107 protein-coding genes, 1 tRNA gene and 1 pseudogene (1 of these 109 only partly in view) are annotated in these 112,704 nt (G+C 62.5%); 68 read left to right on the forward strand and 41 right to left on the reverse strand.

The window, feature by feature from the left end; genetic code table 11:
* Positions 1-348 precede the first annotated feature (348 nt).
* Genes ACJRW5_RS21690 through ACJRW5_RS21700 form a run of 3 tightly spaced genes read left to right on the forward strand, consistent with a single transcriptional unit; the run spans position 349 to position 3,893 of the window.
* Entirely contained in the window at positions 349-993 is a 645-nt protein-coding gene (locus ACJRW5_RS21690; RefSeq protein WP_484572561.1) for a paraquat-inducible protein A, read from the forward strand.
* Positions 980-1,597: a paraquat-inducible protein A gene (locus ACJRW5_RS21695; protein ID WP_484572562.1), complete on the forward strand. Its 618-nt coding sequence runs from the start codon at positions 980-982 to the stop codon at positions 1,595-1,597. Before ACJRW5_RS21690 ends, ACJRW5_RS21695 begins: the two co-directional genes overlap by 14 nt.
* Positions 1,590-3,893, forward strand: coding sequence for a PqiB family protein (locus ACJRW5_RS21700; protein ID WP_484572563.1), 2,304 nt, complete (start codon positions 1,590-1,592; stop codon positions 3,891-3,893). Before ACJRW5_RS21695 ends, ACJRW5_RS21700 begins: the two co-directional genes overlap by 8 nt.
* 125 nt (positions 3,894-4,018) lie before the next feature.
* Here ACJRW5_RS21700 and mksF read toward each other — a convergent pair whose 3' ends face one another.
* The 3 genes from mksF to mksB form a co-directional block, all read right to left on the reverse strand.
* Positions 4,019-6,859 (reverse strand): Mks condensin complex protein MksF, encoded by a 2,841-nt coding sequence (gene mksF, locus ACJRW5_RS21705; RefSeq protein ID WP_484572564.1) that lies wholly within the window; start codon positions 6,857-6,859, stop codon positions 4,019-4,021.
* Positions 6,856-7,548 (reverse strand): Mks condensin complex protein MksE, encoded by a 693-nt coding sequence (gene mksE, locus ACJRW5_RS21710; RefSeq protein WP_484572565.1) that lies wholly within the window; start codon positions 7,546-7,548, stop codon positions 6,856-6,858. Before mksE ends, mksF begins: the two co-directional genes overlap by 4 nt.
* Before the next feature lie 78 nt (positions 7,549-7,626).
* Positions 7,627-8,862 carry an Mks condensin complex protein MksB gene (gene mksB, locus ACJRW5_RS21715; protein WP_484572566.1) on the reverse strand — a complete coding sequence of 412 codons (1,236 nt, stop codon included), beginning with the start codon at positions 8,860-8,862 and terminating at the stop codon, positions 7,627-7,629.
* A 223-nt stretch (positions 8,863-9,085) separates the two neighbouring features.
* Here mksB and ACJRW5_RS21720 point away from each other — a divergent pair, with 223 nt between their 5' ends.
* The 7 genes from ACJRW5_RS21720 to ACJRW5_RS21750 all read left to right on the forward strand — a co-directional run bounded on the left by ACJRW5_RS21720 (position 9,086) and on the right by ACJRW5_RS21750 (position 17,593).
* A complete protein-coding gene (locus ACJRW5_RS21720) occupies positions 9,086-9,691 on the forward strand; it encodes a hypothetical protein (RefSeq protein ID WP_484572567.1) in 606 nt (201 codons plus the stop codon).
* Positions 9,692-9,877: 186 nt separating this feature from the next.
* The gene (locus ACJRW5_RS21725) at positions 9,878-10,906 is read left to right on the forward strand and encodes a DUF6160 family protein (protein ID WP_484572568.1); all 1,029 of its coding nucleotides are present in this window, start codon (positions 9,878-9,880) and stop codon (positions 10,904-10,906) included.
* 1 nt (position 10,907) lies between these two features.
* Positions 10,908-11,963 (forward strand): hypothetical protein, encoded by a 1,056-nt coding sequence (locus ACJRW5_RS21730; RefSeq protein ID WP_484572569.1) that lies wholly within the window; start codon positions 10,908-10,910, stop codon positions 11,961-11,963.
* Positions 11,950-12,540 carry a DUF6160 family protein gene (locus ACJRW5_RS21735; protein WP_484572570.1) on the forward strand — a complete coding sequence of 197 codons (591 nt, stop codon included), beginning with the start codon at positions 11,950-11,952 and terminating at the stop codon, positions 12,538-12,540. Before ACJRW5_RS21730 ends, ACJRW5_RS21735 begins: the two co-directional genes overlap by 14 nt.
* Before the next feature lie 10 nt (positions 12,541-12,550).
* Positions 12,551-14,878, forward strand: a complete 2,328-nt coding sequence (locus tag ACJRW5_RS21740) for a DUF6160 family protein (RefSeq protein WP_484572571.1) — start codon at positions 12,551-12,553, stop codon at positions 14,876-14,878.
* 244 nt (positions 14,879-15,122) lie between these two features.
* Positions 15,123-16,220 carry a carboxynorspermidine decarboxylase gene (locus ACJRW5_RS21745; RefSeq protein WP_484572572.1) on the forward strand — a complete coding sequence of 366 codons (1,098 nt, stop codon included), beginning with the start codon at positions 15,123-15,125 and terminating at the stop codon, positions 16,218-16,220.
* Between the two features lie 128 nt (positions 16,221-16,348).
* A complete protein-coding gene (locus tag ACJRW5_RS21750; RefSeq protein ID WP_484572573.1) occupies positions 16,349-17,593 on the forward strand; it encodes a saccharopine dehydrogenase family protein in 1,245 nt (414 codons plus the stop codon).
* Positions 17,594-17,652: 59 nt separating this feature from the next.
* On the opposite strand, the gene ACJRW5_RS21755 is transcribed toward ACJRW5_RS21750, so the two are convergent.
* The gene (locus ACJRW5_RS21755; RefSeq protein ID WP_484572574.1) at positions 17,653-18,924 is read right to left on the reverse strand and encodes a cation:proton antiporter; all 1,272 of its coding nucleotides are present in this window, start codon (positions 18,922-18,924) and stop codon (positions 17,653-17,655) included.
* A 213-nt stretch (positions 18,925-19,137) separates the two neighbouring features.
* On the opposite strand from ACJRW5_RS21755, the gene ACJRW5_RS21760 reads away from it, so the two are divergent.
* The gene (locus ACJRW5_RS21760) at positions 19,138-19,980 is read left to right on the forward strand and encodes an energy transducer TonB (RefSeq protein WP_484572575.1); all 843 of its coding nucleotides are present in this window, start codon (positions 19,138-19,140) and stop codon (positions 19,978-19,980) included.
* A 96-nt stretch (positions 19,981-20,076) separates the two neighbouring features.
* Entirely contained in the window at positions 20,077-20,529 is a 453-nt protein-coding gene (gene rimI / locus ACJRW5_RS21765; RefSeq protein WP_484572576.1) for a ribosomal protein S18-alanine N-acetyltransferase, read from the forward strand.
* Positions 20,530-20,592: 63 nt separating this feature from the next.
* Here rimI and ACJRW5_RS21770 read toward each other — a convergent pair whose 3' ends face one another.
* Genes ACJRW5_RS21770 through hmpA form a run of 3 tightly spaced genes read right to left on the reverse strand, consistent with a single transcriptional unit; the run spans position 20,593 to position 23,209 of the window.
* Complete coding sequence (locus ACJRW5_RS21770; RefSeq protein WP_484572577.1) at positions 20,593-21,771, reverse strand: NnrS family protein; 1,179 nt, start codon at positions 21,769-21,771, stop codon at positions 20,593-20,595.
* Positions 21,758-22,009, reverse strand: coding sequence for a transmembrane sensor/regulator PpyR (locus tag ACJRW5_RS21775; RefSeq protein WP_484572578.1), 252 nt, complete (start codon positions 22,007-22,009; stop codon positions 21,758-21,760). The genes ACJRW5_RS21770 and ACJRW5_RS21775 overlap by 14 nt, the downstream gene beginning before the upstream one ends.
* Before the next feature lie 18 nt (positions 22,010-22,027).
* Positions 22,028-23,209: an NO-inducible flavohemoprotein gene (gene hmpA, locus ACJRW5_RS21780; RefSeq protein ID WP_484572579.1), complete on the reverse strand. Its 1,182-nt coding sequence runs from the start codon at positions 23,207-23,209 to the stop codon at positions 22,028-22,030.
* A gap of 192 nt (positions 23,210-23,401) precedes the next feature.
* Between hmpA and norR the strand changes: the two genes are divergently transcribed.
* Positions 23,402-24,952: a nitric oxide reductase transcriptional regulator NorR gene (gene norR / locus ACJRW5_RS21785; RefSeq protein WP_484572580.1), complete on the forward strand. Its 1,551-nt coding sequence runs from the start codon at positions 23,402-23,404 to the stop codon at positions 24,950-24,952.
* Between the two features lie 64 nt (positions 24,953-25,016).
* Here the strand turns inward: norR and ACJRW5_RS21790 are convergent, their stop codons facing one another.
* Genes ACJRW5_RS21790 through ACJRW5_RS21800 form a run of 3 tightly spaced genes read right to left on the reverse strand, consistent with a single transcriptional unit; the run spans position 25,017 to position 26,708 of the window.
* Positions 25,017-25,946 carry a class I SAM-dependent methyltransferase gene (locus tag ACJRW5_RS21790; RefSeq protein WP_484572581.1) on the reverse strand — a complete coding sequence of 310 codons (930 nt, stop codon included), beginning with the start codon at positions 25,944-25,946 and terminating at the stop codon, positions 25,017-25,019.
* Positions 25,939-26,277 carry an FKBP-type peptidyl-prolyl cis-trans isomerase gene (locus ACJRW5_RS21795; protein ID WP_484572582.1) on the reverse strand — a complete coding sequence of 113 codons (339 nt, stop codon included), beginning with the start codon at positions 26,275-26,277 and terminating at the stop codon, positions 25,939-25,941. Before ACJRW5_RS21795 ends, ACJRW5_RS21790 begins: the two co-directional genes overlap by 8 nt.
* Positions 26,274-26,708, reverse strand: coding sequence for a group II truncated hemoglobin (locus ACJRW5_RS21800; RefSeq protein WP_484572583.1), 435 nt, complete (start codon positions 26,706-26,708; stop codon positions 26,274-26,276). Before ACJRW5_RS21800 ends, ACJRW5_RS21795 begins: the two co-directional genes overlap by 4 nt.
* A 148-nt stretch (positions 26,709-26,856) precedes the next feature.
* Between ACJRW5_RS21800 and ACJRW5_RS21805 the strand changes: the two genes are divergently transcribed.
* Positions 26,857-29,220, forward strand: coding sequence for a DNA polymerase II (locus tag ACJRW5_RS21805; protein ID WP_484572584.1), 2,364 nt, complete (start codon positions 26,857-26,859; stop codon positions 29,218-29,220).
* Between the two features lie 36 nt (positions 29,221-29,256).
* Here the strand turns inward: ACJRW5_RS21805 and ACJRW5_RS21810 are convergent, their stop codons facing one another.
* From ACJRW5_RS21810 to ACJRW5_RS21840, 7 genes are all read right to left on the reverse strand, one after another.
* On the reverse strand, positions 29,257-29,673 hold the full coding sequence (locus ACJRW5_RS21810) for a hypothetical protein (RefSeq protein ID WP_484572585.1): 417 nt from the start codon (positions 29,671-29,673) through the stop codon (positions 29,257-29,259).
* A 9-nt stretch (positions 29,674-29,682) separates the two neighbouring features.
* Positions 29,683-30,819, reverse strand: a complete 1,137-nt coding sequence (locus ACJRW5_RS21815) for an NAD(P)/FAD-dependent oxidoreductase (RefSeq protein ID WP_484572586.1) — start codon at positions 30,817-30,819, stop codon at positions 29,683-29,685.
* 75 nt (positions 30,820-30,894) lie between these two features.
* Entirely contained in the window at positions 30,895-32,340 is a 1,446-nt protein-coding gene (gene rhlB / locus ACJRW5_RS21820; RefSeq protein WP_484572587.1) for an ATP-dependent RNA helicase RhlB, read from the reverse strand.
* An 85-nt stretch (positions 32,341-32,425) separates the two neighbouring features.
* Positions 32,426-33,613: a dipeptidase gene (locus ACJRW5_RS21825; protein ID WP_484572588.1), complete on the reverse strand. Its 1,188-nt coding sequence runs from the start codon at positions 33,611-33,613 to the stop codon at positions 32,426-32,428.
* 75 nt (positions 33,614-33,688) lie between these two features.
* Positions 33,689-34,627 (reverse strand): GGDEF domain-containing protein, encoded by a 939-nt coding sequence (locus ACJRW5_RS21830; RefSeq protein WP_484572589.1) that lies wholly within the window; start codon positions 34,625-34,627, stop codon positions 33,689-33,691.
* Between the two features lie 192 nt (positions 34,628-34,819).
* Positions 34,820-36,721, reverse strand: coding sequence for an acyl-CoA synthetase (locus ACJRW5_RS21835; RefSeq protein ID WP_484572590.1), 1,902 nt, complete (start codon positions 36,719-36,721; stop codon positions 34,820-34,822).
* A gap of 24 nt (positions 36,722-36,745) precedes the next feature.
* Positions 36,746-37,405 (reverse strand): alpha/beta hydrolase, encoded by a 660-nt coding sequence (locus ACJRW5_RS21840; RefSeq protein WP_484572591.1) that lies wholly within the window; start codon positions 37,403-37,405, stop codon positions 36,746-36,748.
* Positions 37,406-37,881: 476 nt separating this feature from the next.
* On the opposite strand from ACJRW5_RS21840, the gene ACJRW5_RS21845 reads away from it, so the two are divergent.
* The 4 genes from ACJRW5_RS21845 (at position 37,882) to ACJRW5_RS21860 (ending at position 42,370) form a co-directional block, all read left to right on the forward strand.
* Positions 37,882-38,910, forward strand: a complete 1,029-nt coding sequence (locus tag ACJRW5_RS21845) for an amino acid ABC transporter substrate-binding protein (protein ID WP_484572592.1) — start codon at positions 37,882-37,884, stop codon at positions 38,908-38,910.
* Between the two features lie 252 nt (positions 38,911-39,162).
* On the forward strand, positions 39,163-40,347 hold the full coding sequence (locus tag ACJRW5_RS21850) for an amino acid ABC transporter permease (RefSeq protein WP_484572593.1): 1,185 nt from the start codon (positions 39,163-39,165) through the stop codon (positions 40,345-40,347).
* Between the two features lie 9 nt (positions 40,348-40,356).
* Positions 40,357-41,454 (forward strand): amino acid ABC transporter permease, encoded by a 1,098-nt coding sequence (locus ACJRW5_RS21855; protein ID WP_484572594.1) that lies wholly within the window; start codon positions 40,357-40,359, stop codon positions 41,452-41,454.
* Between the two features lie 154 nt (positions 41,455-41,608).
* On the forward strand, positions 41,609-42,370 hold the full coding sequence (locus tag ACJRW5_RS21860) for an amino acid ABC transporter ATP-binding protein (protein WP_484572595.1): 762 nt from the start codon (positions 41,609-41,611) through the stop codon (positions 42,368-42,370).
* Positions 42,371-42,479: 109 nt separating this feature from the next.
* Here the strand turns inward: ACJRW5_RS21860 and ACJRW5_RS21865 are convergent, their stop codons facing one another.
* The gene (locus tag ACJRW5_RS21865) at positions 42,480-43,427 is read right to left on the reverse strand and encodes a GlxA family transcriptional regulator (RefSeq protein WP_484572596.1); all 948 of its coding nucleotides are present in this window, start codon (positions 43,425-43,427) and stop codon (positions 42,480-42,482) included.
* Positions 43,428-43,547: 120 nt separating this feature from the next.
* On the opposite strand from ACJRW5_RS21865, the gene ACJRW5_RS21870 reads away from it, so the two are divergent.
* From ACJRW5_RS21870 to ACJRW5_RS21885, 4 genes are all read left to right on the forward strand, one after another.
* A complete protein-coding gene (locus tag ACJRW5_RS21870) occupies positions 43,548-44,018 on the forward strand; it encodes a nuclear transport factor 2 family protein (protein WP_484572597.1) in 471 nt (156 codons plus the stop codon).
* 100 nt (positions 44,019-44,118) lie between these two features.
* Positions 44,119-44,838: a phosphatidylcholine synthase gene (gene pcsA, locus ACJRW5_RS21875; protein WP_484572598.1), complete on the forward strand. Its 720-nt coding sequence runs from the start codon at positions 44,119-44,121 to the stop codon at positions 44,836-44,838.
* Positions 44,835-45,116, forward strand: a complete 282-nt coding sequence (locus ACJRW5_RS21880) for a GIY-YIG nuclease family protein (protein WP_484572599.1) — start codon at positions 44,835-44,837, stop codon at positions 45,114-45,116. The genes pcsA and ACJRW5_RS21880 overlap by 4 nt, the downstream gene beginning before the upstream one ends.
* A 64-nt stretch (positions 45,117-45,180) precedes the next feature.
* On the forward strand, positions 45,181-46,116 hold the full coding sequence (locus ACJRW5_RS21885) for a glutathione S-transferase family protein (RefSeq protein ID WP_484572600.1): 936 nt from the start codon (positions 45,181-45,183) through the stop codon (positions 46,114-46,116).
* Positions 46,117-46,146: 30 nt separating this feature from the next.
* Here the strand turns inward: ACJRW5_RS21885 and ACJRW5_RS21890 are convergent, their stop codons facing one another.
* From ACJRW5_RS21890 to yjeH, 5 genes are all read right to left on the reverse strand, one after another.
* Positions 46,147-46,467 (reverse strand): glutaredoxin family protein, encoded by a 321-nt coding sequence (locus ACJRW5_RS21890; RefSeq protein ID WP_484572601.1) that lies wholly within the window; start codon positions 46,465-46,467, stop codon positions 46,147-46,149.
* A complete protein-coding gene (locus tag ACJRW5_RS21895; RefSeq protein ID WP_484572602.1) occupies positions 46,467-47,309 on the reverse strand; it encodes a polyphosphate kinase 2 family protein in 843 nt (280 codons plus the stop codon). The genes ACJRW5_RS21890 and ACJRW5_RS21895 overlap by 1 nt, the downstream gene beginning before the upstream one ends.
* A 1-nt stretch (position 47,310) precedes the next feature.
* Entirely contained in the window at positions 47,311-48,318 is a 1,008-nt protein-coding gene (gene yejK, locus ACJRW5_RS21900; RefSeq protein WP_484572603.1) for a nucleoid-associated protein YejK, read from the reverse strand.
* Between the two features lie 161 nt (positions 48,319-48,479).
* Entirely contained in the window at positions 48,480-49,802 is a 1,323-nt protein-coding gene (locus ACJRW5_RS21905; protein WP_484572604.1) for a TAXI family TRAP transporter solute-binding subunit, read from the reverse strand.
* Between the two features lie 144 nt (positions 49,803-49,946).
* Entirely contained in the window at positions 49,947-51,200 is a 1,254-nt protein-coding gene (gene yjeH, locus ACJRW5_RS21910; RefSeq protein WP_484572605.1) for an L-methionine/branched-chain amino acid transporter, read from the reverse strand.
* Positions 51,201-51,323: 123 nt separating this feature from the next.
* Between yjeH and ACJRW5_RS21915 the strand changes: the two genes are divergently transcribed.
* A complete protein-coding gene (locus ACJRW5_RS21915) occupies positions 51,324-51,743 on the forward strand; it encodes an Lrp/AsnC family transcriptional regulator (protein ID WP_484572606.1) in 420 nt (139 codons plus the stop codon).
* Positions 51,740-52,960, forward strand: coding sequence for an exonuclease subunit SbcD (gene sbcD / locus ACJRW5_RS21920; RefSeq protein WP_484572607.1), 1,221 nt, complete (start codon positions 51,740-51,742; stop codon positions 52,958-52,960). The genes ACJRW5_RS21915 and sbcD overlap by 4 nt, the downstream gene beginning before the upstream one ends.
* Before the next feature lie 101 nt (positions 52,961-53,061).
* Here sbcD and ACJRW5_RS21925 read toward each other — a convergent pair whose 3' ends face one another.
* A complete protein-coding gene (locus tag ACJRW5_RS21925) occupies positions 53,062-53,343 on the reverse strand; it encodes a phage integrase N-terminal SAM-like domain-containing protein (RefSeq protein WP_484572608.1) in 282 nt (93 codons plus the stop codon).
* A gap of 272 nt (positions 53,344-53,615) precedes the next feature.
* On the opposite strand from ACJRW5_RS21925, the gene ACJRW5_RS21930 reads away from it, so the two are divergent.
* From ACJRW5_RS21930 to ACJRW5_RS21980, 11 genes are all read left to right on the forward strand, one after another.
* Complete coding sequence (locus ACJRW5_RS21930) at positions 53,616-53,999, forward strand: hypothetical protein (protein WP_484572609.1); 384 nt, start codon at positions 53,616-53,618, stop codon at positions 53,997-53,999.
* A gap of 151 nt (positions 54,000-54,150) precedes the next feature.
* Positions 54,151-54,528: a DUF7674 family protein gene (locus tag ACJRW5_RS21935; protein WP_484572610.1), complete on the forward strand. Its 378-nt coding sequence runs from the start codon at positions 54,151-54,153 to the stop codon at positions 54,526-54,528.
* An 84-nt stretch (positions 54,529-54,612) separates the two neighbouring features.
* Positions 54,613-54,948 (forward strand): DUF2314 domain-containing protein, encoded by a 336-nt coding sequence (locus ACJRW5_RS21940; protein ID WP_484572611.1) that lies wholly within the window; start codon positions 54,613-54,615, stop codon positions 54,946-54,948.
* 80 nt (positions 54,949-55,028) lie between these two features.
* On the forward strand, positions 55,029-55,466 hold the full coding sequence (locus tag ACJRW5_RS21945; protein WP_484572612.1) for a bleomycin resistance protein: 438 nt from the start codon (positions 55,029-55,031) through the stop codon (positions 55,464-55,466).
* Positions 55,467-55,856: 390 nt separating this feature from the next.
* Entirely contained in the window at positions 55,857-56,159 is a 303-nt protein-coding gene (locus tag ACJRW5_RS21950) for a hypothetical protein (RefSeq protein WP_484572613.1), read from the forward strand.
* Between the two features lie 57 nt (positions 56,160-56,216).
* On the forward strand, positions 56,217-56,783 hold the full coding sequence (locus ACJRW5_RS21955; RefSeq protein WP_484572614.1) for a hypothetical protein: 567 nt from the start codon (positions 56,217-56,219) through the stop codon (positions 56,781-56,783).
* A 344-nt stretch (positions 56,784-57,127) separates the two neighbouring features.
* The gene (locus tag ACJRW5_RS21960) at positions 57,128-57,520 is read left to right on the forward strand and encodes a hypothetical protein (protein WP_484572615.1); all 393 of its coding nucleotides are present in this window, start codon (positions 57,128-57,130) and stop codon (positions 57,518-57,520) included.
* A gap of 189 nt (positions 57,521-57,709) precedes the next feature.
* On the forward strand, positions 57,710-58,807 hold the full coding sequence (locus ACJRW5_RS21965; protein ID WP_484572616.1) for a GGDEF domain-containing protein: 1,098 nt from the start codon (positions 57,710-57,712) through the stop codon (positions 58,805-58,807).
* A 65-nt stretch (positions 58,808-58,872) separates the two neighbouring features.
* Positions 58,873-59,235: a hypothetical protein gene (locus tag ACJRW5_RS21970; protein ID WP_484572617.1), complete on the forward strand. Its 363-nt coding sequence runs from the start codon at positions 58,873-58,875 to the stop codon at positions 59,233-59,235.
* A 61-nt stretch (positions 59,236-59,296) separates the two neighbouring features.
* On the forward strand, positions 59,297-62,731 hold the full coding sequence (locus ACJRW5_RS21975) for an AAA family ATPase (RefSeq protein WP_484572618.1): 3,435 nt from the start codon (positions 59,297-59,299) through the stop codon (positions 62,729-62,731).
* Positions 62,732-62,733: 2 nt separating this feature from the next.
* Entirely contained in the window at positions 62,734-63,276 is a 543-nt protein-coding gene (locus tag ACJRW5_RS21980) for a hydrolase (protein ID WP_484572619.1), read from the forward strand.
* Positions 63,277-63,565: 289 nt separating this feature from the next.
* On the opposite strand, the gene rlmF is transcribed toward ACJRW5_RS21980, so the two are convergent.
* Positions 63,566-64,564 (reverse strand): 23S rRNA (adenine(1618)-N(6))-methyltransferase RlmF, encoded by a 999-nt coding sequence (rlmF, locus tag ACJRW5_RS21985; protein ID WP_484572669.1) that lies wholly within the window; start codon positions 64,562-64,564, stop codon positions 63,566-63,568.
* Between the two features lie 206 nt (positions 64,565-64,770).
* On the opposite strand from rlmF, the gene ACJRW5_RS21990 reads away from it, so the two are divergent.
* On the forward strand, positions 64,771-65,241 hold the full coding sequence (locus tag ACJRW5_RS21990) for a bacteriohemerythrin (protein WP_484572620.1): 471 nt from the start codon (positions 64,771-64,773) through the stop codon (positions 65,239-65,241).
* 9 nt (positions 65,242-65,250) lie between these two features.
* Here ACJRW5_RS21990 and ACJRW5_RS21995 read toward each other — a convergent pair.
* From ACJRW5_RS21995 to ACJRW5_RS22005, 3 genes and pseudogenes are all read right to left on the reverse strand, one after another.
* Positions 65,251-67,083 (reverse strand): annotated as a pseudogene (locus ACJRW5_RS21995) (SLC13 family permease); the annotation flags it as partial.
* 27 nt (positions 67,084-67,110) lie between these two features.
* Entirely contained in the window at positions 67,111-67,407 is a 297-nt protein-coding gene (locus ACJRW5_RS22000) for a winged helix-turn-helix domain-containing protein (protein WP_484572621.1), read from the reverse strand.
* Positions 67,408-67,546: 139 nt separating this feature from the next.
* Positions 67,547-68,416, reverse strand: a complete 870-nt coding sequence (locus tag ACJRW5_RS22005; RefSeq protein ID WP_484572622.1) for a LysR substrate-binding domain-containing protein — start codon at positions 68,414-68,416, stop codon at positions 67,547-67,549.
* A gap of 157 nt (positions 68,417-68,573) precedes the next feature.
* On the opposite strand from ACJRW5_RS22005, the gene ACJRW5_RS22010 reads away from it, so the two are divergent.
* Positions 68,574-69,230, forward strand: a complete 657-nt coding sequence (locus ACJRW5_RS22010; protein ID WP_484572670.1) for a DUF998 domain-containing protein — start codon at positions 68,574-68,576, stop codon at positions 69,228-69,230.
* On the opposite strand, the gene nhaD is transcribed toward ACJRW5_RS22010, so the two are convergent.
* The 6 genes from nhaD to ACJRW5_RS22040 all read right to left on the reverse strand — a co-directional run bounded on the left by nhaD (position 69,200) and on the right by ACJRW5_RS22040 (position 77,957).
* Positions 69,200-70,582 (reverse strand): sodium:proton antiporter NhaD, encoded by a 1,383-nt coding sequence (nhaD, locus tag ACJRW5_RS22015; RefSeq protein ID WP_484572623.1) that lies wholly within the window; start codon positions 70,580-70,582, stop codon positions 69,200-69,202. The genes ACJRW5_RS22010 and nhaD overlap by 31 nt on opposite strands.
* Positions 70,583-70,728: 146 nt before the next feature.
* A complete protein-coding gene (nhaC, locus tag ACJRW5_RS22020) occupies positions 70,729-72,162 on the reverse strand; it encodes a Na+/H+ antiporter NhaC (RefSeq protein ID WP_484572624.1) in 1,434 nt (477 codons plus the stop codon).
* Between the two features lie 139 nt (positions 72,163-72,301).
* Positions 72,302-75,133: a valine--tRNA ligase gene (locus ACJRW5_RS22025; RefSeq protein ID WP_484572625.1), complete on the reverse strand. Its 2,832-nt coding sequence runs from the start codon at positions 75,131-75,133 to the stop codon at positions 72,302-72,304.
* A gap of 315 nt (positions 75,134-75,448) precedes the next feature.
* Entirely contained in the window at positions 75,449-75,898 is a 450-nt protein-coding gene (locus tag ACJRW5_RS22030) for a DNA polymerase III subunit chi (RefSeq protein ID WP_484572626.1), read from the reverse strand.
* A gap of 60 nt (positions 75,899-75,958) precedes the next feature.
* Positions 75,959-76,378, reverse strand: coding sequence for a DNA polymerase III subunit chi (locus ACJRW5_RS22035; protein WP_484572627.1), 420 nt, complete (start codon positions 76,376-76,378; stop codon positions 75,959-75,961).
* Between the two features lie 91 nt (positions 76,379-76,469).
* Complete coding sequence (locus tag ACJRW5_RS22040; RefSeq protein ID WP_484572628.1) at positions 76,470-77,957, reverse strand: leucyl aminopeptidase; 1,488 nt, start codon at positions 77,955-77,957, stop codon at positions 76,470-76,472.
* Positions 77,958-78,100: 143 nt separating this feature from the next.
* Here ACJRW5_RS22040 and lptF point away from each other — a divergent pair, with 143 nt between their 5' ends.
* Both lptF and lptG read left to right on the forward strand, forming a co-directional pair.
* The gene (gene lptF, locus ACJRW5_RS22045; RefSeq protein WP_484572629.1) at positions 78,101-79,216 is read left to right on the forward strand and encodes an LPS export ABC transporter permease LptF; all 1,116 of its coding nucleotides are present in this window, start codon (positions 78,101-78,103) and stop codon (positions 79,214-79,216) included.
* Positions 79,209-80,273 (forward strand): LPS export ABC transporter permease LptG, encoded by a 1,065-nt coding sequence (lptG, locus tag ACJRW5_RS22050; RefSeq protein ID WP_484572630.1) that lies wholly within the window; start codon positions 79,209-79,211, stop codon positions 80,271-80,273. Before lptF ends, lptG begins: the two co-directional genes overlap by 8 nt.
* Before the next feature lie 129 nt (positions 80,274-80,402).
* On the opposite strand, the gene ACJRW5_RS22055 is transcribed toward lptG, so the two are convergent.
* The 3 genes from ACJRW5_RS22055 to ACJRW5_RS22065 form a co-directional block, all read right to left on the reverse strand.
* The gene (locus ACJRW5_RS22055; protein ID WP_484572631.1) at positions 80,403-80,900 is read right to left on the reverse strand and encodes an RDD family protein; all 498 of its coding nucleotides are present in this window, start codon (positions 80,898-80,900) and stop codon (positions 80,403-80,405) included.
* Positions 80,901-81,150: 250 nt separating this feature from the next.
* On the reverse strand, positions 81,151-81,363 hold the full coding sequence (locus ACJRW5_RS22060) for a cold-shock protein (RefSeq protein WP_003298189.1): 213 nt from the start codon (positions 81,361-81,363) through the stop codon (positions 81,151-81,153).
* 338 nt (positions 81,364-81,701) lie between these two features.
* Positions 81,702-81,786: transfer RNA gene (locus tag ACJRW5_RS22065), tRNA-Leu, on the reverse strand.
* 209 nt (positions 81,787-81,995) lie between these two features.
* On the opposite strand from ACJRW5_RS22065, the gene ACJRW5_RS22070 reads away from it, so the two are divergent.
* From ACJRW5_RS22070 to ACJRW5_RS22100, 7 genes are all read left to right on the forward strand, one after another.
* A complete protein-coding gene (locus tag ACJRW5_RS22070; protein ID WP_484572632.1) occupies positions 81,996-82,769 on the forward strand; it encodes a substrate-binding periplasmic protein in 774 nt (257 codons plus the stop codon).
* Positions 82,770-82,805: 36 nt separating this feature from the next.
* Complete coding sequence (queA, locus tag ACJRW5_RS22075; RefSeq protein ID WP_484572633.1) at positions 82,806-83,849, forward strand: tRNA preQ1(34) S-adenosylmethionine ribosyltransferase-isomerase QueA; 1,044 nt, start codon at positions 82,806-82,808, stop codon at positions 83,847-83,849.
* A gap of 20 nt (positions 83,850-83,869) precedes the next feature.
* The gene (gene tgt, locus ACJRW5_RS22080) at positions 83,870-84,985 is read left to right on the forward strand and encodes a tRNA guanosine(34) transglycosylase Tgt (protein WP_484572671.1); all 1,116 of its coding nucleotides are present in this window, start codon (positions 83,870-83,872) and stop codon (positions 84,983-84,985) included.
* Between the two features lie 39 nt (positions 84,986-85,024).
* A complete protein-coding gene (yajC, locus tag ACJRW5_RS22085) occupies positions 85,025-85,354 on the forward strand; it encodes a preprotein translocase subunit YajC (RefSeq protein ID WP_484572634.1) in 330 nt (109 codons plus the stop codon).
* Positions 85,355-85,421: 67 nt separating this feature from the next.
* Positions 85,422-87,290 carry a protein translocase subunit SecD gene (secD, locus tag ACJRW5_RS22090; RefSeq protein WP_484572635.1) on the forward strand — a complete coding sequence of 623 codons (1,869 nt, stop codon included), beginning with the start codon at positions 85,422-85,424 and terminating at the stop codon, positions 87,288-87,290.
* 12 nt (positions 87,291-87,302) lie between these two features.
* Positions 87,303-88,217 (forward strand): protein translocase subunit SecF, encoded by a 915-nt coding sequence (secF, locus tag ACJRW5_RS22095; protein ID WP_484572672.1) that lies wholly within the window; start codon positions 87,303-87,305, stop codon positions 88,215-88,217.
* A 118-nt stretch (positions 88,218-88,335) separates the two neighbouring features.
* Positions 88,336-88,878, forward strand: coding sequence for a glycine zipper 2TM domain-containing protein (locus ACJRW5_RS22100; protein ID WP_484572636.1), 543 nt, complete (start codon positions 88,336-88,338; stop codon positions 88,876-88,878).
* A 58-nt stretch (positions 88,879-88,936) separates the two neighbouring features.
* Here the strand turns inward: ACJRW5_RS22100 and suhB are convergent, their stop codons facing one another.
* Complete coding sequence (gene suhB, locus ACJRW5_RS22105) at positions 88,937-89,752, reverse strand: type III secretion system regulator SuhB (protein ID WP_047587606.1); 816 nt, start codon at positions 89,750-89,752, stop codon at positions 88,937-88,939.
* Between the two features lie 145 nt (positions 89,753-89,897).
* Here suhB and trmJ point away from each other — a divergent pair, with 145 nt between their 5' ends.
* The 22 genes from trmJ to ACJRW5_RS22215 all read left to right on the forward strand — a co-directional run bounded on the left by trmJ (position 89,898) and on the right by ACJRW5_RS22215 (position 109,126).
* A complete protein-coding gene (gene trmJ / locus ACJRW5_RS22110) occupies positions 89,898-90,677 on the forward strand; it encodes a tRNA (cytosine(32)/uridine(32)-2'-O)-methyltransferase TrmJ (RefSeq protein WP_484572673.1) in 780 nt (259 codons plus the stop codon).
* Complete coding sequence (gene cysE, locus ACJRW5_RS22115) at positions 90,670-91,455, forward strand: serine O-acetyltransferase (protein ID WP_484572637.1); 786 nt, start codon at positions 90,670-90,672, stop codon at positions 91,453-91,455. The genes trmJ and cysE overlap by 8 nt, the downstream gene beginning before the upstream one ends.
* Positions 91,456-91,592: 137 nt before the next feature.
* On the forward strand, positions 91,593-92,090 hold the full coding sequence (gene iscR, locus ACJRW5_RS22120) for a Fe-S cluster assembly transcriptional regulator IscR (protein ID WP_037049610.1): 498 nt from the start codon (positions 91,593-91,595) through the stop codon (positions 92,088-92,090).
* Positions 92,091-92,120: 30 nt separating this feature from the next.
* Positions 92,121-93,335, forward strand: a complete 1,215-nt coding sequence (locus ACJRW5_RS22125; RefSeq protein ID WP_484572638.1) for an IscS subfamily cysteine desulfurase — start codon at positions 92,121-92,123, stop codon at positions 93,333-93,335.
* Between the two features lie 73 nt (positions 93,336-93,408).
* Positions 93,409-93,795, forward strand: a complete 387-nt coding sequence (gene iscU / locus ACJRW5_RS22130; RefSeq protein ID WP_484572639.1) for a Fe-S cluster assembly scaffold IscU — start codon at positions 93,409-93,411, stop codon at positions 93,793-93,795.
* A gap of 13 nt (positions 93,796-93,808) precedes the next feature.
* Entirely contained in the window at positions 93,809-94,132 is a 324-nt protein-coding gene (gene iscA / locus ACJRW5_RS22135) for an iron-sulfur cluster assembly protein IscA (RefSeq protein ID WP_484572640.1), read from the forward strand.
* A gap of 9 nt (positions 94,133-94,141) precedes the next feature.
* A complete protein-coding gene (gene hscB, locus ACJRW5_RS22140) occupies positions 94,142-94,663 on the forward strand; it encodes a co-chaperone HscB (RefSeq protein ID WP_484572641.1) in 522 nt (173 codons plus the stop codon).
* Positions 94,664-94,708: 45 nt separating this feature from the next.
* Positions 94,709-96,574, forward strand: coding sequence for a Fe-S protein assembly chaperone HscA (hscA, locus tag ACJRW5_RS22145; RefSeq protein WP_484572642.1), 1,866 nt, complete (start codon positions 94,709-94,711; stop codon positions 96,572-96,574).
* A gap of 3 nt (positions 96,575-96,577) precedes the next feature.
* Positions 96,578-96,919, forward strand: a complete 342-nt coding sequence (fdx, locus tag ACJRW5_RS22150; RefSeq protein ID WP_003459694.1) for an ISC system 2Fe-2S type ferredoxin — start codon at positions 96,578-96,580, stop codon at positions 96,917-96,919.
* Between the two features lie 16 nt (positions 96,920-96,935).
* Positions 96,936-97,136 carry a Fe-S cluster assembly protein IscX gene (gene iscX, locus ACJRW5_RS22155; protein WP_484572643.1) on the forward strand — a complete coding sequence of 67 codons (201 nt, stop codon included), beginning with the start codon at positions 96,936-96,938 and terminating at the stop codon, positions 97,134-97,136.
* 167 nt (positions 97,137-97,303) lie between these two features.
* Positions 97,304-97,735, forward strand: coding sequence for a nucleoside-diphosphate kinase (gene ndk / locus ACJRW5_RS22160; RefSeq protein WP_484572644.1), 432 nt, complete (start codon positions 97,304-97,306; stop codon positions 97,733-97,735).
* A 30-nt stretch (positions 97,736-97,765) separates the two neighbouring features.
* Complete coding sequence (gene rlmN, locus ACJRW5_RS22165) at positions 97,766-98,914, forward strand: dual-specificity RNA methyltransferase RlmN (RefSeq protein ID WP_484572645.1); 1,149 nt, start codon at positions 97,766-97,768, stop codon at positions 98,912-98,914.
* Between the two features lie 13 nt (positions 98,915-98,927).
* On the forward strand, positions 98,928-99,689 hold the full coding sequence (pilW, locus tag ACJRW5_RS22170) for a type IV pilus biogenesis/stability protein PilW (protein ID WP_484572646.1): 762 nt from the start codon (positions 98,928-98,930) through the stop codon (positions 99,687-99,689).
* On the forward strand, positions 99,686-100,684 hold the full coding sequence (locus ACJRW5_RS22175; RefSeq protein WP_484572647.1) for a RodZ domain-containing protein: 999 nt from the start codon (positions 99,686-99,688) through the stop codon (positions 100,682-100,684). The genes pilW and ACJRW5_RS22175 overlap by 4 nt, the downstream gene beginning before the upstream one ends.
* 3 nt (positions 100,685-100,687) lie before the next feature.
* Positions 100,688-101,800: a flavodoxin-dependent (E)-4-hydroxy-3-methylbut-2-enyl-diphosphate synthase gene (gene ispG / locus ACJRW5_RS22180; RefSeq protein ID WP_484572648.1), complete on the forward strand. Its 1,113-nt coding sequence runs from the start codon at positions 100,688-100,690 to the stop codon at positions 101,798-101,800.
* Between the two features lie 20 nt (positions 101,801-101,820).
* On the forward strand, positions 101,821-103,110 hold the full coding sequence (gene hisS / locus ACJRW5_RS22185) for a histidine--tRNA ligase (protein ID WP_484572649.1): 1,290 nt from the start codon (positions 101,821-101,823) through the stop codon (positions 103,108-103,110).
* Between the two features lie 32 nt (positions 103,111-103,142).
* A complete protein-coding gene (locus tag ACJRW5_RS22190; RefSeq protein WP_484572650.1) occupies positions 103,143-103,781 on the forward strand; it encodes a tetratricopeptide repeat protein in 639 nt (212 codons plus the stop codon).
* Positions 103,774-104,925 carry an outer membrane protein assembly factor BamB gene (gene bamB, locus ACJRW5_RS22195; RefSeq protein WP_484572651.1) on the forward strand — a complete coding sequence of 384 codons (1,152 nt, stop codon included), beginning with the start codon at positions 103,774-103,776 and terminating at the stop codon, positions 104,923-104,925. The genes ACJRW5_RS22190 and bamB overlap by 8 nt, the downstream gene beginning before the upstream one ends.
* A gap of 110 nt (positions 104,926-105,035) precedes the next feature.
* A complete protein-coding gene (gene der / locus ACJRW5_RS22200) occupies positions 105,036-106,514 on the forward strand; it encodes a ribosome biogenesis GTPase Der (RefSeq protein ID WP_484572652.1) in 1,479 nt (492 codons plus the stop codon).
* Between the two features lie 139 nt (positions 106,515-106,653).
* On the forward strand, positions 106,654-107,802 hold the full coding sequence (locus ACJRW5_RS22205; RefSeq protein WP_484572653.1) for a pyridoxal phosphate-dependent aminotransferase: 1,149 nt from the start codon (positions 106,654-106,656) through the stop codon (positions 107,800-107,802).
* Positions 107,803-107,876: 74 nt separating this feature from the next.
* A complete protein-coding gene (locus tag ACJRW5_RS22210) occupies positions 107,877-108,659 on the forward strand; it encodes an amidohydrolase (RefSeq protein WP_484572654.1) in 783 nt (260 codons plus the stop codon).
* A 14-nt stretch (positions 108,660-108,673) separates the two neighbouring features.
* The gene (locus ACJRW5_RS22215) at positions 108,674-109,126 is read left to right on the forward strand and encodes a hypothetical protein (protein ID WP_484572655.1); all 453 of its coding nucleotides are present in this window, start codon (positions 108,674-108,676) and stop codon (positions 109,124-109,126) included.
* Positions 109,127-109,163: 37 nt separating this feature from the next.
* Here the strand turns inward: ACJRW5_RS22215 and ACJRW5_RS22220 are convergent, their stop codons facing one another.
* The 3 genes from ACJRW5_RS22220 to ACJRW5_RS22230 form a co-directional block, all read right to left on the reverse strand.
* Positions 109,164-110,213: an NAD(P)-dependent alcohol dehydrogenase gene (locus ACJRW5_RS22220; RefSeq protein ID WP_484572656.1), complete on the reverse strand. Its 1,050-nt coding sequence runs from the start codon at positions 110,211-110,213 to the stop codon at positions 109,164-109,166.
* A 178-nt stretch (positions 110,214-110,391) separates the two neighbouring features.
* Positions 110,392-112,068, reverse strand: a complete 1,677-nt coding sequence (gene leuA / locus ACJRW5_RS22225; protein ID WP_484572657.1) for a 2-isopropylmalate synthase — start codon at positions 112,066-112,068, stop codon at positions 110,392-110,394.
* Between the two features lie 360 nt (positions 112,069-112,428).
* Positions 112,429-112,704, reverse strand: partial view of a mechanosensitive ion channel family protein gene (locus tag ACJRW5_RS22230; RefSeq protein ID WP_484572658.1) — the final stretch only. The gene runs 975 nt beyond the window's last position; 276 of the gene's 1,251 nt are visible here — the last part of the coding sequence; its start codon lies off the right edge, out of view — the gene reads right to left on this strand; its stop codon occupies positions 112,429-112,431.

The following is a 112,704-nucleotide window of genomic DNA, read 5'->3' on the forward strand; positions in this document are numbered from 1 at the left end:
CGAAGAAAAGTGCGCGGGCAAAAACTCGCCTGCAAACGTAGGGTGCGCCATGCGCACCGCTGATGACGCCGACATGCCGGTGCGCGCGGCGCACCCTACGGTGATCCGCTGACAGATTCGTGGGTAGGGCCCGCTCCTGCAACTTCTCAGCCTCAGCACTCGCAGTCCTCTTCTACAGGAATCGCCGCGCCCATCTGAACCATCCCCAAGCTCTTATACGAAACCCCGGATCTCTAACGAAGTCTGGGGTTTATTCGTTGCGTTGCAGAAGGCGACAAGCTTGCCAGGCGTAATCACTTTCATCGCAACTGCCTCGGTTAGAATGGCGCATGCTTTCAGGAGACCTGCATGTCTGCTCCTTTATCTTCTTTGCCCATACATGAGCTGGTTGCCTGTCATGAGTGCGATCTGCTGATGCGCAAGCCTCAACTTTCCGATGGTGAGAGCGCCGAGTGTCCACGTTGTGGCTACGAACTGTTCAGTCATCGTCATCAGGTTGTCCGACGCAGTTTGGCGTTGGTGCTGGCTGCGCTGCTGCTCTACATTCCCGCCAACTTTCTTCCCATCATGCAACTCAACCTACTGGGCCGGACTTCTCACGATACGGTCTGGAGCGGCGTGCTCGGGCTGTATGACAGTGGCATGCAGGCGATCGCCGTGGTGGTGTTTCTTTGCAGCATGGCGGTTCCGCTACTCAAGCTGCTGTGCCAACTGCTGGTGTTACTAAGCATTCGTCTGGATACAGGGCGGAGTTTCGGTCTGCTGCTGTACCGGGTTTACCACCACTTGCGCGAGTGGGGCATGCTTGAGGTCTATCTGATGGGCATTCTGGTGGCGATGGTCAAACTGATGGATCTGGCTGACCTGAGTCTGGGCATGGGGTTGTTCTGTTTTACCGCGCTTTTACTGGTGCAGGTCTGGTTGGAGGTAACGATGTCACCGCAACAGATCTGGCAGGCGCTGTCCGGGGAAGACATTCATGCGTGCGATTGATGCCGGCTTGCTGGTCTGCCATGAATGTCATCAGCTCAACCCGATCCGGCCCGAGGCCGAGCATCAGCACTGCAGTCGCTGTGGCGGGCTGGTGCATGCACGCCGGCCCAACAGCCTGGTGCGTACTTGGGCGTTACTGCTGACTTCGGCGGTGTTGTATATCCCAGCCAATCTGCTGCCAATCATGACCGTGAACAGTTTGGGGCGGGGCGATCCGTCGACGATCATGGCGGGAGTTATCGAGCTCATCCAGCATGGCATGTTGCCGATTGCTGCGGTGGTGTTCATCGCCAGTATCCTGGTGCCGAGTTTCAAGCTGGTGGGCATTGGCCTGTTGCTCTACTCGGTGCAAAGGCATCAACCGATGTCCGCCCGACAGCGTATTCTGATGTACCGCTTCATCGAGTGGATCGGGCGTTGGTCGATGCTCGATATCTTCGTCATCGCCATTCTCGTGGCGTTGGTCAATTTCGGCAGTCTGGCCAGTATCGAGGCCGGTGCCGGTGCAGCTGCTTTTGCCAGTGTGGTGATTCTGACCATGCTCGCAGCACTTACTTTCGATCCTCGTCTCATCTGGGACAACACGGAAACCAACCATGACTGATCTTCCTCTGGCCAAGACGCGCCCCGCTTCCAACTGGTCGGCCATCTGGGTCTTGCCTCTTATCGCGTTGTTGATCGGCGGCTGGCTGGCCTGGCGCGCCTACAGCGACGCAGGCATCCAGGTCGAACTGGTCTTCGCCAGCGGTGAGGGCATCCAGGCCGGCAAGACCGAGTTGATGTACAAGGGCATGGCGGTGGGCAAGGTCGTCTCGATCAGCCTCGATCAGACTGGCGAGAACCGTGGCGTGGTCGCGCAGCTGGAGGTCAACAAGGACCTCGAACAGTACCTGCGTGACGGCACGCGCTTCTGGCTGGTCAAGCCCAATGTCAGCCTGGCCGGGATCAGCGGTCTGGAAACCTTGGTGTCGGGCAACTACATCACCTTCAGCCCGGGGGAGGGCGAGTCGTCGCGCAGTTTTACCGCGCTGACCCAGGAACCGCCGATGGGCGACGATGTGCCCGGCCTGCATCTGACCCTGAAGGCCGATCGCCTTGGCTCGCTCAACCGCGACAGTCCGGTGTTCTACAAGCAGATCCAGGTCGGACGGGTAAAGAGCTATACACTGGGCGACGATGAAAGCACCGTAGAGGTCAAGGTGTTCATCAAGCCGGAGTACGCCAGTCTGGTGCGCAAGCACACGCGGTTCTGGAATGCCAGCGGCATCAGTATCGATGCCGATCTTTCCGGCTTCAAACTACGTAGCGAGTCGCTGGCCAGCATCGTGGCCGGTGGCATTGCCTTTGCGACGCCGGAACATCGCAAGGACAGCCCGCCGACCGACCCCGCGTTACCCTTTCGTTTGTACGAAAGCTATGACGCCGCCCAAGCCGGTATCAAGGTCGTGGTCAAACTGACCGACTTCGATGGCCTGCAGGAAGGACGAACACCGGTGATGTACAAGGGGATCGAGGTCGGCTCCTTGAAGACCCTGAAAATCGACCGGGATCTTGCCAGTGCCACTGCGGAGTTGACCATCGACCCGCTGGCTGAGGATTACCTGGTCGAAGGTTCAGAGTTCTGGGTGGTCAAACCATCCATTTCCCTGGCTGGGATCACCGGGCTCGAGGCGCTGGTCAAGGGTAACTACATCGCCGTACGCCCGGGTGAAAAAGGCAACGCGCCGGCGCGCAACTTCGTGGCACGGAGCAAAGCTCCACCGCTGGACCTCGGTGCGCCTGGCCTGCATCTGGTGCTGTTCAGCGATCAACTGGGCTCTATCGATATTGGCAGTCCGGTGCTCTATCGTCAGATCAAGGTAGGTTCGGTGCAGAGCTATCAGCTGTCCAGGGACAATAGCCAGGTCGTGCTTGGCGTCCACATCGAGCCCGACTATGTGCATCTGATCAACACCTCGACACGCTTCTGGAATGCCAGCGGTATTACCCTCAAGGGAGGGTTCTCCGGTGTTGAGGTGAAGAGCGAGTCCCTGCAGACACTGTTGGCGGGCGGCATCGCATTCGATACTCCTAACCCCGAGGCGCCGGCCTCTGGCCGCCAAGTACAGCGGTTTGCCCTACATTCAGATCGAGACAGTGCACTGCAGCCGGGCAAGGCGATTCGTATCCGGGTCAACGACGGTGATGGCCTGCAGCCGGGCACCCTGGTGCGTTACAAAGGGCTTGAGGTCGGTAAGGTGGAAAGCCTGACCCTGACCGATGACATGCAAGCGGTGATGCTCGACGTGCGCCTGACTCAGGCGGCGACGCAGATTGCCCGCGAGGGTTCGCGCTTCTGGGTGGTCAAACCCGAGCTGAGTATTACCCGCGCTGCCAACCTCGGCACGCTGGTCAGCGGTCAGTACCTGGAGGTGCTGCCAGCATTGCAGGGCGGTGCTCAGCGCCTGGAGTTCACCGCGCTGGATGGCCCGCCCAATCAGGCCGCACGCGAGCAGGGGCTGCGCCTGGTGCTGAGTGCACCGCGGCGTGGTTCGATCAAGCCTGGGGTGGTGGTCAGCTATCGGGAAGTGCCGGTGGGTAAGGTGGTCGACTTCGAATTAGGGCCGACCTCTGACCGGGTATTGATTCACGTGCTGATCGAGCCGCGTTACGCGCCGCTGGTGCGCTCGGGCAGTCGCTTCTGGAACGCCAGCGGCATCGGCGTGGATGCCGGGCTGTTCAAGGGCGTGAAGGTGCGTACCGAGTCGCTGGAAGCGCTGATAGAAGGCGGCATAGCCTTTGCCACACCGGACAATCCGGAAATGGGCGGGCCGGCGCAACCGGGGCAGACCTTCGCCCTGTTCGATGAGCCGCAGGAAGCCTGGATGCAGTGGGCGCCGAAGATCGTGCTGGAGCAGTGAAGCAATCCTGGAAATGAAAGGGGCCGCAGTGAGCGGCCCCTTTCGTTTTTGCGGATATAAAGGCTCGCGGCTAAAGCCGCTCCTACGCAAGATTGACCGTAGGAGCGGCTTTAGCCGCGATGCTGTCAGGCCGGCTCGGTTACTTCCTCCTGCTGAGGCTCCTGGGCCTTGGCATTCTCGCGCGGCTTGATGAACTTCCAATCCGCCTCGTCGATGTAGATGCCGTTGGGGCCGCTGCCGCCTTCCAGGTCGATGGCCACGTGGGCCGAGACCTGCGGTTTGACCGACGCCAGGATCGGCACGAAGCCGAGCTGCAGACTGGTCTCGATCAACGCCTGCTGGTTGCGTTCGTCGATGTCCGCCGCCTCGTCGAGGTAGTAGGGCAGACGTACGCGCCCGGCCTGCTCGCGATCCATCAGGTGCAGCAGCAGGTACATGTTGGTCAGCGCCTTGATGGTCATGGTGGTGCCGTTGGAGGCCGCGCCATCGATGTCGGTGTGAATCACCGGCTGGCCATGCACCTTGGTGATCTCGAAGGCCAGCTCGAACAGATCCTTCAGGCCGAGCTGGTTGCCGTTGGCGGCGACCAGGCGCGACAGGTAGTCCTTGGCCTCTTCGTTCTTGGCGTCCTGCTCGGCGGACTGCGACAGGTCGAACACCGACAGGGTTTCGCCTTCCTCGTACTGGCCGGCGCTGTGGATGATCTGGTCGATATGGCGCAGGGCTTCCTTGTTCGGCGCCAGGACGATGCGGAAACTCTGCAGGTTGGAGACCTGACGCTTGTTGATTTCGCGGTTGAACAGCGCCAGCTGGTGCTCGAGGTTGTCGTAGTCGCTGCGGATATTGCGCAGGGTACGGGCGATGTCAGTGACGGCGGCGCGGCGTGCCTTGGCCAGGGTCAGGGCTTCGTCCTGGCGGTGGGCGTAGGCGTTGACCAGTAGTTGCAGGCGGCGCTCGACATCATCTTCGCTGTCGAACTTGGCCACGCCCTTCAGGCGCACCTGGGCGTACAGCGCCTCGATCTGGCCGTCGATGCGCTGCAGCGCCTGCCAGGTGTCCTGGTAGTCATTGAGCAGCGGCAGCAGGTTGTCCAGCGAGTCGTCCACGGGTTCCATGAACGGCGTGCCGAAGGGCAGGTCGGCCGGCAGCAACTGGCGGCGACGCAGGGCGTCCTCCAGGGTGCGCTCCTTGGCTTCCAGATCGGCCAGTTGGCGACCGACCAGTTGCAGCTTGGCGGAGAGCTGTTGCACGCGCTCGGCGAAGGCATCGCTGGCACGCTTGAGCTCGTCTTGGGCGCCTTCAAGCTCGGCCAAGCGTTCCAGCTTCTGCGGCTCCTCGGCGGCCAGGGTCTGGCTCTTGCGGAAGTCTTCCAGGGCTTTCTGCGCATCCAGCACGGCCTGGTACAGGGTTTCGGCCTGGGCCTTGCTGGCGGCGCGGTCGGCGGCGACCGATTGCTGGGTCTTGAGCTGCTTGAGCTCGCGCTCCAGGCGATCCTTCTGATCGCGCAGGGCGGCGCGATCGGCCAGCGCCTGCAAGGCCGGCGGCTCGATATGGCTGAGGTCGATGGACAGGCCCGGCACGGCGAAGGTGTCGCCCTTGAAGCGATCGAGTACCGCTTCCACGGCCTTGACCCAGTCGTCGCCCGCGTGGATGCCTTTCCCGCTGCTGTTTTCGACTAGGGGCAGGCTGAACAGCGCGCCGTTGAACAGGCGCATCAGGCGGTCGACATCGGCCTGGCTGAATTCCTCGCGCAGGCGCGAGTAGCTGTTGTTGTCGGCGTGGTCGAGCTGCTGCTTGACCGACTTGAGGCGTTTTTCCAGATCGCGCAGACGCTCGTCCAGGTCTTCGCTGGAGAACTGCCGCGACTGCGCCAGGGCGCCGGCCAGTTCGTCGTGGGCGTCCTTGGCGGCGAGCAGTTGCTCTTCCAGCACCTTGGCGTCTTCTACCAGGGCGAAGCGGTTTTTCAGCACCGCCAGCTCGCCCAGCCAGCGCTGGATTTCGCTGATCTCGCGCTCCAGGCGCATCAGCTCGGCAGTACCGCCGCGCTGCTCGTTCTGCAGGCCGTCCTGCTCGTTGCGATAGTGCTCGGCCTGGATCACCAGCTCTTCCTTACGCGCGTCGGCGTAGTCGTGCCAGGTACCCAGCAGGTTGTCGAGCAGCGGTGACAGGCGATGCAGCTTGCCGCGCAGGATCTCGCGCTGGCCGACGCCGGTGGCCAGTGCCTCGATCAGCGGGCCGGCGGTTACCAGTGCCTGGTAGTCCTGCTCCATGCGGCGCACGTCACGGAAGGCTTCCTCGGTGGCGGCGATGTAGTCGACGCTGCCCGAGCGCAGGCTGTGCTCGAAGGCATCGAGGAACAGCTGCTTGAGTTTCGCAGCCGTAATTTCCCTCATGTGCAGCAGGTTGATGAACAGTGCGCGGAAGGTCTTCAGGCTCTGCTCGCTGGTCGAGCGCAGCGGGATCAGGGTCAGGTCCAGTGGGATGCTGGTGTGGCCACCGACCAGCAGACGGCGCAGTTCGTCGGGCTTGAGTTCGTAGGCGGTGATGCCCGCCTGACCGAGGTTCTTGAACAGCTCGCGCTGACGCAGGCAGGTGCCGTTGCTCTGGTAGTGCTCCAGGTCCAGCTCGCCGGCGTAGGCGAAGAACTGGTGGCCAAAGCCGCCACCGGGGCCGCGACCGGCCACGCCGATCACGTGTGGGCCGTGGGGTAGCGAGACTTCGACGAGGATGTAGCTGGTATCCGAGGCGAAGTAGAACTTACGCGAGGCTTCCAGGCTGTACTTGCCGAAGCTCATATCCGACATGCGCGCCAGGATCGGGAACTGCAGAGCGTTGATCGAGGCGGACTTGCCCAGGTTGTTGGCGCCGTACACCGACAGCGGGTTTTCCAGCGGGAACAGGCCGAGGCTGTAGCCGGCGGTGTTCAGCAGGGCGAAGCGGCGGATGCCGTAGCGTTCCTGGCTCATGCGTCTTGCTCCTGTGCAGCACGTTCTTCGGCCATGGCGCGGGCCAGGGCGTCTTCCTCGGATTCTTCAATGTCCACGGCTGCGACCGGATCGGCATCGCCGTCATCATCGAGCAGCACCGGCGCCGGCAGCGGCAGGTCGCTGCTGTGCAGGCTGGCGGCCAGGTCGCGGTCGTGCTGCACCGACAGACAGACGTCGAGGAAACGGTGCATCGGCGGCAGGAAGCGGTACACGCCGTTGCTGTCTTCGGCGAAACCGAGTTGGGTCAGGCGGCGGATGATCTTGTCTTCCAGCTCCTCGAAGGTGGTGACTTCGGCCTGCAGGAACAGGTCGCGGTATTTCTCCAGCAGTGCCGGCAACTCGTCACGGCCGATGCTGCCGCCGTCGAGCACGGAAAGCGGGTCGCGGCCCTGGTCGGCCAGGTGTTCGACCAGGATGAAGGTGAACAGCGCCAGGCGCTGGGCGGTCTTGTTCACCTGCGGCGCGACCTGCTCGGGGACGAAGTAGTAGAAGCCGCGCGGGTCGCAGACCAGCTCGAAACCGAGGGCGCGGAACAGGGCGCGGTACTGGTCCTGCATGCTCGACAGCTGGGCGTAGCACTCCGGCTCGCTGCGCGAGATGTGGTAGCCCTTGAACAGGTCGCGGAAGGCAGCCGCGAGCTGGGTCATTTCTTTTAGATCGATGTTCATGGCAATCCGTTGGCTAGTGGAGCCGCGTAGGGTGCGCCGTGCGCACCGGGTCGTCGGTTATGGTGCGCACGGCGCACCCTACGGAGTCTTGAGCAGGGCAAAGGAACTCAGGCTGACCTCGTGCTCGCGGGTCAGGTACTGGCGGCGCTCCAGACGTTCACGTTGGAAACGTGACTCGCGTGACAGGCGCGAGAACCAGTAGAGCAATTCGTCGGTGGCGCCTTCCGGCTCCTGCTCCAGCAGCCAGGTCATCAAGTCCGGCAGCGGCAGGGCCTGTTCGCAGCGTTCGATCATCTCCCGCGCGGTCTTCGGCGCCTTGGGCGCGCCGCCTTTGCGGCTGTCGCTGGCTTTTGGGAAGTGCGCCGGCTTGGCTTCGAAGCGGGCCAGGGCATAAACGTAAGCCTCGACCTGGCTGGCCGAACCCAAAAAGTTGCTCTGCGGTCGGGTGAACAGCGGCATGCCCGCCTGCGGCACGGCGTCGATGCCTTTCTTGCGGATCACCGACAGGGCCAGCGCCGCACCGCGGGTTACGGCGTTGTGCCGGCGAGCTTCCTCGCGCAGCGGGAGCAGCAGCTCGCGGGCCTTGCGCAGGGTCAGCTGGGCGGTGGTCTGCATTTCCAGAATGCGCGCGTGGGTACGCAGCAGCAGGTCGTCGTCGACCAGTTGGCCGAGGCGCTGCTGGTCACCGAGCAGGCGCAGCAGCACCTGTTCGACCCGGCGTACACCTTGCTCGAACGCGCCGTCGGCGGCGACCAGCTGAATCATCGGCTCGACGTATTCGTCCCAGGTAGCCAGCACTTCGGCGTAGCGCTGGCGCAGGGGAATCTGCCTGTCGCTGGTCTTGGCCCGGTCGGCTACACCGACCAGCGCCTGTTCGTCGTTGCCAAGCTTCTTCAGTACGTCACGCACGCGCATGTCGAGCAGGCGCAGTTGGCGCGCCAGGTCGTTGGCATCGCGCACTTCGAAGGCGTCCTGAATGTAGCCCGCCAGGCGCTCCAGGTGGCGCAGATAGGCTTCGATTTCCAGGCACAGGCCGAGGCGGTGCTCGCGGCGCAGGTAAGCGAGAAAATCGTGGATCTGCGCGTTGAGCTCGAAACGGTTGGGGCTCTTGGCCACCGGCACCAGGATATCCAGGCGAATCCAGGTGTCGAGCAGGGCAGTGGTGTCACTGGGCGTGGCGTCGGGCAGTTGCACGGCGAGCTGGCTGCGCAGCTCGACCAGGCTCAGGGTGCCCGCGTCGAAACGCTCGCACAGCGGTTCGAGCAACGTCCAGTGTTCGGCGAGGGCGCGCAATACGCGCTTGGGATCGATCATCGAGGCGCCGGGTTCCAGGCAAGTGAAAAGGAGCGATTGTACTGCAAGGCGGATGCCTGTTTTGAGCCCGAATCGATCAGATGCAGGTGACGTTATTCGGCACATTGGGACGAGCAGCGGTTCGATGATAGCTGCAACCCCTTGAAATACCGTGGAAAGCGGCGTTCTGGCGATGGCACGCTTTCTGCCATGACCCTGACGAGAACCTGTCAGTGGAGCCTGCATGTCCGCCCTTGCCCTTAACGTCGATGCCCATTGGCACGAGCTGCAGCACCAGCGCGACCTGGATTGGGACCTTCACGCCATTACTGACCGTGCTCAGGCGATCGCTTTTCTACGGCGTTTCGAGAATCGTCTGTGTATCTACTCCAGCTACGTCGAGAAGCTCTACAGCAACTACAGCTTCGTGGTGCCGCAGGACGAGCAGAGCGGCATCACCATCCTGCCTGATGAGCTGTCCTGGCATGACACCTTTCATGACATTCCTGCCGACGCGGTCGAGCCCACCGGCGTGCATATCCTGCCGGGCGAGGCGGTGGGCTGTGATGGTCTGTACCTCAAGGTGCCGGGCGAGTCGCGCCTGGTGGCGTCGCGCGAGTTGCCGTTTCAGGATGGTTTACGCCTGCTGATCGAGCGCTACCGTCAACGCGGTGAGCACTTTCTGCCAGTGCTGGTGAAGGGCGATTTGCGCGAGTATGAGACGCGCATGCCGTCGCTGCACCTGCACCGCATCAATCCGGGCAAGCTGGGGCACTACTCGCGGCTGAGCATCGACGCCATTCGTGGCGCGATTGCCGAGCACCTGCTGACGTTGTTCCGCCAGCGCTGACTGGCAACGGTGTTACGCCGATGTGACCGGTGGTAACACCCGCCGCGCAGCCGCCCTCCTGCTGCAGGCCGTTTGCCAGCCTTTTCTCGACTATGGGTCGGGCCGCTTTTGCCGGTGCCCTTCTATAGTGGCGTGAAGAAATCGAGTCGGAGCGCTCGATGCCACGATAAGAAAAGGGGTTTTGCCATGCGCCGGTCCTTTCGCTTCTCCAGACATGCCCTGGCGGTGGTTTGCGCCGGAGTGCTGAGTGCTCAGGTCCAGGCCAAAATGGTCGAACTCGAGGACAGCGAGCTGTCGGACATCACCGGGCAGGCCTTCATCAACCTGACTACCGACAGCAATGCCGGCATCAACTACACCCGCGTCAATCTCGGTCTGAACATCGACACCCAGCTGAACGTCAAGAAACTGCAGCTCGGCCAGTACACCCGTCCAGGGGAGGCCGCGGGTTCGTCCGACATCCTGATCAACAACTTCGCGCTGGGAACGGTGGGGCCGAACGATACGATCAACCCGTTCAAGATCTCCAATCCCTTTCTCGAACTGGCTTACGAAGGCAACCGGGTCGTTGGGGTGCGCATCGGCTTCGGCGAGGCCAAGGGCACGCTATCCGGGGATATCCAAAGCCTGACGGGCAACATCCCGGTGCATATCAAGGGCACGGGCGATGCCATCTACGACAAGTCCAACTTTCTGCAGCAGAGTGCACTGTTTCTCGCCGGTGTGTATCGCAGCAGTATCGTCGAGGCCGACGCCATGCTGGTCAGCTCCGGGGGCACGGCGGACCCGGTCAGGGGCACCATGGCCGGTATCAAGAATGGCGATGGTCTGAACTGCACCTCCGGCTGTGCCGGAGGCTGGACCGATGCTCTGCTAGGGGCCTTCGCCTCCAACAACTGCAGCATCCTCGGCATCCAGACCTGCTTCAATCTCTCGCAGTTTCAGTCGCTACCGGTGGGGAATACCAGCGACATGAGCAACATGCAGAATGCCGCCAAGGGCTTTTTCATCTCCCTGCAAACCCAGGATGTTGCCTGGCGGGACATGGACAGCAATGCCTTCATCACCGCGCTGCAGGGCGCGTTCATGAACCTGCCCAAGTACCGTGACGCCAACGGCAATCTGGTGTCGCCGATCAATATCGACTTCGACCAGGCCTTCAACGGTATTCCGCGGCAGGATACCTGCGTGGGTAGTGCCACAGCGGGGTGCTGACATGCGTAACGGGTTGCTGTTGTTGGCGCTGCTCCAGACCGGCACCTCGCTGGCGATGGAGCCGCTGAGCGACGCGGAAATGTCCGACGTGCAGGGCGCCGGCCTGGGTTTCGTGCTGGATCAGGTGCTGCTGGATGGTTCCGGCGCGCAGATCGTGATCAACGACATCACCGACGGTCAGGGGCGCAACGTGCCCATCTCCCTGAAGAACCTCTATCTTGGCGCCGCCGGCAGCGACAAGGGCCGCCATCTCAATCCGGTGACCATCGGCAGTCTGGACCATCCCTTCGAACTGGAGCTGGCCAAGGGCGAGGAGCTGCGTAGCCTGCGCGACGATGGACAGTGGGTGCAAACCACGCCGAACGACATCACCGTGCTGTCGCTGAAGTTTCCCGAGCGTCTCGTCTCGGGGGGCAATCCCTGTATCGCCAGCTATGCCGCTGCCGGCTCCAACTGCTCGACCGGCCCCAGCGGACGTGCGGATCTGGGCATGCGTTTCGATTTTCAGGTGTCGGCCGGGCGTACCGAGATGCTGGCGCTGGACTTCCACCAACTGGTGATGGATGGCTCCTACCTGCGGCTGTGGGGTGACCCTGGGCAGAATGGCAATGGCGAGCTGGTCGGCGAGGCGCGGATCAACCTCTTCGCCAAGACCCTGGAAGTGATGTCCTGCGCCCAGGCCGATTGCAACACCACTGGTGAAACCGCTGCGCAGCGCGGCGCACGTACCCTCTACATCACCAACGGTTACGCCAACATCGCCCTGGGCTACGGCAAGTCGCAGCCGCTGCGCCTGCGCTCCAGCGCCGATGGTCAGTTCGTGCTGGAGCTGCAGAACCCCACGGCGACAGGCACCACCGCTGCGCAGCGTCAGGCCCTGGCCAGTGACTTCTATGCCAACGCGCCGCGGACCAACCTGGTGCTCGAGAATCTTACCGTGGGCGGCACGCGCAGCAGTCCTACGGCCATTCCCACCGGCGGCTACAACTTTGGCCGCAACGAGATTTCCGGGTTGAGTTTCAACTACCTGAAGGTCAGCAGCTATGACCTGCGCTAGTCGAACAATCGCCGTGCTGGCCCTGTTGCCGAGCCTGGCGCTGGCGGAAATGCAGGCCCTGGACGACGCCGCCCTGAGTGAGTTGAGCGGCCAGGGCGGTGTCTACCTCTCCGGTGAGTTCAGCATCAACAAGGACGGCGGCGTGCTCTGGGAGACGCCCGCCAGCAACGTTCCCGCGCAGTGGACGGCCAGCCAGCGCAGTTGTGCCCTGGCCGGTGCCAGCAGCCCCGAGAGTTGCGGTATGCGCGTGGCCGTGCGCTCAGGTGCCAATGCCGGCTGGTATGTGCTGGACAACATCAAGGGCATCTTCAGTTTCGAGGGCCTGACCCTGGATACCCGCACCCTCACCAGTGTTGGCGGTGAGCGAGAAGTGCTGGCGTTGGGGCTGCCCAACGAGATTCGCTTCAAGGACGGCAACTTCGCCTTTGCCGTGGCCAGCCAGGGCGGCTGGAAGAACAAGGCGCTGAGCGCCGCCAATGGCGGTGACCCGAGCTACCAGCAGACCACGATCTTCTCCGCCAAGATCGATGGCAGCATCCGCATGCAGGGTAGCGTGCTGGTGTTCCCGACCAACTGAGGAGGCCGTTATGCAGCGTTACGGATGGCTTTCTACGCTGCTGCTCGGCAGCGCGCCGGTCTGGGCGATGCAGGCGCTGGACGATGCCGGTCTGGCCAGCGTCAGTGGCCGTGGCGGCATCAGCATCGAAACGAGCGGTGGTGGCTGGTCCGCCGATAGCCTGGAATACCGCGAGGATGGCCAGAGCCTGCGTGTCGAGGGCATCTCCAGCCGTGCACAGCAGGCGGGCAGCCGCTCCACGACGCAGATCGACGTGATCGACGACCGCTTGCAGGTCGAACACCAGGGCCGACCGAACACGCTGGCGGTGAACAGCATCGGTTTTGCCGGCAGCGACAGGAGCTTTGGCGCCTTCCGTGCCTTCTACACCCTGGGGGCCAGCCTCCAGCTGCGCGGTGGCGGTGCCAGTGGCGTTGCCGGGTTCAGCGTCGATGGCAGCCGCCTGAGTCTGGATGCGGTGACTTTCTATTACCGCGACAACGGCTTCGACCTGATCGTGCGCAACGCGTCGTTCGATGCCTATCTGAACAACGCCTATCTGGACATCGTCAGTGGCGGCAACGGCTCGGCGGTGCGGCTCGATCTGGGGGACACGCGCTTCGTCGCGCAGATTGGCGGCATCGGCCTGGATCTCGCCCATGGCGACCCTGAGCCGGGTATCGCGGTGATGCCGAGCGTGCCGGATACGCGTCATGTCGACCATGGGCTCAGCTTCGGTCAGCTGGACATGGATCTGCGCCTGGGCGGCAGTGTGCGTATCGCCGGCGGTGGTGCGAGTGGCCAGGGGCTGCGACTGATTCCCCAGATCACCATCGCCAGCAGCCTGTTCCAGTACAAGGACGACGGCGTGCTGCGCGCCGAGAATTTTGCCGGTGTGCTCAGCAGCCAGAATGGCATCACCCTCGATCTGGGCGAGGACGGCAGCGGGCGCTATGCCCAGCTGGCTTTCCAGGACCTCAAACTCAACGCCAGCCTCGGCGGGCTGATCATTGGTAACCCAAACAACCAGAAGATCGGCAGCCTGGCCCTGGACCTCAACTTCCAGGATCAGGGCGCGCGGCAGAACTGGTTCAAGCTGCGCCCCGGCGGTGACCCCAATTCCGGCTTGCAGGGCATTACCGCCGACGTCTCCTGGAACATGGCCAGCAGTTCGGTATCGCTCACCGATAATGGCAACAGCATGTGGTTCAGCGGTTTGCGCACCCATGGTAGCGGCCAACTCACCCTTGATCTGACCCGCAGCTGCGCTGCTGGCGTCAGTGCCGGCTGCTACGCCGGCAGTGTCGACACACAACCCGGCAGTGGCGGTTATGACGGACATTTCGACGGCCTGCGTCTGGGGCTGAAGAACGTCAGCGGTGGCTACAGCTTCGACGGCTTGCGGGTCAGCAGGGCTGACGCGCCATTGCAGGGCGGCACCGAACTGCTGGTCCTGCTGGAGATTTTCCCGGCCTACGATTTCACCCTCAACGGCCAGCTTACCCTGCGGCCTGGCGGTGCCAGTGGCGACGGCGTGCGCTACAACGCCGATTTCTTCGTCACCGAAGCCAACGCGGCGATCACCGTCGATGAGGCCGGCCGGGGCCTGTGGCTGGCGGGTACGCGTTACGCCATGCATTTTCGCGATGGCTCGCTGGACGTGACCCAGGCCGGGGTGCAACTGAGCAAGGGCACCTACTGGTCGACCCTGGATGTGCACGATCTACGCTGGGGCGACCGCGCCGCTGGGCAGAGTCTCGGCCGTATCGTACTGCGCCGCTACGAGCAGGGTTCTACCCTCAGCCTCAGCTCTGGTGGTGCCGGCGCGTTGTGCGTCGGTGGCAGTGGCAGCAACGCCTCGGCCTGTTCCGCCAGCGGCGGCCGTTGGGAGGATCGTGGCAATGAGGGGCTGACGGCGGGGCTGAAGAATGTCTTCGTCCGCGATACCTCGGGCAACCCGGCCGGGAGCGTGTCGACCAGCGAGAAGCGCAACCAGTTGATCATCGAGACGGACCGGGTGAACGGCGTCGACGGCACTGGCGCGCAACTGGTGGTGGACAACTTCTACACCTCCGATGCCAACCCCGGCGATGCCAATGCCAACAGCTATGGGGTGCGCGTCGACCTCAATCTGGACGTGGCGCCGACCCGCGTCTGCGACAAGAGCACCAGCGGTTGCCCCCCGGTGTCGCCCGATCCGTTGGGCTTTGCCGTCAACGGCCGGGTGCATTTCAAGGAAATCAACATCGACCGTATCCAGAACGTCCACCCGAGCGGTGGGGCGGTCACCTCCATGTACGGCATCAAGCTGCAGAATGCCGATATCCGCGCCAACCTCACCGCCACGCCGATCAACTGAATTAGCTGTGGGAGGCGTCAGCCGCGGTTGCAGTCCCTTCCATTCCAGCTAGCTGCCCAGTCATACCGCTGTAACCCTGCTGTCTTAGCGTCCTCGTCCAGGCGGGCCGGCCTCCGGTCATCACCGGTTGTACAAAAAATCCCCAATGCCCTTTCGATATGCGCCGGTTATCGGCACAATTCGCGTCCACTTTTTTTCGGGGGGCAAAATGCCCCTCACTCGCCGACCTTGCTGGGGCTACGAGATGATCCAAACGCCGTACTACCTCATCGATAAACAGAAGCTGCTGGGCAACCTGGAGAAGATCGCCTACGTGCGCGAAAACTCCGGTGCCAAGGCACTGCTGGCGCTGAAATGCTTCGCCACCTGGTCGGTGTTCGACCTGATGCAACAGTACATGGACGGTACCACCTCGTCCTCGCTGTACGAGCTCAAGCTCGGCCGGCAGAAGTTCGCCGGTGAAACCCACGCCTACAGCGTGGCCTGGGCCGATGACGAAATCGAAGAGATGGTCGCCAACTGCGACAAGATCATCTTCAACTCCATCGGTCAGCTCGAGCGCTTCGCCGAGCGTACCGAGGGCACCATCCGCGGCCTGCGCGTCAACCCGCAGGTGAGCAGCTCCGACTATCTGCTGGCCGACCCGGCCCGCCCGTTCAGCCGTCTGGGCGAGTGGGACGCGGAGAAGATCGCCGGCGTGATGGACAAGATCAGCGGCTTCATGTTCCACAACAACTGTGAGAACGGCAGCTTCGAACTGTTCGACAAGATGCTGACCACCATCGAAGAGCGCTTCGGCCACCTGATCGCCCAGGTCGAGTGGGTCAGCCTCGGTGGCGGCATTCACTTCACCGGCGAGGGCTACCCGATCGATGCGTTCTGCGCGCGTCTGAAAGCCTTCTCCGAGAAGTACGGCGTGCAGGTCTACCTGGAGCCGGGCGAAGCGGCGATCACCCTCAGCGCCTCGCTCGAAGTGACCGTGCTCGACACCCTCTACAACGGCAAGAACCTCGCGGTGGTCGACAGCTCCATCGAAGCGCACATGCTCGATCTGCTGATCTACCGCCTCAACGCCAAGATGGCGCCGAACGACGGCGAACACACCGTCATGGTCTGTGGCAAAAGCTGCCTGGCCGGTGACATCTTCGGTGAGTACCAGTTCGACAAGCCGCTGCAGATCGGCGATCGCCTGTCGTTCATCGACGCAGCCGGTTACACCATGGTCAAGAAGAACTGGTTCAACGGCCTGAAAATGCCATCCATCGTGGTGAAACAACTCGATGGCAGCATCGAGGTCGCTCGTCAGTTCGAGTTCGACGATTACCTGTCCAGTCTGTCGTGATATTGCGCAGTGGTGGGTGACGCTTCTTTCATTCACCACTGCGAAACGGTGGACGGGTGAAGCGCCGTCCACCCTACGCTTTGCAACGCAACCATTGTTTAAACGCAGTCCCCCAGGAGGTGGAACAATTGAAGAAGAATGTCCTGATCATTGGTGCAGGAGGTGTTGCCAAGGTGGTGGCCCATAAGTGCGCGCAACACAACGACGAGCTCGGTCGTATTGCGATTGCGTCGCGCAGCATCTCCAAATGCCAGGCCATCATCGACAGCGTAAAGGCCAAGGGCAGCTTGAAGCAGCCTGCTGATATCGCCGCCTATGCGCTCAATGCTCTGGATGTCGAAGCGACCAAGGCACTGATCCGCGAGACCGAATCGCAGATCGTGATCAACGTCGGCTCCGCCTTCCTCAACATGTCGGTGCTGCGTGCCTGCATCGATACCGGCGTGGCCTATTTGGACACCGCCATTCACGAAGAACCGGGCAAGATCTGCGAAACCCCGCCCTGGTATGGCAACTACGAGTGGAAACACCTCGAGGAGTGCCAGCAGAAGAACATTACCGCCATTCTCGGTGTCGGCTTCGACCCGGGTGTGGTCAACGCCTATGCGGCCCTGGCGCAGCAACAGCATTTCGACAAGATCGAGTCGATCGACATCCTCGACGTCAATGCCGGCAGCCACGGCAAGTATTTCGCCACCAACTTCGACCCGGAAATCAACTTCCGCGAGTTCACCGGCACCGTCTACAGCTGGCAGAACAGCGAGTGGACCAGCAACCGCATGTTCGAAGTCAAACGCACCGACGATCTGCCGGTGGTGGGCGAGCAGAACCTGTACCTCACCGGTCACGATGAAGTGCACTCGATCTCGAAGAACCTCGGCGTACCGAATGTGCGCTTCTGGATGAGCTTCGGCGAGCACTACATCAACGTGTTCACCGTGCTCAACAAGCTGGGCCTGCTCTCCGAGCAGCCGGTGAAGACCGCCGAAGGCCTCGAAGTGGTACCGCTGAAAGTGGTCAAGGCCGTGCTGCCGGATCCGTCCTCGCTGGCGCCGGGCTACACCGGCAAGACCTGCATCGGCGATCTGGTCAAGGGCACCAAGGATGGCCAGCCGCGCGAGCTGTTCATCTACAACGTGGCCGACCACGAAGAAGCCTTTGCCGAGACCGACAGCCAGGGTATCTCCTACACCGCCGGCGTACCGCCGGTTGCCGCCGCCCTGCTGGTGGCGCGTGGCGAGTGGGATGTATCGCGCATGGTCAACGTCGAAGAGCTGCCGGCCGAGCCGTTCCTCAAGCTGCTTGACGGGATGGGCCTGCCCACCCGCATCAAGGACGAGAACGGCGACCGTCCGTGGGACCAGGCCATCTGAGCCAGCCCCGCCGCATGAAAAAAGGATCGCCTCGGCGATCCTTTTTTATTGGCCGCGATTTAGTGGCCGGAGGTTTCTTCCTGTGGGGCCTGCCCATACAGACGGCGCACCAGCGGGCCGATCGACAGGCCCTGAACCAGGATCGACACCAGCACCACGATATAGGTCAGGCTCAGCAGCAGATCACGCTCCGCCCCCAGCGGCAGTGACAGCGCCAGCGCCACCGACACGCCGCCGCGCAGGCCGCCCCAGGTGAGGATGCGGATGGCACCGTGCGACACCTGGCGACGACCGCCGGCGGTGCGGCGCATCAGGAAGATGGTCGGTGCCACGGTCAGCAGGCGCGCCAGCAGCACCGCGCCGCCGAGGCCGAAGGCGGCCACCACGTGCAGCCAGGAGAACGGCAGCAGCAACAGCTCCAGGCCGATCAGGGCGAACAGCAGGGCATTGAGAATCTCGTCCACCAGCTCCCAGAAGCCGTCGACATAGCGCCGCGACTCTTCCGACATGGCGTGCGCGCGGCCCAGATTGCCGATCAGCAGACCGGCCACCACCATCGCCAGCGGCCCGGACACGTGCAGCCGCGAGGCCAGCGCTGCGCCGCCGAACACCAGCGCCAGGGTCAGCATCACCTCGACTTGGTACTGATCGATGCTGCGCAGCATCAGCAGCACGCCGTAACCGATGGCCGCGCCCAGCAGCAGGCCGCCGATGGCCTCGTGGACAAACAGCCAGCTCACTTCACCCAGTGTCGGCGTGCTGCCCAGTTGCAGCACGCCGAGGAGGATGGCGAACACCACCACGGCGGTGCCGTCGTTGAACAGCGACTCGCCGACGATGGTGGTGGCCAGCGGCTTGGGGGCGCCGGAGGACTTGAGAATGCCCATCACCGCGATCGGGTCGGTCGGCGAGATCAACGCGCCGAACAGCAGGCAGTAGATGAAGTCCACGTGCCAGCCGAACAGATCGAACAGGGTGTAGGCCAGGCCGCCGATTACCGTGGTGGCCAGCAGTACGCCGATGGTGGCGAGCAGGCCGATCGGTCCCTTGTGGCTGCGCAGGTCACGCAGGTCGACATGCAGCGCGCCGGCAAACAGCAGCGCCGGCAGGAACCAGGTCATGAGAATGTCGGAGAAGTCGATGCGGCTGATGACCTGCTGAGCTTCGTGCTCGATCAGCGGATAGCCGATCAGGCTCAGGCCCTGGGCCAGCAGCGAGAACACCAGCGCGGTGGCCATCACGCCGATACTCGGCGGCAGTCTGACGAAGCGGTAATTGACGTAGGTGAGCAGGGTGGTGAGAACGATAAAGGCAGCGACGAGGTCGAGCACGGGGTCTCCTTGTATGCAGCGCGGTACCAGCAGCGCGGCCGTCCGGGCGGCGCCATGAAGCGGGGCATGATAACGGGCTTGTAACAAAATGTGCGGTCACTCCAGTGCGTATCGGGTCAGACATTTGCCTATCAGAAAGGGGAAAGGGCTACCCGCTGCTGCGGATTCACGCGACAATCCGTCCTTTGTCACAGACCCCAGGTATCGTCAGGTTTGAACAGCGAGCCGCGCCGCCGCGCCTATCTCGACGCCATGCAGGTTGCCACTTGGCTACCGCGCACCGAATTGCCGTTTGCCGCACCTTCGCGGCCAGAGCTGCTGGAGCTGCCGCAGCCGGAAGTCGTTGCCGTGCCGGAGCTACCAACGCCAGTGCAGCCGCCCGTCAGTGCTGGTGAGCAAACATCTACGCCTGCTTCGGCGGAGCGGGCCATCGATGCCCGACCTGGCGAGGCCCGACCGATCGCGGCCCGACCAAAGATCGAGGTTCCACGCCCAGGCGCGCAGCCGCGCCAGGCCGTAGCCGAAGCGCCGGCAGCCGAGGCCGAAGTGGTCGAGGAAAAAGCGCAGCGCGTCAGCCTGCCGCCGCCGCGTTTTGCCCTGCAGCTTCTGCGTGCTGGCGATTGCGCCCTGTTGGTCGAGCTACCCACTGGCGAACCCTTTCAGAGCCGCGACCCGGCTTACATCCTGCTCAAGGACCTGCTGCGCGCCGCCGGCCTGCCGGACAGCCCGCAACTGCTTGGCGAACCGGTGCGCTGGCCGTTGCTGGTACGCGGCAACATGGATCAGGGCCCGCAGGCGGCGCTGGAATTCGTGCAGAGTTTCGTCGCCGCGCGTCTTGAAGAACAGCCCAGCACCTGCCTCTGGTTGGTCGGCCTGCCGGCCATTCGCTTCGCCGGTGAGGGTGACGAGCACAGTTACAACCGTGAACTGCAGATCGAAGGCCTCGGTGCCTGCTGGGCGCTGCCTGGGTTGGAGCTGTTGATGGAAGAGCCAGCGCGCAAGCGCGATCTCTGGCTGGCGATGAAGCGTGTGCGTCAACGCTGGCTGGCTGCCTGACGCGATCCGCGGGGTGTCTTCTGATTTAGTTTGCGGGGCCGTTACCGCTGGCATGGCCCCAGCGCGCAAGACCGTCAATATTCCCGAGTGCTTCCCATGAGCGATGCAATTTCCTTCCGCCCGATGACCGAGGCGGATCTCGATGCCGTGCTGAAAGTGGAATACGCCGCCTTCAGTCATCCGTGGACGCGCGGCATCTTCACCGATGCATTGAAGTCCTATAACTGCTGGCTGATGTTCGAAGGCAAGCAGCAGGTCGGCCACGGCGTGATCAATCTGATTCTCGACGAGGCACACCTGCTCAACATCACGGTAAAGCCCGAGAGTCAGGGCCGCGGTCTGGGCTTGCGTCTGCTCGAGCATCTGATGAAGGAAGCCTTTGATCTGGGCGGGCGCGAGTGCTTCCTCGAAGTTCGCGCCAGCAACCAGAGCGCCTACCGCCTGTACGAGCGTTTCGGCTTCAACGAAGTGGGGCGGCGTCGCGATTACTACCCGGCAGTCGGGGGCCGTGAAGATGCGCTGGTGATGGCCTGTACCCTGGTCGACTGAACCTTGGCCCGGATGCGCTCCGCGACCTGCATCAACAGGCCGCAGATTGCCCCGTGCTATTCATCAACCCGGATGCCCGTCTACCCGCGCCCGGCAGAGCATCGGCGCGTAGTTCAGGGCGAACAGGGCGAAAGCCAGGCCCCAGCAAGTGGCCGCCAGCCAAAGCCATTCACCTCCTGCCGCAACCCGAACCAAGGCGCCCAGATTGAGCAGGGCAAAGGCCCAGGCCATGGCCTTGGGTGGCTGCAAGGGGCGCCCGGTATGGCCGAGGCTGACCCGTGCCATCATCGCCAGGATCAACCCGCCCATTGCACCGACCGCTAATGCATGAGCGGCCAGGCTGGCTTGGGGCAGCCAACCCAGATGCCAGGCGGCCATGCTCAGGGCGGCAAGCATCAGCCAGGCATAGGCCAGGTGCAGTGACCAGAGCAGCGGCACGCGCCAGATCCCACGTAACTGCCAGCGCCACAGGCGCAAACCGTGCAGCGTCGCCAAACCGATGAACAGCAGCGCCAGCCAGGGCCGGGCTTGCAGGTTGTAGCCACTGGCGTTGAGCACGGCCACCAGCAGGCCGCCGAGCAGCAGCATACGGTCCTGCCAGGGATGCGCAGGGAAAGGTTCGATCCGGCCCAGGCCACGCTGGGTGAAGAACGGGATCACGCGGCCGCCGATCAGGCTCAGCAGCACGGCGATCAACCACAGTGCGGCGAGGGCACCTCGGCGTTGCAGGGCATCGTCGCCCAGAGCCAGGCCGCAGAGTGTCAACGACTGGCACAGAGCAAAAAGGCTCAGCACCAGCAGGATCGGATAGTTGTTGCGCTGTCTGGCGCTGATCAACTGACGCGCCATCTGCGCGATGAACAGGCCGACGAAAGCCAGTTGCAGGCCTATCAGCACGCTCAACTGCACCGGCACGAACCAGACCAGGCGTGCCGCCAGCCACAGCCCGAACAGCAGGATCAGCGGTCGTCCGCTCAGGCCGGGCTGCCCTGTCCAGGTCTGTACCGCCGTGAGCAGGAAGCCGGCGATGATCGCCAGACCGAAACCGAAAGGCATTTCATGGCGATGCCAGGCGAGCATGCCGCCTGGTATCGAAGAAGGGCTCGCCAGCCCCTGCAGCGCCAGGGCCCAAAGGGCAATGGCGAGCAGGGCGAAGAGGGCGCCGGCGAGGAAGAAGGCGCGAAAGCCCAGGCGCCAGAGCGGCGGTACCGCCAGCGCCTGTTTGCGATCAAGCAATTGCATGCGCACCCGCTCCCTCTACCAGCCTTTCCTGGGCGATAAGGCGCAGTACGTAGCCGATCTTCAGCACGCTCGGGCCGATCAGCGTCAGGCTATGCGCGAGTATCAGCGTGGCCAGGTTCAGATGCTTTTCCAGGCCATATGCCGCGACCATGCCCAGTATCAAAAGCAGCAGGCCAGCCCAGAGCAGGCGAGTGGACAACTGCAGAATCTGTACGGGTGGGAGATTGAGCGGGTACATGAGTCACCTCCTGATCGGTTAACTATCCAGAGCCGAAGCCGGGCCGAAGAACTCGTAACGGCTTTGCTCATCGGGTACGCCCAGCGCCTGCAGATGGCGTTTGACCTGTGCCATGAAAGGTTTCGGGCCCAGGAAGTAGGCGTCCAGGTCGCGCTCTGCCGGCAGCCACTGCTCGAGCAGCTCCTGGCTGAGGTAGCCCGTGGCATCTGCCAGATCACCATCACGTGGTTCGCTGTAGCAGACGTAGTGACGAATTTGCGGATGTTCGGCTGCGTGGGCGTCGACCCAGTCGCGGAAGGCGTGAACATCGGCGTTGCGGGCGCAGTGGATGAAGTGGATCGGGCGGCCGGAATGACGCGCTGCGTCGAGCATGGTCAGTGCTGGGGTGATGCCTACACCTGCAGTGATCAGCGCCAGCGGCTTGTCCGATTCGCTCAGGGTGAAGTCGCCTGCTGGTGGGAACAGGTCCAGCACATCGCCTTCGTGAACGTTGTCGTGCAGGTGGTTGGAGACACGGCCGCCCGCTTCGCGCTTGACGCTGATGCGGTACTCACGGCCATTGGCCAGGGCCGAGAGCGAGTAGTTGCGGCGCACTTCTTCGCCGTCCAGCAGCAGGCGCATACCGATGTACTGGCCGGGCAGGTAGTCGAGCAGAGCGCCGCCATCGACCGGTACCAGATGGAAGGAGGTGATCTCGTCGCTTTCGGCGACCTTGCGCGCTACCCGGAAGCTGCGCGCGCCGCGCCAGCCGCCGTGGGCTTCGGCATTCTGCTGGTACAACTGTTCCTCGGCGCCGATGAAAATGTCGGCCAGTTGCTGGTAGGCCACGGCCCAGGCATCGATCACTGCATCGGTGGCGATCTCTTCGCCGAGTACCTCGCGGATGGCGCGCAGCAGGCAACCACCGACGATAGGGTAATGCTCCGGCAGGATCTGCAGGGCCACGTGCTTGTTCACCACCTGCTTCACCAGTGGGCCCAATGCTTCGAGGCGGTCGATGTGGCGGGCGTACATCAGCACGCCGTTGGCCAGTGCCCGAGGTTGGTCGCCGCTGGCCTGGTGAGCTTGGTTGAACAGCGGACGTACCTGAGGGAACTCGCTGAGCATCATCCGGTAGAAGTGGGTGGTCAGCGCTTCGCCGCCGCTTTCCAGCAGAGGAACGGTGGCTTTGATGATGTCGCGTTGGGCGTTGGTGAGCATAGGATAATCTCCGCAAGGCAAATTAAGGTGCCGGTGTGGCTCGTCTGGCCACTGCTGGCGTGCTAGCGTTAGCGCTCTATCCATTCCATTAAGCGTGCCATTTATTTTTTTGTTTAAAATCAATGGCTTATTTATTTTTGTGTATTTATGACTGCAATGAAGTTCGGGTCATAAAGACACTTGGTAGTCGATATGACAGCTAACCTGTTACTGGAAACCCTGATTCCTCTGGTCGCTGACCTGTCCCGTGAACTGGACGACGGCGAGCGCTACCGGCGTCTGCTGGCAGCCCTGCGGCGCTTGTTTCCCTGCGATGCGGTGGCACTGCTCAAGCTCGACGGCGAGGTATTGCTGCCGGTGGCCGTGGAAGGGTTGAGCGCCGATACCCTTGGGCGGCGCTTCAGAATCAGCGAGCATCCTCGTCTGGCTGCCCTGGTGGAGCACCGCGGGCCGACCCGCTTTGCCGCCGATTGCGGGCTACCGGATCCCTACGATGGTCTGGTCGACGGCCTGCATGGCCATCTTGAGGTGCACGACTGCCTGGGTTGCCCGCTGTATCTGGATGAACAGCTCTGGGGCCTGCTGACCCTGGACGCGCTCGATCCTTCCAGTTTTGGCCGTGTCGATCTGGATGGCCTGGAGGCCTTTGCCGGCCTGGCTGCGGCGACGGTCAAGGCCAGTGAACGCATCAGTGGTCTGGCCCGCCGCGTCGAGACCGAGCGCCAACTGACCGAGTTGTACAAGCAGGCGCGCCAGCAGCCGCGTGAGCTGGTCGGGCAAAGCGCGGCATTGCGCAAACTGCAGGATGAGATTCGTCTGGTTGGTGACAGTCAGCTGACCGTACTGATCACCGGTGAGACCGGCGTTGGCAAGGAGCTGGTCGCCGAGGCCATTCATGCCGCATCGCCACGCGCCAGGCAGCCCTTGGTCAGTCTCAACTGTGCCGCGTTGCCCGACTCGCTGGTGGAAAGTGAGTTGTTCGGCCATGTGCGGGGCGCCTTTTCCGGTGCGGTGAACGAGCGCAGTGGCAAGTTCGAGCTGGCCGATGGTGGCAGTCTGTTCCTCGACGAGGTGGGTGAACTGCCGCTGGCGGTGCAGGCCAAGCTGTTGCGTGTGTTGCAGAGCGGTCAGCTGCAGCGGGTCGGCTCGGATCGCGAGCATCGCGTTGACGTCAGAGTGATTGCAGCCACTAACCGCGATCTGGCCGCCGAAGTGCGTGCCGGGCGTTTTCGTGCCGACCTCTATCATCGTCTGAGCGTTTATCCCTTGCCTGTACCTCCCCTGCGCGAACGAGGGCGTGACGTATTGCTGCTGGCCGGCTATTTCCTCGAAGAGAATCGGGCGCGTCTCGGGTTGCGCAGTCTGCGCCTTACTCCCGAAGCGCAGAGGGCGCTGCTGGCGCATGACTGGCCAGGCAACGTGCGCGAGCTGGAGCATCTGGTTGGCCGTGCCTCCATCAAGGCGCTTGCCCGGCATGGCGAGCGGCCGCGGATTCTCAGTCTGGACGTCGAGGACCTCGACTTGCCGAACACCGAAGCTGGCGCGTCGTTCGATGAGGCATTGGTGCCTGAGAGTCAGGTCACGCCGGGAGTGGAACTACGCAGCGCGGTGGACGCGTTCCAGCGGCGGCTGATCGAGCAGTGTCTGGCCCGTCACCAAGGTAAATGGGCCGATGCAGCGCGCGAGCTGGGCGTGGACCGGGCCAACCTCAGTCGCCTGGCCAAGCGCTTGGGCATTCGCTAGCTGGACTGTAGGAGGGGCTTTAGCCGCGATCAGTTCACGTCGCGGCTGAAGTCCTCCCACAGGTTTATCCCTGCTGGAACACCAGCGCCTTTAGCCCGCTTTCGGGCGAGGTATCGGGAAACTCCGGCGGATTGTCCAGGCGTTCGACGAAGCGCAGTTGCGGCGCCTCGGCGGCCATGCCGGCGATGAGGAAGTCCGGGCCGGTGTCCGGGTCGTTGACGCAGGCCAGCACCGTGCCGTGTTCGCTGAGCAGTTCCGGCAGGCGGCGGAGAATCTTGGCGTAGTCCTGGGTCAGGGCGAAGCTGCCTTTCTGAAAGCTCGGCGGGTCGATGATGATCAGGTCATATGGCCCGCTCTTGCGCACCTTGCCCCAGGACTTGAACAGCTCGTGGCCGAGAAACTCCACCTGGCTCAGGTCGTGCTGATTGAGGCGATGATTGTCGCGGCCACGGGTCAGCGCGGCGCGCGCCATATCCAGGTTGACCACCCGTGTCGCGCCACCGGCAATCGCCGCCACGGAGAAGCCGCAGGTGTAGGCGAACAGATTCAGCACGCGCTTGCCGGCCGCCTGCTGGCGCACCCACTGGCGGCCCAGGCGCATGTCGAGGAACAGCCCGCTGTTCTGCTTGCTGCCCAGATCGAGCAGGTAGTTGAGGCCGTCTTCGCAGATCGGCCACTGCGCCAGCTCTTCACCAGACAGCCATTCGCTCTCGCTGCCGTGCACGTAGCGGTGCTGCACCAGCAGGCCGCGGGCACCGCTGGCCTGCCATTGCGGCGTTTGCAGCAGCTCCAGCAGCAGCGGGCGCAGCTGCGCATCTGGCTCGCGGAACAGCATCACCAGGACGATACCCGACAGCCAGTCGACGGTGATCTGTTCCAGCCCCGGCCAGCAGCGGCCACGGCCATGGAACAGGCGGCGGGTCTCGGCGCCGGGCGGGTTTTCCAGCGCCTGCAGCAGGTGCTGGCGCAGCACGGTGAGCGGTGCATCAGTCATCGCGGGTCAGCACTTCCAGCAGTTCGATCTCGAAGGTCAGGTCGGAGTTGGGCGGGATCGAGCCGACGCTGCGCTCGCCATAACCCAGATGCGCCGGCACCTGCAGCTTGCGCTTGCCGCCCACCTGCATGCCCATCAGGCCCTGATCCCAGCCCTTGATCACCCGGCCGGTGCCGATCACGCACTGGAACGGCTTGCCGCGCGACCAGGACGAGTCGAACTCGCTGCCGTCGGCCAGCCAGCCACGGTACTGGGTGGTAATCAGCGCGCCCTTGACCACGGCCTTGCCGTCGCCTTGCTGCAGGTCTTCGATGATCAGTTCGTTGCTCATGTCGGGGGTTCCTTGCGATGACGATTTTGACTGGCCTGCACCGAGCGCTCGGCGGGGACGCGCAGCTGCTTGAGCAGGTAGTCGGCGAAGGTGGGGGCGTAGCCCTGCAGGGCGATGGCGCCGGCCATACAGCTCAGCCAGCTTTCGGCCAGTGCCTGGTCGATTGGCCACTGCGCATGGAAGGCCGGCACGCTGATGCTGCCGTAACGCTCGGCATACAGTCGTGGCCCGCCCAGCCATCCGCTGAGAAAGCAGCTCAGCTTCTCACGCGAGGCGCTCTGGTCGGTCGGGTGCAAGGCGCGCAGGGCGGCGGCTTCGGGGCGTTCGTCCATCAGCCGGTAGAAGTCGTCGACCAGGCGGCGCAGGCCGTCGATACCGCCGGCGGCCTGGTAGGAGGCATCGAGAGTGCCGTAGGGCAGGCTATCGCTCATGGCGCGCCTCCTGAAAAAGGCGCCATTGTAACCGCTGGCGTAGAATGCTCGGCCAGTTTGAAGCATATGCCCTGTGGGAGGCGCTTTAGCGGCAATTATCGCGGCTAAAGCCGCTCCTACAGATTGTCCATGACGCGCCCCCAATCCGATGACCCAACCCCAACAAGGCTTCGTGCTCAGCCGCCATTGGCGTGATACGCCGCAAGGCACCGAGGTAGCTTTTTGGCTGGCGACCGATGCCGGCCCGCTACAGGTGCGCCTGCCGCCTCAGGAGTCGGTGGCGTTTATTCCTGCCGAGCAGCGCGCTTGGGCCGAGCCATTGCTGCGTGGCGAGCAGGGCGCCGAGCAGCGCGAGCTGGCGCTGCGCGATTTTCGTCATCGACCGGTGCTGGGCCTGTACTGCCGCCAGTACCGTCAGTTGCTACAGCTGGAGAAGAAGCTGCGCCAGGTTGGCGTGGACGTTTACGAGGCCGATATCCGCCCGCCGGATCGTTATCTGATGGAGCGCTTTATCACCGCTTCGGTCAGCTTCAGTGGCGTTCAGCAGGCCGACGGCAGCCTGCTCTGTACCTCACTCAAGGCCGCTGCCGATTACAGGCCGACGCTGCGCCTGGTGTCGCTGGATATCGAGACCAGCGTGCGCGGTGAGCTGTACTCCATCGCCCTGGAAGGTTGCGGCCAGCGCCAGGTGTACATGCTCGGGCCGGCCAACGGTGATGCCAGTGGCGTCGATTTCGACCTCGAGTACTGCGACAGCCGCAAGACGCTGCTGGAATGCCTGAATGCCTGGCTCGAGCGGCATGATCCGGACGCCATTATCGGCTGGAACCTGGTGCAGTTCGACCTGCGCGTGCTGCGCGAACACGCCGAGCAGCTCAAGGTTCCGCTGCTGTTGGGGCGCGGGGGCGACGTGATGGGCTGGCGCCAGCACAACAGCAGCCAGCACTACTTCGCCGAAGCGGCGGGGCGCTTGATCATCGATGGCATCGAGGCGCTGCGCTCGGCCACCTGGAGCTTCCCTTCGTTCAGCCTGGAGTCGGTGGCGCAGACTCTGCTCGGCGAAGGCAAGGCGATCGACACGCCTTACGCGCGCATGGACGAAATTCAGCGCATGTTCGACGAGGACCGCCCGGCATTGGCGCACTACAACCTCAAGGACTGCGAGCTGGTCACGCGCATCTTTGCCCACACTGAGCTGCTCGCCTTCCTGCTCGAGCGCTCCAGCGTCACCGGCCTGGCCGCTGATCGCAGTGGTGGTTCGGTGGCGGCGTTCACCCACCTGTACCTGCCGCCGATGCATCGCCTCGGTTTCGTCGCGCCGAACCTGGGCGACATCCGTGGTGAGAACAGCCCCGGCGGTTTCGTCATGGATTCACGGCCCGGCCTCTACGACTCGGTGCTGGTGCTGGACTACAAGAGCCTGTACCCATCGATCATTCGCAGCTTTCTGATCGACCCGGTTGGCCTGGTGGAGGGCCTGGACAAACCAGGTGACGAGCACTCGGTAGAGGGCTTTCGCGGCGCGCGCTTTTCGCGCACCCGACATTGCCTGCCGGCCATCGTCGAGCGGGTGTGGCAGGGCCGCGAGGCGGCCAAGCGTGACAGCAACGCGCCGCTGTCGCAGGCGCTGAAGATCATCATGAACGCCTTCTACGGCGTGCTAGGCTCCAGCGGCTGCCGCTTCTTCGATCCGCGTCTGGCCTCGTCGATCACCCTGCGCGGGCATCAGATCATGAAGCGCACCCGCGAGCTGATCGAGGCCGAGGGCTACTCGGTGATCTACGGCGACACCGACTCCACCTTCGTCTGGCTCGGCCATGCCCACGCCGAGGCGGACGCCGCGCGCATCGGCCGGGCGCTGGTGGCCAGGGTCAACGCCTGGTGGCGCGAGCACCTGGCCGATGAATACGGCCTGAGCAGTGCCCTGGAATTGCAGTTCGAAACCCACTACCGGCGTTTTCTCATGCCCACCATTCGTGGCACGGAAGAGGGCAGCAAGAAGCGCTACGCCGGTCTGGTGCAGAGCGTCGACGGCAGCCAGCGCATGGTTTACAAGGGCCTGGAAACGGTACGCACCGACTGGTCGCCACTGGCGCAGCGTTTCCAGCAGGAACTGTACCGGCTGATCTTCGATGGCGCGGCTTATGAGGACTACGTGCGCGACTACGTCAGACGCACCCTGGCCGGCGAGCTGGACGACTTGCTGGTGTATCGCAAGCGCCTGCGCCGACGCCTCGACGACTACCAGCGCAACGTGCCGCCGCACGTGCGCGCCGCGCGTCTGGCTGACGAGCACAATCAGCGTCTGGGGCGCCCCTTGCAATACCAGCGCGGCGGCTGGATCAGCTACCTGATCACCACCGCCGGGCCGCAGCCGCTGGAGTGTCTGCAGTCGCCGGTCGACTATGACCATTATCTTGAGCGCCAGCTGAAGCCGGTGGCCGATGCCATCCTGCCGTTCGTGGGTGGCGACTTCGAGCGGCTGGTCGATGGCCAGCTCGGGTTGTTCTGAGTCGTCGTGTCGCAACGCAGGCACGTTGGCAGCCGGTTACCTACGATGCGCTTCGCGGTGCAAGCGCTCGAGCAGTGCCGTCAGCATCAGGCCAGGCAACGATGCCAGGCCCAGTAACGTCAGTTGGGCGAGAAACAGCCCATGGAATATTTCGCCGGTCATCCAGGTGTTGCCATAGGCGACAGCAAGCAGATTGACCGCACAGTAAACCGCTAACGCCGCGCACAGGCCGAACAGTATCAAGACCACCAGGCTACGCCGTAATAGGCCGCTAACGGTGGCCAGCAGAAACAGCATCCATCCCGGCAGGCAGGCCAACATCAGCTCGAAGGCGACACGACTGTCCGGCTCTATTGGCAGCGGCCAGGCCAGTCCCAAGCCGCCGTGCTGCAAGCGATAGCTCAGCAGGCCAATGAACAGTGCAGTGGTGGGCAGCAGCGATGCCCCCTGCAACAGCGCTGATCAGCGCGCTTGGCATGTCGGCAGCCGCGCCGGGCTGAGCATTGCTTCACTCAGTCCCGCGTCGAGCAAGGCTTGCGGCAGCGGTTGCCGGCGGATCAGCGCTGCACAGGCCTGGCCCATGGCAGCACTGGTCTGGATGCCATAACCGCCTTGCGCCGCGACCCAGAAGAAGCCATCCGCCTCGCTATCGAAACCGCCGACCAGATCACCATCGGCGACGAAGCTGCGCAGGCCGGCCCAGGTATGCGCCGGGCGGTGAATCTGCAGTGTGGTGTGATTTTCGATCTGATGGATGCCCAGGGCGATATCCAGCTCCTCCGGCTGCACGTCGTGCGGCGCCACTGGATCGGCGTTGGCTGGTGAGCCGAGCAGCAGGCCGGCATCAGGTTTGAAGTAGAAGGATTCGTCCAGGCTCACCAGTGCCGGCCAGGCCTGACAATCAAGAGCTTCTGCACTGAAGGTGAAAGCGCTTCGGCGCTTGGGTTGCAGGCCGATACCCAGCACCCCGGCCAGGCGCGCGATCTCGTCGCACCAGGCGCCAGCGGCATTGATCAGCATGCGTGTGAAGTAGCGTTGCCCGCTACATTCCACCTGCCAGCCGTCGACATGACGGCTGATCGACAGGACCTCACGGTTGCAGTGAACCTCGCCGCCTTGCTGGCGGATACCGCGCAGATAGCCCTGATGCAGCGCCGCTGTGTCGATATCGGCGGCGCTGGGGTCGAACAGCGCACCGTGCACGCGGTCACGGCGCAATGCCGGAACCATCGCGCAGGCCTCGTCCGCGCTGAGCAGGCGTGCCTGGGCGACATGCTCGCGGGCTTGTTCATACTGACGCTGCAGCTCGGCGGTGTCGCCGTTGAAATCCACCACCAGTTCGCCCCGCGGGGTGAGCAGCGGGTGTTCGCTGAAACCCGCAGGCGGCGCATCGTAGAAGGCGCGGCTGGCGGCGGTCAGCGCGCGTACCTGCGGCGTACCATAGGCCACAGTGTAGAGCGCGGCCGAGCGACCAGTAGAGTGGTAGCCCGGTTGCGACTCGCGCTCCAGGACGATGGTTTGGCCATGGCTGGCCAGAAAGTAGCCGGTCGATGCGCCGGCGATACCGGCGCCGATGATCAGGTAATCGCAGTGCTGCATGTCGTGTCGTTCGATGGGGTCAAATGAAAAAGGCGAAGCCACTGGCTTCGCCTTTGTTCTGTCGCGGCGGCTGGCTCAGTGCTTGCGTGGCACGGCCTTGAGCAACTCGTCCGGTGGCATTTCGCACTGGATCTTGCGGCCGATCAGCTCCTCGATCGGCGGCAGGGCGAAGGCGTCGTCCTCGCCGGCGAAGCTGATCGAGGTGCCGCTGGTGCCGGCGCGGCCGGTACGACCGATACGGTGCACGTAGTCATCCGGGTCTTCCGGCAGGGTGAAGTTGATCACGTGGCTGATGCCGTCGACGTGGATGCCGCGGCCGGCGACGTCGGTGGCGACCAGCACACGGATGTGCCCGGCGCGGAAGCCTTCGAGCACCTTGATGCGCTTGTGCTGCGGCACGTCACCGGACATCTGCGCGGCGCTGACGCCGTCACGGGTCAGGCGTTCCTCGATGCGGCGCACTTCATCCTTGCGGTTGGCGAATACCATCACCCGGTCCCAGGCGTTCTGTGTCACCAGGTTGTACAGCAGCTTGTACTTGTCGCTGGAGGCGACGGCGTAGACATGCTGCTCGACGGTGTCGCTGGCGACGTTTTCCGGCTCGATCTCGACGATGGCCGGGTTCACCGTCCACTGCTTGGCTAGGTTCATCACATCTTCGGTGAAGGTGGCGGAGAACAGCAGGGTCTGGCGTTCGCCCTTCATCGGTGTCTGGCGAATGATCTGGCGCACCTGCGGGATGAACCCCATGTCGAGCATGCGGTCGGCTTCGTCGAGCACCATCACCTCGACCATGTCCAGATGCACCTCGCCGCGCTGGTTGAAGTCCAGCAGGCGGCCCGGGGTGGCAACGAGGATGTCGCAGAAGCGCGACTCCAGTTGCTTGAGCTGTTTGTCGAAGTCCATGCCGCCGACGAAGCTCATGACGTTGAGCTTGCTGTACTTGGTCAGCTCGGCAGCATCCTTGGCGATCTGCACCACCAGCTCGCGGGTCGGCGCGATGATCAGCGCACGCGGCTCGCCCATGTAGCGCTCTTTCGGCGGCGGCGTCTGCTGCAACTGGGTGATGATCGAGATAAGGAAGGCGGCGGTCTTGCCTGTGCCGGTCTGGGCGCGGCCGATGGCGTCCTGGCCCTTGAGGGTGTGGCCCAGTACGCCAGCCTGGATCGGCGTGCAGTAGGGGAAACCGAGGTCATGGATGGCGTGCATCAGCTCGGGGGCGAGCTTGAAATCATGGAAGCGGGTCTTGCCTTCGGCGGGCTCGACCACGAAGTCTTCCAGCTTCCAGGTGTCGACTGGCTTGGGCGGGCGTTCGCGGCGCGGCTTGTCGGCCTTGGCAGGGCGAGCCGGCTGTTGCTCAGGGCGGGCGGCGTTTGCGCTGTCGCTGGCGTCGCGGGAGGGTTTGTTCTTGCGGGAGCGCTTTTCGTCTGCAGCAGGGGCCGGGGCTGGCACTGCTGCGGGGGACGGCTGTGGCTGCTCTTCTTCGGCTTTGCCGAACATTTTCTTGAGTGCTTTGAGCACGGGCTTCTCATCGACTGGTTAAGGAGTGAACGCTCGCCAGTGTAATGCAAGTCGCGAGCCTGGCGAAGTGCTTCGCTCGCGTCTGTCAAGGGGAGGCGTAGCTTGAATCTAATTCTTCCGGCAGGCTGGCCAGTAGCAGGCGCTGCACGTTGCCGCCCATGATCGCGGCGATGGCCGCGTCGTCGAAGCCGGCCTGTTGCAGCCCCTCGGTGAGCTGCGCCAGCCCGGTGACATCGAATGGCGTGTGCACTGTGCCGTTGAAGTCCGAGCCAAGCGCGACATGCTCGACGCCGACCTTGTCCACGCTGTAGCGGATAGCCTTGACGATGGCGGCGACCGAGGTGTCGCACACCGCGGTGCTCCAGTAGCCGATGCCGATCACCCCGCCGGTGGCGGCGATGGCCTGCAGGTGTTTGTCGCTGAGGTTGCGGGTGCCGGGGCAGGTGCCTTCGACGCCGGTATGCGAGACCAGTACCGGGCGCTTGGCGATGGCGAGCACGTCGTCGATCAGCGGGCGCGAGGCATGCGCCAGGTCCACCAGCATGGATTTCTCTTCCAGGCGGGCGATCACTTCGCGTCCCAGCGGCGTCAGGCCGCCTTTGTTCAGGCCGTGGGCCGAGCCGCCGACCTCGTTGTCGAAGAAGTGGGTGAGGCCTGCGATGCGAAAGCCGGCGTCATACAGAACGTCGACGTTTTCCAGTTTGCCTTCGATGGGTTGCAGGCCTTCCGTCGCGAGTAGAGCGGCGACGCGCTGCGGGTCCTGGTTCCAGGCTTCGACGAATCGCGCCAGGTCTGCGCGGGTACGAATCAGCGACAGGCGCCCGTCGCTGCCAGCGGCTGCGTCCTGAAGTTTCTGTGCCTGGTACAGCGCGCGCTGCAGCAGACTGTTCCAGGTTGCCCGAGGCCAGCGCTGGGCCATGGCCAGCAGGGTGATGTTGTCGCTGTCGGCGCCGTTGCTCTCCATGTTCAGGCCGCGTGGGGTCTTGGTCACCGTGGAGAAGACCTGCAGGCCGAGGCGGCCTTCGAGCATGCGCGGCAGGTCGGAGTGGCCGTAATCGTAGCGTTTGAGCAAATCGCGCTCCCAGAGCAGGGCGTCGTCGTGCAGATCCGCGACGAACAGGCCCTGATGCAGCTTCTGCGCAGTGGTGCTGGCTGGGTAAGGGGGCGGGGTGGCGACGCTGTTCATCTTGGCGTCGAGCAGTGTCGGCAAGGCAAGGACTGCGACGGCGGATAGGGGAAGGAGGAGCAACAGGGCGATCATCAGTTTGCGCATCGGAAGCCATCCAGGCGTGTTGTTATGCCGCGCACTCTAGCAGGGAATGGGACGTGCGTACCGATGAGGCGGTTTTCAACCGCTGAGGCAATTGCGTCCCTGTTGCTTGGCCTGATAGAGCGCGGCATCAGCCCGGGCGATCAGGCTCTGCAGCTCGTCTTTGGGCTGCATCTGAGCCAGGCCGATGGAGATGGTGATGCCGGGCAACACGCCAACCGGGGAATAGAAGGAGCCGATCTGCTCCAGGCTGATGCGCAGGCGTTCGCCGATACTGCGTGCTGCCTGAGTGGCGATCTCCGGCAGCAGGATGACGAACTCTTCGCCGCCGAAGCGTATCAGGCTGTCCTTGGGCCGCAATTGGCTGCGCAGGGTGTGGGCCACCAGACACAGGGCATAATCGCCAGCGAGGTGACCATGTTGGTCGTTGTAGGCCTTGAAGTGGTCGACATCCAGCATCAGTAGCGACAGGGGTTCGTCATTGAAGGCGCAGCGGGTGCTTTCACGCTCGAATACGTGTTCCAGCCAGCGTCTGTTGAAGCAACCGGTGAGGGTGTCGACGTTGGCATTCTGCTCGCTGTCGAGAATCTGCCGATTGCCCTGGCGTACGCGTTCGCAAAGCAGTTCCAGCAGGTTCTGCATCATCTGCGGGGATTGCTGGAACAATGCGATCAGCGATTCGCGATGCAGGCGCAGCACGATGGAGGGACGCTCGGCGACTACGTAGGCCGAGGGATGCTCGTTGTCGATGAAGCTGATTTCGCCAGCGCAGTCGCCCACTTCGAGAGTACTGACCGCCTGGTTATCCAGCGAGCCGAGATAGACGCGCAGTTGGCCTTCGATCAGCAGATAGAGGTGCTGGTTGCGATTGAATGGGGAGAGCAGCACTTCGCCTGCTTCCAGCTCGCAGGCACGAAATTCCCGCAGCAACTGATCCAGGCTGCTGGAGGCGACGTTCTGAAACAGCCGCAGTTGTTGGACTTGCTGCAGGTCTGCCTGCCAATGTGCCGGTTTCATCGCGATCTCGTCGTGCCGTGTCGGCACGAATAGGCCGGAAGGCATAACTAACGTTCCCTGTTATGTCCACGAACAATCGCCGACATTATTCCCTGCGCCAGGGCATGACAATGCTCGGCAAAACGCCGACCGACCAATGGCCTGACTTTGTTACGAAGCTGTTAACTGGCGCGCATCCTTGTGCGCTTCAGTTCACGCTGCGAAGTGGAGGCGATGGCCTACTGCATAGCCGGCAAGGCGTTGGCTGATGGCCGTCGCCAGCGCCTGATCCTGATTGGGCAGATAGACATGAGCCAGTTGACCGGCCTGGTCATCGCTCAGCACCTCCACACGGATGGCCGGGTGCAGCGCAGCAAGATCGGCCTGATAGACGCGGGCGATAGCATCGAAGCGTAACGCTGGCTTGAAAGTCTTGCCTACAGCTGTCAGCGGAATGGTGTCGATGATCCAGGCGTTCTTCGGTACGGCCGCTCGCTCAGGAATATGGCTGGCCGCATGTTTCAGCAACTCGGCTTCGCTGGCCTCGCTGCCTGGTTTCAACTGCACGTAGACCACCGGCAGTTCACCGGCTTTCTCGTCCGGTTTGCCTACGGCTGCTGCCATGGCCACGGCCGGGTGTTTGTGCAGGGCTTCTTCGATCATCTGAGGGTCGATGTTGTGACCGCCGCGGATGATCAGGTCCTTGCTGCGCCCGGTCAGCCAGATATAGCCATCGGCATCGACGCGGCCAAGGTCGCCGGTATTGAACCAGTCGCCGTCGACCCAGATGCCGGCATTCTTGTTGGCCTGCAGATAGCCCTTGAATACCGTTGCGCCACGGATGCACAGGTTGCCTATTTCGTTCTGCGCGGCGTCGCGCAGATAGCGGCCCTGGTCGTCGAGCACCTTGATACGTACTTCGCAGTAGGGCATTGGCAGGCCAATCGAGCCCGGGCGGCGTTCGCCAGCCGGCGGGTTGGCGCAACTGCCGCAGGTGCCCTCGGTCAGGCCGTAGCCTTCTATCAGCGTCAGGCCGGTCTTGGCCTCGAACTGACGGATCAGCTCGACCGGCATTGGCGCCGCACCGCACAGCGCGTACTTGAGTGACGACAGGTCGTGGCCGTCGCTGGGTACCTGCAACAGGCCGGCATAGATGGTCGGCACACCACTGAAGAAGCTGACGTGGTGGCGCTCGATCACTTTCCAGAAATTGCCGATCAGGGTCGTGTTGCGATAGCCCTGCGGTGTCGCCAGCAGCACTTCTGCGCCGCCGATGAAGGCAGCCAGGCCGGTGACCACCACGCCGTTGACGTGAAACAGCGGCAGGCCGCAGAGCGTCACGTCACCAGGGCCGAAGCGGGTGATCAGGTTCATGCTGTAGGCCATCGCCACTTCGTTGCCGTGGCTGTGCGGGGCTAGCTTGGGCGTGCCGGTGGTGCCGCCGGTATGAAAGTAGCTGGCGACATCATCGGGGGTGATGACCCGGCCACTTTCCAGGCGGTCGGCCGGGCAGGCCGCGATGGTTTCGTCGAAATCCAGCACACCCTCCGGCAACGCGCCGCGCTGAGCCTTGAGCGCACTGCGTTGCGGCTCGGGCAGCAGGTTGGCCATATCCACGCAGAGAATCGCCTTGAGCTCGGGCAGCTGTCCGCGCAGGGCATGAACCTTGTCCCACAGGTCGGTACCGGGGAAGGGGGCAAGGGTCACCAGCAGTTCGGAGTCCGAGGCGTGGATCAGCTCGGCGATATGTTCGGGGTCGAGCAGCGGATTGATCGCATTGACGATCCCGGCTGCTTCGCCGCCCCAGATGGTGTAGTGGGTCTGCGGCAGGTTCGGCAGCAGGAACGACACCGCCTTGCCCGGGCGTAGGCCCAGGCGATGAAAGGCGTTGGCGGTCTGCGTGACCTTGCCCAGCAGCTCGGCGTAGCTCAGGCGCAGCGGTGTTTCCTCGCCGTTGCCTTGAAGGATGAACGACAGCGCCGGTGCATCAGCATGCGCACTGGCAGTGCGGCGGATCAGCTCGAAAGTGCTTGGCGGCAGATCGCGCTCGCTCAGCGGCGTGTTTTCGATCCGTTCGATATCCTGCAGGGTGCGAATCAGGGGCGCTGTGCTCATTTATTGTGCATCTCTTCGGTTCGGTCAGCCGGCTTGCAGTTGGCTCAACCAGTCGGCGATATCGCGAATTTCTTCCGGCAGCACCTCATGTGCCATCGGGTAGTCGCGCCATTGCACCGGCACCCCACAGGCGTGCAGGCGATCATGCGCGGCGCGGCCCATGTCGGGCGTCACCACGTCATCGAATTTGCCATGCAAACACAGCACCGGCAGTTGTCTTTTTGTATCCGTGAGCAGCATTTCGTCGCTGAAGGTCGGCGCATAGGTCGACAGCGCCAGTACACCTCCGAGCGTTTCGGCATAGCGCAGGAAGGCGGTATGCAGCACCACCGCGCCGCCCTGGGAGAAGCCTGCCAGGACGATGCGTTCAGCGGCGATGCCGCTCTCTCGTTCGGCTTCTATCAGGGCAATGACCTGGTCGGCGGACGCCTCCAGTTGCGCCTGGTCGATGGCACGAGCCGGGCTCATGGCGAGGATGTCGTACCAGCTGGGCATGCTCCAGCCGCCATTGATGGTCACCGGCCGGGTAGGCGCTTGCGGCAGGATGAAGCGAGTGGTGGGCAGGCGCTCCTGCAGCATCTCGGCAACCGGCAGAAAGTCGTAGCGGTCGGCCCCCAGACCGTGCAGCCAGATGACGCTGGCGTCGGCGGTTTGTGGGGGCTGCAGAATCATGGGTGCGGTCATTGGTAGCTCCAGTGTGGTGCGCGCGCTCGATGTTGGGGCGGCACGATGTTCCAGTCTTGGCTAATCTGTGAATAAGTTGTCGCAAGGGTGAATATTTTGCTCTTGACCCTTTTTCATCCTGTCTTTTGCGCGCTGCTGGTACGGCGCTTGCTAAGGCTTATACGGACTGACGATGTAGTGCGGCAAAGGTAACACTGTGCCAGTGCCGCCTGCTCAACAGGCAGGAATCTGCTGTGTGGGGTTCCTAGTAGACCGTCCGGGCGACCGATCGCTCTGGCGGATGACGATCCGTCTCTGGCCCGTTCAACCAATGGGCAGGGTAGGGGTAGTTGGCCAGCAGAGGGCACCGCCAACAAGCCTCCGCCTGACGTCCGAACTTCTTGTCGAAACCGTTGCTGCCAGCGGATCGCGTACCTCAAAAGGGTGGGGAAGCAGGACTGAGACTCCAACACAACAAGAGCAACTGGAGGTTTTTGATGAAGATGGTGAAATCCACCCTGGCTATGCTGACTACCGCTGCAGTGCTTGGTGTCAGTGGCTTCGCTCACGCAGGCGCCACTCTGGACGCTGTGCAGAAGAAAGGCTTCGTGCAGTGCGGCATCAGTGACGGTCTTCCGGGCTTCTCCTACGCTGACGAAAAAGGTAACTACCTGGGTCTGGACGTCGACGTCTGCCGCGCCATCGCTGCTGCGGTCTTCGGTGACGCCACCAAGGTCAAGTACAGCCCGCTGACCGCCAAGGAGCGCTTCACTGCGCTGCAGTCCGGCGAAGTCGACGTCCTGTCGCGTAACACCACCTGGACCAGCTCGCGCGATGCGGCTCTGGGCCTGAACTTCACCGGCACCAACTACTACGATGGCCAGGGCTTTCTGGTTAACAAGAAGTTGGGCGTCTCCAGTGCCAAGGAGCTGGACGGTGCGACCGTCTGCATCCAGGCCGGTACCACCACCGAGCTGAACCTCTCCGACTACTTCCGCGCCAATGGCATGAAGTACACCCCCATTACCTACGATACCTCCGACGAGAGCGCCAAATCGGTTGAAGCCGGCCGTTGCGACGTGCTGACCTCTGACCAGTCGCAGCTGTACGCACAACGCATCAAGCTGGCCAACCCGGACGATTATGTGGTGCTGCCGGAAGTCATCTCCAAGGAACCGCTGGGCCCGGTCGTACGCCAGGGTGACGACGAGTGGTTCAACATCGTGCGCTGGAGCCTGTTCGCCATGCTCAACGCCGAAGAACTGGGCGTGACCTCGGCCAACGTCGAAGAAACCGCCAAAACCACCAAGAACCCGGACGTCGCCCGTCTGCTGGGTACCGAAGGTGAGTTCGGCAAAGACCTCAAGCTGCCGAAAGACTGGGCAGTGCAGATCGTCAAGCAGGTTGGTAACTACGGCGAGTCCTTCGACCGCAACGTAGGTGCCGGCAGCGAGCTGAAGATCGAGCGTGGTCTCAACGCCCTGTGGAACAAGGGTGGTCTGCAGTACGCACCGCCGGTGCGTTGACCGTCCACAGCGGCAGGCGAGAGTCTGTTCATAGGCTCGCGAGCTAGAGGCATGCAAGGAAAAAACAGGCGAAGAACGCTCGGAGTCGCGTACGACTTTACGAGTTGTAAATGAGCATTCTGAGCCTGTTTTTGACGCGGCAGGCCCGACGCGCAGCAGACTATGGGCAGGCTCTCCGGGCCTGCCGCTGTCGTTTCCGACTAGGTGAACTCCGGCCGGCTTGTGTGGGCCGGAGCTTCCATGAGGGTTGTTATGCACACGACTGCTAATGCCCCGCGCCCGCGTGGATCGCTTCTGACCGATCCGCAGGTGCGTGCGTGGCTGTTCCAGATCATTGCCGTGGTCGCCGTTCTGGCGCTCGGCTGGTTTCTCTTTCAGAACACCCAGGCCAACCTGGACAAACGGGGGATTACCTCCGGCTTCGGCTTCCTGAACAACAGCGCCGGTTTCGGTATTGCCCAGCATCTGGTCGATTACAGCGAAAGCGACAGCTATGGGCGCGTCTTCGTGATTGGCCTGCTCAATACGCTGCTGGTCTCGATCATCGGTATCGTGTTGGCTTCCATCCTCGGCTTCCTGCTGGGCGTGGCGCGTCTTTCACCGAACTGGCTAATCAGCAAGCTGGCGACCGTTTATATCGAGATCTTCCGTAATATCCCGCCATTGCTGCAGATTCTCTTCTGGTATTTCGCTGTATTCCTCGCGCTGCCAGGACCTCGACAGAGCCTCGATGTAGGCGAGGTCTTCTTTCTCAACAGTCGCGGCCTTTACATGCCGGCACCGAGCCCATCGGAGAACTTCGGGCTGTTCGCCGTGGTGCTGCTGGCGACCATCGTCGGCATCGTCGCTCTGGGACGCTGGGCGAAGAAACGACGTGAGGCCACAGGCAAGATCTTCCCGCTGCTGTGGACCTCGCTGGCGATGATCGTGGTGATTCCCGGCCTGGCCGTGCTTGTAGGCGGTAATCCGTTGCAATGGAGTGTTCCGGCGCTGACCGGTTTCAACTTCCGCGGCGGCTGGGTGATGATCCCGGAGCTGATGGCGCTGACCCTGGCGTTGACCATCTACACCGCCGCCTTCATCGCCGAGAACGTACGCTCCGGGATCATGGCCGTCAGCCATGGCCAGACCGAAGCTGCGCGCTCTCTGGGGCTGCGCTCGGGCATCACCCTGCGCCTGGTGATCATTCCGCAAGCCCTGCGAGTGATCGTGCCGCCGCTGACCAGCCAGTACCTGAACCTGGCGAAGAACTCCTCGCTGGCCGCCGGTATCGGCTACCCGGACATGGTCTCGTTGTTCGCCGGAACGGTACTCAACCAGACGGGCCAGGCCATCGAGGTGATCGCCATCACCATGAGCGTCTACCTCGCCATCAGCATCAGCATTTCCCTGCTGATGAACTGGTACAACAAGCGCATCGCGCTGACTGAGCGGTAAGGAGCAGCCATGCAGACCCATACGTTCAAACCGGATTTACCGCCGCCGCGCATGAGCGTCGGCGTGCTGGGTTGGCTCAAGGCCAATCTGTTCTCCAACTGGTTCAACAGCCTGTTGACCGTCTTCGCGATCTACCTGATCTGGCTGGTGGTACCGCCGCTGTTGCAGTGGGCGATCATCGACGCCAACTGGGTGGGCAGCACCCGCGCCGATTGCACCCAGGAGGGGGCCTGCTGGGTGTTCATTCAGCAGCGCTTCGGCCAGTTCATGTATGGCTTCTACCCGACTGAACTGCGCTGGCGCGTCGACACCACCCTGTGGCTGGCCATCGTCGGTGCCGCGCCCTTGTTCGTCCCGCAGATGCCACGCAAGGCTGTCTATGGCCTGGCGTTCCTGGTGATCTACCCGGTCATCGCCTGGTGCCTGCTGCATGGTGGCGTGTTCGGCCTGGAAACCGTGGGTACCAGCCAATGGGGCGGCCTGATGCTGACCCTGGTGATCGCCGCTGTGGGCATCACCGGCGCGTTGCCGCTGGGCATCCTGCTGGCGCTGGGGCGCCGCTCCAACATGCCGGCGATCAAGGTCATCTGCGTCACCTTCATCGAGTTCTGGCGCGGCGTACCGCTGATCACCGTGCTGTTCATGTCCTCGGTGATGCTGCCGTTGTTCCTGCCCGAGGGCATGCACTTCGACAAGCTGATGCGCGCGTTGATCGGGGTGATCCTGTTCCAGTCCGCCTACATCGCCGAAACCGTGCGTGGCGGCCTGCAGGCCATTCCCAAGGGGCAGTACGAAGCAGCGGCGGCCATGGGCCTGGGCTACTGGCGGATGATGGGCCTGGTGATCCTGCCGCAGGCGCTCAAACTGGTTATTCCGGGCATCGTCAACGTGTTCATTGCCCTGTTCAAGGACACCAGTCTGGTGATCATCATCGGTCTGTTCGACCTGCTCAACAGCATCAAGCAGGCGACCACCGACCCGGCGTGGCTGGGCATGGCCACCGAAGGCTACGTGTTCGCTGCGCTGATTTTCTGGATTTTCTGTTTTGGTATGTCCCGCTACTCCATGCATCTGGAGAGAAAGCTGGATACCGGCCACAAGCGTTAGGAGCTGTTCAGTATTTGCTGCGCGTCGGCCAGGCTGCGTTGAAAACATTCTCGGAATGCTCACGTACACCAGTACGCTCCGCTTCCTCGCTTGTTTTCCTCTTGCCTGGCTCTAGCTCGCTAAATCCTGAATCAGCCCCTTGGAGGAGTGAATTATGAGTGAAGCAGTCAAACAACCCAGCGCCGAGCCGATGATCCTGCTGCAAGGCGTGAACAAGTGGTACGGCCAGTTCCACGTGCTCAAGGACATCAACCTGAGCGTGCAGGCGGGTGAGCGCATCGTATTGTGCGGGCCGTCCGGCTCGGGCAAGTCGACCACCATTCGTTGCATCAATCGTCTCGAAGAACACCAGCAGGGGCGCATCGTGGTCGATGGCACCGAGCTGACCAGCGACCTCAAACACATCGAAGCGATTCGTCGCGAAGTGGGCATGGTGTTCCAGCACTTCAACCTGTTCCCGCACCTGACCGTACTGCAGAACTGCACCCTGGCGCCGATGTGGGTACGCAAGATGCCCAAGCGTCAGGCCGAGGAAATTGCCATGCACTTCCTCGAGCGCGTGCGCATCCCCGAGCAGGCTGGCAAATATCCGGGGCAGCTCTCCGGCGGCCAGCAACAACGCGTGGCGATTGCCCGTGCGCTGTGCATGAAGCCGAAGATCATGCTGTTCGATGAGCCGACCTCGGCGCTCGACCCGGAAATGGTCAAGGAAGTGCTCGATACCATGATCGGCCTGGCCGAAGATGGTATGACCATGCTCTGCGTGACCCACGAGATGGGCTTCGCCCGTACCGTGGCCAACCGGGTTATCTTCATGGACAAGGGCGAGATCGTCGAGCAGGCCGAGCCCGATACCTTCTTCACCAATCCGCAGAACGAGCGTACCCAGCTGTTCCTCAGTCAGATCCTGCACTGAGGCGGTTGCATGATGAAAAAGGAGCCTGCGGGCTCCTTTTTCATTTTCAGTGGCAGAGCTGGGCTCGCGTCTGCCTGGCCCTGAATGGCTTCAGCCGTGACGCGCAGCGTCAGCTGACTCGCGCCATGCGCTTGCGAAAGGCGCCGGGGGTTTCCCCGCAGAGCTGCTTGAACAGCTTGGCGAAGGTGGCGCGGTCGGCGTAACCGACCTGGCTGGCGATCTGCTCCAGCGAGTGGTTGGGCTGGGCCAATGCCTGCTGCGCGGTGCTGATACGCAAGCGCTGCAGGTAATCGTTCGGGGTCAGCCCGGTGGCGGCCTTGAAGCGTCGCAACAGGGTGCGCGGCGAGCAATGCGCCTTGCCGGCCAGCCGGGCGAGGTCAATTGGCTCCGCCAAATGTTCGCGCAGCCAACCCAGCAGAGGCGCCAACGCCACATCGTTGCAGCCTTCCGGCAGCAGCGGAGCGAAGCGTGTCTGCGTGCCGCGCTGGCGCTCCACCACCATGGCGCTGGCCACCTGCTGTGCCAGCCATTCGCCGGCGTGCAGGGCAATCAGATGCAGACACAGATCCAGCCCGGCCTGGGCGCCGCCGGAGCAGAACAGTTGGCCATCTTCGGTCAACAGCAGATCGCTGCGCAGCTGCACCTGGGGGTAGCGTCTGGCAAAGGTATCAGCGAGTGCCCAGTGGGTGGTCGCCTGACGGCCGTCCAGCAGCCCGGCAGCGGCCAGCAGGAAGGCGCTGCTGCACAGGCTGGCGACTTGCTGCCGGTTACGTTGTGCCAGCCAGGGCAGCAGCCTGGCGTTGCTTTCCAGGGTAAGGCCGACTGCACTGCCGGTGGCTGGCACGATCAGCAGGTCGGCCTGCTCAGCCAGAACCAGGCCGCCATCGACCTGGATCTGGGCGAAGTCCAGTTGCACGGGGCGGGCGTCGAGGCTGAAGCGCTGGAGCAGGAAGCGTGGCACTCCTGCCAGACGATTGGCCAGGCTGAAGGCATCCTGCGCCATGCTCAAACTGGAACACACGGTTTGTGGGCAGACGTACAGCGCGATTCGCAGCATGGCAGTGACCATTCAAGAGATTGGCGATTATTGACACAAAGTTGTCTTTATCGCCAATCGCTCTCAGGCCGGTCGACGGACAGACTAGGCTGCATTCATCAGCGCTTAGCAGGAACGCCCATGAGCCACCCCAATGCCGAATTGATCCAGCGCTTCTACACCGCCTTTCAGCACCTCGATGCCGAGACCATGGCCGGCTGCTATGCCGAAGACGTGCGTTTCGCCGACCCCGTCTTCACCGATCTCAGCGGTGCGCAGGCAGGGGATATGTGGCGCATGCTCTGCAGCCGTGCCGAGGCCTTCTCACTGACGTTCGATTCGGTAGACGCCTACGAGCATGCCGGCAGTGCAAGGTGGGTTGCCACCTATCGTTTCAGTGCAACCGGGCGCCAGGTGGTCAACCATATTCAGGCGCGTTTCGTATTTCGCGACGGGCTGATCGTCGAGCACCATGACCACTTCGACCTCTGGCGTTGGTCGCGCCAGGCGCTTGGCCTCAAGGGCGTGCTGCTGGGCTGGGCACCGCCGGTCCAGGCTGCCATCAGACGACAAGCGGCACGTGGTCTGACGCAGTTTCGCGCGTCGCACTAAGGCAGGCGAAGGAACGCAGTGGTAGGCTAATCGGTCTTAACCTTCAATAAAGAGTGCGCACGCGGTGTGCCGCACCTCCACTGCCCATCGAGATGCTGCCGTGACCGAACTGATCGTTGCCGTAAAACAGGCCAAAGCCTGGGGGGTGCATGCCGTCACTGCCAGTGGCGTGATACTTGCCTTGTTGGCCTTGCTTGCCGTCCTCGATGGCCAGCCCAAGCAATGCCTGTTATGGCTGGGCCTGGCACTGCTGGTCGATGGTCTGGACGGCTCGCTGGCACGACGATACGACGTCAAGGGCGTGCTGCCTCACTTCGACGGATCGACTCTGGATCTGGTGATCGATTACCTGACCTACGTGTTCATTCCGGCCATCTTCCTCTACCGCTTCATCCCGTTGCCCGAGTACACCCCGCTGTTCGCTGTCGGGCTGATTCTGCTGTCGTCGCTGTTCTGCTTCTGCAACCTGAACATGAAAAGCCAGGACAACTACTTCGTTGGTTTCCCGGCAGCCTGGAACGTGGCGGTCCTGTATTTCTACATTCTCGACATTCACCCTTGGGTCACGCTCGGCATGATCGTTCTGCTGGCCGGCTTGACCCTGACCAAGATGAAGTTCCTGCATCCGTTCCGGGTGCGTCAGTTCATGCCGCTGAACATCTTCGTGACTTTTGTCTGGATGCTCTCCAGCGCGCTGTTGATCCTGCAGTATCCGCGTAATTCGGAGTGGGTGCTGGGCTTGTGGTTCGTGGCTTCAGCCTATTTCGTCGGCATGTGCCTGTGGCGTTCGGCGCGTGAATGGTTCCCGCGTCGCGCATGAGTGCGGCGATGGACAAGGCCTGGTTCGTCTATCTGGTGCGCGCCGCCAACGGCGCACTGTATTGCGGCATCAGCGATGATCCGCAGCGGCGTTTTGCCCAGCACCAGGCCGGCAGAGGGGCACGTTTTTTTCATACCAGTCCGGCGCTGGCACTGACCTACGTCGAAGCCTGTGCCGGCAAGGGCGATGCCCTGCGTCGTGAGCGGGCGATCAAGCGTCTGAGCAAAAGCGCCAAAGAAGCGCTCATTCTGGCCGTTGATGGCATTGCATCACCCTGAGACGGTGGGCGTAACCAAGCGCCGCGGTTAAGCTGAGGCTTTCGACCTTGCCGCGGAGCGCGCCATGCACGAGCTGATCCTGCACCATTACCCGACCTCGCCGTTCGCCGAGAAGGCCCGCCTGATGCTGGGCTTCAAGCAACTGTCCTGGCGTTCGGTGACGATTCCGCCACTGATGCCCAAGCCCGATCTGACGGCGTTGACCGGCGGTTATCGCAAGACCCCGGTGCTGCAGGCCGGTGCCGATATCTATTGCGATACGGCACTGATCGCTCGTCGTCTGGAGGCCGAGAAGGCGACACCGACGCTGTTCCCCGAGGGGCAGGAATTCAATGTCAGCCTGCTTTCCCAGTGGGCCGACTCGGTGCTGTTCCAGCATGCAGTGGCTCTGGTGTTCCAGCCCGAATCCATGGCGCTGCGTTTTGCCAAGGTGCCGCCGGAGTTCGCCAAGGCTTTCGCCGCCGACCGCGGTGCGTTGTTCTCCGGTGGCACTGCCAGCCGGGTACCGCTGGAGCAGGCCAGGCACCAGTGGCCGGCCCTGATGGGGCTGTTGCAGCAGCAGTTGCAGCGCGAGCAGGGCGACTTTCTCTTCGGTGAGCCGTCGCATGCCGACTTTTCCGTGGCGCACTGCCTGTGGTTCCTGCGTGGCACGCCGGTCACTTCACCGCTGGTCGACGACTACCCGGAAGTGGCGGCGTGGCTCAGCCGTGTGCTCGGCTTCGGCCACGGTTCGCTGAGCGAGATGAGCAGTGAACAGGCCATTGCCATTGCCCGTGAGGCGAGCCCGGCGGCGCTGCCGAACGAGGCGTTCAGCGACCCGAACGGTTTCCAACCGGGTCAGGCGGTAAGCATTGCCGCCGTGGACTATGGCGTCGACCCGGTGGTGGGTGAGCTGATGTTCGCTGGCCGTGACGAGCTGATTCTGCGCCGGGAGGACGAGCGTGCAGGCATCGTCCATGTGCATTTCCCACGCCTGGGCTTCCGTATCGAAGCGCGCTGAGCCGAACGCTCGAATGCTTGCGCGGCCTGTTCAGTAGGCCGCGCGAATGGCACGCGCATCGAAACCGTGGATGATCTGCCCACGCATGTCGATTACCGGCACGCCGCGGCCACCGAGTGCCTGGTGGGCCGCGCGGCCGGCTGCGTCCTTCTCGATATCCACCTCGCGATAGGCGATGCCGTCCGCGGCGAACAGTTCGCGAGTCTTGGCGCAGTAGCCGCACCAACTGGTGGCGTAGAGCACGATCTCGCCACTGACGTTGCTGGCCTGGGGCGGGTCGATCCAGCGCTCGAGCTTGTCCCAGTGCTGGAACAGGGCCAGGGCGGCGAGAATCAGCAGGATCTTCTTCATCACGATACGTCCTTGTGCGTGTTGGCAGCTTGCAGTTGTGCCAGCGTAAAGGGTGCCGGGCGATCCGGCCACTGCAATTGCAGGCGCTCCAGCTCGCGTGCGAGCAGGCTGGCCACCAGCAGATCGCGCAGCCAGCGTTTGTGCGCGGGGATCACGTACCAGGGGGCATCGTCGTTGTCGCTGGCGCTGAGCAGCTCGCTCCAGCGGCGCTGACGCTCTTCGAACTGGCGATGCGCGCGCAGATCACTGGACTTGAGCTTCCAGCGTTTCTGCGGTTTCTCCAGGCGCTCGCGCAGTCTGCCGTACTGCTCGTTCTTGTCGATCTGAAGGTAGCACTTGAGCAGGTGGATGCCCTTGGCGGGCAACTGGCTTTCGAAGGTCAGCAGCTCCGCCAGGCGCGCAGGCAGTTCATCCTCGCCGCACAAGCCGTCCAGCGGGTCGCAGATCAGCGCTTCGTAGTGGCTGCGATTGAACACGCCGAGCATGCCCGGGGCGGGCAGCCGTTGCTGGTAGCGTTCGAGAAAGTGCGCCTGCCGCTCAGCTATGGTTGGCGCCTGGAAACTGTGAATGGCCAGCCCTTGCGGGTTGCAAGCGCTCAGTACTCGGCGAATCACCCCATCCTTGCCACTGCAGTCCGGGCCTTGCAGCACCAGTAGCAGGGCCTGGTGGCGGTTGGCCCAGAGACGTGTCTGCTGCTCCTGCAGCCAGGGTCTGAGCTGCGCCAGACGGGCCCTGGCTTCGCTCTTGTCGAGGCCCAGCGTGCGCCCCGGGTCGCCTGCCAGCGCCGCTTTGACCTGACAACGGCAGGTGTCCAGCAGCGCATCGTCCAGGCGCCCGTTCATTTCAATCCTGGCGGCGCTTGAGCTGATCCTTGAGCTGGGTCGGTAGCTGGCGAATGATCAGCATGTCGCGGCCCTCGTCGTATTCGACCTTGGAACCCAGCAGGTGCGCCTCGAAACTGATCGACAAGCCTTCGGCGCGGCCGGTGAAGCGCTGGAACTGGCTGAGGGTGCGTTTGTCCGCCGGAAATTCCGGAGCCATGCCGTAGTCCTTGTTGCGGATATGCTCGTAGAAGGCCTTGGGGCGGTCTTCATCGATCAGCCCGGAGAGCTCTTCCAGGGTGATCGGCTCGCCCATCTTGGCCTGGCCACTGGCGTAGCCCACCAGTGCCTTGGTTTTCTCGCGGGCCTGCTCTTCGGGCAGGTCCTCGCTTTCCACATAATCGCTGAAGGCCTTGAGCAGGGTGCGGGTTTCACCTGGGCCGTCGACACCTTCCTGGCAGCCGATGAAATCGCGGAAATAGTCCGAGACCTTCTTGCCGTTCTTGCCCTTGATGAAGGAGATGTACTGCTTGGACTGCTTGTTGTTCTGCCACTCGCTGATGTTGATGCGCGCGGCCAGGTGCAGCTGGCCGAGATCCAGGTGCTTGGCCGGGGTCACGTCCAGCGCGTCGGTCACCGCCACGCCTTCGCTGTGGTGCAGCAGGGCGATGGCCAGGTAGTCGGTCATGCCTTGCTGGTAGTGGGCGAACAGCACATGGCCGCCGGTGGACAGGTTGGATTCCTCCATCAGCTTCTGCAACTGCTCCACGGCCTGGCGACTGAAGGCGGTGAAGTCCTGTTCGCCCTCGAGGTAGGCCTTGAGCCAGCCGCTGAACGGGTAAGCGCCGGACTCCTCGTGGAACAGCCCCCAGGCCTTGCCCTGCTTGGCGTTGTAGCTTTCGTTGAGGTCGGCCAGGAGGTTCTCCATGGCTTGCGACGTGGCCAGCTCGCTGTCGCGGGCATGCAGTACGGCGGGACTGCCGTCAGGCTTCTTGTCGATCAGGTGGACGATGCAGTGACGGATCGGCATGGCGGTCTCGATGGGCAAATGAAACAGGGGCGCAGTTTACCCGAAGCAGGTGATGGATTCTGGTGTGGATGCATCGGTCACATGCAGTCAGGTCGCGGCTAAAGCCCCTCCCACAGGTATCAGAAACGTCCGTGGGAGGGGCTTTAGCCGCGATCGCTTTTCTAGTGTCGGCGCCGCTGCAGGGTCTTCAGACGCTCGATCACGTAGCGTACGTGCAGGTGTAGTTCGTACAGCTGGTTGGAGTAGGAAAGCGGCACTTCTACCGCCGCCAGTTCGTCCTCCAGATGCTCCAGGCGGGCGATTTCGCTATCGAGTTCGTCGGGCAGGGAGCCGGAATGAAGCTTGCGGTCGATCTCGCGCAGGTACTTGTACCAGCGGTAGATGCGCGCGCGGATGCGCCATTGGTAGATCGGTCCGACGGCCTTGAACAGCGGGATCATCACCACGATCAACGGAATCAGCAGGATGATGTAGCGGTCGGCCAGCGAGGCGATACGAAACGGCAGGTAGCGCTGTAGGATCGGCAGCCCCTTGGCGTAGTAATGCTCGGCATCCTTGTGCAGCTCGAAAGTACGCGGCTCGGCGCTGGGGAAGGTGCCGGCGGCATCGAGCAGGGTGCCGTTCTTCATCACCTCGCGGCTGGCTTCGAGGAACAGCGGCACCAGGCCGGGATTGAAGTCGTCGTTGACCACCAGCGTGGCCACAGGCGACAGGGTAACGATGTCGCGATCCGGCGCATTGCTGGCCAGGTCGAGCAGGCCTTCGCCGACCTTCACCTGGTTGAAGAACGGCAGGCGCGCCTCGTAGGCCGGAGCCCGGCGAAAGTGCGCCAGGGCAATATCGGGGTTGGCTGCCAATTGTTGTACCAGAGCATTTTCTGCCGGGCCGACGAAAAAGGCCGCGTCCAGCTCGGCGGCCATCAGCGCGCGTGCCGCCTTGCCGCCGCCGATGCTTTGCCAGGTGTCGGGATATTGCTCAGGCCCGATGGCGTTAGCGCCGAGAATGGCGTCGCTGGCCGCGCGGGTACCACTGCCGTCACCGCCCAGGCCGAGGCGCAGCGGCAGCAGGTCGGCAATGCGGTCCAGATTGACTTCGCGGCGGTAGAACAGCCACAGAGGCTCCTGGTAGATCGCGCCCAGGCTTTGCAATTGCGACTGCTCGTCGGCTGACAGCTGACGCTCCAGACCGCTTTGCACCAGGCCGATCTGCACCTCCGGGTCTTCGGCCTGCAGGCGCTGCAGGTTGTCTCGCGAGCCTGACGTCGCTACCAGATTGAGCTCGAAACCTTCCTTGGCCAGTTCTTCCTTGAGGCGTTCGGCGAACTGTTGGTAAGCGCCACCTTGGGTGCCGGTTGCCATGCTGGCGCTCATCGGCGGTGGCGGGGCGACGAACTGGAACAGCGCCCAGACCAGCCCGGCCACCACAGGGACTATCCACAGGTTGGCCAGGATCATGATTTTCAGGTCGTTGAGTACGCGGCGCATGTGGCTTCCTTTCGGCAAATTCAGCTTAAGGATAGAACCCCATGCGCCCCGAGGTCACCTGCAGGATGGCGCAGGGTGGACGACGCTTCACCCGTCCACCGACAGGGCCATGCGCAATGCTGGATGAAAAGAGCGTCATCCCCCCTACGCCAGGGCCTTTTGCCGTTCGCGCAGGTGGCTAAGCAGCAGTAACGCGGCGAACAACACCACGGCATACAGCGCATCGCTGCCGAGCATCGCCAGCACGCCAGCGCAAAGCAGCGTGCTGAGCCCGGCCAGCAGCCGCCAGATACCGCGCAGCAATATCCAGCCTGCCGCCATGCTGAGCAGGTAGATCAACACGAAGTTGCCGTTGGCGTAGCGAATCAGGTCATCCACCGACAGTTGCAGAACGGCCGAGAGCAAGGCGCACAGCGCGCAACTGATCACCACCAGCAGCAAGGCTCTGCCCGGTACGCCATGGCCGTTACGTACGGCCAGCCTTGCGGGCAGACGGCCCTCATCCGCCAGGCTCCAGATCAGGCGGGCGAACCCTTGTATGTACACGTTCATCGAGGCGAAGCAGGCCAGATAGCCAAGCACTGCCGCCAGTATGCGGGCGCGTTCCCCCAGCAGTTGTTCGAACAGGCGGGGCAGGGCAGTGGTGTCGCTGTGCACGTCACCGTAGGTGGCGAAACTCAGTATCGCCACCGAACAGGCCCAGTACACCAGACCGGCCAGCAGTACGCCGAGCAGCAGTGCCAGGGGAAAGTCCCGCTCCGGGCGTTTGAACTCCTCGCCCAGATGAGTGAAGGCCTCGATGCCGACGAAGCACCAGAACATCACCGCCAGCGCCGTTGGCAACAGATGCCACTGGCCATCCATTCCCGGCAGTAGCGGCTGGCTGGTGTGTGGCAACTCACCTACCCACCAGATCAGCGCCACGCTGGCGATGATCGCGATGGCGATCATGCCTTGCAGCAGGCCCGATGCTTTCGGCGGGCGTTGGCCCAGCAGCAGAATGGCGCCCAGGGTCGCCAGTTCGATGATCAGCAGGCCGGCGCGATCCAGGTCGAACACGGCCAGCCAGAAACCACTGGCGATATGCAGCGCGGCAGGCAATCCAACGGGCAGCACGGCGAGAAACAGCAAGGCGCTGACGCTTTCCATGCGCAGGCCAAAGGCGCGGCCGATCAGATGCGGTGCCCCGCCCGCGTGGGGAAAGCGTTTGCCCAGTTGGGCGAAGGTGAAGGCCACTGGCAGCACCAGAGCGATCAGAATCAGCCAGGCCCACAGCGATGCCTCGCCGGCCGCCGTAGCCGCCAGTGCCGGTACCACGAAAATGCCGGTGCCGAGCAGCGATGTGCTGAGCAGGGCGATGCCCTGTAGCAGGCCCAATTCCTTGTTCAGTCGACTCATGGGGTATGCTCACGCCTTTGCAGATCCCGCTATGGTAGGGCGTCGCCTGATTAAAGGCTGCCGCCTTTCACCGACGAAATGGCGGTTCTTCCCGTCAACCTGATTGCCGCTCGAGAAACACCCGTGGACAAGTTCGATCGCCAGATCCTCGCTCTGCTGCGCAGCGACGCGCGCACCTCCGTCAGCCAGATCGCCCGTGAGGTGAATCTTTCTCGCTCGGCTGTCAGCGAGCGCATTCGCCACCTGGAACAGAGCGGTGTCATCCGCGGCTATCACGCCCAAGTTGCGGTACCGGGTGAGGGCGGGGTGAAAGCCTTCCTCGAACTCTTCTACCAGAACGCCCGTTGCCAGGATTACGTCGAGCGTATGCGCGAGTACCCGGAAATCCGCCATTGCAGTGGCATCAGTGGCGAGACCGATATGCTGGTACTGGTCGAGGCGCCGAGCATGGCGCGTTTGAGTGAAGTGCGCGCAGCCATTGAGGCTTTCCCGCAGATGCAGCGGGTCAAAACCCATATCGTCGTTCAGGACTGGCCGCTATGAGCCTGCGCATCCTGCATACCTCCGACTGGCACCTGGGCCAGCACTTCATGGGCAAGACCCGCCAGGCCGAGCACCAGGCGTTCTGCGCCTGGCTGCTGGAGCAGGTACGTGAACAGAGCGTGGATGTGCTGCTGATCGCCGGCGATGTATTCGACACCGGTGCGCCGCCCAGTTACGCCCGTGAGCAGTATTACCGCCTGGTAGTGGAGCTGCGCGATGCTGGCTGCGACCTGGTGGTTCTGGGGGGCAATCACGATTCACCGGCCATGCTCGGCGAAAGTCGCAGCCTGCTGGCGCAGTTGGGCACTCAAGTGGTGCCGGGCGTGGGCCTCGACCTGGCCGAACAGGTGCTGGTGCTTAAAGATCGCAGCGGCCAGCCGGGCGCCATCCTCTGCGCCATCCCCTTCATTCGCCCGCGCGATGTGCTCGCCAGCCAGGCCGGACAGAGCGCGCAGGCCAAACAGCAATCACTGCAACAAGCCATTGCCGAGCATTACCAGGCTCTGTACGAGCTGGCGCTGAGCATGTGCGAGGAACTGGGGCTGGCGCTGCCAATCATTGCCACTGGCCACCTCACCACGGTGGGCGCGAGCGCCAGTGAGTCCGTGCGGGAAATCTACGTCGGCAGTCTTGAAGCGTTTCCGACCAGTGCATTTCCGCCGGTGGATTATATCGCCCTTGGCCATATTCACCGGCCTCAGAAAGTCGCTGGCCTGGAGCATATCCGCTACAGCGGCTCGCCTATCGCGTTGTCGTTCGACGAAGCGCGACAGCAGAAGGAAGTGCTGCTGCTGCAATTCGACGATGTTGCCTTGCAGTCGATCACGCCGTTGCCCGTACCAGTGTTCCAGCCCATGGCCAGCCTGCGTGGCTCGCTCAAGGAGCTGTCCGCGGCCATTGCCGAACAGGCCGCGCAAGGCAGCGCCGAACGGCCGGTATGGTTGGAAGTGCAAGTGAGCACTGACGATTACCTCAGCGACCTGCAAAGCCGCATCAATGCGCTGTGCGAAGGCCTGCCGGTGGAGGTGTTGCGCATTCGCCGCGAGCGCGGCAACGCCAGCGCCAGCCTGCTTGGCGAAGCACGGGAAACATTGGATGAACTGAGCGTGGATGACGTGTTCACACGGCGCCTGCAGCAGGAAACGCTGGGCGACGAGGATGCTCAGCGCTTGCGGGGCCTATATCGACAAGTTGTTGAAGCCTTGTCCGACGTCTAGCGGCAGCGCTGGCAATGCATCACCACCCCGCGAAGCCCTGGCCGAGCAGATGGCTGTAGAGCCGCGTGGTGGGCAGCAGCGTCGTGCGGTCCTTCGCGCCTTTACCGTAATGACGGCTGGCCCAGGCGTGCAGTCAGGCTGGCGGCTTCATCATGCGTCAGCACGCAAGGCAGGCGCGCCGAACGCTTGGTCCGTGGCCGCATGGCATAAAGAAATACCAGCGCGTTGAGCGCCAGGCTTTGAGTGGCAGCCGCCACCTTGCGTCCGACGGCAAGCCCGTTCAGAAAGGTCTTCACTTCCGCCGTGCCCAGTTCCAGCAGGTGACGCAACTGATGAAACGGATGAAGCCGCGAATCCAGTTGCTCTGTGCTAATGCTGTGCATGACGGCCCGGACCGGTTCACCTAGGCGGGGCATTGGTGGGGGAGGTATCCATGCTGCCTCCTTGCCTAGTTATCCATGCAGTGGTGATGGATGGGCAGAAAGAGGACGTCAAGCGAATACGCATGCTGGCGGCGCCTAACCAGCAAGTGCTTGATTTTGCTAGGGCAGAGGCAGAATGTGATGGTGTAGGGAGCGGCGTTAGACCGCCATCTCTACTATTGGGTTAGTGAAGAACTCCATCGGGCCACTGTTATAGGTATTGGTCTACATCTATGTGCAACGCAATTAAAAAATATGCGCCAATCATTTTCATTGGTGCAGCTATTGCATTGGCTTTAAATTATTATTCGTACCAGGCGATCATCCTGATCAACCAAGCGCAAATCGGCCGAATTCCATCGGAACTGTTTTTGGAAATGATCGCCGCAGTTTCAGTGCACGCAATTGCGCTTTCAGCAGTGCCCTTGATTTTATCTGCAAAGAACAGAGTGCTCACAAGCTACGCAGCGCTGATCATTCTGAGCGCATTTTATATAACGTATATGAGCGGGGTGAATGTGGTGGGGCCAGTAATCGCTATTGCAGTCTTCTCTTGCCTGGCTTTTTATGGGGGCGCAAAAGCCAAAGGAATCTACAATCTTTACCGTGGCAAATAGAACGCACGGCGAAACACCATGACCATTCAAGTCGTTCGCGCAGCTCGCTGGGACATCCAGTACTACGCGCCTTATTGCGCATGGCCTCACCATTGTCGGGCAAACAGCGCTACGCACCGGCCGCCCTTGATACGGCGTTAGAGCTAGAGATATGGAAACTGTTATCGACCTTTACAACGCAGTCCGAGAACGATTTCCAGATATCTGTGAGGCCGCTGACAGCGTTCACGCAAAAACGTGGGGGGAAACCTCTTCAGCGTCTGCTTATTCTTGGTTCGAAAGCCTCGCGAATGCGTTAAACAACCGCATGAACAAAGGCCTCAACGCTAGCGGCTATATGAAGGTGTTCTCGTTTCTCAGTCAGGCCGTGCAAACCTGCGGTCCAGAAATCAGAAACTGCATTGATGTCGCGTTTGTCGAAAACCTATTTTGGAAAGTGCCTGGTGACAAAGCAGAACCATATTGGGAAAAACTGCCTGCATCGCTCAAAGAGCTATACGTGGGCTTTCACAATCGCGAGCCGCTTTGATGACTGGTCAAAGTGGCTTGTTTCGTACGCGCGTGCCTGGCCAGGCCGGCCCCATGACCAAACGTTATATTTCAAAGGTGAGATGTGAAATTACCTAACTACGAAGAGGATCATTACATCTTGGCTGACGGCGAAGGTATGCATGAGGAGTATCCCGAAACATTTTGGATTCCTGAGAAATCAGCCCGCGAGTCGTTGCAGGCAGGCGATTTGGTTAAGCTGGTTTTTAGCATGGAAGAAACGCCAGGGTCAGAGGCAACTTCCGTCGAGAGAATGTGGGTTGAGGTTACTCGGGTTTTTGAAGACTACTATGCGGGAAGGCTAGATAATGAGCCCTATAGCAGCGAGTGCGTAAAATGTGGGCAAACCGTATTGTTTCAGCCTCGCCATGTGATTGATATCTACCAGGATGGCACTTGACCCGTAGCCTCGCGCTGAGCCTTTTCCGCCGCTTCGCGGCCCCAGACCGGTGCGTGTCCGGGTGATATACGGAAAGACAAATGGCCGGCATCGACATATTCCCTCCGCTTACCCCAGAGCTAAATGTACGCTGCTTAAAGACATCACTGCAGTTCTACACAGAGTTACTCGGCTTCGCGGTTTGCTTTGAGCGCCCTGAGGATGGCTTTGCGACTATCTCTCTCGATGGCGCCGTCTTCATGCTTGAGCAAATAGAGGAATTGGCTCCGCAGGGTGATCCGTGGGTCACGGCAGCGCTGGACTATCCCTTCGGGCGCGGTATGAATTTTCAAATAACCGTCACAAATCTGGATGAGATATACCGTCGCTTGGAGGAAGTGAAGTACCCAATTCGATTACCTTTAGAGCAGACGTCATATCGAGTTGGTGAGGCGTTCCTGAGCGTCAGGCAGTTCATGATCATGGATCCAGATGGTTATTTACTCAGGTTCAGTACGCGTTGCCAGCACAGTAGCTAGGTAGAAATTGGGCAATAACTGAGAGTAGGAGCAAGGACGTTTCTGTTGGTGAAGGGGGCCGTACCGGCTAATGCCTGTCAGTTAAGCCTCATTGCGCCGAACTTGTAGGAGCGGCGCCCCGCCGCGAACCACGTACCACGCGTGCTCGAAGCGCTTCGCCCCGGGGCGGGCTCCTACGAAATCCCATCTGATCAGCATTAGGCCGTACCGGCCGCTGAAGAGCTCGCTCGACAGGGCAAGCATTCAATCCGCTGCGAAGGTGATTTTTTGATGTTGGTGCGCTGGTACTGACTGAATCAGCGTCTGTTTTTGGCGCGGCTGTGGCCGTGGTTCAGGTGTCTGGCGCGTTATGTGGGCGCTTCGGGGAATGCTGGGTGGAGAGGGGGAGTCATGGCGTTTGATCTGTATCAGGGGAGTGAAAGGGCCTTTATCGCCCCGCATGAGGAAGGCTTTTTCACCTTGGTCAACGAGTGCGACCGTTATCCCGTCCTGGCATGGTTGCTGTCGCAGTGGTACGACTCGCCCCGTATTTCCCCCGAGCAGGCCAACAGTATCGTTCATGAGTTCATCGCCTTGCGCGAGGCATTGATGGCGAGCGCATTGAGTGGTGAGGTGCGGGTAATCGACAGGGTTTTGCCATTTTTCAGCCGGGCCTATGTGTCGGGTAAAGAGGTCCGCTGTGTCAGTGACTAGCCGTAGGTTGCCAGCAAATTGGGTGAGTGAATGACAGGCTTGTACGAATGGAATCCGATGCCACATCAGGTGGACGTTAAGTGCCCTGGCTGTGGCGGGCATGCTGCGTTCGAGTTTGCCGAGGTAGTGCGTATCGGGAAGAAGGACGATGTACCGTTCTTTCAGGATTCCGACCAGTTCGAGTACCGGCAGTTTCAGGATTCCTGTGGTCACTACTGGCACGCGGCGCTCTATTTTGCTGGGCTGCATGGCTCGCCTGAGCGGGCGCTGAGTGAGTTGCCGGAGGGCTATCAGGCCAGCGACTGGCAGCACTCGCGGTTCTACAGTCGCAGCCACGGGCTTGACCTCGGCTCGGTGTCCTGTGGTCACTGCGCGCGGCGCGCTGTTCATCAGTTGCGTTGGCCGCAGGATGCGCACTATGTCGTTGCCTATAAGGGCAAGGAACTCTGGGCTTTCAATCGCGATTCGGCACTGGAGCTGCGCGATTACCTGGCCAGTGGCAGTCGTGATCTTGCCCGCTATCGCTGGCGCGCTTTCCTGCTGCACGTACCTTCGCTATTCAAGTCGCGCAAGGCGCGTGGCGAGTTGTGCAAAAGGTTCGACCGGCTGTTGCGGGTGCGCTGATGCCGATGAAGGGCGTATGAATTGGCCAAACGATGCTGATGGTGGCGTACTGAGGTGGCTACGGGCCGACGGCTTCGACTTTTCCAGGTCCTGTGTGATCGACTGCAACGTCGACTTCGAGCAGTGGACGCGCTTGAGCGGCTTGAGCGGAGTTATGGGCACTTCCAGATCTATCCAGCGGAAGTCGGCGATGCCGGTTATGTGTCGTTTCAGGTGGTGGCGCCTCTGAGTTATGACGGTGTAATTGCCGTGCAGCGCCAGGCTGCTGCGCTTGTTCAGGCCTTTATCGTGGGGCATGTGGTGCGATTAGTGCTGGAGCGAATGTCGAGGATCGGGAGCAGGCCATGACACAAGTGTTGAATCGTTTTGTCGCGCAGTTCGTCGAGCGCGAGCGGCAGGCGCGTTATCTGGCTCTGCTTGGCAGCGCCAAGCGTCGTGATGACGGCCTGTGGGATTTGCTGCACGACGGTCGACACCTCGACAGGCGCAAGTTCTCCCGTGTGCCTGCGGACGAGTTGTCATCGGTGGCTGCGCGTCTGCGGGCTTTGGGCGTTCGCGGCATGGGCTATGTGTTGGCCTGGAACGATGAGCATGATGGTGGTTCGGTCGAACTGGATCAGGCGCTGAGCCTGTTCCTTGGTCAGGCACGGGACGTGGTGATCTACTTTCCCGAGGCCAATGCCGGCTATTACGAGAACCATGAGGGAGAGGTCCATATCTTCTGCGCCCGGTCTTGAGCGCAGGGCAATGTCGCGTGTAGCACCGCCTACGTCTCATATACCGTATAGCCACTCACCGACAGCGTGCTGACGACGGGCAATCCGCCGAATGGTAGCAATAGTCGCGGAGGTCGGATTAAGCCGTCCTATGTAATGCCTTGCTGGCGTTATATGCTGTGGATGATGGCTATTTGATAGGAGTCCGGTGTGGCGCTTTTCACGACATTGGCTCAATTGCTGGATCCACTGCACGGCATGCCGAAGGCGACCCGACTCGCGTTCGATGACTGGTACCGACAGGCCAAGCTGCCGCAGATCCGTTATATGGCCTTTCTGACCACGGTGCTGTATCTGATCTACGCGGCCATCGAAGTGGTCGTCGAAGCGGATCAGAGCCTGGCCCGTTTGTTCGTGCATGGCATCGTGGTTCCTCTGGCACTGTTGATGATCGGCCTGTCGAGCTATCGGGCAGAGCGTCACCGGCTGATGCTGGGGCTGCTGTCCACCGCACCGGTTGGCGCGGTCGTGGCCAATCTCTATTTCAACTTCGGTACGCCGCAATTTGCCTACTACGCGCCGGAGATCTACCTGAACCTCACGTGGACCTTCGCCATATCCGGGTTGACGCTGCGTCAGGCGCTGTGCACGGCTGGCGCGTCGGTGAGCATTCTCCTCGCTGTCACGCTCGCGGATAGCCTCGAACCGGGTGTGCAGCGACTGCACCTGCTGTGGATTCTGGCATCGCTGTCGTTCGGTCTGCTCAGTGCCTTTCTTCTGGAGAAAGCCCACAAACGCATGTATCTGCATCAGAGCAGCCTGGCGTTGAGCGCCAAGCTCGATGGGCTCACCGGTTTGTGGAATCGCACCTGCACCGAGCGCTTTCTCGAGGAAGAGGTGGCACGTGCCAATCGCTATGGTTCGCCGTTTTCCGTGGTGTTGATCGATATCGACCATTTCAAGGACGTCAACGATACCCATGGGCATGCCGTGGGCGACACGGTGCTGCGCCAGTTCGCCACGCTGCTGCGTGAGGGTGTGCGGATCGTGGACAGAGTCGGACGGCTGGGCGGCGAGGAGTTTTTGATCGCGCTGCCGGAAACCGACGCCGCGCACGCTGAGCGAGCCATGCAGGTCCTGCGTGAGCGCATCAATGCGTTCGCCTTCGAGCGGGTGCTACACAAGAGTGCCAGCTTCGGCGTCACTGAATATCGGCCCGGTGAAAGCCTGGACAGTCTGTTGGAGCGTGCGGATCAGGCGATGTACCGGGCCAAGGCCAACGGTCGTGACCGTATCGAGATACTCTGAGCGTGTGCGAACCGGCCTCATGCCGGTTGGTCCAATCGCCGACGATCTTTATTCAGGAGCTCCCCATGCGACGGCACCACTTGTTCTTTGCGGCTGCACTGGCCGCGCTGGCTTTGACGGGTTGCGCGACATCCTCCAGTGAGCAGGACGCCAGGGTCACCGAGCAATGGCTGGGGCGCTGGAATGGGCCGGAGGGTACCTACCTGGACATCAGTGGAACGCCTGCCGATTACCGCCTGACCATCGCCAACCTCGATGGCCCACGGCGTTTCGTTGGGCGTGCGCAGGGGGCGAAGATCGTCTTCGTCCGCGATGGCGTGGTGGAGAGCATCAGCGCCACCGACGGCGAGACCACTGGCATGAAGTGGCTGCTGGACAAGCACGATTGCCTGACCGTGCGCACTGGCGAGGGCTACTGCCGCGATTGAGCCTGCAAGGTGAGGCTCGACAATGCCAGAATGGCCGCCTTCAACGGCTTACGACCCTTGCATGAAAATCCTCAGCCTGCGCCTCAAGAACCTCAACTCGCTCAAGGGCGAGTGGAAAATCGACTTCGCCGCTGCGCCCTTCGCCGACAGCGGCCTGTTCGCCATCACCGGCCCGACCGGCGCCGGCAAGACCACGCTGCTCGACGCCATCTGCCTGGCCCTGTATCACCGCACGCCGCGAATGAGCTCACTGTCGGCCAGCGGCAACGAGCTGATGACCCGGCACACCGCCGATTGCCTGGCCGAGGTCGAGTTCGAGGTGAAGGGGCAGGGCTATCGCGCCTTCTGGAGCCAGCGCCGCGCCCGCGACAAGGTCGACGGCGCGTTGCAGGCGCCCAAGGTGGAGCTGGCGCGGATTGCCGACGGTGAAATTCTCACTGACAAAATTCGCGAGAAGGAACACCTTACCGACGAGCTGACCGGGCTGGATTTCGAGCGATTCACCAAGTCCATGCTGCTGGCGCAGGGCGGCTTTGCCGCGTTTCTCGAAGCCAACGCCAACCAGCGTGCCGAACTGCTCGAAGAGCTGACCGGCACCGAGGTTTACGGGCAGATCTCGCGGCAGGTGTACGAAAGCAGCAAGGCCAGCGAGCAGGCACTCAACCTGCTGAAAAACCGCGCCGACGGCATGGAACTGCTCAGCGACGAGCAGCGCAGCACCCTGCAGGCCGAGGCCGAACACCTGCGTAGCGAAGAAGCGCCGCTGCTTGCCAATCAAGCCGGTTTGCAGGCGCATCGCCGCTGGCGCGAGGACCTGCAGCAGGCCGAGCAGCACCAGCAGCAGGCGCGCCAGGCGCTGGAGCAGGCGCAGCACTCAGCGGCGGAGGCCGCGCAGGATTTGCAGCGGCTCGCCGCCAGTGAGCCGGCCGCGCGGCTGCAGCCGTTGTACCAAAGCCTGCAACAGGCGCAGCGCGACCAGCAGCAGGCGCAGGCCAGCCTGCACAGCCTGCAGCAGCAACGCCAGGACAACAGCGCCGCCGAGCATCAGCAGCTGTGGCTGGCCAGCCGTTATGCCGAGCAGGCGTTGCAGCAACAGCAGGCTCAGGTGCAGCAACTCGGCGAGCAACAGCAGCAATTGCAGGCGCAGCTGGATCAGGCGCCACAGCGGGCGCAGCTAGGGGAGCGGCTGGCGGGCTGGCGTGCACAGTTCACCCAGCAGCGCCGCCTGCACAGTGAACAGCAGCGCCTGCACGGGCGCGTGCAGGAGGCAGGGCAGCAACTGCTGCGCCTGCAGGGCGAGGCCGGCGAGCTCGATCAGCAGGTGCAGGCGGCGGCCGCGCAACTGGCGCTGGCCCAGAGCGCCGAAGCGCAGCAGCAACAGGCGCTGCAGGCCTTGCTCGGCGAAGGCGGTGAGGCCGGTTTGCGCCAGCGCTGGCAGCAGCTGCAAGCGCGCTTGCGTGTGCTTGAACGGCTGCAGCAACTGGCCGAGGCGCGCGAGCAACTGAGCGCGCAGATCGCCACGCTGCAGTCGCAACTGGCAGGCCAGCAACAGTTGCACTGCGAGCGCGACGAACAGATCACTGCCCTGCGCGAGCGCTACAAGCACCTGCGCGAGCAGGTGGCCGACAAGGAAAAGCTGCTCGAACAGGAACAACGTATCCAGAAGCTGGAGGCCTACCGGCAGCAGCTGCAGGCCGGCGAAGCCTGCCCGCTGTGCGGCTCGCACGAGCATCCGGCAATCAGCGAATACCAGGCACTGAATGTCTCGGCGACCCAGCAGGCTCTGCAGCAGGCACGGGATGATCTGGAACAGCTGAAAAACCAGGGTTCCAGCCTGGGCGAGGCGCAGGCCAAGCTCGGCGCGCAGATCGAAGCGCTGCAGGCGCAGCTCGATAGCGCCCGCGAGCAACTGGCGCAGCGCGATGCGCAGTGGCAGCAGCTACAGAGCGAGCAGGGGCTGCAACTGGCCGATGCGGCGGCGGTGCGCGAGCAGCAGCAGGCGCACGAGGCACAACTGGCTGACTTGCAGGCACAGCAGACTCAGCTGGACAGCCAGAAGGCCGCCGCCGAGCAGGTGCGCATGGCCCGTGAGGCTGCCGAGCGGGCGCAGGCCGAACTGACGCAGCGACAGGCGCTGCTGCAGCGTGACCAGCACAACCTGCAAACGCAGCAGGCTGAGCTGCTGCAGCAACTGCAGCAGCAGAGCCAGGAACAGCTGGCGCAGGAGCAGGCGCTATTGCTCTCGCTGCAGGGCTTTGCCGAGGCGCTGCCAGCCGATGGCGAGGCCTGGCTGGCCACGCAACAGAGTGCCTGGCAACACTGGCAGCAGGCGCAGGATGAGCTGCGGCAACTGCAGGAACAGCAGCACGAAGCTCAGCGTTGCTTCACCGAGATGCAAGCGCAGGCTGAGCACTGGCAGCAACGCTGGCAGGCCGCGGGCTGCGCCGCACAGGCCGAGCCGGCTGAGCACGCAGAGCCGGAGCAGGCGCTGCAGGCGGCGGCTGATCGTCTGGCTGCACTGCAGCACGAAGGCGCGGCATTGCAGGGCCGTGAGCAGAGCCAGCAAGCGCAGCTGGCGCAGGCGCAAACGCGTCTGGATGAGGCCCGGCAGGGCTGGCAGCAGGCATTGGCCGGCAGCCCGTTCGGCGATGAGGCGGCATTTCTCGCCGCGCGGCTGGATGACGCCGAGCGCGAACGCCTCGCCGCGCTGCAGGCGCGCGTGCAGCAGGCGCAGAGCGAGGCGGCCACGCTGCTCGCCGCCGCCGAAGCGCACTGGCAGCAGTTGCAGGCGCAGGCGTTGACGTCGCTTAACCTGGCCGAACTGGATGAACAGCTGCAGGCGCTGCAGGCACAACTGCGCACCCTGAGCGAGCGCCTCGGTGAGCTGCGTGGCCAGCTGCAGGCCGATGAGCAGCGGCGCAGCAGCCAGCAGGCGCTGTTTGCCGAGATCGCCGATAAGCAGAGCCAGCACACGCTGTGGCAGCAGCTCAACAGCCTGATCGGCTCGGCCGATGGCGCCAAGTTCCGCAAGTTCGCCCAGGGCCTGACCCTCGATCACCTGATCCATCTGGCCAACCGCCAGCTCAGCCGGCTGCATGGCCGCTACCAGCTGGCGCGCAAGAGCAGCGGTGAGCTGGAGCTGGAGGTCTGCGACACCTGGCAGGCCGATGTCGCGCGCGACTGCCGCACGCTGTCCGGTGGTGAGAGTTTCCTGGTCAGTCTGGCGCTGGCGCTGGCGCTGTCCGATCTGGTCAGCCACAAGACCAGCATCGATTCGCTGTTCCTCGACGAAGGCTTCGGCACGCTCGACGGGGAAACCCTCGAAGTCGCCCTCGATGCCCTCGACAGCCTCAACGCCAGTGGCAAGACCATCGGCGTGATCAGCCATGTCGAGGCCATGAAAGAACGCATTCCCGTACAACTGCGCGTCCACAAGGGCGTCGGCCTCGGCTACAGCCGCCTCGACGCCCGTTTTGCGGTGAAGGAAGGAGCATAACGATGCTGATGCGAACGAAGGACTCCACCCTGTTGCTGATCGATCTGCAGGAGCGCTTGCTGCCGGCCATCGACGATGGGGCAGAGGTGGTCGAGCAGGCCACCTGGCTGGTGCAGGTGGCGCAGCGCCTCGATGTGCCGGTGATCGCCACCGAACAGTACCCCAAAGGGCTGGGCGTGACCGAGGCAGGGCTGCGCGAACGGCTGCCAAGTGAAGGGCTGCGCGAGAAGATTCATTTCTCTGCCACCCTGGGTGCCGGGCTGTTCGACTTGCCCGGCGGTGAACGCCAGCAGTTCGTGGTGTGCGGTACGGAGACCCATGTCTGCGTGCTGCAGACGGTACTCGGCCTGCTGGCCGCTGGGCGTGAGGTGTTCGTGGTGGATGAGGCGGTGGGCTCACGCCGGCCACGTGACAAGGCGTTGGGTCTGGCACGTATGGAGCGTGCCGGCGCGGTGATCGTATCGCGCGAGATGGTCGCCTTCGAATGGCTGGAAAAGGCTGGCACCGAGCAGTTTCGCGAGGTCAGCAAGGGCTTTATTCGCTGAGCGATAGCCGGCAAGTGCAATGTTGGCGGGCCGCGTGCCAAATCTTGTGGGAGGCGCTTTAGCGGCGCTGGGTTGTTGCGGCTGAAGCCCTTTCACGGATTGTGGTGGTGTTCTAGGCCGGGTATTTCGCGGCTGAAGCCGCTCCTACAGAAGCGTAGCCGGATGCAATTCGGGGCGGCGGTGGCAATGGCCCCGGATTGCATCCGGGCTGGCGCCAAGCCTTGGGGGAGGGGCTTTAGCAGCGCGGGTTTGTCGCGGCTAAAGCCCCTCCCACGGTTGGTGCTGTGTTTCAGTCGGCCGCTTGCCGCCAGGCCTGGCGCTGTTCGGCGTTCTTGAAGGTCCAGGCCACCAGGCGGCTCTGTTTCTGCCCCTGGGACATGCCGAGGATGCGCACTTCGCTGGCGCCGGCCTTGGCCAGCCAGCCTTGCAGCAGCTCCACGTTGCCGCCCTTGGACACCAGGCTGCTGAACCACAACACCTGCTCGGCCACCTGCGCGCTCTCGTTGGCCATGCGCTTGAGGAAGGCCGCTTCGCCGCCCGGGCACCAGAGCTCGGCGGCCTGGCCGCCGAAATTCAGCACCGGCAGTTTGCGTTTCGGGTCGAGCTTGCCGAGGTTGCGCCATTTGCGCGTGCTGCCGCGGGTGGCGTCGTCGGCGCTGGCGTGGAAGGGCGGGTTGCACAAAGTCAGGTCGATGCGCTCGCCGGGCTGTAGCAGGCCGAGGAAGATCTGCTCGGCGTTGCCCTGCTGGCGCAGCTCGATGGCGCCCTGCAGTTGCGGGTTGCGCTGCACGATGCTGCGTGCCGAGGCCAGCGCGGCGGCGGCGATGTCGGCGCCGATGAAGTGCCAGCCGTATTCGCAGTGGCCGATCAGCGGGTAGATGCAGTTGGCGCCGACGCCGATATCCAGCGCGCGCACCACTGCCCCACGGGGAATCTGCCCGCCACAGTCACTGGCCAGCAGGTCGGCAAGGTTGTGCAGGTAGTCGGCGCGGCCGGGGATCGGCGGGCACAGGTAGCCGTCGGGGATGTCCCAGTGGCGCAGGCCGTAGTACTGCGCCAGCAGGGCGCGGTTGAACACCTTGACCGCGGCCGGGTTGGCGAAGTCGATGCTCGGCTTGCCGTAGGGATTGCTGATGACGAAAGCGCCCAGCTCCGGGCTGGCCTTGATCAGCGCGGGGAAGTCATAACGCCCCTGATGGCGGTTGCGCGGGTGCAGCTGGCCCTTGTCAGGAGCGGTCTTGACCGCGGCGGGCGCGGGTTTGCGGGGGCGTTTGGGCGGTTGGGACATGGTCGGCATCTGCGGATCGGACACGGCATTTTCCCATCTTTGCCCGGTGGCGGTAAGTCGCTGCGGGAAGGGATGCATCTGTGCCGCGGTTAACGAAAACCTCGCATGGCACAGAGACGAGTGCGCGAGTGTTGATTCCGGTCAACTGAATGGCATCAGCTCCTCCCTAGAATGCGCGCGCAATCGACTACCCGCACGGAGGCTGCATGGCATATCTGCAATGGGACGATGACCTTGATACCGGTATCAGCGTCATCGATGACCAGCACAAGCGTATCGTCGCGATGATCAATCAGCTGGATGATGCGCAGCGCAGCAGCGATCTGTCGCAGACGAAGGCCGTGATCGATGACCTGATCGATTACACCGTGTCGCATTTCGCCTTCGAGGAGGCGATGCTCGAGGAAGCCGGATACGTGTTCACCAAGGCGCACAAGCGTGTGCACGCGCTGTTCATCAAGCGCGTGGAGGACTACCGCGAGCGTTTCGCCAGCGGTGAGAACATCGCCGACGAGCTCAAGGGGTTGCTGGGCCGCTGGTTGTTCAGTCACATCCGCAGTGATGACCGTAACTACGTCGAGGCCGTCAACGAGAACTTGCGCCGGATAAGTTCCGACGCATCCGAGGGTGGCTGGTTACGCCGTGCCGGGCGACGGTTTTTCCGCAAGGCGGCATGAGCGCGTCGTTCAGAGCGGGAAGATCAGCGGCACCAGCAGCACACTGACAATCATCACCAGCACAGTGAAAGGCACGCCAACGCGCACGAAGTCGCCAAAGCGATATTGCCCCGGGCCCAGTACCAGGGTGTTCACTGGTGAGGAAATCGGTGTCATGAATGCGGCCGAGGCGGCCAGTGCCACGGTCATGGCGAATGGCAAGGGCGAGGCATCCAGCGCCTGTGCCGTGGCGATCGCCACCGGCGCCATCAACACTGCGGTGGCGGTGTTGGAAATGAACAGGCCGATCACCGCTGTCAGGACGAACAGGCTGGCCAGAATCAGCCGTGGCCCAGCATCGCCCAGACTGCTCACCAATCCCTGCACCGCCAATTCGACGCCGCCAGTCTGCTGCAATGCCTGGGCGAAGGGCAGCATACCGACAATGAGAATCAGCGTCGGCCAGTGGATCGCGCGGTAGGCGCTGTCCAGATCGATGCAGCGAAATGCCCCCATCAGCAGGCAGGCGATCAGCGCCGCCTGCACGTTGGGCACCAGGCCGCTGACCATCAGTACCACCATCACCGCCAGGCTGAGCAGGGCATAGGGCGCCTTGCGCGCGGCAGGCGCCACTTCGGCGACTTCCGCGGGCAGGCTGAGTACCAGAAAGTCGCGACTCAGCCCCTGTAGCCGGTGAATATCGCGCCAGGCGCCGGCCACCAGCAGGGTGTCGGAGGGCCGCAGTTTTTCATCGACCAGCACACCCTCCAGCGCTTGCCCCTGGCGGCGCACACCGACCACGTTGAGCTTGTGCTGCGAGCGAAAGCCCAGTTCCTGGATGGTCTTGCCCGGCAACTGCGATTCCGGGGGCAGCGCCACCTCGGCCAGACCCAGCTCATGGGCGTGCAGGCTGAAATACGAATGGGGTAGCGGCATGGGCTCCAGGCCGAGGGTCTGATAACTGCCGAGTAGGCCGATAGCGGGACTGGCAATATCCACCAGCAACACGTCGCCGGGTTCCAGCAGGGTGTTGCCATTGGCCATCAGCAGCAAGGTGCGCAGGCGCTGGCGTCGTTCGATGGCGATGACGTTGATGCCATGTTCGCGGCGCAGCTGCAGTTCGTTGAGTACCTGATTGGCCAGTGACGAATCGGTGCGAACACGTAAGCGTCGCTCGCGTTCCTCCAGGCTATAGCGCTCGGCCAGGTCGGCCAGGGTCAGACGGGGCGGTTCGGCATTGCCGCCCGCTTCGGTTCGAACCAACCAGCGCCGTGCCAGCAGCATGTAGCCGATACCGAGCAGGAGGATGGCCAGGCCGATCGGGGTAAAGGTGAAGAAGCTGAACCCCTCGAGACCGGCACGGCGCAGTTCGGCGTGCACCACCAGGTTCGGCGGTGTCGCCACCAGGGTCAGCATGCCGCTGATCAGCCCGGCGAAGGCCAGCGGCATCATCAGGCGGCCCGGGGCCAGGCGCAGGCGTGCGGCCACACCGAGTACCACGGGGATGAAGATGGCGACCACGCCGGTGGAACTCATCACCGAACCCAGGCTAGCCACTGCCAGCATCAGCAGAATCAGCAGGCGTGTCTCGCTGCTGCCGGCCTTGGCCACCAGCCAGTCCCCCAGACGATAAGCGATGCCGGTGCGCACCAGGCCGTCGCCGATGATGAACAACGCGGCGATCAGCACCACGTTGGCGTCGCTGAAACCGGCCAGGGTTTGTTGCAGGTCGAGCACGCCGGTCAGTGGCAGGGCGACCAGCACCAGCAGGGCGACCACGTCCATGCGTGGCTTGCCGATGACGAACAGGGTGATGGCGCCGGCCAGCAAGCCGAGCACCCAGAGAAGATCAGGATTCATTACAGCTCCATCAGGTACGGAGCGATTATTTCAGGGATAACCGAGGATGGTCTTGATCTGCTGCAGGTTGGCGGCGACCCAGCGCTTGTCGATTGGTCCCCAGTCGCGGATCAGATAATGCCCGGCGTTGTTGCGCTCGCCTTCGCCCTGTTCGAACTGGCAGTCGATATCCAGCTCGGCCAGCGCCGTGAGCGTGTCCTGCGCGGTACGCCGTGGCATGCCGGTGGCTTCCATCAGCGCCGGCACGCTGGTCGCTGCACCGCTGTCGATCAGCCAGGCGACGTAGAGACGGCGGTAGAAGCTGGTTTTGGTCTTGCTCACGTCCATGCGTTGGGTGTCCGTGTTGGGCGGGGAGTTGTCGGGGGACTATATCAGCGCGTCGCGAGTTGCGGCACGTGGGCTGGGATGAGAGAGCCTATGGGAATGGAGTGGTTTGGTGCGCCTGGGTTACCTCGCGTGGTGCCGACTAGCGCGCGGCGCTTTGCTCTAGTAGCCAGCGTTCGAATAGCGCCAGTGCCGGTGGCGATTCGGCGTTTGGACGGGTGACCAGCACGTAGTGTTCAGCCAGTTCCGCCTGCACCGGCCAGGGCGCACTGAGTCGGCCATCGGCCAAATCCTGTTCGACATAGCGGCGGGGAACCAGGGCCATGCCAAAACCCGCCTTGGCGGCTTCGATGAGCAGCGCATAGCGGTCGTACACCGGGCCATGGCCTGCGTGCTCCAGCGCCATGGCGCTCAGTTCGGCATAGCGCGCCCAGCCGAAGGGGCTCTCGTGCTTGTGCAGCAGTGGCATCTGCACTGCAGGCAGGGCGGCCAGTTGTGGGTGGCAGATGGCGACCAGCGACTCCTCGAACAGGGGCTGGACCGTCATTCCAGGCCACTCGGGATGAGCATAGTGAATCGCTGCGTGCAGCTCGCTGTCCGCCAGGGAAAACGGTTGCGTGCGTTCGCGCAGGTTGATTTCGATGCCCGGGTGTTGCTGGCGAAAATCCACCAGACGGGGGATCAGCCAACGGCTGGCCAGCGTTGGCAGTACGCCGATCTCCAGGGCACTGTTGGCGCTGGCGCGCCTGCTCAGCTGACGGGTATGACGCTCGATGTCGGCCAGCGGCCCGCGCATCTGCGTGGCGTAGTCGGCGCCGACAGCGGACAGCTCGACGCGGTTGCCGACGCGATGGAACAGGCGCACGCCGAGAAAATCTTCCAGCTTGGCGATCTGCCGGCTGATCGCGCCTTCGCTCAGCGACAGCTCCTGAGCGGCGCGGGCGAAGCTCTGGTGGCGAGCCGCGGCCTCGAGGGCGAGCAGCGCGGCGGTGCTGGGTAGGCGTCTGCTCATTCTGGCCGTCCGTGTGCGAGGGGCGACAGGATGACGCATGTGCAAGCTGCCGTGCAAAAAAATCGGTAACGCCTGCGACCCGGCCTGCCTAGCATGTCGCCGGGTTGCTGCCGTTGTTGCAGGTGGCGTCATCGATGGCGTGAAGGAGTGTGATGTGCTGAAGACGAGCGATCGGGTATTACTGGGTAGCGGTGTTCTGATTCCTTTCTGGCTGTTGCTGGGCGTGGCGCTGACCGCGCTGGCCTATCCCGGCTACAGCCACTTGCAGCAGGCCATGAGCGAGCTGGGCGCGCAGGGGGCACCGACTCACGGCTTTTCCGCCTGGGTCAACAACCTGCCGCTGGGGCTGTTGTTCATGCTCTTCGGTGTAGGCGTGGCACGCCGCTTTCACGGCTCGAAGCTGGCGCTGTTCAGTGCACTGCTGATCGGCCTGCATGGCCTGGGCAGCCTGGGCACCGGCTATTTTTCTTGTGATCAGAGTTGCGCGCCGGCGCAGCCGTCGCTGTCGCAACAGCTGCACAATCTGGCTGGGCTACTGATGTTCCTGTCGCTGACGCTGGCCAGCGCGCTGTGGATCGTGCTGGCGCGGCGGTTGCTGCAATCGCCGGGGCTGGCGCTGTTCTCGGCGCTGTGTCTGCTGCTGGCGATCGTCACGGTGGGGCTGATGGCCACGGCCGCTGCCAGTGGCCAGCTGTTCGGCCTTTACCAGCGCCTGAATTACGCGGTCTCGGTGCTCTGGGTGGCGGCGCTGGCGCTGCAGACACTGCGCGCCAGCGGGGCGCGTCAGCTCAGCACGGCGGCCAGTGCCATGTAGGTGGCGGCGCCGGACAGGTAGCCGATAAAGGCCAGGCCGGTGATGCGCTTGAGGTACCAGATGAAGTTGATCTTCTCCATGCCCATGGCTGCCACGCCAGCCGCCGAACCGATGATCAGGCAACTGCCGCCGGTGCCGGCGCAGTAGGCGAGCATTTCCCAGAAGTTGCCGTTGACCACGAAGTTGCGCAGCCATGGCAGCTCCTCGGCGGCCGCGTTGGCGAGCATCTCGGGGCTGACCAGGGGATACATCTTCATTGCGCCGGCGACCATCGGCACGTTGTCCACCACCGCTGACAGAATGCCGATGGAAATGGCGATGCTGTAGACGTTGCCGAGGCCATCCTTGAGCTGGGTGGCGACCTGGATCAGGTGGCCGGCGCTGGACAGTGCGGAAACCGCCAGCAGGATACCGAGGAAGAACAGCACGCTGGTGATGTCGATGCGGCGCAGCACGCCGACTACTGACAAGGGGTCCTTCTCTTCGCTGTTCTTGCTGCGGTGGATCACTTCGGTCACCACCCAGAGCAGGCTGAGTCCGAAGAGAATGCCCATGTACGGCGGCAGGTGGGTGATGGTCTTGAAGATCGGCACGAAGATCAGCGCGCCGAGGCCGAGGGTGAATACCAGGTTGCGCTCGAACGGTGTGGTCGGGTCGCGGCGGCTCTCGGCGCTTTCCTTGATACGTGGCTCGGCAACCTCGCCCTTGAGCACGAAGCTCATGATCAGCAGCGGCACCAGCAGGCAGACCAGGCTGGGCAGGAACAGCTTGGCGATGATGCCTGTGGCGGTGACCTGCTCACCGATCCACAGCATGGTGGTGGTGACGTCACCAATTGGCGACCAGGCGCCGCCAGCGTTGGCGGCGATGACCACGATGCCGGCATAGAACCAGCGCTCGTGCTTGTCGGCGATCAGCTTGCGCAGCAGCGAAATCATCACGATGGTGGTGGCCAGGTTGTCCAGGGCTGCGGAGAGGAAAAAGGTGATCAGGCCCACCAGCCACAGCAGGTGCACGCGCTTGTGGGTGCGAATGCGGTCGGTGATGACCTTGAAACCTTCGTGGGCGTCGATCAGCTCGACGATGGTCATGGCACCCATCAGGAAGAACAGGATCTCGGAGATCTCGCCCAGATGGTGACGCAGCTCCTCGACCACGTGATGGGTATTGGTGCTCGAGCCGGCGGTGCCGGTGCCGATCAGCGGCAGGATGCTGTCAGCCCCCAGCACCAGCAGGGTCCAGACAATTACTGCGGTGAGCAGGGCGGAGGCTGCCTTGTCGATCTTTAACGGGTGCTCGAGGGCGATGCACAGGTAACCGAGGACGAATACGAGGGCCATCAACGCATACATGGAGTGATTCCGCCTGTTTTCTTCTGTGGGTATTGAAGGTCGGTAGGCGGGGGAAGATGCCTGAAACACCTTGTAAAAGGAAAGGACTTAATGCCGCAGCGCCGCTGCGAGGGCGATCCATGCCGCTCGCGTGTATGCGGCGCGAATCACTGCACCGCAGCGGTGCGCCGGGGCGGCAGGAGGTAGGCCAGAGCGAGGGCCAGCAGCGGCATGATCAGGTTGAAGAAGCAGTACGGCAAGTAGCTCAGGGTGGCCACGCCGAGGGTGGCGGCCATGTAGGCGCCGCAGGTATTCCAGGGCACCAGTACCGAGGTCAGGGTGCCACCGTCTTCCAGTGCGCGGGACAGACTGGTTGGCGCCAGAGCGCGCTTTTCGTACTCGGCGCGGTACATGCGGCCCGGCAGCACCAGCGCGATGTATTGGTCGGCAGTGATGATATTGGTGCCGATGGTGGTGGTGATGGTGCTGGCGACCAGGCCGCTGTCGCTGCGCACCAGCCGCAGCGCACTCTGCAGCAGGCGCTGGAGCAGGCCGAGGCGCTCCAGTACGCCGCCGAAGCACATGGCGCAGATGATCAGCCATACGGTGGTGAGCATGCTGGCCATGCCGCCCTTGGACAGCAGGCCATCGAGTTCGGCATTGCCGCTGGCCGACTCGTAGCCGGCGAACAGTGCGCTCCATACCGTTTTCAGTGGGGCCAGGGCACCGGCTGCGGGGTCGGCCAGACGTGCCATCACATCCGGTTGGAAGGCGATGGCGAACAGTGCACCGACCAGCGCGGCGAGAAACACTGCGGGAAACGCCGCCCACTGGCGCACGGCGAGCAGCAGCAGGAAGGCCACCGGCAGCAACAGATGCCAGCCCAGGCGGAACTGCGCTTCCAGTGCTGCCAGCACGTCGCTGATGCGTCCGGTGTCATGGCTGGCGCCGGCCTGCTGGCCCAGCACGAAGAAGATCGCCAGGGCGATCAGCAGTGCTGGCACGGTGGTGCGCAGCATGTTGCGGATATGCGCGAACAGGTCGGCACCGGCGGCGGCTGGCGCCAGGTTGGTGGTATCGGAGAGCGGCGACAGCTTGTCGCCGAAGTAGGCGCCGGAAATGATGGCCCCAGCGGTGATCGCCGGATCCAGGCCCAGGCCAGTTGCTACGCCCATCAGACCGATACCGAGGGTGCCGGCCACCGTCCACGAGCTGCCGATGGACAGTGCGGTGAGGGCGCAGATCAGGCAACTGGTGACGTAGAAATACTCCGCGCTGATCAGCTTCAGGCCCAGCCAGATCATGGTCGGTACGGTGCCGGCGAGAATCCAGGTGCCGATCAGCGCGCCGACGGCCAGCAGGATCAGATTGGCCTTCATGGCCATATGAATGCCGGCGAGTATGCCTTCCTCGATTTCACTCCAGCGCAGGCCATTCTTCAGGCCGACCAGGCCAGCGACGAAGGCGGCGCTCATCAGGGCGATCTGATTCGGGCCACTGGAGGAACCATCGCCGAACAGGTAGACGGAAAGGCTGAGGAGAACGACGAGCACGCCAATCGGCAGCAGTGCGTCGAGCAGGGAAGGGGAGCGGGAAGTCATGGGAATACCGGAAAATCAGATGAACCGTGGGAGGGGCTTTAGCCGCGACTTTGCGGTTGAAACTCGCGGTTGAAGCCCCTCCCACAAAAAACAAAACCCGCGCCTTTCAGGGCGCGGGTCTGTGGGTGTTGCAGGTTGATCAGAGTGCGGCGATCTTGCCGCGCTGCTCGACCATCTTGCTCAGGGCCTGTTCGGCCTCGGCCAGCTTGGCGCGTTCCTTCTCCAGCACTTCGGCCGGGGCCTTGGCGACGAAGCCTTCGTTGCTCAGCTTGCCGCCGACGCGTTTGACTTCACCTTCGAGGCGGCCGATCTCCTTGTCCAGGCGCGCCAGTTCGGCGTCCTTGTCGATCAGCCCGGCCATCGGCACCAGCACTTCCATGTCGCCGACCAGGGTGGTGGCGGACATCGGCGCTTCTTCGCCGGCCGCCAGCACGCGTACCGATTCCAGCTTGGCCAGCTTGTTCAGCAGCGGCTCGAAGTCGGTCAGGCGGCGCTGGTCTTCGGCCGAGGCGTTGGCGACGATGATGTCGATGCGCTTGGCCATGGAGATCTTCATCTCCCCACGGATCTGGCGTACGCCCAGCATCAGTTGCTTGACCCACTCGATGTCGCCTTCGGCGGCGGCGTCGATGCGGCTCTCGTTCGCCACCGGCCAGGCCTGCAGCATGATGGTGTCACCGCTGACGCCGGCCTGCGCCTTGATGCGCTGCCAGATTTCTTCGGTGATGAACGGCATGAACGGATGAGCCAGGCGCAGGATCACTTCCAGCACGCGCACCAGGGTGCGACGGGGGCCGCGCTGACGCTCGATCGGCGCATTTTCGTCCCACAGCACCGGCTTGACCAGCTCCAGGTACCAGGCGCAGTACTCGTCCCAGATGAACTCGTACAGCGCTTGCGCGGCCATGTCGAAACGGAAGCCGTCGAGGTGGCGGGTCACGTCCTGCTCGCAGCGCTGCAGGGCGGAGATGATCCAGCGGTCGACCGGCGACAGCTCCACCGCTTCGCCGTTGACACCGGTGTCCTGGCCATCGGTGTTCTCGATGACGAAGTTGGCGGCGTTCCACAGCTTGTTGCAGAAGTTGCGGTAACCCTCGACGCGGCCCATGTCGAACTTGATGTCGCGACCGGTGGAAGCCAGCGCCAGGTTGGTGAAGCGCAGGGCGTCGGTGCCGTAGGCGGCGATGCCTTCGGGGAACTCGGCGCGGGTCTGCTTGGCGATCTTCTCGGCCAGCTTGGGCTGCATCATGCCGCTGGTGCGTTTTTCCAGCAGGGCATCGAGGCTGATGCCGTCGACGATATCCAGCGGGTCGAGCACGTTGCCCTTGGACTTGGACATCTTCTGACCCTGGCCGTCGCGCACCAGACCGTGGACGTAGACGGTCTTGAACGGAATCTGCCCGGTCAGGTGGGTGGACAGCATGATCATCCGGGCAACCCAGAAGAAGATGATGTCGAAGCCGGTGACCAGCACGTCGGTGGGGTGGAAGGTCTTGAGGAAGTCGGTCTGCTGCGGCCAGCCGAGGGTGGAGAAGGTCCACAGGCCGGAGCTGAACCAGGTGTCCAGCACGTCTTCGTCCTGACGCAGGTTGGCCTCGCCGAGGTTGTGCTTGGCGCGCACTTCGGCCTCGTCGCGGCCGACGTAGACGTTGCCGGCATCGTCGTACCAGGCCGGGATGCGGTGGCCCCACCACAGCTGACGGCTGATGCACCAGTCCTGAATGTCGCGCATCCAGCTGAAGTACATGTTCTCGTACTGCTTGGGCACGAACTGGATTTCACCGCTCTCGACCACGGCGATGGCCTTCTCGGCCAGCGGCTTGGTGGAGACGTACCACTGATCGGTCAGCCACGGTTCGATGACGGTGCCGGAACGGTCGCCCTTCGGTACTTTCAGCGCGTGGTCTTCGATCTTCTCCAGCAGGCCTGCTGCCTCGAAGGCGGCGACGATCTGCTTGCGCGCTTCGAAGCGGTCGAGGCCGGCGTACTGCGCCGGAATGCTCGCATCGATCTCGCTGTTGACGCTGCCGTCGAGGTTGAACACCTGCGCGGTGGCCAGCACGGCGGCGTCCTTGTCGAAGATGTTGATCAGCGGCAGGTTGTGGCGCTTGCCCACTTCATAGTCGTTGAAGTCGTGCGCCGGGGTGATCTTCACGCAGCCGGTGCCGAACTCGGGGTCGCAGTAGTCGTCGGCGACGATCGGGATACGCCGGCCCACCAGCGGCAGTTCGATGTAGCTGCCGATCAGCGCCTTGTAGCGCTCGTCTTCCGGGTGCACGGCCACGGCGCTGTCGCCGAGCATGGTTTCCGGGCGGGTGGTGGCGACGATCAGGAAGTCATTGCCTTCGGCGGTTTTCTTGCCGTCGGCCAGCGGGTAGCGCAGGTTCCACAGGTGGCCCTTCTCGTCGTGGTTTTCCACTTCGAGGTCGGAGATGGCGGTGTGGAACTTGGTGTCCCAGTTGACCAGACGCTTGCCACGGTAGATCAGGCCGTCCTGGTGCAGGCGCACGAAGGCTTCTTTCACCGCTTCGGACAGGCCTTCGTCCATGGTGAAGCGCTCGCGCGACCAGTCCACGGAGGAACCCAGGCGACGGATCTGACGGGTGATGGTGCCGCCGGACTGCGCCTTCCATTCCCAGACCTTCTCCAGGAACTTCTCGCGGCCCAGGTCATGACGGCCGATGCCGTCGGCGGCCAGCTGGCGCTCGACCACCATCTGGGTGGCGATACCGGCGTGGTCGGTGCCCGGCTGCCACAGGGTGTTGCGGCCCTGCATGCGGCGGAAGCGGATCAGCGCATCCATGATGGCGTTGTTGAAGCCGTGACCCATGTGCAGGCTGCCGGTGACGTTCGGCGGCGGGATCATGATGGTGTACGGCTCACCGCTACCTTGTGGGGCGAAGTAGTTGTTCTGCTCCCAGGTCTGGTACCAGTTGGATTCGATGGCGTGCGGCTGGTAGGTCTTGTCCATGCGCGGCGGGACCCTTGTGACGGCTGATCGGAAAAGCCGACAAGTATACCGCGTCTGAAGGCCAAGCCATAAGCCTCGAACTGCAGGGCAGACCCGCGTCCATTTTTCTAGGAGCTCTGTCACGGGACGAATGCTTGGCGGCAAGAATCAACAGCTTCGCCCCGAGGCGGGGCAACACAAATATCGCAGGCACCGCCGCCCCCTGTAGGAGCGGCGCCCCGCCGCGAATCGTTCGCCAAAACACTACAAAGTAAAAGCTTCGCCCCGGGGCGGGGCTCCTACAGATTGAGTTCTTAGGTGGGGGCTGGCGGCGCGTCAGGGCTTGCGCGGCGGCATCAGACGCGGCAAACGGGCTTCGAGGCGGCGCTTGAGTTCGGCTTCGATCTGCGGCACGAAGTCGTCGATGACGTCCTGCAGAATCAGTTGTGCAGCGGCACGCAACTCGCCATTGAGGTGCTGCAGATCACGGGCGCTGTCGTGCAGGCGCGGCTCCAGGCGCTCGCGTATCGGGCTGGCCGCTGGCGTGGCGTTGGCAGGAGGCTGCCTCGCCGGATCCGCTGGCGGTTTGACCGCTGGTGTCGTGTGGAAGGGCGGCGGCGGGCCAGGTGGCGCGCTGACGATATCGGACAGCACGGGGATGCTGTCCGGGTCGAGCGAGTCGATCAGCAGCGGCGGCTCATGACTGTCATCACCCAGAAGTTCGCGGATCGACTCCAGGTCATGCAGCAACTGAGCGGGTTTCTGTGGAGGCTTGGGGGTGTCCATGACGGTCAGCGCAGCGATATGAATGGCAGGGTGACTAACTAGTGTGAACGCCGCTGAACTCTATAGTTCGACGCGTTTGGGATCATACCCGCGCTGGCGGTAGGCACGGAAATTCTCGCGACAGGCGTTGAGCTGCTCAGGTTGCTGATTGACGATCTCGATGATGCGGGCGAAGCGCTCCACATGAGGAGACAGGCTGCTGCCGAGGTTGATCAGTACACCCTGCTCGGTGCTGGGCGTCTCATCGGTGCCCAGCGCCACGGGAGAGAGTGGCGCATCGCGGTGCAGGTCGTGGGGTAGAAACCGTTCGGCCTTGAACTGCCAGAGCAGTTCGTCGAGCTCGCCAACCTGTGCCTCGTCGCTGCCGCGCACGAATACCGGCAGGCCAGCACCCCAGGCCTTCAGCGCCAATTGGCAGGCAGCACGCAGACGGCCAGCGGCATCGCTGGAGGAAAGGACGTAGAACTCGATTCTGGGCATGATTTTTCGGCGGTTATAAAGGGCAGACGTAGCCCGGATGCAATCCGGGACGGTGTATGTCCCCGGATTGCATCCGGGCTACGGGGTGGCATCAGGCTTTGGCGCGATCCAGCAGGTACTGAGTGAGCATCGGTACCGGTCGGCCGGTGCCGCCCTTGTCCTTGCCGCCGCTGATCCAGGCGGTGCCGGCGATGTCCAGGTGCGCCCAGTGGAAGTTCTTGGCGAAGCGCGACAGGAAGCAACCGGCGGTGATGGTGCCGGCCTTCGGCCCGCCGATGTTGGCGATATCGGCGAACGGGCTGTCGAGCTGTTCCTGATATTCGTCGTACAGCGGCAGTTGCCAGGCGCGGTCGTCGGCCACTTCACCGGCCTTGAGGATCTGCTTGATCAGCGCGTCGTTGTTGCCCATCAGGCCGGAGACGTTACTGCCCAGGGCGACGATGCAGGCGCCGGTGAGGGTGGCGATGTCGATCACCGCCTGCGGCTTGAAGCGCTCGGCGTAGGTCAGGGTATCGCACAGCACCAGGCGGCCTTCGGCGTCGGTGTTGAGGATCTCCACGGTCTGCCCGCTCATGGTGGTGACGATGTCACCCGGACGGGTGGCGCGGCCGCTGGGCATGTTCTCGGCACAGGCCAGCAGGCACACCAGGTTGATCGGCAGCTGCAGCTCGAGCACGGCTTTCAGTGTGCCGAACACGCTGGCGGCGCCGCACATGTCGTACTTCATCTCATCCATGCCAGCAGCCGGCTTGATGCTGATCCCGCCGGTGTCGAAGGTGATGCCCTTGCCGACCAGAGCGAAGGGTTTGTCGTCCTTCTTGCCGCCCTGGTAGTGCATGACGATCATCCGTGGCGGTTGCTCGCTGCCCTGAGCGACGGCGAGGAAGGCGCCGGCGCCGAGCTCCTTGAGCTTCTTCTCGTCGAGGATTTCCACCTTGAGGTTCTTGTACGCCTTGCCCAGGGCCTTGGCCTCTTCGGCCAGGTAGCTGGGGTGGCAGAGGTTCGGCGGCAGGTTGCCCAGGTCCTTGGTGAAGGCCACGCCGCTGGAGATGGCGCGGGCGTGCTGCAGGGCGCGCTCGGCATCGGCCAGCTCGGCCTTGTCGACGGCCAGGGTGATTTTCTTCAGCGCACGCGGGTCGGCTTTCTTGCTCTTGAACTGCTCGAACAGGTAGCTGCCGTCGGCCAGCGTTTCCGCGATCAGGCGCGCCTTGCCGTAAGCATCACGACCCTTGACCTTGAGCTCGCCTAGGGCGAGCAAGGCGTCGCTGCCGCCGAGGCCCTTGAGTACGCCATGCACGCTGGCAACCAGCTTGCGCAACTGACGGTCGGACAGATCGCCCTTGCCGCAGCCAACCAGCAGTACGCGTTCCGCCTTGAGCCCCGGCAGATTGTGCAGCAGCAGCGTCTGGCCCGCTTTGCCGGCGATGTCACCACGCTTGAGTACCGCGCTCAGTGCGCCTTTGCTGGCCAGGTCGACGGCCTTGGCTGCGTCACCCAGTTTGCGGCCTTCGCCAATGGCGACGACCAAGGTGGCGGTCTTCAGGGTTTCCGGGCGGGTGCTTTTGACGAGGAATTCCATAGTGAGCTGTCCCCAAGACAAAGAGTCGGGTTTGACGGATAATGGCCGCCATTTTTCGAGGGTCCACCTTGTGGTGGGCCGGCAAGTAGGTGTGGCTAGTTTGAGCGCTCGCGCCTGAGCCTGACAACCCTGGAGCGTCTGGTTTGATCGTCTTCCGTTATCTATCCCGCGAAGTGCTGGTAACTCTCAGTGCGGTTAGCGCCGTGCTGCTGGTGATCATCATGAGCGGTCGTTTCATCAAATATCTGGCCCAGGCCGCGCAGGGCGTGCTCGATCCGGGCGTTCTGTTCATGATCATGGGCTACCGGATTCCCGGGTTCCTGCAGCTGATCCTACCGCTGGGGCTGTTCCTCGGTTTCCTGCTGGCTTACGGGCGGCTCTATCTGGACAGTGAAATGACCGTGCTGTCGGCTACTGGCGTCAGCCAGCAACGCCTGACCGCCTACAGCATGGCGCCTGCTCTGCTCGTCGCCTTGCTGGTTGGCTGGCTGAGCCTTGGCCTGGCGCCACAAGGGGTCGCCAGCGTGGCGCGGATTCTCAACGAACAGGATGCTCTGACCGAGCTCGACACGCTGGTGCCGGGTCGCTTTCAGTCGATCAGGGATGGTTCGCGGGTGACCTACTCGCAGGAGCTTTCCGCTGATCGCAGTGAGTTGCACGGCGTATTCATGTCGGAGAAGCGCTTCTCCAGCGACGGCACTTCCGAGCGCGGCATTACCGTGTTGGTGGCCGAAAGCGGTCGTCAGCAGATTCAGGAAGATGGCAGCCGCTATCTGATTCTGGAGAACGGCTATCGCTATGACGGTGAGCCGGGAGAGGCGGATTACCGCGCCATTCAGTACGACACCTATGGCGTGCTGTTGCCGAAGCCGGAAGTCGCCATCGAGGCCAGTGAGCGCGAGGCAATGCCAACCCGTGAGCTGTTCGGTAGTGACGACCCGAGCCTGCAGGCAGAGCTGCAGTGGCGTCTGTCGATACCCTTGCTGGTCTTCGTGGTCACCTTGCTGGCGGTACCGTTGTCGAAGGTCAATCCGCGGCAGGGGCGCTTCCTCAAGCTGCTGCCAGCGATCTTCCTTTACATGGCCTATCTGGGCCTGCTCATCGCCGCGCGTGGTGCCCTGGACAAAGGGCGTCTGCCTCCGGCACTGGGGCTTTGGTGGGTGCACGGCGTATTCCTGGCGATCGGTTTGCTGTTGTTGTACTGGGAGCGTCTGAGTCTGTGGTGGGCCAGCCGTCGTGCGGAGGTGGCTCATGTCTAAGTTGGATCGTTATATCGGCGCGCAGGTTTTCGTCGCTATTCTCGCGGTGTTGGGCATCATCCTCGGGCTCGCGCTGCTGTTCGCCTTCATCGATGAGCTGGGGGATCTGAACAAGGGCGACTATGGCCTTGGCCAGGCACTCTGGTACGTGCTGCTGACCGCTCCGCGCCGTGCATACGAAATGCTGCCGATGGCCGCCTTGATCGGCGCTCTGATCGGTCTGGGTACGCTGGCCAGCAACAGTGAGCTGACCATCATGCGTGCTGCCGGCGTGTCCATCGGACGCATCGTCTGGGCGGTGATGAAGCCGCTGCTGGTGCTGATGCTGGCCGGTATCCTGATCGGCGAATACGTCGCCCCGCTGACCGAGAATCAGGCCCAGGCCGACCGCGCACTGGCGCAGGGCGGCGGTGCCGCTCAGACTTCAAAGCGCGGTATGTGGCACCGTCAGGGACAGGAATACGTACACATCAACGCCGTGCAACCTAACGGCATTCTGCTCGGGGTGACGCGCTATCGTTTCGATGACGAGCGCAAACTGCTTTCGGCCAGCTTTGCCCGGCGTGCCGAGTATCGTGATGGTCACTGGATGTTGAGCCGGGTGCAGACAACGCTGCTGCATGGCGATAGCTCCGAAGTGGTCAAGCAGGACGAAGAGCGCTGGGATATCGAGCTCAACCCGGAACTGCTGGGTACCGTGGTGATGGAGCCGGAAGCACTTTCGGTTACCGGCTTGTGGCAGTACATCCACTACCTGGCGGAGCAGGGGCTTAACAATGCGCGCTACTGGCTGGCGTTCTGGAGCAAGGTGCTGCAGCCCCTGGTGACCGGCGCCCTGGTGCTGATGGCTATCTCGTTCATCTTCGGTCCGCTGCGTTCGGTTACGCTCGGTCAGCGGGTATTCACCGGCGTATTGGTCGGGTTTATCTTCCGCATCGCTCAGGACCTGCTCGGCCCCTCGAGCCTGGTGTTTGGCTTCTCGCCACTGCTGGCGGTACTGGTACCAGCCGGTGTCTGTGCGTTGGCCGGTGTCTGGCTGTTACGGCGCGCGGGCTGATTGCTCTGCGCATGAAAAAGCCGGCTCAATGAGCCGGCTTTTTTGTGGCCTGCCATCCCTGGCGGCCACCCTCCGGGCCGTCGCTGCGCGACGTCAAAAATTTCTGCCGGAAGTTTTTGTGCCACTTCGCTACTTCTTGTGAATGTTCTTCGGCAGTTGCACCACACGGCTATCGGAATAGATGTCGTGCCAGGTGCGCCCCTGCTTGTCCCACAGCTGCCAGAGAAATCCGAGCCCGGCAAATAGCCATGAGCCAATGGCGACGACGAAGCGCAGCAATGCCTGCCAAAGGTCGATAGCTGTGCCATCGGCGTTCTGGATGCGCAGTCCCCAGGCCTGCATGCCCAGTGTCTGGCCGTTGTGGGTCCAGAACTTGGCGAAGAACGCGAACAGCGCGAGCAATACCAGACTGGCCAGTAACGGGTCGCGGTCGAGCGCGCCGCCCTGGGACATCGCCAGTAGCTGTTCGCTGCCGTAGATCAGGCGCAGGATGCCCTGCTGGTAAACAAGGGTGACGACCATCATCAGGGCGACGCATAGCAGTGAGTCGTAAAAGAGGGCCGCTAGGCGGCGAATCAGCCCGGCAACGGGAAAATCGCCCTGCGGACGTAGCGGGTGTTTCGACATGGTGGGCTCGCTGTGACGAAAGTGCGCGCCATTCTAACCGCGAGCGAGCGCTGGGGATCAAAAAGCGTTTCGCCATCTGTTGCCTGTCACTGCGCAACCTGGCGGGTAGGTCGGCTGGAACGGTGGGCATAAAAATGACCCTGAGTCATTTTTAACCTCGTGTAGCGACGGCTTATGGGGGTGGTCGCTAGAAACGACAGGCAATAAAAAACCCCTGATGAAAATCAGGGGTTCTTCAAAGCTGCGGCAATCAGCCCAGGATCTGAACCTGGTCAGCCTGCATGCCTTTTTGACCTTGCACAGCGACGAAGCTGACTTTCTGGCCTTCTTTCAGGCTCTTGAAGCCGTTGCCTTCGATCGCGCGGAAGTGCACGAACAGATCCGGACCGCTCTCGGGAGTGATAAAACCAAAACCTTTCTCGTCGTTAAACCACTTGACGGTACCGTTCTGACGATTCGACATGTCTTTTTCCTTGAAACTAGAGTTGATGACAGCCTCCAATTATAGAGGGCTGAGACTGGTTGCAAGGAGTAATAGAAGTCGAGCGGGATGTAGCGGATCTAGATGATCTGCTGCATCAGAGTCACGATTCACAGCGACCCATGCAAACAGTTCGACCACTCTACGCTAACTTTTGCGCAATTGCCAACCCCCGCCAGACAGGTCGCCAGCCAGGTTTTTCGGGGCCTGCCGAGGCGCTCGGAAAGTGCCCTCGGCAATATGCTTGCAACAATTGTGTGGACTGTTCGCGCTTAAATGAAAAAGCCCGCAAGACCAATGTCTTGCGGGCTTCTGATTCGTGGTGCCCCGGGGGAGACTCGAACTCCCACTCCTTTCGAAAACGGATTTTGAATCCGCCGCGTCTACCGATTCCGCCACCGGGGCACGATGGCGGCGCAGTATAGGGACGCGTCTTGCGCTGGTCAATCGGGACGAGCGCTGTGATCAGGGTTTGTTTAATCAGTGCCTGTTGGCATCTGTAGATAGCTGTTCTGGCTTTTATTGGTCTCGTGCTTAGAATTGCGCCTGTCACCAAGCGTAACGAACCCAATGCTTATATGAGGGCGTTGGTGAGTCTGGTCATGGGGGAGTGTGTGATCAAGATCTTGTGCCGGGCAATGCTCGTGGCGCTGTTGTTCGCACCCGTAGCTCGGGGTGACGTGCTTGTCTACGCCGTTACCGATGAAAGCTGGGCGCCTTACTGGATCGTTGAGGACGGTCGGGTAAGCGGCATTTTGCATGACTTCATGATCGCTCTGGATGAGCGTCTGCCCGACGAGCTTCGAGCCAGTCGTCCTTTGCCGCCGCTGCGTACCCAGAAGCTTTTTCGTGAGGGACGGCTTCAGATTGAATGCTGTGTCAGCATGAGTTGGCGCAGCGCCGTTGAGCAGACCGACGCTTCGTTGTGGAGCGTGCCGGTACTTGAGGCCGAGGAGATGCTGATCTTCGCGCCTGGCAAGAGCTTTCCCTATCAAGGGCTGGAGAGCTTGAGTGGGCGCTCGATCGCGACGGTGCGCGGCTACGGCTATGTCGGTAGCGAGTATTTCCAGCGCAACGATGGCGCAGATGCTCACGCGTTGGTTTACCGGGTTGCCCAGGGGCATAGCGAGGCGGGTATTCTGGATCGTCTTGAATGGCGCTATCTGAAGCGCAGGGACAAGCAGTTACAGGCGCCGAACTGGCAGGTGGAGGAGGGGGCGGTGATTCATCGCTCAGAACTTCGCCTGCGGCTGCATCGCCAGTACGCCGGGCGGCTGGAGGCGATCAACAGTGCGATAAGAACCATGCAGATGGATGGAACTATTGCTCATATCGTCGCCGAATACGCACCGCAGGCTCACATGGCCGGACAGGGGGAAATCCGGTAAGCTTTGCGCCCCTGCTGAAATACCCCCTTCCGAACCATGCGTGTTGCCGATTTCCACTTCGACCTCCCCGAGTCGTTGATTGCCCGCCATCCCTTGGCCGAACGTCGAGCCAGCCGTCTGCTGCAGCTCGATGGGCCCAGTGGAGCGTTGCGTCATGGCCAGTTCACCGATGTACTGGAGCAGCTGCGCCCTGGCGATCTCATGGTGTTCAACAACACCCGCGTGATTCCGGCGCGCCTGTTCGGCCAGAAGGCCAGTGGCGGCAAACTGGAAGTGCTGGTGGAGCGCGTGCTCGATCAGTATCGCGTGCTGGCGCACGTGCGCTCGAGCAAGTCGCCCAAGCCGGGGTCGCAGATTCGCATCGACGGCGGCGGTGCGGCCGAGATGGTCGCGCGCCACGATGCGCTGTTCGAGCTGCGTTTTGCCGAACCGGTGCTGCCGTTGCTGGAGCGGGTCGGGCATATGCCGCTGCCACCTTATATTGATCGTCCTGATGACGAGGCTGATCGCGAGCGTTATCAGACCGTGTACGCGCAGAAGGCCGGCGCCGTTGCCGCGCCGACTGCCGGCCTGCACTTCGATGACGAGCTGCTGGCGGCGATTCGTGACAAGGGCGTGGAAACCGCCTTCGTTACCCTGCACGTCGGTGCTGGCACCTTCCAGCCGGTACGTGTCGAGCGTATCGAAGAGCACCACATGCATAGCGAGTGGCTCGAGGTCGGCCAGGATGTGGTCGATGCGGTCGCCGCCTGCCGTGCGCGTGGCGGTCGTGTGGTGGCGGTGGGCACCACCAGCGTGCGTTCGCTGGAAACGGCGGCGCGCGATGGCGAGCTGAAGGCCTTCAGCGGCGATACCGACATCTTCATCTACCCGGGTCGTCCCTTCCATGTGGTCGATGCCCTGGTGACCAACTTCCATTTGCCCGAGTCGACCTTGCTGATGCTGGTTTCGGCCTTCGCCGGCTACCCCGAAACCATGGCCGCTTACCGCGAGGCGGTGGCGCAGGGCTATCGCTTCTTCAGTTACGGTGATGCCATGTTCATCACCCGCAATCCCGCCGCGCGCGGGCCCGAGGTTTGAGTATGTCGCGCACCTGTCGCATGTCCTTCGAGTTGCTGGCCGCCGACGGCAAGGCCCGTCGTGGTCGCCTGACCTTCCCCCGCGGTGTGGTGGAAACCCCGGCCTTCATGCCGGTCGGCACCTATGGCACGGTCAAGGGCATGCTGCCGCGTGATGTCGAGGGCATCGGCGCGCAGATCATCCTCGGCAACACCTTCCACCTGTGGCTGCGCCCAGGTATGGAAGTGATCAAGAAACATGGCGATCTGCATGACTTCATGCAGTGGAAGGGGCCGATCCTCACCGACTCTGGTGGCTTCCAGGTGTTCAGCCTCGGCGCCATGCGCAAGATCAAGGAAGAGGGCGTGTACTTCGCCTCGCCGGTGGATGGCGCCAAGGTGTTCATGGGCCCGGAAGAGTCGATGCAGGTGCAGCGTGACCTGGGCTCGGACATCGTGATGATCTTCGACGAGTGCACGCCGTACCCGGCCGACTTCGATACTGCCAAGCGCTCCATGGAGTTGTCGCTGCGCTGGGCCAAGCGCTCCAAGGACGCCCATGGCGACAACACGGCGGCGCTGTTCGGTATCGTTCAGGGCGGCATGCACGAGGAGCTGCGCAAGCGCTCTCTGGAAGGCCTCAGTCAGCTCGATTTCGATGGTCTGGCCATCGGCGGCCTGTCGGTCGGCGAGCCGAAGGAAGAGATGATCCGCGTGCTCGACTACCTGCCGGCGCAGATGCCGGCCGACAAGCCGCGCTACCTGATGGGCGTGGGCAAGCCGGAAGACCTGGTCGAGGGCGTGCGCCGTGGCGTGGACATGTTCGACTGCGTGATGCCGACCCGCAATGCGCGCAACGGCCACCTGTTCGTCGACACCGGGGTGGTGAAGATCCGCAATGCGGTGCACAAGCATGACGACTCGCCGCTGGATCCGACCTGCGATTGTTACACCTGCACAAACTTCTCCCGCGCGTACCTGCATCATTTGGACAAATGCGGCGAAATGCTGGGTAGCATGCTCAATACCATCCATAACTTGCGGCATTATCAGCGGGTTATGGCTGGTTTGCGCGAGGCTATCGGACAGGGTACATTGGCCGCCTTTGTCGAAGCCTTCTATGCCAAGCGTGGCCTTCCTGTGCCGCCGCTGGACTGATCCCGAACGATTCAAGATCCTTTCCATTAGGAGTGTTACATGAGCTTTTTCATCCCCGCCGCCTACGCTGATACCGCAGCTGCCGGCCCCGCCGGTAGTGGTTTCGAGTGGGTCTTCCTGATCGGCTTCCTGGTCATCTTCTATCTGATGATCTGGCGTCCACAGGCCAAGCGCGCCAAAGAGCACAAGAACCTGCTCGGCGGTCTGCAGAAGGGCGACGAAGTGGTTACCAGCGGCGGCCTCGCCGGCAAGGTCTCCAAGGTGAGCGATGACTTCGTGGTGATCGAGGTATCGGACACTGTCGAGCTGAAGTTCCAGAAGCAGGCCATCGCCGCCACCCTGCCCAAGGGCACGCTGAAAGCCATCTGATTTGGTTCCTAGTTTCCATTCGACGGGGCGCTTTTAGCGCCCCGCGTCATAAGCGGGCGGCTCGTTCATGCTCAATAAATACCCTCTGTGGAAGTACCTGCTGATTCTGGCTGTGCTGGCAATCGGTCTGGTTTATTCCATTCCCAATCTTTATCCAGACGATCCTGCTATTCAGGTCAGTGGTGCCAGTTCGGCGCTGGTGATCGAGCAGACGGATGTCGATCGTGCCAGCAAGGCGCTGCAGGACGCAGGTATCCAGGTCAAGTCCGCCAGTCTCGCCGAGAGTGGTCGTGGCGGCCTGATTCGTCTGACCAAGCAGGATGACCAACTGCCGGCCAAGGACATCGTGCGTCGTGTGCTGGGTGATGACTACGTCGTGGCGCTGAACCTGGCGCAGACCACGCCCGACTGGCTGCGTGGCCTGGGTGCCAGCCCGATGAAACTCGGCCTGGACCTTTCCGGTGGCGTGCACTTCCTGCTGGAAGTCGACATGGACAAGGCGCTGGATGTGCGCCGCAAGGTTTATGAAGGCGAAATCAAGAGCCTGCTGCGCAAGGAGCGTGTGCGTTATCGCAGCATGCCGGAAAGCAACGAGCGCATTCAGCTCGGCTTCGCCGACAGCGAGACGCTGGCAGCGGCCGAGCGCCTGATTCGCAAGGACTACAACGATTTCGAGCTGACCAGCGTCGAGCGCGGTGGTCAGCAGGTGCTGCAGCTGGCGTTGACTCAGGCGAAGATCGCCGAGATCCGCGAGTACTCGATCAAGCAGAACCTCACCACTGTCCGCAACCGCGTCAATGAGCTGGGTGTTGCCGAGCCGCTGGTGCAGCGTCAGGGCGCCAACCGCATCGTGGTCGAGCTGCCGGGCGTGCAGGATACCGCCGAAGCCAAGCGTATTCTCGGCAAGACCGCCAACCTGGAGTTCCGTCTGCAGGCCGAGCTGGATGCGCCGCGCGGTGCCACCGAGGCGTTCGAGTTCCGCGAAGAAGGGCGCCCGCCTGTACAGCTCGAGCGTGAGCTGATCATCACGGGTGATCAGGTCACCGATGCTCAGGCCAGCTTCGACGAAAACGGCCGGCCTCAGGTGAACATCCGTCTCGATGGCCATGGCGGTGACCTGATGAACCGCGCTACCCGCAATAACGTGGGGCGCAGCATGGCGGTGATCTTCATCGAGCAGAAGCCGGTCACCCGCTACGTGCGTCAGGCAGTCGATGGTGTCGAGCAGGAAGTTGCCGTGCCGACCTTCGTCGAGGAGAAGAAGATCATCAGTCTGGCGACCATTCAGTCGCCGCTGGGTAGTCAGTTCCGTATCACTGGCCTGAACGGTCAGGGCGAATCCTCGGAGCTGGCCCTGCTGCTGCGTGCCGGTGGTCTGGCTGCGCCGATGTACTTCGCCGAGGAGCGCACCATCGGTCCGAGCCTGGGCGCTGAAAACATCGCCAAGGGTATCGAGTCTACCGAGTGGGCGATGATCTTCGTGGCGTTGTTCATCATCGCCATCTATCGCTTCTTCGGTGTGCTGGCGACCGTGGCGCTGGCGTTCAACCTGGTGCTGCTGGTCGGTCTGATGTCGGCCATCGGGGCGACGCTGACCTTGCCAGGTATCGCCGGTATCGTGCTGACCCTGGGTATGGCGGTGGATGCCAACGTACTGATCTTCTCGCGCATACGCGAAGAACTGGCCAAGGGGCTGCATGTGCAGCGTGCGATTCATGAAGGTTTCGATCGCGCCTACTCGGCGATTCTCGACAGTAACCTGACCACGCTGCTGGTGGGTGGCATTCTGTTCGCCATGGGCACCGGTCCGGTCAAGGGCTTCGCCGTGACGCTGTCGCTGGGGATCGTCACCTCGATGTTCACAGCCATCATGTTCACCCGAGGTCTGGTCAACCTGATCTTCGGTGGTCGCAACATCAAGAAGCTGTGGATCTGAGGTGCAGCCATGATCAAGTCAACCATTCGTTTCATGGCGATTCGCAACATCGCCTTCGCAATGACCGTCGTGCTCACCCTTGTCGGCTTGGGCGCGCTGTTCACCAAGGGGCTGAACTTCGGCCTGGACTTCACTGGCGGCACGCTGATCGAGCTGCAGTACGAACAGCCGGCCGACCTGGATCTGATCAAGAATGAGCTGGGCCAGGCCGGTTACGTCGACGCCGTGGTGCAAAGCTTCGGTGCCAGCACCGACGTGCTGGTGCGCCTTGCTGGCGACGACGCTGACCTGGGCAACCAGGTTGCGGCTGCGCTGCGCAAGGTGGATGCAGCGTCGAGTTTCGAGGTCAAGCGCGTCGAGTTCGTCGGGCCACAGGTGGGCGAAGAGCTGCGCGACCAGGGCGGTATCGCCATGTTGCTGGCGCTGGGCGGCATCCTTCTGTACCTGGCGTTCCGCTTCCAGTGGAAGTTCGGTGTTGGCGCCATCGCCTCGCTGGTACACGACGTGGTCATCACGCTGGGTGTGCTGGCGTTCTTTCAGGTGCCGTTCGATCTGACCGTACTGGCGGCGATTCTGGCGATGATCGGCTACTCGCTCAACGACACGATCATCATCTATGACCGTATCCGCGAGAACTTCCGTGTGCTGCGCAAGACCTCGCTGATCGAGAACATCGATATCTCGATCACGCAGACACTGATGCGTACCATCGCGACTTCGCTGTCCACCGCTCTGGCGCTGTTTGCGCTGTTGTTCTTCGGCGGCGATGTGCTGGCGGCATTCGCGCTTACCCTGCTGGTGGGCGTGTTGGTCGGTACCTATTCGTCGGTTTATATCAGTGCTGTTGTGCTGGTCTGGCTCAAACTCAGCGTCGAGGATCTGATTCCGCCGGCGGTCGAGGCAGAGGCTGACGACGGTCGCCCCTGATGCTGTGACGAGCTTCATGAAAGTCAGCGAAAGCCGCGGCAAGTCGAACTTGCCGCGGTTTTTTGCTGTCCTAGGCAGGGAGAAAGGCGCGATTCGCCGAGCCTAGGAGACACATAAAATGAATAAATCTATGTTGGTAGGTGCCGTACTGGGTGCTGTGGGTGTGACTGCTGGTGGTGCCGTGGCCACCTATAGCCTGGTTGATCGTGGTCCGGACTATGCCGAGGTGCTGGCCGTTACCCCGGTCAATGAAACCGTCAAGACCCCGCGCGAAGTGTGCAAGGACGTGGCGGTCACCCGTCAGCGACCCGTGCAGGATCAACACCAGATCGCCGGCACCGCCATTGGTGCCATTGCTGGCGGCCTGCTGGGCAACCAGATTGGCGGCGGTAACGGCAAGAAGATCGCCACGGTGGCGGGGGCAGTTGGCGGTGGCTATGCCGGCAACAAGATTCAAGAGGGCATGCAGCAGCGTGATACCTATACCACCACCGAAACCCGTTGCAATACCGTGACCGATACCAGCGAAAAACTGGTGGGTTATGACGTCAAGTATCAGCTGGATGACAAGGTCGGCACTGTCCGCATGGACCGTGATCCGGGTAGCCGCATCCCGCTCAATGATCAGGGTGAGCTGGTATTGGTGCAGCAGTCCCAGTGAGTATTTGCAGGCAATAAAAAAACGCCCTTCGGGGCGTTTTTTTATTGCACTGGCTGGCTCAGCGCTTCATCGACGGTGCCAGGTGCGGCTGGATGGCGGTCAGTACGGCCTTGAAGCACTTGGTGTTGCCGGCAACGATCTGCCCCTTCTCCAGGAAGTCATGGCCGCCGCTGAAGTCGCTGACCAGGCCGCCCGCTTCCTGGATCAGCAGGGCGCCGGCTGCCATGTCCCACTCGGACAGACCGAACTCCCAGAATGCATCGAAGCGGCCGGCTGCGACGTAGGCCAGGTCCAGGCTGGCGGCGCCGGCGCGGCGGATGCCGGCGGTCTGGCCGGTCAGGCTGCGGAACATGTTCAGGTAGTTGTCCAGGTGGTCCAGCTGGCCGTCGCGGAACGGGAAGCCAGTACCGAGCAGGGCGCCATCGAGGCTCTTGCGGTTGCTGACGCGCAGACGGCGGCCGTTGAGGGCGGCGCCACGACCGCGGCTGGCGGTGAATTCTTCCTGGCGTACCGGGTCGAGGACGATGGCGTGCTCAAGGCGGCCGCGGTATTTGCAGGCGATGCTGATGGCGAAGTGCGGAACGCCACGGATGAAGTTGGTGGTGCCGTCCAGCGGGTCGATGATCCACTGGTAGTCGGCGCCTTCGCCGCTACCTTCCAGCACGCCGCCTTCTTCGCCCAGGAAGCTGTGGGTCGGGTAGGCCTTGCGAATGGCCTGAACGATCATCAGCTCGGCGGCCTTGTCGACCTCGGTGACGTAATCCTTGGCATCCTTCTCGTCGACCGAGATGACATCCAGGCGCTCGATGGAGCGAAAGATCATTTCACCGGCGCTGCGAGCGGCGCGCAGGGCGATATTCAGCATGGGCTGCATGGGAGGTTCACCTGGGGCGTTAAAGAAAGCCGGCCATGTTAGCAGAAAACCTTTATTGATGAAGCGCCGTCTGTACCCTGCATGGCAATCACGCAAGGGCTTGGGTAAGATCGTTGCCCCCTAATCATTTCTGAGAGTGTCTGCGTTGCTGGACAATATTCGCGTCGTTCTGGTGGGCACCAGTCATCCGGGCAATATCGGCGGTGCTGCGCGGGCGATGAAAAACATGGGACTGTCGCGCCTGGTACTGGTCGCGCCAGAAGATTTTCCCAGCTCGGATGCGGTCGCGAGGGCTTCCGGTGCGACCGATGTGTTGGACGCTGCGCAGGTGGTCGGCACGTTGGAGGAAGCGCTGGTCGGGTGCACGCTGGTAGTGGGTACCAGTGCGCGCGATCGGCGCATTCCCTGGCCGCTGCTGGATCCCCGCGAGTGCGGCGTGACCAGTTGCGAGCAGGCTGCCGCTGGCGGCGAGGTGGCGTTGGTGTTCGGCCGTGAATATGCCGGTCTGACCAATGAAGAGCTGCAGCGATGTCAATACCACGTGCATATCCCGTCCAACCCGGAGTTCAGTTCGCTGAATCTGGCGGCGGCGGTGCAGGTGCTGGCCTATGAAGTGCGCATGGCCTGGCTGACAGCTTCGAGTCTGCCAACCAAGGTGGAAAAGCTGGAAACCACGGCGATGCTCAGTTCCCAGGCGGCGACGGCGGATGAGCTCGAGTCGTTTTACGGCCATTTGCGTCGCGTACTGGTGATGATCGGATTTCTCGATCCGCAGAAGCCAAGGCACCTGATGACTCGCCTGCGTCGTCTTTATGGGCGCAGTGCGGTGAGTAAGTTGGAAATGAATATTCTGCGCGGCATTCTCACCGAGACGGAGAAGGCTGTGCGCGGAGAGCCTCACAAGCAGGGGAAATCTGATGTTTGAGCGCATGCGAGAAGATATCCAGAGCGTTTTTCACCGTGATCCGGCAGCGCGCAACGCGTTCGAAGTGGTCACGTGCTATCCGGGGTTGCATGCCGTCTGGTTGCACCGTGCTGCGCATTCCTTGTGGCGCTCGGGCTGGAAGTGGCCGGCGCGCGTGGTATCCAACTTTGGTCGCTGGATGACCGGGATCGAAATCCATCCGGGGGCGAAGATCGGCCGGCGTTTCTTCATCGACCACGGCATGGGTATCGTCATTGGTGAAACCGCCGAGATCGGTAATGACGTGACTCTCTACCAGGGTGTGACACTTGGCGGTACGAGTTGGAACAAGGGCAAACGTCACCCGACGTTAGAGGATGGTGTTGTCGTTGGGGCTGGCGCCAAGGTGCTTGGGCCGTTCACTGTTGGGGCGGGCGCCAAGATCGGTTCCAATGCTGTGGTGACCAAGGCGGTGCCGGCGGGCGCCACGGCTGTTGGCATTCCGGGCAAGATCATCGTCAAGTCCGATGACGAGCAGGAGGCCAAGCGTCAGGCCATGGCCGAGAAGATCGGCTTCGATGCTTATGGCGTCGGTCAGGACATGCCGGACCCCGTGGCGCGAGCCATCGGGCAGTTGCTCGATCACCTGCATGCCGTGGACGGTCGTCTCGAAGGTATGTGCAAGGCGCTGACGGCGCTTGGCAGTGACTACTGCGGCAAAGACCTGCCGACGCTGCGCGATGAAGACTTCGCAGATGTCTGCAAAGACCAGCAGCAGGGCGACAAACCAGCTGCGTGATGCATGAGGGGGGCGGCATTTGCTATGATGCCGCCTCTTTTTGCGGTCAATCCTGAGTAAATTAATAGGTCTTATAGTTGACTTAAATACTCGGGAATCGCATACTTCGCCGCAATTCAGTGATTCGTGGTAGAGCCATGCGACTGACCACCAAAGGCCGTTACGCCGTTACCGCCATGCTTGACCTGGCGCTGCACGCGCAGCACGGTCCCGTTTCCCTGGCCGACATCTCCGAGCGGCAGGGCATTTCCCTGTCCTATCTCGAACAGCTGTTCGCCAAGCTGCGCCGTGGCAGCCTGGTGTCCAGTGTACGTGGTCCGGGTGGCGGCTATCAGTTGTCGCGTGACATGCGTGGCATTCAGGTCGCTCAGGTGATCGATGCGGTCAACGAGTCCGTCGACGCCACTCGTTGCCAGGGGCAGGGTGACTGTCATGCCGGCGATACCTGTCTGACCCATCATCTCTGGTGCGATCTCAGTCAGCAGATTCACGAATTCCTCAGCGGCATCAGCCTGGCTGATCTGGTCGCGCGCCATGAGGTGCAGGAAGTCGCGTTGCGTCAGGATCAGCGTCGTTGCTCCGGCAGAGGCACTGCACCGCATTTGGATAAGATTGAAGCGTCTGCCATCGAGTGAGCAGGGCGTTTGCCTGATAGGAGAAAACCAATGAAATTGCCGATCTACCTCGATTATTCCGCTACTACGCCGGTCGATCCGCGCGTTGCGCAGAAGATGAGCGAGTGTCTGCTGGTCGACGGTAACTTCGGTAACCCGGCTTCGCGCTCTCACGTATTCGGCTGGAAGGCGGAAGAGGCTGTAGAGAATGCCCGTCGCCAGGTTGCCGAGCTGGTCAATGCCGATCCGCGCGAGATTGTCTGGACCAGTGGTGCTACCGAGTCCGACAACCTTGCCATCAAAGGTGTCGCGCACTTCTACAGCAGCAAGGGCAAGCACATCATTACCTCGAAGATCGAGCACAAAGCGGTGCTCGACACCACTCGCCAGCTCGAGCGCGAAGGTTTCGAGGTGACTTACCTGGAGCCGGGTGAAGACGGCCTGATCACGCCTGCCATGGTTGAGGCCGTGCTGCGTGAGGACACCACGCTGGTCTCGCTGATGCACGTCAATAACGAAATCGGCACCATCAACGATATCGCGGCCATCGGTGAGCTGACCCGCTCGCGCGGTGTCCTGTTCCACGTTGATGCGGCGCAGTCCACCGGCAAGGTGGAAATCGATCTGGAGAAGATGAAGGTCGATCTGATGTCCTTCTCCGCGCACAAAACCTACGGCCCGAAAGGTGTCGGTGCCCTGTACGTACGCCGCAAGCCGCGTGTGCGTCTGGAAGCCCAGACCCATGGCGGTGGCCACGAGCGCGGCATGCGCTCCGGCACCCTGGCCACCCACCAGTGCGTCGGCATGGGCGAGGCCTTCCGTATCGCCAAGCAAGAGATGGCTGCTGAGAATCAACGTATCGCTGCCTTGCGTGACCGTTTCTACGGTCAGCTGGAGAGCATGGAAGAGCTGTACGTCAACGGCAGCTTGACTGCACGCGTGCCGCACAACCTGAACCTGAGCTTCAACTACGTCGAGGGTGAGTCGCTGATCATGGCGCTCAAGGATCTCGCCGTATCCTCCGGCTCGGCTTGTACCTCGGCTTCGCTGGAGCCGTCTTACGTGTTGCGTGCCCTGGGGCGTAACGACGAGTTGGCGCACAGTTCCATTCGTTTCACCTTCGGTCGTTTCACTACCGAAGAAGAGGTCGACTACGCCGCTGCCAAGGTCCGTGAGGCCGTGGACAAGCTGCGTGAGTTGTCGCCCCTGTGGGATATGTTCAAAGAAGGTGTCGACCTTTCCTCCGTGGAATGGGCAGCACACTGATAGCTGCCGAGGCGGTTCGCTTCAATCGAGGCGGCCGCCGGAGAGCGGCACCTGATGAGAGAGGAAGTACAACATGGCATACAGTGACAAGGTCATCGACCACTACGAAAACCCGCGCAACGTCGGCAAGCTGAATGCCGAGGATCCGGATGTCGGTACCGGCATGGTCGGCGCACCGGCTTGTGGCGATGTGATGCGCCTGCAGATCAAGGTCAGCGACAATGGTGTCATCGAAGACGCCAAGTTCAAGACCTACGGCTGTGGCTCGGCCATCGCCTCCAGTTCCCTCGCTACCGAGTGGATGAAGGGCAAGACGCTGGACGAAGCCGAAAGCATCAAGAACACCCAACTTGCTGAAGAGCTGGCGTTGCCGCCGGTCAAAATCCACTGCTCCGTTCTCGCTGAAGACGCCATCAAGGCGGCAGTACGCGATTACAAGCAGAAGAAAGGCTTGCTCTGATACGAGGTTTGCTATGGCCATCACCATGTCTGAAGCAGCTGCCCGTCACGTGCAACGTTCCATCGATGGGCGTGGCAAGGGCGAAGGCATTCGCCTCGGTGTGCGTACTACCGGTTGTTCCGGCCTGGCTTATGTTCTTGAGTTCGTTGATGAGCTGGCGGCAGAGGATCAGGTTTTCGAGAGTCATGGCGTCAAGGTGATCATCGATCCCAAGAGCCTGGTCTATCTCGACGGCACCGAATTGGACTTCGTCAAGGAAGGCCTCAACGAGGGCTTCAAGTTCAATAATCCCAACGTGCGTGGCGAGTGTGGCTGCGGCGAGAGCTTCAACGTTTGAGGCTCTCGCGTGGGTAATCCTTGTCATTTCGCCCTTTTCGACTTGCAGCCGAGCTTTCGTCTCGATCTGGAGCTGTTGGCGACTCGCTACCGTGAGCTGGCGCGCCAGGTTCATCCCGATCGATTCGCGGATGCCGGTGAACGTGAACAGCGCATGGCGCTGGAGCGCTCTGCCAGCCTCAACGAGGCCTATCAGGTTCTGAAAACACCGTCGCAGCGTGCGCGCTATCTTCTGGCCATGCGTGGCCCCGAGCTGCCGCTGGAAGTGACGGTGCAGGATCCTGACTTCCTGCTGCAGCAGATGCAGTTGCGCGAAGAGCTGGAAGAGCTGCAGGACGACGCCGACCTCGCCGGGGTGGCTACCTTCAAGCGTCGCCTCAAGTCGGCACAGGAGCAGCTCAACGAAAGCTTCGCAGCATGCTGGGACGATGATGCCCGGCGCGAGGAGGCTGAGCGCCTGATGCGTCGTATGCAGTTCCTCGACAAGCTCTCTCATGAAGTGCGCCAGCTAGAAGAGCGCCTCGACGATTAACCTGTGGATTGCTCCGGCAATCCGCCTGATGATTTCAAGAAGACCATGGCCTTACTGCAGATCGCCGAGCCAGGACAGAGCCCGCAACCGCACCAGCGCAGGCTGGCGGTGGGGATCGACCTGGGCACCACCAATTCGCTGGTCGCCGCTGTACGCAGCGGTCTGGCCGAGCCCCTGGCGGACGATGAGGGCAAAGTCATTCTGCCCTCTGCGGTGCGCTACCATCCGACGCGCATCGAGGTGGGTGAGTCTGCCAAATCGGCAGCCGCCAGCGACCCTCTGAACACCGTGTTGTCCGTCAAGCGTCTGATGGGGCGCGGCGTCGCCGACGTGCATCAACTCGGCGAGCAGTTGCCATACCGCTTTGCTGCGGGTGAGTCGCACATGCCCTTCATCGAGACGGTGCAGGGGGCGAAGAGCCCGGTCGAAATCTCGGCGGAAATTCTCAAGACCCTGCGCTTGCGTGCCGAGCAGGCTCTCGGTGGCGAACTGGTTGGCGCCGTGATCACCGTGCCGGCCTATTTCGATGACGCGCAGCGTCAGGCGACCAAGGATGCGGCGCGGTTCGCGGGGCTCAATGTTCTGCGGTTGCTCAACGAGCCAACGGCCGCAGCGGTTGCCTATGGCCTGGATCAGAAGGCCGAGGGCGTGGTCGCCATCTACGACCTGGGTGGCGGTACGTTCGATATTTCCATTCTGCGTTTGACTGGCGGCGTCTTCGAGGTGTTGGCCACTGGCGGTGACAGCGCGTTGGGCGGCGACGACTTCGACCATGCTCTGGCGGGTTGGATCATTCAGCAGGCGGGGCTGTCCAGTGACCTGGATCCAGCCACGCAGCGCAATCTGCTGCAGGCTGCCTGCGCCGCCAAGGAGGCGCTGACCGAGGCTGATGCGGTCGAGCTGAGTTTCGCGGACTGGCGTGGCTCGCTGTCGCGTGAGCAGTTCGAGGCGTTGATCGAGCCGATGGTGGCGCGCAGTCTCAAGGCCTGCCGCCGCGCGCTGCGTGACTCCGGTGTCGAACTGGAGGATGTCAGTGCGGTGGTGATGGTCGGTGGCTCGACTCGTGTGCCGAGGGTGCGTGAAGCGGTCGGTGAGCTGTTCGGCCGTACGCCGCTGACCAATATCGACCCGGATCAGGTGGTGGCCATCGGCGCCGCCATTCAGGCCGATACCCTGGCAGGCAATCAGCGCGCTGATGGCGAAGAGTTGTTGCTGCTCGACGTGATTCCGCTGTCGCTTGGTCTGGAGACCATGGGCGGCCTGATGGAGAAGCTGATTCCGCGTAACACCACCATTCCGGTGGCGCGGGCGCAGGACTTCACCACCTATAAAGATGGCCAGACGGCCATGATGATCCATGTGTTGCAGGGTGAGCGCGAGTTGATCGCCGATTGCCGTTCGCTGGCTCGCTTCGAGCTGCGTGGTATTCCGCCGATGGTGGCGGGGGCGGCGAAGATCCGCGTGACCTTCCAGGTCGACGCCGATGGCCTGCTCAGCGTTGCTGCGCGTGAGCTTGGCTCCGGTGTCGAGGCGAGCATTCAGGTCAAGCCTTCCTACGGCCTGACCGATGGCGAAATCGCGCGCATGCTGCAGGATTCTTTCCATAACGCCGGCGATGACAAGGCCGCGCGTGCGCTGCGTGAGCAGCAGGTCGATGCCCAGCGCCTGATCGAGGCTGTAGAAGCTGCGCTGCAGGCCGATGGAGAGCGCCTGCTGGATGCTGAAGAGCGCGAAGTCATCGAGCTGCAGGTGCAAGAACTGCGCGAGTTGCTCGCCGGTAGCGATGGCGTGGCCATCGACAAGCAAACCAAGCGTCTGTCGCAAGTGACGGATGCGTTCGCGGCGCGGCGCCTGGATTCAACGGTAAAAGCCGCGCTGGCTGGGCGCAATTTGAATGAGATCGAGGAATAACAGATGCCGCAGGTGATTTTTCTGCCCCATGAACGGTTCTGCCCGGATGGCCTGGTGGTAGAGGCCGAGCCTGGCATCTCCATTCTCGAGTTGGCGCATGAGCACCATATCGAGATGGAAAGCGCCTGTGGCGGCGTCTGCGCCTGCACCACCTGTCATTGCATCGTGCGCGAGGGGTTCGACTCGCTGAACGAGGCTGACGAGCTGGAAGAAGACTATCTGGACAAAGCCTGGGGGCTCGAAGCGCAGTCGCGTCTGGCTTGTCAGGCTATCGTCGGTGAAGAAGACCTCACCGTCGAAATCCCGAAATATTCGCTGAACCACGCGGCCGAAGCGCCGCATTGACCCAGGAAGCATCGTCATGAGTCTGAAATGGGTTGATGTGCTGGATATCGCCATCGAGCTGAGCGAACAGAAGCCGGATGTCGATCCGCGCTACGTGAATTTCGTCGATCTGCATCGCTGGGTCGTGGAGCTACCGCAGTTCTCCGACGATCCGCAGCGTGGCGGCGAGAAAGTGCTGGAAGCCATTCAGGCGGCCTGGATCGAAGAGGCCGACTGAGTCACGGGCTAACTGCGCAGTCTCAGGCGTCTGCCAACTGCGTGGCGCAATCTCGTAGCTTTTACTTGCAGCTGGAGGCGAGTCGCCTGTGGCTGCTATCTCAGAACCCGCGTATAATTCGCGGGTTTAATTTTTCGCTTTAACCCTAAAAGTTTCTGGAGCTTCACATGGCCGTTCAACGTACTTTCTCCATCATCAAGCCTGACGCCGTTGCCAAGAACGTCATCGGTGAGATCACTTCCCGTTTCGAAAAGGCCGGCCTGCGCGTTGTGGCTTCGAAGATGGTGCAACTGTCCGAGCGTGAAGCCGCCGGTTTCTACGCCGAGCACAGCGAGCGTGGCTTCTTCAAGGATCTGGTTGCTTTCATGACTTCCGGTCCGGTCATCGTTCAGGTTCTGGAAGGCGAAAACGCCGTTCTGGCCAACCGTGAGCTGATGGGCGCTACCAACCCGAAAGAAGCGGCTGCCGGCACCATCCGCGCTGATTTCGCCGTTTCCATCGACGAAAACGCTGTTCACGGTTCGGACTCCGAGGCTTCCGCTGCTCGCGAAATCGCCTACTTCTTCTCCGCTACCGAGCTGTGCGCTCGCATCCGCTAATCAATAGCGCATGCAAGCGAGGGTGAAGCCATGACCAATACCACCGGCAAGATCAACCTGCTGGGTCTGACCCAGTCGGAGATGGAGCAGTTCTTCGAGTCCATTGGCGAGAAGCGCTTTCGTGCCGGCCAGGTAATGAAGTGGATTCACCACTTTGGCGTCGATGATTTCGCCGCCATGACCAATGTCGGCAAGGCCTTGCGCGAAAAGCTCGAGGCTTCTGCCGAGATTCGCGGCCCGGAAGTGGTCAGCGAAAATATTTCCGCCGATGGCACGCGCAAGTGGGTCGTGCGTGTGGCGTCGGGCAGCTGCGTGGAGACCGTGTACATCCCGCAGAACGGCCGCGGCACCCTGTGTGTGTCGTCGCAGGCCGGTTGTGCGCTGGATTGCAGCTTCTGCTCCACTGGCAAACAAGGTTTCAACAGCGACCTGACCAGCGCCGAGATCATCGGCCAGGTGTGGATCGCCAACAAATCCTTCGGCAGCGTGCCGGCCAAGATCGACCGCGCCATCACCAACGTGGTGATGATGGGTATGGGCGAACCGCTGCTGAACTTCGACAACGTCGTGTCGGCCATGCAGATCATGATGGACGACCTCGGCTACGGCATCTCCAAGCGCAAGGTGACCCTGTCCACCTCCGGCGTGGTGCCAATGATCGACAAGCTGGCCGAAGTCATCGATGTGTCGCTGGCCCTGTCGCTGCACGCGCCGAACGATGAGCTGCGTAATCAGCTGGTGCCGATCAACAAGAAATACCCGCTGGAGATGCTGCTGGCTGCGTGCAAGCGCTATATCTCCAAACTCGGCGAAAAACGCGTGCTGACCATCGAGTACACGCTGCTCAAGGGCGTCAACGATCAGCCCGAGCACGCTGAGCAGATGATTGCACTTCTTGCCGATGTCCCTTGCAAGATCAATCTGATTCCGTTTAATCCTTTCCCTCATTCGGGCTACGAGCGGCCGAGCAATAACGCCATTCGCCGCTTCCAGGACCTGTTGCACAAGGCCGGCCATAACGTCACGGTACGTACTACCCGTGGTGACGATATCGATGCTGCCTGCGGCCAGCTGGTTGGCCAGGTCATGGATCGTACTCGGCGCAGCGAGCGTTACATCGCCGTGCGTCAGCTTGGCAGCGAGGCTCAAGAGCCGCGCACTGCCACCAATCGAAATTGAAGAGAGGATGCCTATGACCTTGCGCCCTGCGCTGTTGTTGCTCGTTGTCAGTCTGCTCGGTGGTTGCGTGACCACTGGCGACGTGGACCCCATGCGTACGGCGAAAGGACGTGAGCAGGCGCGCGCAGCCTATGTACAGTTGGGCGTTGCCTATATTCAGCAGGGCGACACACAGCTTGCCAAGGTGCCGCTGAAGAACGCACTGGAGATCGACCCTTCCGATGCCGACGCTCACGCGGCGCTGGCCATGGCATTCCAGTTGGAAATGGAGCCCAGGCTGGCGGATGAACATTATCGCAAGGCGCTGTCTCAGCGACCGTCGGATGCTCGACTGCTGAACAACTACGGTGGCTTCCTGTTCGAGCAGAAGCGTTACCAGGACGCCATGGATACCTACCTCAAGGCGACCGAAGACAACCTCTACCCGGAGCGTTCCCGCGTCTTCGAAAACCTGGGGTTGACCGCTTTGCAATTGGGGCAGCGTGAGCAAGCCAAGGAATATTTTCAGCGTTCGTTGCGCCTGAGCAGCCGCCAGCCGCGCGCACTTCTGGAAATGGCCTCGCTGCTCTTCGAGGACAGAGAATATGTGCCGGCGCGTCGTTACTACGACGCCTACAGCGAAATGGCGCCGCAGAATGCGCGCAGCCTGCTGCTCGGTGCTCGTCTGGCCGAGGTGTTCGAGGACCGCGACCGCGCCGCCAGCCTCGGTTTGCAGTTGCGACGTCTGTACCCGGCTTCTCAGGAATATAAGCAGTATCAGTCGGGGCAACGATGAACGCGGCACATAACGAAGTGACTCAGCCGATGTCGAGCAACCCAGGCGAAGCCCTGCGCCAAGCCCGTGAGATGAAGGGCTGGAGCGTGGTCGAGGTCGCCACCCAGCTCAACCTCACGCAGCAGCGTCTCAGCCAGATCGAAGAGGGCGCCTTCGACAAGTTGCCCGGTACCACCTTTGCCCGTGGTTACATTCGTGCCTACGCCAAGTTGCTGGACCTCGACCAGAACCGTTTGGTCCTGGAGTTCGATCAATTCACCGGTACCGATGCCACTGGCAGCAATGTGCATGCGCTGGGGCGTATCGAGGAGCCTGTGCGTTATTCGCAGAGCATCCTGCGTCTGGTGAGTTTTCTGTTGCTGTTGGCGTTGATCGGCGCGGGCTTTCTCTGGTGGCAGGATCAGGGACGTCCCGGTGCCAATCTGGCTGATCTCGGCCTCGAGCACGTAGAGGTAGAGGGTGCCGATGGCACCACCCAGGTTCATTCGCTTGCCGAGCCGGAAGATCAGGCCGTCATCGTCGCTCAGGGCAATGATGAAAGCAGCCCGCTGCTGTTGCCGGTCGAGCCGGGCGACGAGCCTGAAAACGCAGGAACAAGTGAGCAGCCTGCCGATGACAATGTTTCGGCGCAGGACACACTCTCAGCCGCTGATACCGAGACTCCGGCTGCCCCGGTTACTGACGAGACGATAGAAGAGGCTCCTGCAGCCGAAGCGGCAGAACAGACCGCGGCCGCTACAGCTGTTCCCGCCGGCCAGGGCGCTCTCAACGTACGTTTCACCGACGACTGCTGGACTCAGGTCACCGATGCCGATGGCAAGGTGCTGGTCAGCGCGCTCAAGCGCAGTGGTGAACGCATCGAACTGACCGGCAAGGCTCCGATGGAACTGCGTTTGGGCTTCGCCCGTGGCGCTCAGGTTACCTACAACGGCGAAAGCGTGGACGTTGCGCCGCATATGACCGGCGAGACCGCGCGCCTGAAACTGGGGTTGTAAAGCATGCATTGCGAATCGCCGATCAAGCGCCGTCAGTCGCGCAAGATCTGGGTTGGCTCGGTACCGGTGGGCGGTGATGCGCCGATCGCCGTACAGAGCATGACCAATACCGACACCAACGACGTGGCCGCCACCGTGGCGCAGATCCGTCGTCTGGAAGATGCCGGCGCCGACATCGTGCGCGTGTCCGTGCCGGACATGGACGCTGCCGAGGCCTTCGGTCGGATCAAACAGCAGGTACGCGTACCGCTGGTGGCCGATATCCACTTCGACTATCAAATCGCCCTGCGCGTGGCCGAGCTGGGCGTCGACTGCCTGCGTATCAACCCCGGCAATATCGGTCGTGAAGACCGTGTGCGTGCCGTGGTCGAAGCCGCGCGCGAGCGCAATATCCCGATCCGCATCGGCGTCAACGCCGGTTCGCTGGAGAAGGACCTGCAGAAGAAATACGGCGAGCCGACCCCCGAGGCGCTGGTAGAATCCGCCCTGCGCCATGTCGAGCACCTCGACCGCCTGAACTTCCCCGACTTCAAGGTCAGCGTGAAGGCCTCCGACGTGTTCATGGCCGTCGAAGCCTATCGCCTGCTGGCCAAGCAGATCGAACAGCCGCTGCACTTAGGGATAACCGAAGCCGGTGGTCTGCGTTCCGGTACCGTCAAATCGGCGGTCGGTCTGGGCATGCTGCTGGCCGATGGCATCGGCGACACCATCCGCATTTCGCTCGCCGCAGATCCGGTGGAAGAGATCAAGGTCGGTTTCGACATCCTCAAGTCCCTGCGTCTGCGCTCGCGTGGCATCAACTTCATCGCCTGCCCGAGTTGCTCGCGGCAGAACTTCGATGTGGTCAAGACCATGAACGAGCTGGAAACCCGCGTCGAAGACCTGCTGGTACCGCTGGATGTGGCGGTGATCGGCTGTGTGGTCAACGGCCCCGGCGAAGCCAAGGAGGCTCATATCGGCCTGACTGGCGGTAGCCCGAACAACCTGGTTTACATCGATGGCAAACCGGCCTCGAAGCTGACCAATGAAAATCTGGTGGATGAGCTGGAGAAGCTCATTCGCGACAAGGCGGCCGAGAAGGTCGCCGCCGATGCTGCCGTGATCGTGCGCGGCTGATCCGTGCGTAAGGAATACAATTGAGCAAGTCCCTGCAAGCCATTCGTGGCATGAACGATATCCTGCCAGAGCAGACGCCTGCCTGGCGTTATCTGGAAACTACCCTGGTCGACCTGCTCGACGGCTACGGCTACAAGGAAATCCGCCTGCCCATCGTCGAGTACACCGAGCTGTTTGCCCGTGGTATCGGCGAAGGTACCGACGTGGTCGACAAGGAAATGTACACCTTCCGTGACCGCAACGAAGAGTCGCTGACCCTGCGCCCTGAAGGCACCGCCGGTTGCGTGCGCGCCGTGCTCGAGCATGGTCTGAGCGGTGGTGGTCAGGTGCAGAAATTGTGGTACGCCGGCCCCATGTTCCGCTACGAGAAACCGCAGAAAGGCCGTTACCGCCAGTTTCATCAGGTGGGGGTGGAAGCCTTCAATCTGCCGGGCCCGGATGTCGATGCCGAGCTGATCGTACTCACTTGGCGCCTGTGGAAGAAGCTCGGTCTGGCCGATGCCGTGACCCTGCAGCTCAACAGCCTGGGTTCCAGCGAGGCGCGCGCGGCCTACCGTGACGCGCTGGTGGCCTATCTGCAAGAGCGTTTCGAGCAACTGGACGAAGACAGTCAGCGCCGTCTGACCACCAACCCGTTGCGCATCCTCGACAGCAAGAATGAGGCGACCCAGGCCGTTCTCGTCGGCGCCCCGACCCTTGGCGATTACCTCGATGAGGAGTCGCGCCTGCACTTCGAAGGTGTGCGTGCCCGTCTGGACGCCGCCGGCATCCGTTACGAGATCAACCACAAGTTGGTGCGTGGTCTGGATTACTACAACCGCACCGTGTTCGAGTGGGTCACCGACAAGCTCGGTGCCCAGGGCACCGTGTGTGCCGGCGGTCGTTACGACGGCCTGGTTTCCCAGCTGGGCGGTAAGGCCACGCCGGGGGTTGGCTTCGCCATGGGCGTCGAGCGCCTGGTGTTGCTGCTGGAAACCCTCGAGCTGCTGCCGGCCGAGCTCAACCGCGCCGCCGACGTATATGTCTGCGCCTTTGGCGAGGCAGCGGAGCTGGCGGCGTTGACGCTGGTCGAGCGTTTGCGCGACGAATTGCCGGGGCATCGTCTGCTACTCAACAGTGGCGGTGGCAGCTTCAAGAGCCAGTTCAAGAAGGCCGACAAGAGCGGTGCGCGTTACGCACTGATTCTCGGTGAGGACGAACTGGCCAAACGCGTGGTAGGTTGCAAGCCGCTGCGCGACGACAGTGAACAACAAAGCGTTGCCTGGGATGCTCTGGCCGAGCATCTGGCTGCCTGCCAGCAACAGGCCTGAGCAGGCTCTCGATTAGGAGTACGGGGTTAGACATGCAGACCGAAGACGAACAGATCGCGCAACTGAAGGATTGGTGGGATCGCAACGGCAAGCCTTTACTGGCCGGTGGCGTGCTTGCGTTGGTGGCGGTATTCGGCTGGCAGGGCTGGCAGAAATACCAGACCAATCAGGCTCAGGGCGCATCCGCTCTGTATCAGCAACTGCTGGAAACCGCCCTCGATCCTGCGGGCAAGCCCGATGCCGCCAAGGTAGCGGAGCTGTCCGGTAAGCTCGACAGCGAGTTTGGCGGTAGCCATTACGCCCAGTACGGCAGCCTGTTCGTCGCCAAGGTTGCGGTCGAGGCCGATCGTCTCGACGATGCGGCCGCTGCTCTGCAAGGCGTGCTGGACAAACCCGCCGATGCAACTCTGGATGAACTGGCGCGTCAGCGTCTGGCCCGGGTTCTGGCTGCTCAGGACAAGGCCGACGAGGCGCTGAAGCTGCTTGATGCCAAGGTCGAGGATGCTTTCTTGGCCAGCCGAGAGGAGCTCAAGGGCGATCTGCTGGTGCAGTTGGGCCGTAGCGACGATGCCCACGCCGCCTATCAGAAGGCCAAGGATGCACTGGCCGAGGACGCCGCCGTTGGCGGTCTGCAGATGAAGCTGGACGACCTGGCAAAAGGGGATGCGTGACGTGATGCGTTGGAAGAATGCCGCACTGCTGGCTCTGGCCGTTCTGGCTGTGGGTTGCAGCAGCAATAGCAAGAAGGAACTGCCGCCCGCCGAGCTGACCAAGTTCGACGAAGAAGTCGAGCTGCGTACCGAATGGAGTCGCTCCATCGGTGACGGCCAGGGTGAAACCTTCAACATGCTGGTGCCTGCTATCGATGGCGACGTGATCTACGCCGCCGACGTTGAAGGCCTGGTCGTGGCGATGGACCGTACCAGCGGCAAGGTCATCTGGCGCAAGAAACTCGATATCCCCGTTTCCGGCGCTATCGGTGCTGAGTACGGTCAGGTATTGCTGGGCACGCTGAAGGGCGAGGTGATCGCCCTGGACTCCAGCAATGGTGACGAGCAGTGGCGTTCGCGGGTGACCAGCGAAGTGCTGGCCGCCCCGGCGAGCAACGGCGATATCGTCGTTGTGCAGACTCAGGACGACCGTCTGATCGCTTTCGATGCCAGCACGGGTAACCAGCGCTGGATCGTCGAGAACACTCCGGCCGTACTGACCCTGCGCGGCACGGGGGCACCGCTGGTGACCAACCGTCTGGTGGTCGCTGGTCTGTCCAGTGGCAAGGTGGTGGCGGTCGATGCTCAGCGTGGTCTGCCGGTCTGGGAACAGCGTGTGGCTATCCCGCAAGGCCGTTCCGAGCTGGAGCGCGTGGTGGACATCGACGGCGGTCTGCTGCTGTCCGGTGGCACTGTGTATGCGGTGAGCTACCAGGGCCGTGTCGCCGCGATGGACCTGGAGTCCGGTCGCGTGCTCTGGCAACGCGAGGCATCCAGCTCGGTCGGTGTCGCCCAGGGCTTTGGCAACGTATACGTCAGCCAGGCCAGCGGTACTGTCGAAGGCATCGATGAGCGCAGCGCTTCGGCACTGTGGAACAACGATTCTCTGGCGCGTCGCGAGCTGTCGGCACCGCAGGTGTTCTCCAGTTACGTTGCGGTGGGCGATCTCGAAGGCTATCTGCACCTGCTGAGTCAGGTCGATGGTCGTTTCGTCGGGCGTACCCGCATCGATAGCGATGGTCTGCGCACGCGTCCGCTGGTGGTGGGCGACTGGCTGTATGTCTATGGCAACAGCGGCAAGCTGGTGGCATTGACCATCAAGTGACCGACTATGCTGCATCCAGGCGTTAGGCCAGATGCAGCAGCACGAAAGATTCCGGCCGCTGCCCGTGCAGCGGCCTTTGTATTTTCTGAAATAACGTAGTGGAGAGCCTGATGGTTCCCGTAATTGCCCTGGTGGGCCGGCCGAACGTCGGCAAATCCACATTGTTCAACCGCCTGACCCGCAGCCGCGACGCCATCGTCGGCGACCTGTCCGGTCTGACCCGCGACCGCCAGTACGGCGAGGCCAAATGGCAGGGGCGTACCTATATCGTGGTCGACACCGGCGGTATCTCCGGTGACGAGGAAGGTATCGACGCGAAGATGGCCGAGCAGTCCCTGCAGGCCATCGAAGAAGCCGATGCCGTGCTGTTCCTGGTGGATGCGCGCGCCGGCATGACCGCTTCCGACCAGATGATCGGTGAGCACCTGCGTCGCCGTAACAAGCAGAGCTTCCTGGTGGTGAACAAGGTCGACAACCTCGACGTTGACCTGGCCCGCGCCGAGTTCAGCCCGATGGGCCTGGGCGAGCCGCTGGCGATTGCCGGTGCCCATGGCCGCGGCATCACCCAGATGCTCGAAGTGGTACTGGGCAGCTTCCCCAAGGATGCCGGCGAGCCGGAAGAGGGCGACGAGGAAGAGGAAGAAGTGCTCGAAGGCCAGGAGGCCAAGCGCATCCCCGGCCCGAGCGAGAAGGACGGCATCAAGCTGGCCATCATCGGTCGCCCCAACGTCGGCAAGTCGACCCTGGTCAACCGCATGCTCGGCGAAGAGCGGGTGATCGTCTATGACCAGGCCGGTACCACCCGCGACAGCATCTACATCCCGTTCGAGCGGGACGACGAGAAGTACACCCTGATCGACACCGCCGGTGTGCGCCGCCGCGGCAAGATCTTCGAGGCGGTGGAAAAGTTCTCGGTGGTCAAGACCCTGCAGGCCATCCAGGACTCCAACGTCGTGGTGTTCGTCATGGACGCCCGCGAAGGCGTGGTCGACCATGACCTCAACCTGCTCGGCTTCGTGCTGGAAAGCGGCCGCGCGCTGGTCATCGCCCTGAACAAGTGGGACGGCATGGACCAGGGCCAGAAGGACTATGTGAAGACCGAGCTGGAGCGCCGGCTGTTCTTCGTCGACTTCGCCGACATCCACTTCATCTCCGCCCTGCACGGCACCGGCGTCGGTCACCTGTACAAGTCGGTACAGGCCTCGTTCCAGTCGGCCATCACCCGCTGGCCGACCAGCCGCCTGACGCAGATCCTCGAAGACGCCGTCAGCGACCATGCGCCGCCCCTGGTCAACGGTCGCCGCATCAAGCTGCGCTACGCCCACCTCGGTGGCGCCAACCCGCCGCGTATCGTCATTCACGGCAACCAGGTCGACGCCGTACCGCGTGCCTACAGCCGTTACCTGGAGAACACCTTCCGCCGCGTGCTGAAGCTGGTCGGTACGCCGATCCGCATCGAGTACAAGGGCGGTGAGAACCCGTACGAAGGCAACAAGAACAAGCTCACCGACCGCCAGGTGAACAAGAAGCGCCGCCTGATGAGCCACCACAAGAAGGCCGAGAAGAAGCGCAAGGACAAGCGCAAGTAAGCGCTGTTCTGCCGTGTGCACCGCGCAGGCGGTGTGCACGGCATAAGCTTGTTCCAGCTTTTCATGACGGCAGCGGGTGCCGTCTGCCTGGCCCTTCGGCTATCCTCGCGGCTTGCCTTGTTTCTGCCAGGAAGTCGCGATGCTCGTCAGCAAGCTGCCCAACGTCGGCACCACCATCTTCACCCGCATGTCCCAGTTGGCCACCGAACTCGGTGCGCTCAACCTGTCCCAGGGTTTCCCCGATTTCGACGGTCCGCAGGCGCTGCGTGAAGCGGTGGCGCGGCACGTGCTGGAAGGGCGCAACCAGTATTCACCGATGACCGGCCTGCCGGCGCTGCGCCAGCAGGTGGCGGCGAAGATTGCCCGCAGCTACGGCGTGCAGCGCGACGCCGACAGCGAAATCACCATCACCCCCGGTGCCACCGAAGCGATCTTCTGCGCGGTGCAGGCGCTGATTCGCCCTGGTGACGAGGCGATTGTCTTCGACCCCTGCTACGACAGCTACGAGCCCTCGGTGGAGCTGGCCGGCGGGCGCTGCGTGCACGTGCCGCTGGCCCTGCCGGACTTTGCCGTGGACTGGCAGCGCCTGGCGGACGCGATCACCCCGCGTACCCGGCTGATCTTCATCAACTCGCCGCACAACCCCAGCGGCGCGCTGCTCTCGCGCAGTGATCTGGACCAGCTCGCCGCGCTGATCCGCGAGCGCGATATCTACGTGATCAGCGATGAGGTCTACGAGCACCTGGTCTTCGACGGCGTGCAGCACGCCAGCGTGCTGGCTCATGACGAGCTGTACGCGCGTGCCTTCGTGGTCAGCTCGTTCGGCAAGACCTACCACGTCACCGGCTGGAAGACCGGCTACGTGGTGGCGCCGCCGGCGCTGACCGGCGAGCTGCGCAAGATTCACCAGTACGTCAACTTCTGCGGCGTGACCCCGCTGCAGTTCGGCCTGGCCGACTTCATGGCCGCGCACCCGGAGCATGTCGAGGAGCTGCCGGCTTTCTATCAGGCCAAGCGCGACCTGTTCTGTGATCTGCTGGCGGGCTCGCGCTTCAGCTTCACCCGCGCGCCGGGCACCTACTTCCAGCTGGCCGACTACTCGGCGATCCGTCCCGATCTCGATGATGTGGCCATGGCCGAGTGGCTGACCCGCGAGCATGGCGTGGCGGCGATTCCTGTGTCGGTGTTCTATCAGAGCGCGCCGCAGGACATGCGCCTGGTACGCTTCTGCTTCGCCAAACGTGAAGAGACGCTGCGCCAGGCGGCTGAGAAGCTCTGCGCGGTATAAGGACGGATGGGGCGGGCACAACCCGCCCGTGACGAGTTGGCGGGGTTACCCGCCCTACGGCAAGCGAGGCCCCGATGAGCAACAAACCCGATCTCGAACTGGCGCTGATCCAGAGCGAACTGGACTGGCACGACCCGGCCGCCAACCACCGGCGTTTCGCCGGGCTGATCGAACAGGCAGCAGGCGCCGACCTGATCGTGCTGCCGGAGATGTTCACCACCGGCTTCTCGATGAACTCGGCGGAGCTGGCCGAGGAAGAGAACGGCCCGAGCACCGAGTGGCTGCGCGAGCAGGCGCAGCGCAGCGGTGCGGTGGTGACCGGCAGCCTGATCATCCGCGCCGGCGACGGCAGCTACCGCAACCGCCTGCTCTGGGCGCGCCCGGATGGCAGCCTGGCGCATTACGACAAGCGCCATCTGTTCCGCATGGCCGGCGAGCACAAGCACTACAGCGCAGGCGACGAGCAGGTACTGCTGGAACTCAAGGGCTGGCAGGTGCGCCCGCTGATCTGCTACGACCTGCGCTTCCCGGTGTGGAGCCGCGACCCGGCGAGTACCGATCTGCTGATTTACACCGCCAACTGGCCAGCGGCGCGGGCGGCGCACTGGAACCGCCTGCTGCCGGCCAGAGCTATCGAGAATCTATGTTATGTCGCGGCTGTGAACCGTATCGGCGAGGACGGCAAGGGCCACGGTTATACTGGCGACTCGCAGATTCTGGATTTCCAGGGCGAGTCGTTGTTACGCGCCGAGGCCGGAGCAGGCGTGTTCCGTCAGTGCCTGGCCGCCGCGCCGTTGATGGCTTATCGCGAGCGATTCCCTGCGTATCTGGATGCAGACACTTTCACCCTTAGTTGAATCAGGAAACCACCATGGACGGTCAGAGCCAAAACCCATTTCAGACGCCTCACGCCGAGTTGAGCGAAGTCAGCCACGATTACCCGCTATACAGTCTGGCCGGTGTGGGGTTGGCGACATTCATTGGCACGCCTCTGGCCGGTGCCTGGCTGCTCGCGCACAACCTTCAGTTACTGGGTAAGGCTGATCGTGTGGCGATGACCTGGGGTGTCTCCGTTGCGCTGCTTTTCGTGACCCTGGTACTGGCTTTCGTCCTGCCCGAGGAGGTGCCTGCCCTGCCATTCGCCATCGCTCAGCTGTTCGCGATGATGGCGCTGTCCAAGCATCTGATCGAAACGGATATCAAGCGACATGCCGCGGCGGGTGGGCGATTTCTGTCCAACTGGCGTGCGGCGGGGATTGGCCTGCTGTTCACGCTGGGCATGGTCGCCCTGATGTTTGCCGTGGTGATGATTCTGGGTATCTGATGCAGGCAGAGCCGGGCCGCAGCCCGGCGCTCTAGGCCTATGCCTGCAGGGTGTCCATGTCGATCACGAAGCGGTATTTCACGTCGCTCTTGAGCATGCGTTCGTAAGCCTCGTTGATCGATTGCATGGGGATCATCTCGATATCCGAAACGATGTTGTGCTCGGCGCAGAAGTCGAGCATTTCCTGGGTCTCGGCGATGCCGCCGATCAGCGAGCCGGCCAGCCGGCGGCGTTTGAAGATCAGGCCGAATACGTCGGGCGACGGGTGCGGCGAGTCCGGGGCGCCGACCAGGGTCATGGTGGCATCACGCTTGAGCAGGTTGAGGAAGGGGTTGAGGTCGTGTGGGGCGGCCACGGTATTGAGGATGAAGTCGAAGCTGTTGGCATGCGCGGCCATTTCCTCGGCATTCTTCGACACCACCACTTCACTGGCGCCGAGGCGCAGGGCGTCTTCGCGCTTGTTTGGCGAGGTGGTGAACAGCACCACGTGTGCGCCCATCGCGGCAGCGATCTTCACGCCCATATGACCCAGCCCGCCGAGGCCGACGATACCGACTTTCTGTCCCGGACCGACCTTCCACTGGCGTAGCGGCGAGTAGGTGGTGATACCGGCGCACAGCAGCGGCGCCACCGCCGCCAGGTTGTCGCTGTGGCGGATATGCAGGACGAAATGCTGATCGACGACGACGTGTTTCGAGTAGCCGCCGAAGGTATTGGCGCCACCGAATACCGGGCCGTTGTAGGTGCCGGTGAAACCGCTCTCGCAGAATTGCTCCAGGTCTTCCTTGCAGGAACTGCACCGGCGGCAGCTGTCGACCATGCAGCCGACCCCGGCCAGTTCACCGACCTTGAACGTGCTGACATTGCTGCCCACGGCAGTCACGCGTCCGACGATCTCGTGTCCCGGCACCGACGGATACAGGGTGTTCTTCCAATCGTTACGCGCAGTGTGCAAATCGGAGTGGCAGACGCCGCAATAGAGGATATCGATGGCCACATCGTCCGGGCCAACGGCGCGCCGCTCGATGACGTGTGGCGCCAGTGGCGATTGTGCATTCTGCGCGGCGTAGGCGAGGGTGGTGCTCATGAAGTTCTCCTTGATGATGCAAACGGACAAGGGGAAAGACTAGAGCATGGTGTTGATGGCGCGATTGCTCGATCCTGTTACATCACTGCCCATAAGTGCCTGGTGGTGGGGCTGATTAGGCGCAGCAGAAACGACGAAGGGGCGCCGTGGCGCCCCTTCGTTCTGCTGCCAGCGAGAGTCAGGCGGCTTCGGTTTTCACCTCGGCCTGCTTGATGGCGCGGTTCAGCGCGCTGAACAGGGCGCGGAAGCTGGCAGTGGTGATGTTCTCGTCGATACCGATACCGTGCAGCGGACGCTGACCGTCCAGACGGATCTCGATGTAGCAGGCGGCCTTGGCATTGGCGCCGGCACCGATGGCGTGCTCGTGGTAGTCCATGATCTCCACGGCTACCGGCAGGCTCGATACCAGGGCTTCCAGCGGGCCTTTGCCGGCGCCATTCCAGCGCTGCTCCTGGCCATCGACCTCGACCTTGATCTCGACACTGCTGTCACCATTCTCTTCCTGCAGGCGGTGGCCCTTGAGTTCGTAGGGCGCCTTGGCCTGCAGATACTCGCTGTCGAGCAGCTTGTGGATCTGCGAGGCAGTCATCTCCAGACCGAGACGATCGGTTTCACGCTGCACCACCTGGCTGAACTCGATCTGCATGCGGCGCGGCAGGTTGATGCCGTACTCCTGTTCGAGCAGGAAGGTGATGCCGCCCTTGCCGGACTGGCTGTTGACGCGGATCACCGCCTCGTAATCGCGGCCGATGTCAGCCGGGTCGATCGGCAGGTACGGCACTTCCCACACGGCTTCCGGGTCCTGCTGGGCGAAGCCCTTGCGGATCGCATCCTGGTGCGAGCCGGAGAAGGCGGTGTGCACCAGATCGCCGACGTAGGGGTGGCGCGGGTGTACCGGAATTTGGTTGCAGTCTTCGACCACCTTGCGTACCGCATCGATGTCGGAGAAATCCAGCTCTGGGTTGACGCCCTGGGTGTAGAGGTTCAACGCCAGGGTTACCAGGCAGACGTTACCGGTGCGTTCGCCATTGCCGAACAGGCAGCCTTCAACGCGATCGGCGCCGGCCATCACGGCCAGTTCCGAGGCGGCCACACCGGTGCCACGGTCGTTGTGGGTGTGCACGCTGATCAACACGCTGTCGCGGCGGTCGACGTGACGGCCGAACCATTCGATCTGGTCGGCGTAGTTGTTCGGCGTGGCGCATTCGATGGTGGCCGGCAGGTTGAGGATCAGCTTGTTCGCCGGGGTCGGCTGGAACACGCCAATCACTGCGTTGCACACCTCGACGGCGAAGTCGATTTCGGTGCTGCTGAACACTTCCGGCGAGTATTCGAAGCCCCACTGGGTTTCCGGTGCGGCATCGGCCAGGCGTTTGATGGTGCTACCGGCTGCGATCGCGATGGCCTTCACGCCAGCCTTGTCCTGGTTGAAGACGATCTTGCGGAAGCTCGGCGCGCAGGCGTTGTAGTAGTGGACGATGGCCTTCTTGGCGCCTTTCAGCGACTCGAAGGTGCGCTCGATAAGGTCGTCACGGGCCTGGGTCAGCACCTGAATGGTGACGTCATCGGGGATGTGGCCGCCTTCGATCAGTTCGCGGACGAAGTCGAAGTCGGTCTGCGAGGCGGACGGGAAGCCCACTTCGATTTCCTTCAGGCCCACGGCGACCAGGCACTTGAAGAAGCGCATCTTCTTCTCGGCATCCATCGGTTCGATCAGCGACTGGTTGCCGTCACGCAGGTCGGTGGACAGCCAGATCGGCGCCTTGTCGATGATCTTGTCCGGCCAGGTGCGATCCGGGATCTGGATCTGGGTAAAGGGACGGTACTTCTGCGACGGGTCTTTGAGCATGCTCATGAATCAATCCTGAAAGCGAGGGCCGATGTGGCCGTGCTGAAAAATGAAAAAGAGATTAAACAGAGAGATTCGGGGTCGGCAGACCCTAGCGCAGTCGTTGGGCGACCAGGCAGAGATTGGCGTGTTGCCGAAGGATGATGAGGGTCTGCGAGATGTTCATGAAGCCAACCCTAACCATTGGGGGTAAAGCTGGCAAGCGTGTCGAAAAAATTGGTGGAAAAACGCGTATAGGGTCGCTGGGTGGTTTTTTATTGCGGCTAAATTCTTCTCGGTGGAGTTTGATTGCGCATCTCTGTTGCGTGCACATGAGCGCGCTGCGGGAGAGGGAATGGCGCCCCCGCAGCGTGGCATTGCAATGAATCACGGCGCCGAGTGCAGGCTCTGGCGCAGTTCGCGCATATCTGCGCCACTCGGGTGCTGGAATACCCGTAGGCCGAACTCCGGAAGAATGGCCAGCAGGTGATCGAAGATGTCCGATTGGATGCCTTCGTAGACATTCCAGCCCGTGTTGTTGGTGAAGCAGTAGATCTGCAGCGGCAAGCCGTCTGCAGTCGGGCTGAGCTGGCGCACCAGCAGCGTCATGTTCTGATGCACATGAGGATGATGCCGCAGGTAATGCTCGACATAGGCGCGGAA

It is taken from the genome of Pseudomonas pichavaramensis (genome assembly GCF_050473265.1).
GTDB lineage: Bacteria > Pseudomonadota > Gammaproteobacteria > Pseudomonadales > Pseudomonadaceae > Aquipseudomonas.

Excerpts from the sequence above, each read along its gene's own strand:
- ACJRW5_RS21690 (WP_484572561.1), top strand. The coding sequence starts at position 349 with ATGTCTGCTCCTTTATCTTCTTTGCCCATACATGAGCTGGTTGCCTGT.
- ACJRW5_RS21695 (WP_484572562.1), top strand. The coding sequence starts at position 980 with ATGCGTGCGATTGATGCCGGCTTGCTGGTCTGCCATGAATGTCATCAG.
- ACJRW5_RS21700 (WP_484572563.1), top strand. The coding sequence starts at position 1,590 with ATGACTGATCTTCCTCTGGCCAAGACGCGCCCCGCTTCCAACTGGTCG.
- mksF (WP_484572564.1), bottom strand. The coding sequence starts at position 6,859 with ATGAGCCAGGAACGCTACGGCATCCGCCGCTTCGCCCTGCTGAACACC.
- mksE (WP_484572565.1), bottom strand. The coding sequence starts at position 7,548 with ATGAACATCGATCTAAAAGAAATGACCCAGCTCGCGGCTGCCTTCCGC.
- mksB (WP_484572566.1), bottom strand. The coding sequence starts at position 8,862 with ATGATCGATCCCAAGCGCGTATTGCGCGCCCTCGCCGAACACTGGACG.
- ACJRW5_RS21720 (WP_484572567.1), top strand. The coding sequence starts at position 9,086 with ATGTCCGCCCTTGCCCTTAACGTCGATGCCCATTGGCACGAGCTGCAG.
- ACJRW5_RS21725 (WP_484572568.1), top strand. The coding sequence starts at position 9,878 with ATGCGCCGGTCCTTTCGCTTCTCCAGACATGCCCTGGCGGTGGTTTGC.
- ACJRW5_RS21730 (WP_484572569.1), top strand. The coding sequence starts at position 10,908 with ATGCGTAACGGGTTGCTGTTGTTGGCGCTGCTCCAGACCGGCACCTCG.
- ACJRW5_RS21735 (WP_484572570.1), top strand. The coding sequence starts at position 11,950 with ATGACCTGCGCTAGTCGAACAATCGCCGTGCTGGCCCTGTTGCCGAGC.
- ACJRW5_RS21740 (WP_484572571.1), top strand. The coding sequence starts at position 12,551 with ATGCAGCGTTACGGATGGCTTTCTACGCTGCTGCTCGGCAGCGCGCCG.
- ACJRW5_RS21745 (WP_484572572.1), top strand. The coding sequence starts at position 15,123 with ATGATCCAAACGCCGTACTACCTCATCGATAAACAGAAGCTGCTGGGC.
- rimI (WP_484572576.1), top strand. The coding sequence starts at position 20,077 with ATGAGCGATGCAATTTCCTTCCGCCCGATGACCGAGGCGGATCTCGAT.
- ACJRW5_RS21770 (WP_484572577.1), bottom strand. The coding sequence starts at position 21,771 with ATGCAATTGCTTGATCGCAAACAGGCGCTGGCGGTACCGCCGCTCTGG.
- ACJRW5_RS21775 (WP_484572578.1), bottom strand. The coding sequence starts at position 22,009 with ATGTACCCGCTCAATCTCCCACCCGTACAGATTCTGCAGTTGTCCACT.
- hmpA (WP_484572579.1), bottom strand. The coding sequence starts at position 23,209 with ATGCTCACCAACGCCCAACGCGACATCATCAAAGCCACCGTTCCTCTG.
- norR (WP_484572580.1), top strand. The coding sequence starts at position 23,402 with ATGACAGCTAACCTGTTACTGGAAACCCTGATTCCTCTGGTCGCTGAC.
- ACJRW5_RS21790 (WP_484572581.1), bottom strand. The coding sequence starts at position 25,946 with ATGACTGATGCACCGCTCACCGTGCTGCGCCAGCACCTGCTGCAGGCG.
- ACJRW5_RS21795 (WP_484572582.1), bottom strand. The coding sequence starts at position 26,277 with ATGAGCAACGAACTGATCATCGAAGACCTGCAGCAAGGCGACGGCAAG.
- ACJRW5_RS21800 (WP_484572583.1), bottom strand. The coding sequence starts at position 26,708 with ATGAGCGATAGCCTGCCCTACGGCACTCTCGATGCCTCCTACCAGGCC.
- ACJRW5_RS21805 (WP_484572584.1), top strand. The coding sequence starts at position 26,857 with ATGACCCAACCCCAACAAGGCTTCGTGCTCAGCCGCCATTGGCGTGAT.
- ACJRW5_RS21815 (WP_484572586.1), bottom strand. The coding sequence starts at position 30,819 with ATGCAGCACTGCGATTACCTGATCATCGGCGCCGGTATCGCCGGCGCA.
- ACJRW5_RS21825 (WP_484572588.1), bottom strand. The coding sequence starts at position 33,613 with ATGCGCAAACTGATGATCGCCCTGTTGCTCCTCCTTCCCCTATCCGCC.
- ACJRW5_RS21830 (WP_484572589.1), bottom strand. The coding sequence starts at position 34,627 with ATGAAACCGGCACATTGGCAGGCAGACCTGCAGCAAGTCCAACAACTG.
- ACJRW5_RS21835 (WP_484572590.1), bottom strand. The coding sequence starts at position 36,721 with ATGAGCACAGCGCCCCTGATTCGCACCCTGCAGGATATCGAACGGATC.
- ACJRW5_RS21840 (WP_484572591.1), bottom strand. The coding sequence starts at position 37,405 with ATGACCGCACCCATGATTCTGCAGCCCCCACAAACCGCCGACGCCAGC.
- ACJRW5_RS21845 (WP_484572592.1), top strand. The coding sequence starts at position 37,882 with ATGAAGATGGTGAAATCCACCCTGGCTATGCTGACTACCGCTGCAGTG.
- ACJRW5_RS21850 (WP_484572593.1), top strand. The coding sequence starts at position 39,163 with ATGCACACGACTGCTAATGCCCCGCGCCCGCGTGGATCGCTTCTGACC.
- ACJRW5_RS21855 (WP_484572594.1), top strand. The coding sequence starts at position 40,357 with ATGCAGACCCATACGTTCAAACCGGATTTACCGCCGCCGCGCATGAGC.
- ACJRW5_RS21860 (WP_484572595.1), top strand. The coding sequence starts at position 41,609 with ATGAGTGAAGCAGTCAAACAACCCAGCGCCGAGCCGATGATCCTGCTG.
- ACJRW5_RS21865 (WP_484572596.1), bottom strand. The coding sequence starts at position 43,427 with ATGCTGCGAATCGCGCTGTACGTCTGCCCACAAACCGTGTGTTCCAGT.
- ACJRW5_RS21870 (WP_484572597.1), top strand. The coding sequence starts at position 43,548 with ATGAGCCACCCCAATGCCGAATTGATCCAGCGCTTCTACACCGCCTTT.
- ACJRW5_RS21880 (WP_484572599.1), top strand. The coding sequence starts at position 44,835 with ATGAGTGCGGCGATGGACAAGGCCTGGTTCGTCTATCTGGTGCGCGCC.
- ACJRW5_RS21885 (WP_484572600.1), top strand. The coding sequence starts at position 45,181 with ATGCACGAGCTGATCCTGCACCATTACCCGACCTCGCCGTTCGCCGAG.
- ACJRW5_RS21890 (WP_484572601.1), bottom strand. The coding sequence starts at position 46,467 with ATGAAGAAGATCCTGCTGATTCTCGCCGCCCTGGCCCTGTTCCAGCAC.
- ACJRW5_RS21895 (WP_484572602.1), bottom strand. The coding sequence starts at position 47,309 with ATGAACGGGCGCCTGGACGATGCGCTGCTGGACACCTGCCGTTGTCAG.
- yejK (WP_484572603.1), bottom strand. The coding sequence starts at position 48,318 with ATGCCGATCCGTCACTGCATCGTCCACCTGATCGACAAGAAGCCTGAC.
- ACJRW5_RS21905 (WP_484572604.1), bottom strand. The coding sequence starts at position 49,802 with ATGCGCCGCGTACTCAACGACCTGAAAATCATGATCCTGGCCAACCTG.
- yjeH (WP_484572605.1), bottom strand. The coding sequence starts at position 51,200 with ATGAGTCGACTGAACAAGGAATTGGGCCTGCTACAGGGCATCGCCCTG.
- sbcD (WP_484572607.1), top strand. The coding sequence starts at position 51,740 with ATGAGCCTGCGCATCCTGCATACCTCCGACTGGCACCTGGGCCAGCAC.
- ACJRW5_RS21925 (WP_484572608.1), bottom strand. The coding sequence starts at position 53,343 with ATGCACAGCATTAGCACAGAGCAACTGGATTCGCGGCTTCATCCGTTT.
- ACJRW5_RS21930 (WP_484572609.1), top strand. The coding sequence starts at position 53,616 with ATGTGCAACGCAATTAAAAAATATGCGCCAATCATTTTCATTGGTGCA.
- ACJRW5_RS21935 (WP_484572610.1), top strand. The coding sequence starts at position 54,151 with ATGGAAACTGTTATCGACCTTTACAACGCAGTCCGAGAACGATTTCCA.
- ACJRW5_RS21945 (WP_484572612.1), top strand. The coding sequence starts at position 55,029 with ATGGCCGGCATCGACATATTCCCTCCGCTTACCCCAGAGCTAAATGTA.
- ACJRW5_RS21950 (WP_484572613.1), top strand. The coding sequence starts at position 55,857 with ATGGCGTTTGATCTGTATCAGGGGAGTGAAAGGGCCTTTATCGCCCCG.
- ACJRW5_RS21955 (WP_484572614.1), top strand. The coding sequence starts at position 56,217 with ATGCCACATCAGGTGGACGTTAAGTGCCCTGGCTGTGGCGGGCATGCT.
- ACJRW5_RS21960 (WP_484572615.1), top strand. The coding sequence starts at position 57,128 with ATGACACAAGTGTTGAATCGTTTTGTCGCGCAGTTCGTCGAGCGCGAG.
- ACJRW5_RS21970 (WP_484572617.1), top strand. The coding sequence starts at position 58,873 with ATGCGACGGCACCACTTGTTCTTTGCGGCTGCACTGGCCGCGCTGGCT.
- ACJRW5_RS21975 (WP_484572618.1), top strand. The coding sequence starts at position 59,297 with ATGAAAATCCTCAGCCTGCGCCTCAAGAACCTCAACTCGCTCAAGGGC.
- ACJRW5_RS21980 (WP_484572619.1), top strand. The coding sequence starts at position 62,734 with ATGCTGATGCGAACGAAGGACTCCACCCTGTTGCTGATCGATCTGCAG.
- rlmF (WP_484572669.1), bottom strand. The coding sequence starts at position 64,564 with ATGTCCCAACCGCCCAAACGCCCCCGCAAACCCGCGCCCGCCGCGGTC.
- ACJRW5_RS21990 (WP_484572620.1), top strand. The coding sequence starts at position 64,771 with ATGGCATATCTGCAATGGGACGATGACCTTGATACCGGTATCAGCGTC.
- ACJRW5_RS22000 (WP_484572621.1), bottom strand. The coding sequence starts at position 67,407 with ATGGACGTGAGCAAGACCAAAACCAGCTTCTACCGCCGTCTCTACGTC.
- ACJRW5_RS22005 (WP_484572622.1), bottom strand. The coding sequence starts at position 68,416 with ATGAGCAGACGCCTACCCAGCACCGCCGCGCTGCTCGCCCTCGAGGCC.
- nhaD (WP_484572623.1), bottom strand. The coding sequence starts at position 70,582 with ATGTATGCGTTGATGGCCCTCGTATTCGTCCTCGGTTACCTGTGCATC.
- nhaC (WP_484572624.1), bottom strand. The coding sequence starts at position 72,162 with ATGACTTCCCGCTCCCCTTCCCTGCTCGACGCACTGCTGCCGATTGGC.
- ACJRW5_RS22025 (WP_484572625.1), bottom strand. The coding sequence starts at position 75,133 with ATGGACAAGACCTACCAGCCGCACGCCATCGAATCCAACTGGTACCAG.
- ACJRW5_RS22030 (WP_484572626.1), bottom strand. The coding sequence starts at position 75,898 with ATGGACACCCCCAAGCCTCCACAGAAACCCGCTCAGTTGCTGCATGAC.
- ACJRW5_RS22035 (WP_484572627.1), bottom strand. The coding sequence starts at position 76,378 with ATGCCCAGAATCGAGTTCTACGTCCTTTCCTCCAGCGATGCCGCTGGC.
- ACJRW5_RS22040 (WP_484572628.1), bottom strand. The coding sequence starts at position 77,957 with ATGGAATTCCTCGTCAAAAGCACCCGCCCGGAAACCCTGAAGACCGCC.
- lptG (WP_484572630.1), top strand. The coding sequence starts at position 79,209 with ATGTCTAAGTTGGATCGTTATATCGGCGCGCAGGTTTTCGTCGCTATT.
- ACJRW5_RS22055 (WP_484572631.1), bottom strand. The coding sequence starts at position 80,900 with ATGTCGAAACACCCGCTACGTCCGCAGGGCGATTTTCCCGTTGCCGGG.
- ACJRW5_RS22060 (WP_003298189.1), bottom strand. The coding sequence starts at position 81,363 with ATGTCGAATCGTCAGAACGGTACCGTCAAGTGGTTTAACGACGAGAAA.
- queA (WP_484572633.1), top strand. The coding sequence starts at position 82,806 with ATGCGTGTTGCCGATTTCCACTTCGACCTCCCCGAGTCGTTGATTGCC.
- tgt (WP_484572671.1), top strand. The coding sequence starts at position 83,870 with ATGTCCTTCGAGTTGCTGGCCGCCGACGGCAAGGCCCGTCGTGGTCGC.
- yajC (WP_484572634.1), top strand. The coding sequence starts at position 85,025 with ATGAGCTTTTTCATCCCCGCCGCCTACGCTGATACCGCAGCTGCCGGC.
- secD (WP_484572635.1), top strand. The coding sequence starts at position 85,422 with ATGCTCAATAAATACCCTCTGTGGAAGTACCTGCTGATTCTGGCTGTG.
- ACJRW5_RS22100 (WP_484572636.1), top strand. The coding sequence starts at position 88,336 with ATGAATAAATCTATGTTGGTAGGTGCCGTACTGGGTGCTGTGGGTGTG.
- suhB (WP_047587606.1), bottom strand. The coding sequence starts at position 89,752 with ATGCAGCCCATGCTGAATATCGCCCTGCGCGCCGCTCGCAGCGCCGGT.
- cysE (WP_484572637.1), top strand. The coding sequence starts at position 90,670 with ATGTTTGAGCGCATGCGAGAAGATATCCAGAGCGTTTTTCACCGTGAT.
- iscR (WP_037049610.1), top strand. The coding sequence starts at position 91,593 with ATGCGACTGACCACCAAAGGCCGTTACGCCGTTACCGCCATGCTTGAC.
- ACJRW5_RS22125 (WP_484572638.1), top strand. The coding sequence starts at position 92,121 with ATGAAATTGCCGATCTACCTCGATTATTCCGCTACTACGCCGGTCGAT.
- iscU (WP_484572639.1), top strand. The coding sequence starts at position 93,409 with ATGGCATACAGTGACAAGGTCATCGACCACTACGAAAACCCGCGCAAC.
- iscA (WP_484572640.1), top strand. The coding sequence starts at position 93,809 with ATGGCCATCACCATGTCTGAAGCAGCTGCCCGTCACGTGCAACGTTCC.
- hscA (WP_484572642.1), top strand. The coding sequence starts at position 94,709 with ATGGCCTTACTGCAGATCGCCGAGCCAGGACAGAGCCCGCAACCGCAC.
- fdx (WP_003459694.1), top strand. The coding sequence starts at position 96,578 with ATGCCGCAGGTGATTTTTCTGCCCCATGAACGGTTCTGCCCGGATGGC.
- iscX (WP_484572643.1), top strand. The coding sequence starts at position 96,936 with ATGAGTCTGAAATGGGTTGATGTGCTGGATATCGCCATCGAGCTGAGC.
- ndk (WP_484572644.1), top strand. The coding sequence starts at position 97,304 with ATGGCCGTTCAACGTACTTTCTCCATCATCAAGCCTGACGCCGTTGCC.
- rlmN (WP_484572645.1), top strand. The coding sequence starts at position 97,766 with ATGACCAATACCACCGGCAAGATCAACCTGCTGGGTCTGACCCAGTCG.
- pilW (WP_484572646.1), top strand. The coding sequence starts at position 98,928 with ATGACCTTGCGCCCTGCGCTGTTGTTGCTCGTTGTCAGTCTGCTCGGT.
- ACJRW5_RS22175 (WP_484572647.1), top strand. The coding sequence starts at position 99,686 with ATGAACGCGGCACATAACGAAGTGACTCAGCCGATGTCGAGCAACCCA.
- ispG (WP_484572648.1), top strand. The coding sequence starts at position 100,688 with ATGCATTGCGAATCGCCGATCAAGCGCCGTCAGTCGCGCAAGATCTGG.
- ACJRW5_RS22190 (WP_484572650.1), top strand. The coding sequence starts at position 103,143 with ATGCAGACCGAAGACGAACAGATCGCGCAACTGAAGGATTGGTGGGAT.
- bamB (WP_484572651.1), top strand. The coding sequence starts at position 103,774 with ATGCGTGACGTGATGCGTTGGAAGAATGCCGCACTGCTGGCTCTGGCC.
- der (WP_484572652.1), top strand. The coding sequence starts at position 105,036 with ATGGTTCCCGTAATTGCCCTGGTGGGCCGGCCGAACGTCGGCAAATCC.
- ACJRW5_RS22205 (WP_484572653.1), top strand. The coding sequence starts at position 106,654 with ATGCTCGTCAGCAAGCTGCCCAACGTCGGCACCACCATCTTCACCCGC.
- ACJRW5_RS22210 (WP_484572654.1), top strand. The coding sequence starts at position 107,877 with ATGAGCAACAAACCCGATCTCGAACTGGCGCTGATCCAGAGCGAACTG.
- ACJRW5_RS22215 (WP_484572655.1), top strand. The coding sequence starts at position 108,674 with ATGGACGGTCAGAGCCAAAACCCATTTCAGACGCCTCACGCCGAGTTG.
- ACJRW5_RS22220 (WP_484572656.1), bottom strand. The coding sequence starts at position 110,213 with ATGAGCACCACCCTCGCCTACGCCGCGCAGAATGCACAATCGCCACTG.
- leuA (WP_484572657.1), bottom strand. The coding sequence starts at position 112,068 with ATGAGCATGCTCAAAGACCCGTCGCAGAAGTACCGTCCCTTTACCCAG.